The sequence below is a fragment of the Actinosynnema sp. ALI-1.44 genome, from assembly GCF_001984155.1.
GTDB lineage: Bacteria > Actinomycetota > Actinomycetes > Mycobacteriales > Pseudonocardiaceae > Kibdelosporangium.
Genome location: NZ_MTQO01000041.1, coordinates 110,482 through 222,190 on the forward strand (window position 1 = coordinate 110,482; position 111,709 = coordinate 222,190).

Annotated in this window: 113 protein-coding genes and 3 pseudogenes (2 of these 116 running past the window's edge); 58 read left to right on the top strand and 58 right to left on the bottom strand. The window is 68.9% G+C overall.

Annotated elements, in window-relative coordinates:
- From ALI144C_RS15755 to ALI144C_RS15770, 4 genes are all read left to right on the top strand, one after another.
- A protein-coding gene (locus ALI144C_RS15755; protein WP_076987846.1) for a lytic polysaccharide monooxygenase crosses the window boundary here: on the top strand, nt 1-742 show its 3' portion. It extends 62 nt beyond the left edge of the window; the window shows 742 of its 804 coding nt (coding positions 63-804); its start codon lies off the left edge, out of view; it ends in the stop codon at nt 740-742.
- Nucleotides 743-746: 4 nt separating this feature from the next.
- Nucleotides 747-1,346, top strand: coding sequence for a DUF305 domain-containing protein (locus tag ALI144C_RS15760; protein ID WP_083753061.1), 600 nt, complete (start codon nt 747-749; stop codon nt 1,344-1,346).
- Nucleotides 1,347-1,513: 167 nt separating this feature from the next.
- A complete protein-coding gene (locus tag ALI144C_RS15765) occupies nt 1,514-1,912 on the top strand; it encodes an STAS domain-containing protein (protein WP_083753062.1) in 399 nt (132 codons plus the stop codon).
- A 94-nt stretch (nt 1,913-2,006) separates the two neighbouring features.
- The gene (locus tag ALI144C_RS15770; RefSeq protein ID WP_076987847.1) at nt 2,007-2,618 is read left to right on the top strand and encodes a TMEM175 family protein; all 612 of its coding nucleotides are present in this window, start codon (nt 2,007-2,009) and stop codon (nt 2,616-2,618) included.
- Here ALI144C_RS15770 and ALI144C_RS15775 read toward each other — a convergent pair.
- From ALI144C_RS15775 to ALI144C_RS15785, 3 genes are all read right to left on the bottom strand, one after another.
- The gene (locus ALI144C_RS15775; RefSeq protein ID WP_076987848.1) at nt 2,608-2,823 is read right to left on the bottom strand and encodes a putative signal transducing protein; all 216 of its coding nucleotides are present in this window, start codon (nt 2,821-2,823) and stop codon (nt 2,608-2,610) included. The two genes, ALI144C_RS15770 and ALI144C_RS15775, sit on opposite strands and share 11 nt — an antisense overlap.
- A gap of 57 nt (nt 2,824-2,880) precedes the next feature.
- Complete coding sequence (locus tag ALI144C_RS15780; protein WP_076987849.1) at nt 2,881-3,672, bottom strand: NAD(P)H-binding protein; 792 nt, start codon at nt 3,670-3,672, stop codon at nt 2,881-2,883.
- 180 nt (nt 3,673-3,852) lie between these two features.
- Nucleotides 3,853-4,521 (bottom strand): DUF899 domain-containing protein, encoded by a 669-nt coding sequence (locus tag ALI144C_RS15785; RefSeq protein WP_076987850.1) that lies wholly within the window; start codon nt 4,519-4,521, stop codon nt 3,853-3,855.
- A 208-nt stretch (nt 4,522-4,729) separates the two neighbouring features.
- Here ALI144C_RS15785 and ALI144C_RS53165 point away from each other — a divergent pair, with 208 nt between their 5' ends.
- The 5 genes from ALI144C_RS53165 to ALI144C_RS15815 all read left to right on the top strand — a co-directional run bounded on the left by ALI144C_RS53165 (nt 4,730) and on the right by ALI144C_RS15815 (nt 9,737).
- A complete protein-coding gene (locus ALI144C_RS53165; protein WP_083753063.1) occupies nt 4,730-5,854 on the top strand; it encodes an HAD-IA family hydrolase in 1,125 nt (374 codons plus the stop codon).
- Nucleotides 5,855-5,919: 65 nt separating this feature from the next.
- On the top strand, nt 5,920-7,446 hold the full coding sequence (locus tag ALI144C_RS15800; RefSeq protein ID WP_237774169.1) for an alpha/beta hydrolase: 1,527 nt from the start codon (nt 5,920-5,922) through the stop codon (nt 7,444-7,446).
- 7 nt (nt 7,447-7,453) lie between these two features.
- Nucleotides 7,454-8,305: an LLM class flavin-dependent oxidoreductase gene (locus ALI144C_RS15805; protein ID WP_076987851.1), complete on the top strand. Its 852-nt coding sequence runs from the start codon at nt 7,454-7,456 to the stop codon at nt 8,303-8,305.
- A 34-nt stretch (nt 8,306-8,339) separates the two neighbouring features.
- Nucleotides 8,340-8,810 carry a MarR family winged helix-turn-helix transcriptional regulator gene (locus tag ALI144C_RS15810; RefSeq protein WP_076987852.1) on the top strand — a complete coding sequence of 157 codons (471 nt, stop codon included), beginning with the start codon at nt 8,340-8,342 and terminating at the stop codon, nt 8,808-8,810.
- A gap of 39 nt (nt 8,811-8,849) precedes the next feature.
- A complete protein-coding gene (locus ALI144C_RS15815; RefSeq protein ID WP_237774154.1) occupies nt 8,850-9,737 on the top strand; it encodes an endonuclease/exonuclease/phosphatase family protein in 888 nt (295 codons plus the stop codon).
- 163 nt (nt 9,738-9,900) lie between these two features.
- Here the strand turns inward: ALI144C_RS15815 and ALI144C_RS15820 are convergent, their stop codons facing one another.
- A complete protein-coding gene (locus ALI144C_RS15820) occupies nt 9,901-10,689 on the bottom strand; it encodes a hypothetical protein (RefSeq protein WP_076987854.1) in 789 nt (262 codons plus the stop codon).
- Nucleotides 10,690-10,865: 176 nt separating this feature from the next.
- Here ALI144C_RS15820 and ALI144C_RS15825 point away from each other — a divergent pair, with 176 nt between their 5' ends.
- The 3 genes from ALI144C_RS15825 to ALI144C_RS15835 all read left to right on the top strand — a co-directional run bounded on the left by ALI144C_RS15825 (nt 10,866) and on the right by ALI144C_RS15835 (nt 15,244).
- A complete protein-coding gene (locus ALI144C_RS15825; RefSeq protein WP_076987855.1) occupies nt 10,866-11,411 on the top strand; it encodes a sigma-70 family RNA polymerase sigma factor in 546 nt (181 codons plus the stop codon).
- A complete protein-coding gene (locus tag ALI144C_RS15830) occupies nt 11,411-12,100 on the top strand; it encodes an anti-sigma factor family protein (protein WP_076987856.1) in 690 nt (229 codons plus the stop codon). Before ALI144C_RS15825 ends, ALI144C_RS15830 begins: the two co-directional genes overlap by 1 nt.
- 63 nt (nt 12,101-12,163) lie before the next feature.
- Entirely contained in the window at nt 12,164-15,244 is a 3,081-nt protein-coding gene (locus ALI144C_RS15835) for an ATP-binding protein (RefSeq protein ID WP_237774155.1), read from the top strand.
- Here ALI144C_RS15835 and ALI144C_RS15840 read toward each other — a convergent pair.
- Nucleotides 15,213-15,653: a GNAT family N-acetyltransferase gene (locus ALI144C_RS15840; RefSeq protein WP_076987988.1), complete on the bottom strand. Its 441-nt coding sequence runs from the start codon at nt 15,651-15,653 to the stop codon at nt 15,213-15,215. The genes ALI144C_RS15835 and ALI144C_RS15840 overlap by 32 nt on opposite strands.
- A 285-nt stretch (nt 15,654-15,938) precedes the next feature.
- On the opposite strand from ALI144C_RS15840, the gene ALI144C_RS15845 reads away from it, so the two are divergent.
- Both ALI144C_RS15845 and ALI144C_RS15850 read left to right on the top strand, forming a co-directional pair.
- Complete coding sequence (locus tag ALI144C_RS15845; protein ID WP_076987857.1) at nt 15,939-17,060, top strand: hypothetical protein; 1,122 nt, start codon at nt 15,939-15,941, stop codon at nt 17,058-17,060.
- A complete protein-coding gene (locus ALI144C_RS15850; RefSeq protein WP_143230672.1) occupies nt 17,051-17,257 on the top strand; it encodes a hypothetical protein in 207 nt (68 codons plus the stop codon). The genes ALI144C_RS15845 and ALI144C_RS15850 overlap by 10 nt, the downstream gene beginning before the upstream one ends.
- Here ALI144C_RS15850 and ALI144C_RS15855 read toward each other — a convergent pair.
- Nucleotides 17,254-17,910, bottom strand: coding sequence for a response regulator transcription factor (locus tag ALI144C_RS15855; protein ID WP_076987990.1), 657 nt, complete (start codon nt 17,908-17,910; stop codon nt 17,254-17,256). The two genes, ALI144C_RS15850 and ALI144C_RS15855, sit on opposite strands and share 4 nt — an antisense overlap.
- Nucleotides 17,907-19,121 (bottom strand): sensor histidine kinase, encoded by a 1,215-nt coding sequence (locus ALI144C_RS15860; RefSeq protein ID WP_237774156.1) that lies wholly within the window; start codon nt 19,119-19,121, stop codon nt 17,907-17,909. Before ALI144C_RS15860 ends, ALI144C_RS15855 begins: the two co-directional genes overlap by 4 nt.
- Here ALI144C_RS15860 and ALI144C_RS15865 point away from each other — a divergent pair.
- The 5 genes from ALI144C_RS15865 (at nt 19,120) to ALI144C_RS15885 (ending at nt 25,083) form a co-directional block, all read left to right on the top strand.
- Entirely contained in the window at nt 19,120-19,638 is a 519-nt protein-coding gene (locus tag ALI144C_RS15865; protein WP_076987859.1) for a YceI family protein, read from the top strand. The genes ALI144C_RS15860 and ALI144C_RS15865 overlap by 2 nt on opposite strands.
- A gap of 45 nt (nt 19,639-19,683) precedes the next feature.
- Nucleotides 19,684-21,324: a 2,3-epoxybenzoyl-CoA dihydrolase gene (boxC, locus tag ALI144C_RS15870; RefSeq protein ID WP_076987860.1), complete on the top strand. Its 1,641-nt coding sequence runs from the start codon at nt 19,684-19,686 to the stop codon at nt 21,322-21,324.
- Nucleotides 21,325-21,330: 6 nt separating this feature from the next.
- Nucleotides 21,331-22,752 (top strand): benzoyl-CoA 2,3-epoxidase subunit BoxB, encoded by a 1,422-nt coding sequence (gene boxB, locus ALI144C_RS15875; RefSeq protein ID WP_076987861.1) that lies wholly within the window; start codon nt 21,331-21,333, stop codon nt 22,750-22,752.
- A 13-nt stretch (nt 22,753-22,765) separates the two neighbouring features.
- A complete protein-coding gene (locus tag ALI144C_RS15880) occupies nt 22,766-24,382 on the top strand; it encodes a benzoate-CoA ligase family protein (RefSeq protein WP_083753066.1) in 1,617 nt (538 codons plus the stop codon).
- Nucleotides 24,383-24,687: 305 nt separating this feature from the next.
- Nucleotides 24,688-25,083 (top strand): hypothetical protein, encoded by a 396-nt coding sequence (locus ALI144C_RS15885; protein ID WP_076987862.1) that lies wholly within the window; start codon nt 24,688-24,690, stop codon nt 25,081-25,083.
- On the opposite strand, the gene ALI144C_RS15890 is transcribed toward ALI144C_RS15885, so the two are convergent.
- The 15 genes from ALI144C_RS15890 to uraD form a co-directional block, all read right to left on the bottom strand.
- Complete coding sequence (locus tag ALI144C_RS15890) at nt 25,059-25,763, bottom strand: ABC transporter ATP-binding protein (RefSeq protein WP_083753067.1); 705 nt, start codon at nt 25,761-25,763, stop codon at nt 25,059-25,061. The two genes, ALI144C_RS15885 and ALI144C_RS15890, sit on opposite strands and share 25 nt — an antisense overlap.
- Nucleotides 25,760-26,440 (bottom strand): ABC transporter ATP-binding protein, encoded by a 681-nt coding sequence (locus tag ALI144C_RS15895; RefSeq protein WP_237774170.1) that lies wholly within the window; start codon nt 26,438-26,440, stop codon nt 25,760-25,762. The genes ALI144C_RS15890 and ALI144C_RS15895 overlap by 4 nt, the downstream gene beginning before the upstream one ends.
- A gap of 47 nt (nt 26,441-26,487) precedes the next feature.
- The gene (locus tag ALI144C_RS53170) at nt 26,488-27,438 is read right to left on the bottom strand and encodes a branched-chain amino acid ABC transporter permease (protein ID WP_083753068.1); all 951 of its coding nucleotides are present in this window, start codon (nt 27,436-27,438) and stop codon (nt 26,488-26,490) included.
- On the bottom strand, nt 27,435-28,325 hold the full coding sequence (locus ALI144C_RS53175) for a branched-chain amino acid ABC transporter permease (protein ID WP_083753069.1): 891 nt from the start codon (nt 28,323-28,325) through the stop codon (nt 27,435-27,437). Before ALI144C_RS53175 ends, ALI144C_RS53170 begins: the two co-directional genes overlap by 4 nt.
- A 2-nt stretch (nt 28,326-28,327) precedes the next feature.
- Nucleotides 28,328-29,536, bottom strand: a complete 1,209-nt coding sequence (locus ALI144C_RS15905) for an ABC transporter substrate-binding protein (protein WP_168211260.1) — start codon at nt 29,534-29,536, stop codon at nt 28,328-28,330.
- A 103-nt stretch (nt 29,537-29,639) separates the two neighbouring features.
- Complete coding sequence (gene alc / locus ALI144C_RS15910) at nt 29,640-30,614, bottom strand: allantoicase (RefSeq protein ID WP_076987865.1); 975 nt, start codon at nt 30,612-30,614, stop codon at nt 29,640-29,642.
- Nucleotides 30,607-30,990, bottom strand: a complete 384-nt coding sequence (locus ALI144C_RS15915; RefSeq protein ID WP_076987866.1) for an allophanate hydrolase-related protein — start codon at nt 30,988-30,990, stop codon at nt 30,607-30,609. The genes alc and ALI144C_RS15915 overlap by 8 nt, the downstream gene beginning before the upstream one ends.
- Nucleotides 30,991-30,997: 7 nt before the next feature.
- The gene (locus tag ALI144C_RS15920; protein ID WP_076987867.1) at nt 30,998-32,428 is read right to left on the bottom strand and encodes an NCS2 family permease; all 1,431 of its coding nucleotides are present in this window, start codon (nt 32,426-32,428) and stop codon (nt 30,998-31,000) included.
- Between the two features lie 149 nt (nt 32,429-32,577).
- Nucleotides 32,578-33,045, bottom strand: a complete 468-nt coding sequence (locus ALI144C_RS15925) for a nucleoside deaminase (protein WP_143230674.1) — start codon at nt 33,043-33,045, stop codon at nt 32,578-32,580.
- Nucleotides 33,046-33,047: 2 nt separating this feature from the next.
- A complete protein-coding gene (locus ALI144C_RS15930) occupies nt 33,048-35,261 on the bottom strand; it encodes a xanthine dehydrogenase family protein molybdopterin-binding subunit (RefSeq protein WP_076987869.1) in 2,214 nt (737 codons plus the stop codon).
- Nucleotides 35,258-35,731 (bottom strand): (2Fe-2S)-binding protein, encoded by a 474-nt coding sequence (locus ALI144C_RS15935; protein ID WP_076987870.1) that lies wholly within the window; start codon nt 35,729-35,731, stop codon nt 35,258-35,260. Before ALI144C_RS15935 ends, ALI144C_RS15930 begins: the two co-directional genes overlap by 4 nt.
- Nucleotides 35,722-36,588 (bottom strand): FAD binding domain-containing protein, encoded by an 867-nt coding sequence (locus ALI144C_RS15940; protein ID WP_076987871.1) that lies wholly within the window; start codon nt 36,586-36,588, stop codon nt 35,722-35,724. Before ALI144C_RS15940 ends, ALI144C_RS15935 begins: the two co-directional genes overlap by 10 nt.
- Nucleotides 36,588-37,412, bottom strand: coding sequence for a factor-independent urate hydroxylase (gene pucL / locus ALI144C_RS15945; protein WP_076987872.1), 825 nt, complete (start codon nt 37,410-37,412; stop codon nt 36,588-36,590). The genes ALI144C_RS15940 and pucL overlap by 1 nt, the downstream gene beginning before the upstream one ends.
- A gap of 16 nt (nt 37,413-37,428) precedes the next feature.
- On the bottom strand, nt 37,429-37,719 hold the full coding sequence (gene uraH, locus ALI144C_RS15950) for a hydroxyisourate hydrolase (protein ID WP_076987873.1): 291 nt from the start codon (nt 37,717-37,719) through the stop codon (nt 37,429-37,431).
- Nucleotides 37,716-38,174 carry a 2-oxo-4-hydroxy-4-carboxy-5-ureidoimidazoline decarboxylase gene (gene uraD / locus ALI144C_RS15955; RefSeq protein WP_076987874.1) on the bottom strand — a complete coding sequence of 153 codons (459 nt, stop codon included), beginning with the start codon at nt 38,172-38,174 and terminating at the stop codon, nt 37,716-37,718. Before uraD ends, uraH begins: the two co-directional genes overlap by 4 nt.
- 280 nt (nt 38,175-38,454) lie before the next feature.
- On the opposite strand from uraD, the gene ALI144C_RS15960 reads away from it, so the two are divergent.
- The gene (locus ALI144C_RS15960) at nt 38,455-40,014 is read left to right on the top strand and encodes a PucR family transcriptional regulator (protein ID WP_237774157.1); all 1,560 of its coding nucleotides are present in this window, start codon (nt 38,455-38,457) and stop codon (nt 40,012-40,014) included.
- An 80-nt stretch (nt 40,015-40,094) separates the two neighbouring features.
- Here ALI144C_RS15960 and ALI144C_RS15965 read toward each other — a convergent pair whose 3' ends face one another.
- On the bottom strand, nt 40,095-41,081 hold the full coding sequence (locus tag ALI144C_RS15965) for an ABC transporter substrate-binding protein (protein WP_076987875.1): 987 nt from the start codon (nt 41,079-41,081) through the stop codon (nt 40,095-40,097).
- Between the two features lie 132 nt (nt 41,082-41,213).
- Nucleotides 41,214-42,422, bottom strand: a complete 1,209-nt coding sequence (locus ALI144C_RS15970) for a cytochrome P450 (protein WP_076987876.1) — start codon at nt 42,420-42,422, stop codon at nt 41,214-41,216.
- Nucleotides 42,423-42,500: 78 nt separating this feature from the next.
- Between ALI144C_RS15970 and ALI144C_RS15975 the strand changes: the two genes are divergently transcribed.
- Nucleotides 42,501-43,082, top strand: coding sequence for a TetR/AcrR family transcriptional regulator (locus ALI144C_RS15975; RefSeq protein WP_237774158.1), 582 nt, complete (start codon nt 42,501-42,503; stop codon nt 43,080-43,082).
- Nucleotides 43,079-44,740 carry an NB-ARC domain-containing protein gene (locus ALI144C_RS15980; RefSeq protein ID WP_076987877.1) on the top strand — a complete coding sequence of 554 codons (1,662 nt, stop codon included), beginning with the start codon at nt 43,079-43,081 and terminating at the stop codon, nt 44,738-44,740. The genes ALI144C_RS15975 and ALI144C_RS15980 overlap by 4 nt, the downstream gene beginning before the upstream one ends.
- On the opposite strand, the gene ALI144C_RS15985 is transcribed toward ALI144C_RS15980, so the two are convergent.
- The gene (locus ALI144C_RS15985) at nt 44,730-45,971 is read right to left on the bottom strand and encodes an RNA polymerase sigma factor (RefSeq protein ID WP_076987878.1); all 1,242 of its coding nucleotides are present in this window, start codon (nt 45,969-45,971) and stop codon (nt 44,730-44,732) included. The genes ALI144C_RS15980 and ALI144C_RS15985 overlap by 11 nt on opposite strands.
- Entirely contained in the window at nt 45,971-46,384 is a 414-nt protein-coding gene (locus ALI144C_RS15990) for a YciI family protein (RefSeq protein WP_237774171.1), read from the bottom strand. Before ALI144C_RS15990 ends, ALI144C_RS15985 begins: the two co-directional genes overlap by 1 nt.
- A 131-nt stretch (nt 46,385-46,515) precedes the next feature.
- On the opposite strand from ALI144C_RS15990, the gene ALI144C_RS15995 reads away from it, so the two are divergent.
- Nucleotides 46,516-47,760, top strand: a complete 1,245-nt coding sequence (locus tag ALI144C_RS15995) for a Gfo/Idh/MocA family protein (RefSeq protein WP_076987880.1) — start codon at nt 46,516-46,518, stop codon at nt 47,758-47,760.
- A gap of 49 nt (nt 47,761-47,809) precedes the next feature.
- Here the strand turns inward: ALI144C_RS15995 and rpsN are convergent, their stop codons facing one another.
- Entirely contained in the window at nt 47,810-48,115 is a 306-nt protein-coding gene (gene rpsN, locus ALI144C_RS16000; protein ID WP_076987995.1) for a 30S ribosomal protein S14, read from the bottom strand.
- 51 nt (nt 48,116-48,166) lie between these two features.
- Here rpsN and ALI144C_RS16005 point away from each other — a divergent pair, with 51 nt between their 5' ends.
- Genes ALI144C_RS16005 through ALI144C_RS57445 form a run of 4 tightly spaced genes read left to right on the top strand, consistent with a single transcriptional unit; the run spans nt 48,167 to nt 49,716 of the window.
- Nucleotides 48,167-48,418: a type B 50S ribosomal protein L31 gene (locus ALI144C_RS16005; RefSeq protein WP_076987881.1), complete on the top strand. Its 252-nt coding sequence runs from the start codon at nt 48,167-48,169 to the stop codon at nt 48,416-48,418.
- Nucleotides 48,418-48,582 carry a 50S ribosomal protein L32 gene (rpmF, locus tag ALI144C_RS16010; RefSeq protein ID WP_076987882.1) on the top strand — a complete coding sequence of 55 codons (165 nt, stop codon included), beginning with the start codon at nt 48,418-48,420 and terminating at the stop codon, nt 48,580-48,582. Before ALI144C_RS16005 ends, rpmF begins: the two co-directional genes overlap by 1 nt.
- A gap of 34 nt (nt 48,583-48,616) precedes the next feature.
- Nucleotides 48,617-49,234 (top strand): hypothetical protein, encoded by a 618-nt coding sequence (locus tag ALI144C_RS16015; RefSeq protein WP_076987883.1) that lies wholly within the window; start codon nt 48,617-48,619, stop codon nt 49,232-49,234.
- Complete coding sequence (locus ALI144C_RS57445; RefSeq protein WP_076987884.1) at nt 49,231-49,716, top strand: J-domain-containing protein; 486 nt, start codon at nt 49,231-49,233, stop codon at nt 49,714-49,716. Before ALI144C_RS16015 ends, ALI144C_RS57445 begins: the two co-directional genes overlap by 4 nt.
- Before the next feature lie 31 nt (nt 49,717-49,747).
- Here ALI144C_RS57445 and ALI144C_RS57450 read toward each other — a convergent pair.
- A pseudogene (locus ALI144C_RS57450) lies at nt 49,748-50,323 on the bottom strand (response regulator); the annotation flags it as partial.
- 98 nt (nt 50,324-50,421) lie between these two features.
- Nucleotides 50,422-51,561, bottom strand: a complete 1,140-nt coding sequence (locus ALI144C_RS16030) for an MFS transporter (protein WP_076987886.1) — start codon at nt 51,559-51,561, stop codon at nt 50,422-50,424.
- A 196-nt stretch (nt 51,562-51,757) separates the two neighbouring features.
- Between ALI144C_RS16030 and ALI144C_RS16035 the strand changes: the two genes are divergently transcribed.
- Nucleotides 51,758-52,375, top strand: a complete 618-nt coding sequence (locus ALI144C_RS16035; protein ID WP_076987887.1) for a hypothetical protein — start codon at nt 51,758-51,760, stop codon at nt 52,373-52,375.
- Between the two features lie 12 nt (nt 52,376-52,387).
- On the opposite strand, the gene ALI144C_RS16040 is transcribed toward ALI144C_RS16035, so the two are convergent.
- From ALI144C_RS16040 to ALI144C_RS16050, 3 genes are all read right to left on the bottom strand, one after another.
- Nucleotides 52,388-52,723: a hypothetical protein gene (locus tag ALI144C_RS16040; protein WP_076987888.1), complete on the bottom strand. Its 336-nt coding sequence runs from the start codon at nt 52,721-52,723 to the stop codon at nt 52,388-52,390.
- Nucleotides 52,724-52,798: 75 nt separating this feature from the next.
- Nucleotides 52,799-53,722, bottom strand: coding sequence for an aminoglycoside phosphotransferase family protein (locus tag ALI144C_RS16045; RefSeq protein WP_076987889.1), 924 nt, complete (start codon nt 53,720-53,722; stop codon nt 52,799-52,801).
- 96 nt (nt 53,723-53,818) lie between these two features.
- Nucleotides 53,819-54,418, bottom strand: coding sequence for a TetR/AcrR family transcriptional regulator (locus ALI144C_RS16050; RefSeq protein ID WP_076987890.1), 600 nt, complete (start codon nt 54,416-54,418; stop codon nt 53,819-53,821).
- A gap of 316 nt (nt 54,419-54,734) precedes the next feature.
- Between ALI144C_RS16050 and ALI144C_RS16055 the strand changes: the two are divergent.
- Nucleotides 54,735-57,560: pseudogene (locus tag ALI144C_RS16055) on the top strand (PQQ-dependent sugar dehydrogenase); the annotation flags it as partial.
- Between the two features lie 126 nt (nt 57,561-57,686).
- Here the strand turns inward: ALI144C_RS16055 and ALI144C_RS16060 are convergent.
- Nucleotides 57,687-58,259: a TetR/AcrR family transcriptional regulator gene (locus ALI144C_RS16060; RefSeq protein ID WP_143230675.1), complete on the bottom strand. Its 573-nt coding sequence runs from the start codon at nt 58,257-58,259 to the stop codon at nt 57,687-57,689.
- Between the two features lie 86 nt (nt 58,260-58,345).
- Here ALI144C_RS16060 and ALI144C_RS16065 point away from each other — a divergent pair, with 86 nt between their 5' ends.
- Nucleotides 58,346-59,263, top strand: coding sequence for an SDR family oxidoreductase (locus ALI144C_RS16065; RefSeq protein WP_076987893.1), 918 nt, complete (start codon nt 58,346-58,348; stop codon nt 59,261-59,263).
- Here ALI144C_RS16065 and ALI144C_RS16070 read toward each other — a convergent pair.
- Nucleotides 59,254-60,219: a helix-turn-helix transcriptional regulator gene (locus ALI144C_RS16070; RefSeq protein WP_076987996.1), complete on the bottom strand. Its 966-nt coding sequence runs from the start codon at nt 60,217-60,219 to the stop codon at nt 59,254-59,256. The genes ALI144C_RS16065 and ALI144C_RS16070 overlap by 10 nt on opposite strands.
- Nucleotides 60,220-60,268: 49 nt before the next feature.
- Between ALI144C_RS16070 and ALI144C_RS16075 the strand changes: the two genes are divergently transcribed.
- From ALI144C_RS16075 to ALI144C_RS16100, 6 genes are all read left to right on the top strand, one after another.
- Nucleotides 60,269-61,300 carry an FAD-dependent oxidoreductase gene (locus ALI144C_RS16075; protein ID WP_076987894.1) on the top strand — a complete coding sequence of 344 codons (1,032 nt, stop codon included), beginning with the start codon at nt 60,269-60,271 and terminating at the stop codon, nt 61,298-61,300.
- Between the two features lie 109 nt (nt 61,301-61,409).
- Nucleotides 61,410-62,630 (top strand): ergothioneine biosynthesis glutamate--cysteine ligase EgtA, encoded by a 1,221-nt coding sequence (gene egtA, locus ALI144C_RS16080; protein WP_076987895.1) that lies wholly within the window; start codon nt 61,410-61,412, stop codon nt 62,628-62,630.
- Nucleotides 62,627-63,973 carry an ergothioneine biosynthesis protein EgtB gene (gene egtB, locus ALI144C_RS16085; RefSeq protein WP_076987896.1) on the top strand — a complete coding sequence of 449 codons (1,347 nt, stop codon included), beginning with the start codon at nt 62,627-62,629 and terminating at the stop codon, nt 63,971-63,973. The genes egtA and egtB overlap by 4 nt, the downstream gene beginning before the upstream one ends.
- 1 nt (nt 63,974) lies before the next feature.
- Nucleotides 63,975-64,748 carry an ergothioneine biosynthesis protein EgtC gene (gene egtC, locus ALI144C_RS16090; protein ID WP_076987997.1) on the top strand — a complete coding sequence of 258 codons (774 nt, stop codon included), beginning with the start codon at nt 63,975-63,977 and terminating at the stop codon, nt 64,746-64,748.
- Nucleotides 64,741-65,712: an L-histidine N(alpha)-methyltransferase gene (egtD, locus tag ALI144C_RS16095; protein WP_076987897.1), complete on the top strand. Its 972-nt coding sequence runs from the start codon at nt 64,741-64,743 to the stop codon at nt 65,710-65,712. Before egtC ends, egtD begins: the two co-directional genes overlap by 8 nt.
- A 112-nt stretch (nt 65,713-65,824) precedes the next feature.
- Complete coding sequence (locus ALI144C_RS16100) at nt 65,825-66,340, top strand: VOC family protein (protein ID WP_202818962.1); 516 nt, start codon at nt 65,825-65,827, stop codon at nt 66,338-66,340.
- Here the strand turns inward: ALI144C_RS16100 and ALI144C_RS16105 are convergent.
- Entirely contained in the window at nt 66,330-67,085 is a 756-nt protein-coding gene (locus ALI144C_RS16105; RefSeq protein WP_076987899.1) for a hypothetical protein, read from the bottom strand. The genes ALI144C_RS16100 and ALI144C_RS16105 overlap by 11 nt on opposite strands.
- Nucleotides 67,086-67,206: 121 nt before the next feature.
- Here ALI144C_RS16105 and ALI144C_RS16110 point away from each other — a divergent pair, with 121 nt between their 5' ends.
- The 4 genes from ALI144C_RS16110 (at nt 67,207) to ALI144C_RS16125 (ending at nt 70,974) form a co-directional block, all read left to right on the top strand.
- On the top strand, nt 67,207-67,656 hold the full coding sequence (locus ALI144C_RS16110; RefSeq protein WP_076987900.1) for an Lrp/AsnC family transcriptional regulator: 450 nt from the start codon (nt 67,207-67,209) through the stop codon (nt 67,654-67,656).
- A gap of 91 nt (nt 67,657-67,747) precedes the next feature.
- Nucleotides 67,748-69,331 (top strand): alpha/beta fold hydrolase, encoded by a 1,584-nt coding sequence (locus ALI144C_RS16115; protein WP_237774159.1) that lies wholly within the window; start codon nt 67,748-67,750, stop codon nt 69,329-69,331.
- Between the two features lie 114 nt (nt 69,332-69,445).
- Nucleotides 69,446-70,015 (top strand): TetR/AcrR family transcriptional regulator, encoded by a 570-nt coding sequence (locus ALI144C_RS16120; protein WP_143230676.1) that lies wholly within the window; start codon nt 69,446-69,448, stop codon nt 70,013-70,015.
- Between the two features lie 47 nt (nt 70,016-70,062).
- Nucleotides 70,063-70,974 carry a DNA-3-methyladenine glycosylase family protein gene (locus ALI144C_RS16125; RefSeq protein WP_076987902.1) on the top strand — a complete coding sequence of 304 codons (912 nt, stop codon included), beginning with the start codon at nt 70,063-70,065 and terminating at the stop codon, nt 70,972-70,974.
- A gap of 3 nt (nt 70,975-70,977) precedes the next feature.
- On the opposite strand, the gene ALI144C_RS16130 is transcribed toward ALI144C_RS16125, so the two are convergent.
- Nucleotides 70,978-71,574, bottom strand: coding sequence for a TetR/AcrR family transcriptional regulator (locus ALI144C_RS16130; RefSeq protein WP_237774160.1), 597 nt, complete (start codon nt 71,572-71,574; stop codon nt 70,978-70,980).
- A gap of 57 nt (nt 71,575-71,631) precedes the next feature.
- Here ALI144C_RS16130 and ALI144C_RS16135 point away from each other — a divergent pair, with 57 nt between their 5' ends.
- A complete protein-coding gene (locus ALI144C_RS16135) occupies nt 71,632-72,270 on the top strand; it encodes an O-methyltransferase (protein ID WP_076987904.1) in 639 nt (212 codons plus the stop codon).
- 54 nt (nt 72,271-72,324) lie between these two features.
- Here the strand turns inward: ALI144C_RS16135 and ALI144C_RS16140 are convergent, their stop codons facing one another.
- Nucleotides 72,325-75,141 (bottom strand): aconitate hydratase, encoded by a 2,817-nt coding sequence (locus ALI144C_RS16140; RefSeq protein WP_076987999.1) that lies wholly within the window; start codon nt 75,139-75,141, stop codon nt 72,325-72,327.
- Between the two features lie 324 nt (nt 75,142-75,465).
- Here ALI144C_RS16140 and ALI144C_RS16145 point away from each other — a divergent pair, with 324 nt between their 5' ends.
- The gene (locus tag ALI144C_RS16145; protein WP_076987905.1) at nt 75,466-75,831 is read left to right on the top strand and encodes a glyoxalase; all 366 of its coding nucleotides are present in this window, start codon (nt 75,466-75,468) and stop codon (nt 75,829-75,831) included.
- Here the strand turns inward: ALI144C_RS16145 and ALI144C_RS16150 are convergent.
- The 3 genes from ALI144C_RS16150 to ALI144C_RS16160 all read right to left on the bottom strand — a co-directional run bounded on the left by ALI144C_RS16150 (nt 75,828) and on the right by ALI144C_RS16160 (nt 78,764).
- On the bottom strand, nt 75,828-76,676 hold the full coding sequence (locus tag ALI144C_RS16150) for an LLM class flavin-dependent oxidoreductase (RefSeq protein ID WP_076987906.1): 849 nt from the start codon (nt 76,674-76,676) through the stop codon (nt 75,828-75,830). The genes ALI144C_RS16145 and ALI144C_RS16150 overlap by 4 nt on opposite strands.
- Before the next feature lie 106 nt (nt 76,677-76,782).
- Nucleotides 76,783-78,291: a hypothetical protein gene (locus tag ALI144C_RS16155; protein WP_076987907.1), complete on the bottom strand. Its 1,509-nt coding sequence runs from the start codon at nt 78,289-78,291 to the stop codon at nt 76,783-76,785.
- Nucleotides 78,288-78,764 carry a hypothetical protein gene (locus ALI144C_RS16160; RefSeq protein ID WP_143230677.1) on the bottom strand — a complete coding sequence of 159 codons (477 nt, stop codon included), beginning with the start codon at nt 78,762-78,764 and terminating at the stop codon, nt 78,288-78,290. The genes ALI144C_RS16155 and ALI144C_RS16160 overlap by 4 nt, the downstream gene beginning before the upstream one ends.
- A gap of 201 nt (nt 78,765-78,965) precedes the next feature.
- On the opposite strand from ALI144C_RS16160, the gene ALI144C_RS16165 reads away from it, so the two are divergent.
- Nucleotides 78,966-80,252: an NlpC/P60 family protein gene (locus tag ALI144C_RS16165; protein WP_076988000.1), complete on the top strand. Its 1,287-nt coding sequence runs from the start codon at nt 78,966-78,968 to the stop codon at nt 80,250-80,252.
- A gap of 21 nt (nt 80,253-80,273) precedes the next feature.
- Here the strand turns inward: ALI144C_RS16165 and ALI144C_RS59045 are convergent.
- Nucleotides 80,274-80,501, bottom strand: a pseudogene (locus ALI144C_RS59045) (pyridoxamine 5'-phosphate oxidase family protein); the annotation flags it as partial.
- 520 nt (nt 80,502-81,021) lie between these two features.
- On the opposite strand from ALI144C_RS59045, the gene ALI144C_RS16175 reads away from it, so the two are divergent.
- The 3 genes from ALI144C_RS16175 (at nt 81,022) to ALI144C_RS56695 (ending at nt 83,232) form a co-directional block, all read left to right on the top strand.
- Entirely contained in the window at nt 81,022-81,948 is a 927-nt protein-coding gene (locus ALI144C_RS16175; protein ID WP_237774161.1) for a YVTN family beta-propeller repeat protein, read from the top strand.
- 65 nt (nt 81,949-82,013) lie between these two features.
- Nucleotides 82,014-82,988: an RNA polymerase sigma-70 factor gene (locus ALI144C_RS16180; protein WP_076987909.1), complete on the top strand. Its 975-nt coding sequence runs from the start codon at nt 82,014-82,016 to the stop codon at nt 82,986-82,988.
- Complete coding sequence (locus tag ALI144C_RS56695; protein WP_202818963.1) at nt 82,981-83,232, top strand: hypothetical protein; 252 nt, start codon at nt 82,981-82,983, stop codon at nt 83,230-83,232. The genes ALI144C_RS16180 and ALI144C_RS56695 overlap by 8 nt, the downstream gene beginning before the upstream one ends.
- 5 nt (nt 83,233-83,237) lie before the next feature.
- On the opposite strand, the gene ALI144C_RS16190 is transcribed toward ALI144C_RS56695, so the two are convergent.
- The 5 genes from ALI144C_RS16190 to ALI144C_RS16210 are packed head-to-tail and all read right to left on the bottom strand — an operon-like array spanning nt 83,238 to nt 87,828.
- Nucleotides 83,238-83,681 carry a PPOX class F420-dependent oxidoreductase gene (locus ALI144C_RS16190; protein ID WP_076987911.1) on the bottom strand — a complete coding sequence of 148 codons (444 nt, stop codon included), beginning with the start codon at nt 83,679-83,681 and terminating at the stop codon, nt 83,238-83,240.
- 16 nt (nt 83,682-83,697) lie between these two features.
- Complete coding sequence (locus ALI144C_RS16195; RefSeq protein ID WP_076987912.1) at nt 83,698-85,161, bottom strand: flavin-containing monooxygenase; 1,464 nt, start codon at nt 85,159-85,161, stop codon at nt 83,698-83,700.
- Complete coding sequence (locus ALI144C_RS16200) at nt 85,158-86,084, bottom strand: reductase (RefSeq protein WP_076987913.1); 927 nt, start codon at nt 86,082-86,084, stop codon at nt 85,158-85,160. Before ALI144C_RS16200 ends, ALI144C_RS16195 begins: the two co-directional genes overlap by 4 nt.
- A gap of 6 nt (nt 86,085-86,090) precedes the next feature.
- On the bottom strand, nt 86,091-86,921 hold the full coding sequence (locus ALI144C_RS16205) for an SDR family NAD(P)-dependent oxidoreductase (protein ID WP_076987914.1): 831 nt from the start codon (nt 86,919-86,921) through the stop codon (nt 86,091-86,093).
- Entirely contained in the window at nt 86,914-87,828 is a 915-nt protein-coding gene (locus ALI144C_RS16210) for an alpha/beta hydrolase (protein WP_237774162.1), read from the bottom strand. The genes ALI144C_RS16205 and ALI144C_RS16210 overlap by 8 nt, the downstream gene beginning before the upstream one ends.
- 87 nt (nt 87,829-87,915) lie before the next feature.
- Between ALI144C_RS16210 and ALI144C_RS16215 the strand changes: the two genes are divergently transcribed.
- Complete coding sequence (locus ALI144C_RS16215; RefSeq protein ID WP_076987915.1) at nt 87,916-88,554, top strand: TetR/AcrR family transcriptional regulator; 639 nt, start codon at nt 87,916-87,918, stop codon at nt 88,552-88,554.
- Here ALI144C_RS16215 and ALI144C_RS16220 read toward each other — a convergent pair.
- Nucleotides 88,536-88,985 carry a hypothetical protein gene (locus tag ALI144C_RS16220; RefSeq protein ID WP_076987916.1) on the bottom strand — a complete coding sequence of 150 codons (450 nt, stop codon included), beginning with the start codon at nt 88,983-88,985 and terminating at the stop codon, nt 88,536-88,538. The genes ALI144C_RS16215 and ALI144C_RS16220 overlap by 19 nt on opposite strands.
- Before the next feature lie 81 nt (nt 88,986-89,066).
- Between ALI144C_RS16220 and ALI144C_RS16225 the strand changes: the two genes are divergently transcribed.
- Nucleotides 89,067-89,441 (top strand): hypothetical protein, encoded by a 375-nt coding sequence (locus tag ALI144C_RS16225; protein WP_076987917.1) that lies wholly within the window; start codon nt 89,067-89,069, stop codon nt 89,439-89,441.
- A 2-nt stretch (nt 89,442-89,443) separates the two neighbouring features.
- Here ALI144C_RS16225 and ALI144C_RS16230 read toward each other — a convergent pair whose 3' ends face one another.
- Genes ALI144C_RS16230 through ALI144C_RS16240 form a run of 3 tightly spaced genes read right to left on the bottom strand, consistent with a single transcriptional unit; the run spans nt 89,444 to nt 92,462 of the window.
- Nucleotides 89,444-90,436 (bottom strand): VWA domain-containing protein, encoded by a 993-nt coding sequence (locus ALI144C_RS16230; RefSeq protein ID WP_441297563.1) that lies wholly within the window; start codon nt 90,434-90,436, stop codon nt 89,444-89,446.
- Nucleotides 90,436-91,383 (bottom strand): DUF58 domain-containing protein, encoded by a 948-nt coding sequence (locus ALI144C_RS16235; RefSeq protein ID WP_076987918.1) that lies wholly within the window; start codon nt 91,381-91,383, stop codon nt 90,436-90,438. The genes ALI144C_RS16230 and ALI144C_RS16235 overlap by 1 nt, the downstream gene beginning before the upstream one ends.
- Nucleotides 91,383-92,462: an AAA family ATPase gene (locus ALI144C_RS16240; RefSeq protein ID WP_076987919.1), complete on the bottom strand. Its 1,080-nt coding sequence runs from the start codon at nt 92,460-92,462 to the stop codon at nt 91,383-91,385. Before ALI144C_RS16240 ends, ALI144C_RS16235 begins: the two co-directional genes overlap by 1 nt.
- A gap of 219 nt (nt 92,463-92,681) precedes the next feature.
- Here ALI144C_RS16240 and ALI144C_RS16245 point away from each other — a divergent pair, with 219 nt between their 5' ends.
- Complete coding sequence (locus ALI144C_RS16245) at nt 92,682-93,278, top strand: DUF5655 domain-containing protein (protein WP_076987920.1); 597 nt, start codon at nt 92,682-92,684, stop codon at nt 93,276-93,278.
- Between the two features lie 46 nt (nt 93,279-93,324).
- Here the strand turns inward: ALI144C_RS16245 and ALI144C_RS16250 are convergent, their stop codons facing one another.
- The 6 genes from ALI144C_RS16250 to ALI144C_RS16275 form a co-directional block, all read right to left on the bottom strand.
- Nucleotides 93,325-93,600 (bottom strand): GlsB/YeaQ/YmgE family stress response membrane protein, encoded by a 276-nt coding sequence (locus ALI144C_RS16250; RefSeq protein WP_076987921.1) that lies wholly within the window; start codon nt 93,598-93,600, stop codon nt 93,325-93,327.
- An 82-nt stretch (nt 93,601-93,682) separates the two neighbouring features.
- A complete protein-coding gene (locus tag ALI144C_RS16255) occupies nt 93,683-94,624 on the bottom strand; it encodes a TAXI family TRAP transporter solute-binding subunit (RefSeq protein WP_076987922.1) in 942 nt (313 codons plus the stop codon).
- A complete protein-coding gene (locus tag ALI144C_RS16260) occupies nt 94,621-95,979 on the bottom strand; it encodes a sensor histidine kinase (RefSeq protein WP_076987923.1) in 1,359 nt (452 codons plus the stop codon). The genes ALI144C_RS16255 and ALI144C_RS16260 overlap by 4 nt, the downstream gene beginning before the upstream one ends.
- A gap of 1 nt (nt 95,980) precedes the next feature.
- Nucleotides 95,981-96,640 carry a response regulator transcription factor gene (locus ALI144C_RS16265; protein ID WP_076987924.1) on the bottom strand — a complete coding sequence of 220 codons (660 nt, stop codon included), beginning with the start codon at nt 96,638-96,640 and terminating at the stop codon, nt 95,981-95,983.
- Nucleotides 96,641-96,652: 12 nt separating this feature from the next.
- A complete protein-coding gene (locus tag ALI144C_RS16270) occupies nt 96,653-97,945 on the bottom strand; it encodes an MFS transporter (RefSeq protein WP_076987925.1) in 1,293 nt (430 codons plus the stop codon).
- A gap of 382 nt (nt 97,946-98,327) precedes the next feature.
- Nucleotides 98,328-99,458, bottom strand: a complete 1,131-nt coding sequence (locus tag ALI144C_RS16275; RefSeq protein ID WP_076987926.1) for an HNH endonuclease signature motif containing protein — start codon at nt 99,456-99,458, stop codon at nt 98,328-98,330.
- 481 nt (nt 99,459-99,939) lie between these two features.
- Between ALI144C_RS16275 and ALI144C_RS16280 the strand changes: the two genes are divergently transcribed.
- A complete protein-coding gene (locus ALI144C_RS16280) occupies nt 99,940-100,053 on the top strand; it encodes a DUF2238 domain-containing protein (protein WP_168211262.1) in 114 nt (37 codons plus the stop codon).
- A 19-nt stretch (nt 100,054-100,072) separates the two neighbouring features.
- Here ALI144C_RS16280 and ALI144C_RS16285 read toward each other — a convergent pair whose 3' ends face one another.
- Nucleotides 100,073-102,538 carry an FtsX-like permease family protein gene (locus ALI144C_RS16285; protein WP_076988004.1) on the bottom strand — a complete coding sequence of 822 codons (2,466 nt, stop codon included), beginning with the start codon at nt 102,536-102,538 and terminating at the stop codon, nt 100,073-100,075.
- 203 nt (nt 102,539-102,741) lie between these two features.
- On the opposite strand from ALI144C_RS16285, the gene fabG reads away from it, so the two are divergent.
- The 3 genes from fabG (at nt 102,742) to ALI144C_RS16300 (ending at nt 105,392) form a co-directional block, all read left to right on the top strand.
- On the top strand, nt 102,742-103,446 hold the full coding sequence (gene fabG, locus ALI144C_RS16290) for a 3-oxoacyl-[acyl-carrier-protein] reductase (protein WP_076988005.1): 705 nt from the start codon (nt 102,742-102,744) through the stop codon (nt 103,444-103,446).
- A 25-nt stretch (nt 103,447-103,471) separates the two neighbouring features.
- Nucleotides 103,472-104,239, top strand: a complete 768-nt coding sequence (gene fabI / locus ALI144C_RS16295) for an enoyl-ACP reductase FabI (RefSeq protein WP_076987927.1) — start codon at nt 103,472-103,474, stop codon at nt 104,237-104,239.
- 109 nt (nt 104,240-104,348) lie between these two features.
- Complete coding sequence (locus tag ALI144C_RS16300) at nt 104,349-105,392, top strand: ferrochelatase (RefSeq protein WP_076987928.1); 1,044 nt, start codon at nt 104,349-104,351, stop codon at nt 105,390-105,392.
- 41 nt (nt 105,393-105,433) lie between these two features.
- Here ALI144C_RS16300 and ALI144C_RS16305 read toward each other — a convergent pair whose 3' ends face one another.
- Nucleotides 105,434-105,832 (bottom strand): hypothetical protein, encoded by a 399-nt coding sequence (locus ALI144C_RS16305; protein ID WP_076987929.1) that lies wholly within the window; start codon nt 105,830-105,832, stop codon nt 105,434-105,436.
- 134 nt (nt 105,833-105,966) lie between these two features.
- Between ALI144C_RS16305 and ALI144C_RS16310 the strand changes: the two genes are divergently transcribed.
- The 5 genes in view from ALI144C_RS16310 to ALI144C_RS16330 are tightly spaced (at most 25 nt apart) and all read left to right on the top strand, a layout consistent with a single transcriptional unit that may run on beyond the window.
- The gene (locus ALI144C_RS16310; protein ID WP_076987930.1) at nt 105,967-107,223 is read left to right on the top strand and encodes an ROK family transcriptional regulator; all 1,257 of its coding nucleotides are present in this window, start codon (nt 105,967-105,969) and stop codon (nt 107,221-107,223) included.
- A gap of 25 nt (nt 107,224-107,248) precedes the next feature.
- Nucleotides 107,249-108,592 (top strand): extracellular solute-binding protein, encoded by a 1,344-nt coding sequence (locus ALI144C_RS16315; protein WP_076987931.1) that lies wholly within the window; start codon nt 107,249-107,251, stop codon nt 108,590-108,592.
- Between the two features lie 7 nt (nt 108,593-108,599).
- Entirely contained in the window at nt 108,600-109,589 is a 990-nt protein-coding gene (locus ALI144C_RS16320) for a carbohydrate ABC transporter permease (RefSeq protein WP_076987932.1), read from the top strand.
- Nucleotides 109,586-110,473: a carbohydrate ABC transporter permease gene (locus ALI144C_RS16325; RefSeq protein WP_076987933.1), complete on the top strand. Its 888-nt coding sequence runs from the start codon at nt 109,586-109,588 to the stop codon at nt 110,471-110,473. The genes ALI144C_RS16320 and ALI144C_RS16325 overlap by 4 nt, the downstream gene beginning before the upstream one ends.
- A gap of 5 nt (nt 110,474-110,478) precedes the next feature.
- Nucleotides 110,479-111,709, top strand: partial view of a 6-phospho-beta-glucosidase gene (locus ALI144C_RS16330; protein WP_076987934.1) — the 5' portion only. 47 nt of this gene lie beyond the right edge of the window; only the first 1,231 of its 1,278 coding nucleotides appear in the window; it begins with the start codon at nt 110,479-110,481; its stop codon lies off the right edge, out of view.

The following is a 111,709-nucleotide window of genomic DNA, read 5'->3' on the forward strand; positions in this document are numbered from 1 at the left end:
GGTCGTTCTGCCCGTCGAACAGGCCAGCGCCCATGGATACATTTCGACGCCGGGCAGCCGCCAGGCACAATGCGCCGCGGGCGTGGTCTCGTGCGGGTCCATCAAGTTCGAGCCGCAGAGCGTGGAAGGCCCCCAAGGCCTGAGCAGCTGCAACGGCGGGTTGAGCCAGTTCGCGGAGCTCAACGACGACAGCAAGCCGTGGCGCGCGACGTCCGTCGGCGGCACGGTCGACTTCACCTGGACGTTCACCGCCCGGCACGCCACGTCGAACTACGAGTACTTCCTCAACGGCAGGAAGATCGCCACCGTGGACGGCGGCGGCAAGCAGCCCCCGTCCACGGTCACGCACTCGGTCAACCTCGCGGGCGCGTCCGGGCGGCAGAAGCTGCTGGCCGTGTGGAACATCGCCGACACGCCGAACGCCTTCTACTCGTGCGTCGACCTGCAGGTCGGTGGCGGCTCGACCCAGCCGCCGACCACCCAGCCGACGACGAACCCCCCGACCACCACCCAGCCGACGACCGCACCGCCGACGACCGCACCACCGACCTCCTCGTCGACGCCGAAGCCCCCGACCACGACCCAGCCGCCCTCGTCAGGCGACGAGTGGAAGCCGGGGACCGCGTACGAGACCGGTGCGGAGGTCACCTACGAGGGTGCGCGGTACCGCGTGATCCAGCGGCACACGTCGCTGGCGGGCTGGGAACCGACCTCGACGCCCGCACTGTGGCAGAAGCTCTGACCCGGTGAAGCGCTTCCGCATCATCACCCCGGTCGTCGCGGCTGGACTGCTGCTGGGCCTGACCGCGTGCGGATCCGGCGAGCCCGCGCCGCTGACCGCGCCTGCCGCCGCAGCGCCGAAGGCGGAGGTGGCGTCGGGGCACAACGACACGGACGTGATGTTCCTGCAGATGATGGTCCCGCACCACGCCCAGGGCATGGAGATGGTCCGACTGGCGGAGAAGGAGGCGAAGCGGCCCGAGATCAAGGACCTCGTCGCCGCGATCGGGGTGACGCAGGCCGACGAGGCGAAGTCGATGACCGGCTGGCTCACGCAGTGGGGCAAGCCGACGACGGCGGACCCGAACGCCCAGGCACACGCCAGCCACGGCGGCCTGCCCGCGACCAACCCCGAGGTGATCGCCGACCTGGCGAACGCGAAGGGCGCCGAGTTCGAAGCCAAGTTCCTCAACCTGTTCTCCGGCCACCAGGGCGCGGCGGTGGAAATGGCACGACGCGAGCTCAAGGAGGGCGCGAACGGGCCGGTGAAGGACCTGGCTGACCGGATAGTCAAGTCGAGGACCGGCCAGATCCAGCAGATGTTGACCATGCTCGGCCAGCGGTAACCCGGCAGTCGACCAGTGCGCTCGGACGCGAGGGCCGGGCGCACCGGCTACGGACGGCGACTACGGATGGCGACCCACTGGAAACGGAGGATGACTGACACGGCCGGGGTGAACCACTAGGGTGGAGCCAGCAGCCGACGCAACATCCCCACGAAGGGACCGCAACGGTGTCCGAGAACGGCCTGCTCGACTGGCGTGTGGAGCAAGTCGCCGAGGCGGTTGTCCTGCGCATCGCCGGGGACATCGACCTGGCGACCGAGGAGGACTTCGGCGAAGCGCTGGAGTGCGCGTTGGACAAGCAGGCCGCGGTGCTGCTGGTGGACCTGGCCGACGTGACGTTCCTCGGCTCGGCGGCGTTGCACGTACTGCTGCAAGCCAACGAGCAAGCCCACCGGCAGAACCGCGTACTGCGCGTCGCGCACGGCGGCTCGTTCGCCGCGCGCGTGATCGCGGTGGCGGGCCTCGACCAGGTCCTCGAGGTGTTCGACGACCTCGAGAGCGCGCTGACTCGCGTCCCTTCGCCGTCGGACGGCAGCCACGACACCGCCGCCCGCGACGTCCGCTGACGGCCAGGCCCTGTATCACGCAAGGGCACCAGGGCAAAACGGACTACTGTGGACTGGCGGTGCACAGTGCGTGCTGCCCGGTTAGATTGCGCGCGTGCCTCAGAAAACCTCACGAGATCCAGACCGGCTTGTGTTGTTCACCGACGCCGTGGTGGCCATCGCCATCACCTTGTTGATCCTGCCGCTCGTCGACCTGGCCAACGAACACGCCGAGCACCCCGTGGAGATCCTCGCGCACAACCGGGACCGGATCGGCAGTTTCGTCCTGAGTTTCGTGGTCATCGCCCGGCTGTGGCTCACCCACCACCAGATGTTCGCCCACGTCGGGAAGTACACCAGCAACCTTGTGCTGTGGAACATGATGTGGTTGTTCACGACCGTGCTGCTGCCGTTCCCGACCGAGATGGTCGGCCGGTACGGCAGCGAGTCGTTCACGATGGCGTTCTACATCGGTACCGTTCTGGCCAGCAGTGTCTGCCTCACCGCGCTCACCCTGGTGATCTACCGCAATCCGGACATCCAGGACCCGGACAACCCGGTGGACGACCGGTACGTGGCCAACTCGGTCACCACCACGGGCCTGATCGTCGTCGCGCTCGTCCTGGCACTCGTCGTGCCGAAGGTGAACTACCTCGCTCTGCTGCTGCTGTTCCTCACTCCGGTGGTGGCTCGGCTGTGGACACGGCGGCGCCGTGTCACGTCGTGAGCTGGATGCCCGCCTCGGTCAGCAGCCGCTCGGCTTCCTCGCGCCGGTCCTCGGTGACGAGGATCCGTTGCTGCAGCGCGCCGATGGAGCCGTCGATCACGCTCATGTGGCTGTCGGTGTGATCGTGCTCGATCCCCGCGTCCTTCAGCAGGGACGCGGCGAACGACATCAGAACCGGGTCATTGGAACGAAGCAGCTCAATCATGCCTCCACGATACGTCGCCGGGCGGTGGCGGGCGTCCCATGACGGGTTCGGGCTTGGTCACCGGAACGCCCCCACGTGGCCCGCGGCCCATTCGGTGACGGTCCGCGCGGGCCTGCCCAGGACGTCCTCCACGCACGCCAGCACGGGTTCCGGTCGCACGGTGGCACGCTGCCACAGGTCGAGCATGAAGTCCGCGACGAGATCGGGCACGCCCGAGCGCGCGCGCCACTCGTCCGGGGACAGTTCCTCGAACCGGACGTCGACGCCGATCGCCTCGCCGATCGCGGCGGCCTGCTCCGGTTTGGTCAGCGACTCGGGGCCGGACAGGCTGTAGGTCTGTCCATTGTGGCCGTCGAAGAGCAGCGCGGTCGCGGCGACGGCGGCGATGTCCTGCTCGTGGACGGGCGCCTGCCGCGCGTCCCCGTGGGGCTCGCGGACCACGCCGTCGGCCTTGATGCCCGCCGCCCAGTCCAACAGGTTCGCCGAGAACATGCCCGGCCGGACGTGTGTCCACTCCAGGCCGGACTTCTCCACCGCCTGTTCGGTTTCCTGGTGCGCGTGCGTGGCCACGGTGGACGTGAGCGTCACGATCCGCCGCACCCCGGCTCGCTCGGCCAGTTCGGTGACCCGCGCCGGGTCACCGATGGACAGCATGTACATCCGCTCGACGCCGTCGAACACCTCGGGGGTGGGCGATCCGAGGTCGCCGCGGACGAGTTCGACCTTGCCGGGCAGGCGCGCGGCCGCCGGGTTCCTCGTCAGTGCCCGGACGGTCGCGCCCGCTGTGAGCAGTTGGTCGACGACGTGCCTGCCCACCGTGCCTGTCGCGCCGGTTACAAGAATTCTCAACGGAAACCCTCACTCGGTCGGAGATTGCGCCGACGCTAGCGAGTCGCGGGCCACCCTCGCACATAGGTCTTTGCTTTAGCAAACCCTTGCTTTTTCCGACATTCCTCACCTCGCCGAGTTACGTCCTCAGTAGACTGAAACCTCGTGAGTGTTTTCCAGGGTGCCAACCCCGGCAAGTACTCACGAGGGCTGGTACTCGTCGTGCCAGTTCCACCACTCGTACGGCGGGTCCTGCGGGTAGCCCTCCGGTGAGTCCTCCCACGTCTCCTGTCGCCCGAGTGCGGTGATGTCGAGGTAGCTCCACGTGCCGCCCATCACCTCGTCGCCGCGGTTGTCGACGAAGTACGTGCGGTACACGTCGTTGTCCTGGCGGATGAACGCGTTCGTGCCGTGCCATTCGGCCACGCCGAAGTCCGAGTCGAAGTCGTCGGTCATGGTGTACCAGGGCATCGTCCAGCCCATCCGTGCCGTCATCCGCTGGATGTCCGCCTGTGGGGCGCGTGACGCGAACGCGAGCGTGGTGTCCCGCGCGTGCAGGTGTGACACGTGGGCCACTTGGTCGGCCACCATGGAGCAGCCCTTGCACCCGTGTTCGGGCCAGCCGTGCACGCCGGGCTCGAAGAACGCGCGGTAGACGATGAGCTGCCGACGGCCTTCGAACAGGTCGAGCAAGCTCGCTGTGCCGTGGGGGCCTTCGAACGCGTACGCCTTCTCGACTGCCAGCCACGGCATCCGCCTGCGCTCGGCGGCAAGTGCGTCACGCGCCTTGGTCATTTCCTTCTCCCGCACCAGCATGCGCAGGCGCGCGGCTTCCCATTCCTCGGCTGTGACGATCGGGGGAGTGCGCATGGCGAATTCCTTCCTTTGATGTCGCTTGTGTTTCATGTCGTACGGCGCAGCTCGGTTGTGGCGGGAGCATCCACGACGACCTCCACCAGTAGCAACTCGCTGGTTGCCACCGTATGGCAACCAGCGAGTTGCGTCAACGGGTGATGTCTGTCTGCCCCGAGTTCGCGTGGTTCATCCTGCGACGACGCGTGCCTCATAGAATCCGGCCATGACCATGCGCCGGGCGCTGTTGATCGATCTCGACGGCGTGCTGCGGCACCGTGACCCGCGGATCGCCGCCCGCTGTGAACGCGAAGCCGGGCTGCCCGCGGGCAGCCTGCTGGCCACAGCGTTCCGGCCGGAGCTGCTGACGCCCGCCATCACGGGCGCGATCACCCAGCGGGAGTGGGAAACCCGCATCACCCACGCGTTGGCCGAGCGATTCCCGGGCGCAGGCGTCGCGGCCGCTGTCGGCGAGTGCTTCGAGGACATCGGATACCTCGACGACGAGGTCCTGGCGATCGTCGACGCTGTCCGTCCGCACACAACCGTGTGCCTGATCAGCAACGCCACCGACCGGCTGCACCGCGACCTCGCCGCACTCGGTGTCACCGACCGGTTCGACCACGTGGTCACCTCGGCGGACCTCGGCGTGACCAAACCGGATCCGCGTGTCTTCGCCGCACTGGCGCGGTTGGCCGGTGTACCGGTCGAACGTTGCCTGGTGGTCGACGACACGCCAGGCAACGCGGAGGCGGCGCAGCGGGCCGGGATGACCGGCCACGCTTTCACCTCGGCCGGGAACCTGAGGAAGGCAGTCGACGACTGGCTGCGCCGGGATCTCGTGACCACGGCGGCACAGGAGGTCGACCGCAGGGCCGTCCGGGTGCTGTGCCTCGACCCGGAGGACCGGGTGCTGCTGATGCACTGGCACGACCCGGTCAGCGGCGACCGCTTCTGGGAGCCGGCCGGGGGTGGCCTGGAACCCGGTGAGTCCCCCGGCGCGGCCGCGCGCCGGGAGGTCCTCGAGGAGACCGGGTTGCTCGACATCGAACTGGACGCGGACAGCTTCCCCCTGCGCCGCGACTACGTGTGGCGCGGGAACTGGTTTCGCAGCCATGAGGAGTTCTTCGTCGCCCGAGTCGGGGCCGACCACGCCACCACCGAGCCCGCGCTGACCGAGTCCGAGGTCGAGACCCTGCTCGACGTCCGCTGGTGGACCTGGCCGGAGTTGCTCGGCAGCACCGAACGGATCGAGCCGGCGGAGATCGTGCCGGTGCTGCGCCACCTGGCTCCGGACGGCCCCTGGCGTGCGGTCACGCGCGTGTCCGAGGCGAGTTCGGTACTTCCGTAGGTCCCTGATGTGGGTCCAAAGTAGGACGCCGTCCGCCGGTCGTCTGCGCCATCCTCGGACAGGTGATGCTCAAGGTTCTGATGGCAGGCGCGCTCGCTGCGGGCGCAGCCGTCCCCCTGGCCGCTCCTGCGGCCAACGCGGCGGCCAATGTCCTTGTGGCACAGGCCGATGCCGCGCCCACCCCGGTGCTGAACTGGTCGCCGTGCACCGAGGAGGGAATTCGGCAGTACGAGTGCGCGGTGGCGGAAGTGCCGCTGGACTACGCGAAACCACACGGCACGAAGCTGGGATTGGCGGTGCTGCGGCAACGCGCCACCGGTGACCGCGTCGGAACCTTGTTCACCGCTGTGGGTGGGCCCGGCGGGTCGGGTGTGGACGCCGCGAACCGGAGCCTGGTGCCCGGTGAGGTGGCGACCCGGTTCGATGTCGTGACCTTCGACCAGCGCGGAATCAGCCGCAGCCGTCAGGTCCGGTGTTTCCCCACCCCGGAGGACCAGGCCCGCTTCTGGGAGACGCTGCCCGTGCCGCCGATCAACCCGGCGGAGGAGGCGCAGGTCCGCACGGGCAGCAAGGAACTGGCGGACGGATGTGCCCGGCACAGCGCCGATCTCGTCGGCAATCTGGCCACTGTGGACGCCGCGCGGGACATGGACCTGTTGCGGCGCGCGGTCGGTGAGAAGAAGCTGACGTACACCGGCGGCTCTTACGCCAGTTACCTGGGGGAGGTCTACGGCGCGCTGTTCGGTGACCGCGTACGCGCGCTGCAGTTGATCGCGATGATCGACCCGGTCGCCTACACCCACTCGAACGTGGCGACGGCCTGGGAACGCACGCGGGGCACGGCTGGTGTGTTCGCGGAGTTCGCCCGGCTGTGCACGGCGGCGGGCAAGCCCGCGTGCGCCTTCGCCGGGCCGGATTTGGTCAAGCGACACGATTCCCTGCTGTCACGGTTGAAGCACGCGCCGATCACCGTCGGCAAGGGCGCTGCCGCCGTGCAGGTGCACTACCAGCACCTGCTCACGTCCGAGGTGCCCATGCTGTACGACACACGAGAAGGATGGCCGGCGCTGGCGTCCCTGCTGGACGCGGTCGAACGCGGTGCCGACGGCGATCCGGCGGTGGTCAGGGACATTCTCACGACGATGGCCTACCGGCCGGACTTCATGTCCTCGTTCACCGCCATCACGTGCGCCGACGTCACGCACCCGAAAGCCCCGGACGCGTGGCCGTTGCTGGCCAAGCTGTTCGACGTGGTCGGCCCGGACTACGGGCGGTACTGGCTCTACCCCGGGCAGCCCTGCGCTTCGTGGCCCACCTCGCCGCACCGGTACACCGGGCCGTGGCGGCTGCGGTCGGACGTCCCCGCGTTGCTGGTCAACAACCGGTTCGACCCGGTCACGCCGCTCGCGTCGGCCGTCAAGGCGCAGCGCGCGATGGACAACGCACGGCTTGTCGTCGTCAACGGGCACGGGCACGCGGTCAACACGAAGTGCACGGACCGGATCATGGCCGGTTACCTGATCGACCTGCGGGTCCCGCCGGAGGGCACGACGTGCGAACCGGACCACCGCCCGTTCACCGATGGTGTATGAAGATCGGGTGACCAGTCTCGCCATGGTTTTCCGTCCCCAGTTGCCGCCGGAACGGCTGCGTGGTTACGTCCGCGTGGTCGAGGACACCGGGTTCGACGAGTTGTGGGTGTGGGAGGACTGCTTCCTGGAAAGCGGCATCGCCACCGCGGCGACCGCGCTGGCGCTGTCCGAGCGGATGCGGATCGGCGTCGGCCTGCTTCCCGTGCCGCTGCGCAACGTCGCACTGGCCACAATGGAGGCAGCGACGCTGTACCGGCTGTTCGGCGACCGGGTCCTGCTCGGTCTGGGCCACGGTGTGCAGGACTGGATGGGGCAGGTCGGCGCGCGCGTCGAGTCACCCGTGACCCTCCTGCGTGAGTACGCGGTCGCGATGCGGTCGCTGCTCGCCGGGGAGCGGGTGACCACCGAGGGGCGCTACGTGCAGCTGCGGGACGTCGAACTGGGCTGGCCGCCCGCGACCGTGCCGCCGCTGTACGTCGGCGCGACCGGCCCGAAATCGGTCCGGCTGACCGGCGAGGTCGCGGACGCGACGATCCTGACCAGCGCGACAACGCCGGACACCCTGCGCAAGGCCAGGGAGTTGATCGCGGCGGGCCGGGCCGCTGCCGGCCGGACCGGCGACCACCACGTGGTCGTCTCGTTGCTGGCGGCGACGGGGGAGGGCGCGGCCGAGCGGATCGCGGCCGAGCACGAAGGGGCCGACGCGGGCGTCGCGGGCAACGGTGAGCAGGTCGCCGAGGCCGTGCGGCTGCTGGCCGAAGCAGGTGCGGACACCGTGGTCCTGCAGCCGACCGCGGACGAGCCGGACCCGGAGGGATTCGTGCGGTTCGCGGCCGAGCAGGTCCGCCCTTTGATATAAGCGACCGCTTACGTTCAGCCGCTATACTCCCGCCATGGACGATCAACCGTTGACCGCGCGGGAAGAAGCCTTATGGCGTGCGCTCGCGCGGTTGATGGTGACGCTCCCCAGGGCGCTCGACGACGACCTGCTGCGCAACACCGGCCTGTCACTGACCGACTACTCCGTTCTGATGCACCTTTCCGAGGCGGAGCACCGGCAACTGCGGATGGCCGACCTGGCGACGGCGACCGCGTTGTCCGCGAGCCGGATCACCAGGGTCGTCGACAACCTGCAAGCGAGGGGCCTGACGGAGAAGCGCCGGACGGACTCCGACGGCAGGGGGTACAACGCGGTCCTGACGCCCGCGGGACTGGAGCGGCTGAAGTCCGCATACCCCACCCACCTGGCCAGCGTGCGCAGGCGCGTGGTCGACCTGATCGATCCCGACGCGACCGGTCTGGTCGGCACGCAGCTCGCCGCCGTCGCCGAGCGGCTGTACTCGGACTGCAAGCGGCACGGTTGACTCGACGCGTGGGGCGGTGGGGGAATGTCCGGAACAGGTGTGCGCCGAAGAACCCTGGGTCTGGTCGCGACGCTGGGGCTCAGCTTCGCGATGCTGATGGGCACGGCCGACGCCGTGCCCACGCCGTTGATCGGCCCGGCGCAAGGCAACGGGTTGCATGTCATGTCGTACAACCTGCGGTTCGCGTCGACCGCGAGGCCGAACTCGTGGGCGCGGCGCCGCCCGGTGATGGCCGAGCTGCTCAACCGTGAGCTGCCGACGATCCTGGGAACCCAGGAGGGCCTGTACGACCAGCTGCGGGACATCGACCGCGACCTGCCGTCGTACTACGAGTGGATCGGCGTCGGCCGCGACGGCGGCAACCGGGACGAGTTCACGGCGTTGTTCTACGACTCGCGGCGGCTCAAAGCGGTGGAACTGCACCACTTCTGGCTGTCGGACACACCGGACGCGCCCGGGTCGAAGTCGTGGGGCAACCTCGTGCCCCGGATGGTCACGTGGGCCAGGTTCCTCGATCTGCGCACCGGCCGGGAGTTCGCGGGCGTGAACACCCACTTCGACAACCACTCCGAGGAAGCGAGCATTCGCAGCGCGTACCTGGTCCGCACCAGGATCGGCGAGTTCGCGCCAGGGTTGCCGGTGCTGCTGATCGGTGATTTCAACGACGCGGCGACGCGCTCGCGCAGCTACCACGTGCTGGTGACCGAAGGCGGGTTCGCCGACTCGTGGATCGCGGCGCGGCAGCGCCTGACCCCGCTGTATTCCACCTACCACGGCTATCGGGGCATCCGGCCGGGCGGCAACCGGATCGACTGGATCCTCACCAGGGGCGCGACCACGGCGTTCGCCGCCATCAACACGTTCGCCGCGGACGACCAGATCCCGTCGGACCACTTCCCGGTCCAGGCGCTGGTCACGCTGAACTAACCCCGGCGACGCCCCCGCCCACCCTCGCGCGAAACGCAACGAATGCCGCCTTGGTAGCGTTTTTCGCAACGAAGGCCACATTGGTAGCGTTTTTCGCAACGAAGGCCACATTGGTTGCGGGCGGCGGCGGTGTGGGGGTGGCGGCGGTGTGGGGGTGGCGGTGCTAGTTGGACACCGATACGACCGCGTTGTCGAAGCGGGCGGCGGTGAGGTCGGCGACCTTCCCGCGGATCGTCACCGACTTGCCCGTGCAGTCGGGGCCTGACCACAACGTGACCCACCCGCTCGCCGACACCGACGACGTCACACGCGGCCTGGGCAGGTTCAGGCAGCCACGGCCCGCGACGGCTTGCGTGGGCTCGCTGTCGGTGAACGCCGTGCCGTCGAACAGGATCGTGCTGCCGGCCTTCTCGCCCGACGAGGTGATCCCGAACCACTGCCCGTCGACGCCGTGCCCGGACGTCTGGCCGGGCCTGGTGTCCTCGATGTGCCGGTACACCGGCCAGCCGCCGACGGTCACCTGAAGTGTCCCGTCGGTGCGGCGGACCACTCCCACATCGGATTTCCGGACGCCGTCGAGGAACACCCGGCCGTTGCCCGCGACCGTCACCGGTGGCCACGCCGTCGCGCAGTCGCCGTCGCAGCGGGACCGCGGCGGGTTCGAACTGTCCTTGTCGAAGCGGTAGAGCGTCAGCCCGGTGTCGTCGACCAGTACCGGATCCAACGCGCCTGCCTTGCCCGCACGCAGTTGTGCCCAGCCGCCGGAGCCGGGCGCGACGTTGTACATCCGCGCGGTCCCGGTCAGCAGCAACGGTGTGGGCTCGGCCTTGGCGGGAGTGTTCTTCTCGACCGCCAAGGCCGAGGTGTGCCGGGGCGGCTGCTCCTGGTGGGTGCAGGCGGTCACGCCGATCGCCGTCAGCGCGGCGATGATCGCGAAGTGCTTGCGCGCCATGGGGACTCCCTCCAGGAGCTGCTCGCTGTCCGGCTGACACGGAAACGGGCGCCGGGAGGTTCAAAAGAATCTTGGAGCGACGACCGTGTGACTCGGGTCACATAGATTGGGGTGAGCCGTTCCGGCGAGGGACGCGTGTGGGTCGAGAACTCAAGAGGCCGTGGAGGTGGGTACGGATGGGCGGGGTGAGACCTCGGCACCGTCAAGTCGCCGACGAAGCACTGGTCCGGACGCTGTTCGAGGAACACGGCCGGGCGATGCTCGCGTACGCGCAACGGTTGACCGGCGACCGCGCCACGGCAGAGGACGTCGTGCAGGAGGCGTTGATCAGGGCGTGGAAACACCCGGACGCCCTGGTCAACGGCAAGGGGTCGGTGCGCGGCTGGTTGCTGACGGTGGTGCGCAACCTCGTACTCGACGCGGTACGGGCCCGCAACGCCCGGCCGAAGGAAGTCGCCGAGTCGCCCGCGACGGTGGCGGTCGAGAAGGACCACGCCGACAAGGTCGTCAACTCGCTGGTCGTGCTCGGTGCCCTCGATCAGCTGCCGGACGCGCACCGGTCGGTGCTCGTCGAGATCTACGTCCGCGGCCAGAGCGTCAGCGAGACCGCGGAAACCCTCGGTATCCCACCGGGAACGGTGAAGTCCCGGTCGTACTACGCCTTACGGGCGTTGCGCGACCTGTTCACCGCGCGGGGCGCCGGGATGGAAGGAGTGGCCTGATGAGCACGTCCGACCAGCAGCACACGGACATCGACGCCTTCGTCGCCGGCCAGCTGCCGCCGGATCAGGCCGCCGAGGTGCGACAGCACATCGACGGGTGCGCGGAGTGCCGGCAGGAGACGGACACATTGCGACAGATGCAGGAGTTTCTCGGCGACGTGCCGCAGGAGGCACTGCTGGAGGGGTATCCGGAGGACGCGGACCTGGTCCTGCAGCGGACCTTGCACCGGATGCGCAAGGAATCGTCGGCCACCCGGAGCCGCCGCCGGTTGCTCACCACCGCTGCCGCCGTGGTCGCGGCGGCGGCACTGGTCGGCGGGGGTGTCGTGCTCGGCCAGTCCACGACCGGACCGACAGCGGTACCCCCTGCCCAGCAACCACCCGGCGTGAAGGTCGCCAGCGGTGCCGACGACACCACCGGCGCGCGGATGTCCGTCCGGATCACCCCGGCAGCGGGCTGGGTCCGCGTCAACGCCACGGTCAGCGGCATCCCGTCGGGGGAGCCGTGCCGGATGATGATCGTGGCCAAGGACGGCAGGCAGGAGTCCGCGGGCAGCTGGGTCGTTCCACCGAAGGAAAAACCCGAAGGCACCACACTGGACGGTTCGGCGTTGATCGCTCCGGCCGACGTCGCGGGTGTCGTGGTCGAGACCACAACGGGAAAGCGGTACGTCAGCGTGCGGGTGTGAGGGCCGACCGGTCGCCCGTCCCGGGTCGGGGCGGGACGGCGACCGGTTCACTAACCTTGGGCCGTGAGCGAGTTGATCCTGCTGCCCGAAGTGTCCTTCCGGGGACGGCGGATCAACGGTGCCAGGATGATCGGCCTGCTGGCGCTGCTCGCCAACGACCTGCGGTCCGGCTGCACCACCGCGCGTCTGGTCGACGGCCTGTGGCCGGACAGGCAACCGGAACACCCCACGAACGCGGTCCAGGTCCTGGTGTCCCGCGCTCGTGCTCTGCTCGGCACGGACACCATCGCGAACACGCCGACGGGCTATCGGCTGGCTCTGCCGGACATCGCGGTCGACGCCTCGCTGGTGCGGTTCAGCGCTCATACGGGAAGCCGGAAATCCAGAGCAGGTGACCACGTGGCCGCGCTGGCACATGCTGACACCGGCCTCGCGTGCTGGCGGGAGCCACCCACAGCACAGCACGGCGACGACCCGCTGTCGGCCCTGCGCGCCGAGCGCGCGCTGACATACCACGCGCTTGTCCGGCTGCGTGCGGTCTCGTTGTCCAGACTGGGTCGTTGCGCCGAGGCCATGCCGATCCTGACCGCGTTGTTCGCTGAACGGCCATGGGACGAGGAACTGCTGCTGGAGTTGTTGCGCTGCGAGAACGCCACGATCGGACCGTCCGCCGCGGTGGTCAGGTACGACGAGTACCGGCGGTCGTTGCGTGACGAACTCGGTACGGATCCGGGCCCGGCTGTGCAGGCGCTGCACCGGCAACTGCTGGAGGGGAAATCACCGGCCGTCCGCTACGGCGTGCTGCAGGACCCCAATCCGCTGCTGGGTCGCGACGACGATGTGTCCGCGGTGTCCGCGTTGCTGGCTTCCTCGCGGGCCACGTCCATCGTCGGCACCGGCGGACTCGGCAAGACCAGGCTCGCGCACGCGGTGTGCAGGCAGGCCGGTCAGCGCCTGGTCTACTTCGTTCCGCTGGCCGGGGTGAGCAGGGGAGTCGCCGCCGAGGTCGCGTCGGTCCTGGAGTCGGAGAACGTGGTCAACGCACTCGACGGCCGGGACGCGCTGCTGGTCCTCGACAACTGCGAGCACGTCATCGACGAGGTCTCCGAACTGGTGCACGCGGTGGTTACCCGGACCGAGGACGTGCGGGTGCTGACCACCAGCCGTGCGCCGCTGGCGCTGTCGTCGGAGGCGGTGTACCGCTTGCCCGAGCTGGATCTGTCCACCGCAGTCGAACTGTTCACCCAACGTGCTCGCGCGGCCCGGCAGGACGTCGTGCTACCCGGGCACGCCGTGGACCAGTTGTGCCGCAAGCTGGACGGGCTGCCGTTGGCGGTGGAACTGGCAGCGGCACGGGTTCGTGTCATGTCGGTCCAGGAGATCCGCGACGGCCTGACCGACCGGTTCGCGCTGTTGCGTGGCGGCGCGCGGGACACACCGTCACGGCACCACACACTGGAAGCCGTCGTCGAGTGGAGCTGGCAACTGCTCGACACCGCCGGACAGACCGCGTTGCTCGCGTTGTCGGTGTTCCCAGGCGGTTTCACCGCCGAGGCGGCACGCTTCGTGCTCGGGTCGGACGACGTGCTGACGCGGCTGGTCGACCAGTCGCTGCTGAAAGTGCTCGAAACCCCCGCAGGCGTCCGGTTCCGGATGCTGGAGACGGTCCGCGAGTTCGGCGCGTCCCGGCGGGATCCCGCTGCCACCGACGCCTTCCTGGCATGGGCGAGGCAGCTCGGCCTCGCCCACTTCAAGTCGCCGTTCGGTGCCGACCCGTACACCGCCGTCGGGCGAATCCGTGCCGAGCAGGACAACCTCCTGCACGCGATGCGCCTCGGCATCGCGCAGGACGACGGGCCGACAGTCGCCGCGACAGCCGCGGTACTGGCCGGGTTGTGGACCGTCGAGCTGAACTACTGGCGCATGTCCCTGCTGACCAAGGAGACGGCGTGGTCGCTGTCGCACTACCGGCCACAACCGGAGTACGTCGACGCCGTGCGTTCCGCAGCGGGGTGGTGCGTCGTGCACCTGTTCACCGTCGCGGGCATGCCCGCGGGACGCATGCTGTACGCCCTTCGACGGCTGCCGGTGCGGGACGCGGGTGACAGTCTGATCCTGGCGATGGCGAAAGTGGCGGCCGTCGGACCGGATCACTGGAAGCCGGACTCGGCTGCCCGCCGGTCGGTGCACGACGACCCGAGTCCGCTGGTCGCCGGGTTCGTCAACGTTGTCGCCAGCTTCATCCACCGTTCGGCGAACAACCCGGAACGCGCGCTCGTCTCGATGCGTCGGGCGATCGACTGCTTCTCCGCCGACTACCCGTGGATGCGCGGGGTGGTGTTGATGATGGCGGCCAGCCTGAGCATCGTGTCGGGCCGGCCGGCGCGGACGTCCCTGCGGATGGCGTTGCCGGTGTTCGAGCAGCTCGGTGCCTGGTCCCACGTCGGACTGTTGCGCTGGGCGATGGTGCTGGCCAGCCTGCGGCTCGACGAGGTCGACGAAGCCGAGCAGTGGCTGGCGCTGGCCGCGCTGGGCCAGGCCGACGACGTCAGCGCCGAGATCCTGCCCACGCCGGGGGTGCTCGCGGAGATCGCGCTCGCCCGCGGTGAGACCGATGTCGGGCTCAGGCAATGGCGGCGCGCGGTCGACCAACTCAGGGCCACGCGTGGGAAACTCTTCGTCATCAGCCACCCTGGGCTCGAGCCGACGACACTGGAGTGCGAGGCGGTGACTGTGATCGCCCACGCCCAGCACGGCCGGCTCGACCGGGTCGCCGACATCGCCGAGCAGCTGCCGGACAAACTGGCGACACTGCTGGCCAACCCGCCGGTGGTGTCGTCGCTGCACATCATCGACGTGTCGTTGATCGGCACGCTGCTGGTCGCGTTGGCCATGACGGACACGCAGCACGCGCCACAGTTGATCGCGCTGGCCGAGCGGTGCCACTACCTGCGCAGCTTCCAACCAACCATGGCGTCCGACCGCATCCGCCAGTGGGCCGAGGACATCGACGAGTGGCCTACGCCGAGGCGAGAGCGGAGTTCGCCACCTTGCGCGACAGCGATCTGCGGTCAGCCGCAGCGGCGCTGTCGAAGAGGCACCGCGCCGACGATCACCGGTCGAGCGGGATCACGTAGCCGATGAAGCCGCGGTTCTCGGCGACCTTGTCGTAGAGCAGGCGCGCGGTGTGGTTGTCGTGCTTGGTCTGCCAGTACACGCGGGAGCAGCCCTGCCCGATGGCCCAGTCCTTGACCGCCTCGATCAACTGGCGGCCGACGCCCTTGCCACGCGCCGCGTCGGCGGTGAACAGGTCCTGCAGGTAGCACACGTCCGGTGAGGTCGTGCTGGCGTGCACGAGGAAGTGCACGATGCCAACCAGTTCGCCGTCGAGCTTCGCCGCGAGCGCGTGCATCCGTTCGCCGGACCGGAACTCGCGCCAGGCGCGGTCGTAGACCTCCTGCGGCATGGTGCGTTCGTAGAAGGTGTTGTAGCCCTCGAACAGCTTTTGCCAGGCCAGGCGGTCCGCGTCCACCAATGCCCCGATGGTGATCATGACGGGGACGATATCGAAACACGGACCGTGGTTCTGTGACACACGAAGTCCGGATTCACCCTTTCGAAGGACTGATCGACTGTGCGGTGGTGTGGCGGGCGCACCGCATGTAAGTTTCTGCCCGGCGACGCGGATCGCCCGTGAGGCTCCTCCCCATCCCGGCCGGAGTGAGTGCCTCCCAGGCTCGCCAGGAGCGGGTTCCGTAACTCTGTCTAACGCGCGGCAGTTCGACACGGGTCGACGTCTCGGCGGCGCTGACCGGGAAGCGCTTGCGGAGGATCCACGTTGACCACCCAGCGGATCGCAGGATGGGGCCGCATCGACCGGCGCTGCCGGTGCACCGGCGAGAACCAGCGGACGGTGCCCCGGCAGCCCGGCGCGCTCGCGGCGTCGGGCGGGCTGCTGATCCCCTCGGCGACCAGCGCGGACCAGCGCGAACTCGAAGCGGAGATCCTGCTCGCGGTCACCACGCTGACCGGTGCGCGCAACGGCAGGGCGAAACACGTCGTCAGACGGGTCCACCCGATGCCCGACGGCCTCCGGATGGAGATCGACAGTGCTGCCGTCGACAGCTTCCTCAACGTGTCGTTGCCGGTCCTGCGGGACGGCGAGCTGCGGGGCATCCCGGGCCTGCGTCCGCGTCAGGACCGGGAGTTCGTCGATCTGCACATGCTGGGCGGCACCGCGTCCGTCCGGGTGTACGGGGTTTCCAGGACCAGGTGGCGCGATGCGATCTGTCATCGGGATACCCGAGTTGTTCCGTTGTGGCACGACAGCCGCGACGAGATGGACGAGCGCGAGAAGTCCGCGCTTCGGGCGCGGGGCATCCGGCCGGTGGATGTCATGAGCGCGGTCTTACGCAGGTTCGCGCTGTTCGAAGGGGCGGAGCGGATCGAGTCGAAGGTGTCGGCGCGGGACGTGGAGATCGGGTGGCTCGGTGGTCCGCGCGCCGAGGTGATCGCCGCGGTGCTGACCCAGTCGGACTGCCGGATCCCCGGCGTGATCGTCGACGGAGGCGAATGCCATGGCGTGCGGCGGATGGTGCGGTTGGTGGCGGTGCCCGGGAGCGCGGACCCGCCCGCGCAGCCGGAGTGGGCGTGGGCGGAACTGCGGATCGACAGCGGCGCGGAGCCGCCGAACCGGGACAGCGAGGTCGTGCGCACGGCCTGGGTCCGCAGCGACATCACCCAGCTCTTCCTGCTGCTGCGCAAACTCGGGATGACCAAGAAACAGATCGCCGCACGCACCGGTCTCCCGGAGGCGAGCGTGCGCGAGATCCTGCGCGGCGGACCGGTGCAGTCGGACCGGGAGCTCGCCGCCATCGCTTCGGGGCTGCGGCCGCCTGAGGACAACTCGGACATGGCGGCCGTCGAAAGTACTCAGACAGAAGGAAAACAATGCATCTAGCCAGCTGTGACAAGAACGTGCCCGAGAGCCTGCCGCAGCCGGTGCGCGACTACCTGACCCGGCTCTTGCGGCGCCACTCGTACGCGGCGGCGGCCGCTGCCGGGGTGGGCTGGGCCGCGTGGACCCATCCCGGCGTCACGGTCCCCGCGGCACTGGCGCTGTTCGCGTACACCACCTTCGTCGGGCCGCGCTGCTAGCAGAGACCGGCGTCGTGGGTGAGCAGGGCGATCTGGGTCCGGTTGCCCAGCGACAGCTTGGTCAGGATGCGGGTGATGTGCGCTTTCACGGTGGCCACGCTCAGGTACAGGTCCGCGCCGATCTCCGCGTTCGTCTTGCCATGGCCGATGGCCACGGCGACCTCGTGTTCGCGGGGGCTGAGGGCGGACAGTGCCGTGCGTGCGGTGGTGTACGCGTCGGCGGACGTGACGACCTGCTCCATCAGGCGGCGGGTGATGTGCGGCGACAGGATCGGGTCGCCCGCCGCCACGCGCAGCACCGCCTCGACGATGCGTGGCGGCGGGGCGTCCTTGAGCAGGAAACCGCTCGCCCCCACCCGCAGCGCCTTGAGGACGTTGTCGTCGGTGTCGAACGTGGTCAGCACGATCACTTCCGGCGGGTTCGCCCTGGCGCGGACCCGCTGGGTGGCAGCGATTCCGTTGACCTTCGGCATCCGGATGTCCATCAGCACGACGTCCACGGCGTGTGCGTCGAGCACGCCGGGGACCTCGGCACCGTCCGCGGCTTCGGAGACGACCCAGATGCCGTTGGCGCCGTCGAGCATCATGGTGAGCCCGGCGCGGACGAGCGCGTCGTCGTCGACGATCAGCACCTTGGTCATGTCGGCGGTCATGACGGCCACGGCAAGGACGCGCGCAGCCGGAATTCCCGCGCTGTCATGTGGTGGTCGAGCCGCCCACCCGCCAGCCGGACGCGTTCGGTCAGCCCGACCAGTCCGGTGCCGGTGCCGGGGATCGCGGTCGGGGCCGTGCCCAGCGCGTTGGTCACTTCGATGGTCAGATCCTGTCCCGGGGTTCCGCCGACATCGATCTTCACAGGTTGCCCCGGCGCGTGTTTGCGCGCGTTGGTCAACGCTTCCTGCAGCACGCGGTAGGCCGTGCGACTGGTGTTGCCGGGGACCCCGTCCACTGCCCCGTGCACCGACACGGGTGTGCCGACCGCGCGGGATTCCTCGACCAGGGACGGCAGGTCGTCCAACGCGGGCACGGGACGTTGCTGGTCGGTGGCGTTCGAGTCGCGCAGCAGGCTGATGACGTCCCGCAGTTCGTCCAGTGCCTGGTGGACGCCCGACCGGATGACGCCCGCCGCCTCGGACACCTTCGCCGGGGCCAGGTCGGGCCGGTACTCCAGCGCGCCCGCGTAGGTGGCCAGCAGGGACAGCCGGTGGGCGAGGACGTCGTGCATCTCCCGTGCGATCAGGGTCCGTTCGGCCGCCCGCGCCTCGAGGATCCGCCTGCCCTGCTCGGCTTCGGCGCGCTCGGCCCGGTCGCGCAGCGAGGTGACGACCTGGCGGCGTGCCTCGGCCCACGCGCCCCAGCCGAGCAGCCCGAGGTGCCCGATCACGACCAGCACCAGCCACCACCAGAACGACAACCCCGGTATGGGATGCCAGGCGAACCGGGCCAGGTGTGCCTCGATACCGGCTGCCGCGACCCACGCGGCGACGCCGAACGGCCGCTGGCGTGCGACGTGCAACGTGCCGACGGTGGACGGAGGTGTCGCCGTCGGTGAGACGGCCGCGAGCACGGCGAGCACCAGCGCCGCGGCCACCGGCCAGCGGAACAGCAACGGAGTCAGGGCACAGGCCGCCAGCCCGACCACGACATCGAGGGGGATCAGCGAGCCCGACGCGTGCTCGCCGTACCCGGTCGCCACCACACACAGCCCGACCAGGCCGGTGACGACGGCGACGTGCCGCCCGCAGATCTCCACGTCGCAGACCTTAGGACGCTGTCCCGGCCGGGGCACAGCGACCAAAGTCGACATCGGCACCGCCTCGTGGTCGATGCGCCGCACCGGTGGTGGCCGACACGATCCGGGCATGACACAGAGCACCTTGACCGCCGGGGACTACCGCATCGACGTCGACCGGACCAGGGTCGAGTTCACCACGCGGCACATGTTCGGACTCGGCCGTGTGCGCGGCACCTTCCAGGTGCGTGACGGGCACATCCACGTCGCCGACCGGGTCGAGGAGTCGGTGGCACGGGCGACGATCGCGGCAGACAGCGTCGACACGCGTAACGCGATGCGGGACGCGACCGTGCGTCAGCAGTACCTCGATGTGGTGAACCACCCCGACATCGTGTTCTCGTCCACCGGCGTCGAGCGCGTGGACGGTGACTGGGTGGTGCGCGGGCAGTTGCTGGTGCGCGGGCGGACGAGGCCGGTCGACCTGCGGGTCACCGATGTGCGGGACGGCCTGCGCGCCACCGCGGACTGCGTGGTCGACCGGTACGAGTTCGGTATCACCAAGATGAAGGGGATGACCGGTCGGCGGCTCGCGTTCACGCTCGACGTCGTGGCCAATCTGTCTACACAATATCGACGTTCATTTTAAGTAATGTAGACAATGATGCGGTACGGTCGGAGCCGAGGAGGCCTCATGGACGTGTCCTTCGACGCACACCCCAGCACCTACCGGCACTGGGCGACGCGGACCGAAGGGGAGATCGCCTGGCTGGTACTCGACGTCGACGAGACCGGCGGCATCGTCCCCGGCTACGAGCTGAAACTGAACTCCTACGACCTCGGCGTGGACATCGAGCTCTACGACGCCACGCAACGACTGCGGTTCGAACACCCCGAAGTCCGCACAGTCGTGCTCACCAGCGGCAAGGACAAGGTGTTCTGCGCGGGCGCGAACATCCGGATGCTGGCCGCGTCCGCGCACGAGTGGAAGGTCAACTTCTGCAAGTTCACCAACGAGACCCGCAACGCCATGGAGGACACCGCCGGCCAGACCTACCTGGCCGCGGTCAACGGCTCCTGCGCGGGCGGCGGATACGAACTCGCGCTGGCCTGCGAGCACATCCTGCTCGTCGACGACAACTCGTCGGCGGTGTCGTTGCCGGAGGTGCCGCTGCTCGGCGTGCTGCCCGGCACCGGCGGTCTGACCAGGGTCGTCGACAAACGGCGAGTCCGCAAGGACCTGGCTGACGTCTTCGCGACCCGGCCGGACGGCGTGAAGGGCAAGACCGCGCTGCGATGGCGGCTGGTCGACGAACTGGCTCAACCACGCCAGGTCGAGCAGGCCACCCGCGCCCGTGCGGCCGAACTGGCGGCCCGCTCCACCAGGCCGCGCGACGCGGAAGGCGTCGAGCTGACCCCGCTGAACCGCGAGGTCACCGCCGACGGGATCCACTACGAGCACGTCACAGCGGGCTACGATCGGGCCACGTCCGCTGTGACGATCACTGTGCGGGCACCGCGGGCACCAGCGCCGTCCGCGGTGTCCGGGCTCGACGCGACCTTCTGGCCACTGGCGGTGACCCGTGAACTGGACGACCTGATCCTGCGGCTGCGCACCAACGAGCCCACGCTCGGCACGTGGATCCTGAAAACCGAAGGCGACGCCGAACTGCTGCGCGGCTACGAGAAGCTGCTGGCCGACAACCAGGACCACTGGCTGGCCGACGAGATCCTGCGCTACCACAAGCGCGTCCTCAAACGGCTCGACGTGACCAGCCGCAGCCTGATCGCGTTGGTCGAGCCGAGCAGTTGCTGCGTGGGGATGCTGGCCGAACTGGCTTTCGCGGCTGATCGCCAGTACATGGTGGACGGTCCCCCGATCGAAGACGAGGACAGTACCGACCGCGCGTCGATCACGCTGACCGAGGCGAACTTCGGCCTGTTCCCGATGGGCAACGGGATCTCCCGGCTGGAATCCCGCTTCTACGGGCACCCCGGCCACGTCGAGCGGCTGCGCAAGGAAGCCGGGCGGCCGCTCAGCCCGGCCGAGGCGGACGAACTCGGCCTGGTCACCGACATCCCCGACGACATCGACTGGTTCGACGAGATCCGCATCGCCATCGAGGGCCGCGCCGCGCTGTCCCCGGACGCGTGCACGGGCCTGGAGGCCAATCTGCGGTTCGCCGGGCCGGAAACCACCGAGACCAGGATCTTCGGCCGGCTCTCGGCGTGGCAGAACTGGATCTTCACCCGGCCGAACGCGTCGGGCGACGAAGGCGCGCTACGCCGTTACGGCACAGGCCAGAAGGCGGTCTTCGACAGGAAGCGGGTTTGATCAGCGATGACGACCTCGATCAACTACGAGGACAAGATCCCCAACAACGTCGACCTGTCGTCGGACCGCAGGCTGCAGCGCGCGCTGGAGGGCTGGCAGCCGAAGTTCATGAACTGGTGGGGCGAGATGGGCCCGGCGCTGGAGACGCACGGCGTCTACCTGCGCACGGCGGTGTCGGTCGGCCGCGACGGCTGGGCGCACTTCGACCACGTCAACGTCCCCGACTACCGGTGGGGCATCTTCCTGGCCGAGCCGAAGCCCGACCGCAGGATCGCGTTCGGCGAGCACAAAGGACAGCCGGTGTGGCAGCAGGTCCCCGGCGAGTACCGGGCCGACCTGCAGCGGCTGATCGTGATCCAGGGCGACACCGAACCCGCATCGGTGGAACAGCAGAAGCTGCTCGGCCTGACCGCGCCGAGCCTGTACGACCTGCGCAACCTCTTCCAGGTCAACGTGGAGGAAGGCAGGCACCTGTGGGCGATGGTCTACCTGCTGCACGCGTACTTCGGCAGGGAGGGCCGCGAGGAGGCGGAGGCGCTGCTCGTGCGCAACTCCGGCAGCCCCGACTCGCCGCGTATCCTCGGTGCGTTCAACGAGGAGACCGCGGACTGGCTGGCGTTCTACATGTTCACGTACTTCACCGACCGGGACGGCAAGTACCAGCTCGGCACCCTGAAGGAGAGCGCGTTCGACCCGTTGTCGCGCACGTGCGAGTTCATGCTCAAGGAAGAGGCGCACCACATGTTCGTCGGCACCACCGGCGTCGACCGCGTGGTGGCCCGCAGCGCCCAGCTCATCCGCGAGCACGACACGCTGGACATCGCCAGGCACGGCGGCATCCCGCTGGACATCATCCAGAAGTACGTCAACTTCCACTACACGGTGTCGCTGGACCTGTTCGGCAGCGAGACGTCCACCAACGCGGCGAACTACTTCACCGCGGGCCTCAAGGGCCGCTGGATGGAAGGGCGCCGCAAGGACGACCACCAGCTGACCGAGCACGGCATCCCGCTGCGACGCCCGAACACCGACGGCACGTGGCGCAACGACGAACTGTCCGCGCTGCTGGCGTTGAACCTGGACCTGCGCGGCGAGTACATCTCCGACTGCCAGAGCGGCATCAAACGGTGGAACAAGATCCTCGCCGATGCCGGGATCGACCACCGGTTCGCCCTGCCGCACGTCGGTTTCAACCGGCACGTCGGGGTGCACGCCGGTTTCCACATCACGCCGGACGGCTCGATCGTCGACGCGGACACCTGGCACGACGCGGTCAAGAACTGGCTGCCGACCAGCGAGGACCTGGCCTTCGTCCGGTCGCTGATGCACCCGGTGTACGAGCCGGGCAAGATCGCCAGCTGGGTGGCGCCGCCGACGAACGGGATCAACGGCAAGCCGTTCGACTACGAATACGTGTACTTCCACTGAGGAACGGGCGATCATGACTGCTGTGCCACCGGTGGAGTCGAGCAGCGTGCCGTCCAATCCTGTCCTGTTCAACGCTGCCGAGTACCTGGTGGACCGGCACGTCAAAGCCGGGCGCGGCGAGCGCCTCGCGGTCGTCGCCGGATCCGGGGCGCTGACCTACCGCGAACTCGCCGAGGAGGTGCGGGCCGCCGCGGGCGTGTTCCGCGCGGTCGGCGTCCGGCCGGAGGAACGGGTCGTGTTCTGCATGGCCGACGACATCCAGCTGCTGGCGGGCATCCTCGGGGCGATGTACATCGGTGCCGTCCCGGTCCCGGTCTCGACCATGTTCACCGGTGGCGAGCTGGGCAAGGTCCTGGCCGACTCGCGGGCACGGGTGCTGTCGGTGTCGACGGAGTTCGCCGGGGTCGCCCAGGCGGCGCTGGCCGCCGCGCCCGAGGTGACCGATGTCCTGCTCGACGGCGAGGCACCGCTGAGAACCCGCCGTGGCGTGCGCGTCCAGCAGTGGCTCGAACTCGACGGCGAGTTGCCCGGACGGCCGTACGAGACGTGGCAGGACTCGCCCGCGCTGTGGCTCTACACCTCCGGGACCACCGGGATACCGAAAGCCGCCATGCACCGCCACGCCAGCATCCGGATGGTCGCCGAGGCGTACGGCAAAGGCGTGCTGGACATCCGCCCCGACGACCGCTGCCTGTCGGTGGCCAAGTTGTTCTTCGCCTACGGGATCGGCAATTCGTGCTTCTTCCCGTTCGCGGCCGGTGCCAGCACGGTCCTCGAACGGACCAGGCCGACACCGCACCTGGTCGCGCAGCGCCTGAAGTCCGAGCAGCCGACGTTGTTCTACGCGGTGCCCACGTTCTACTCGGCGCTGCTGCACAGCGACATCCCCGACGACGCCTTCGCCGGGGTACGGCAAGGCATCTCGGCCGGTGAGGCGCTGCCGCCGTCGTTGTACCAACGGATCCGTGACCGGTTCGGCCTCGAGGTGCTCGACGGCATCGGGTCGACCGAGGCACTGCACATCTTCCTGTCCAACCGCCCGGGTGCCGTGCGGCCGGGCTCGTCGGGTGTCCCGGTCCCCGGGTACGACGTGGAGCTGCGTGACGAGCAGGGTGCCGTGGTCACCGAAGCCGGTCGGCCCGGGGACCTGTACCTGCGCGGCTCCTCGGTGGCGACCGGGTACTGGTGCCGCGCGGAGGCCACCCGCGAGGTCTTCCAAGGTGAGTGGCTGCGCACCGGTGACACGTACACGCGCAACGAGGACGGCACCTACAGCTGCCTGGGACGCTCGGACGACATGCTCAAAGCGGGCGGGATCTGGGTCTCCCCGGCCGAGGTGGAGGAGCGGCTGCTGGGGCACCCGAGCGTCGCCGAGGTGGCGGTGGTGGCCGCGCCCGACGCCGACGGCCTGGCCAAGCCGGTCGCGTGCGTGGTCGCCGTGGCCGGGGCGGTTGTGGACGCGGACGAGCTGATCGCCTGGTGCCGGGAAGGGCTGGCGGCGTTCAAGCGGCCGCGGGCCGTGGTGGCCGTCGCGGAGCTGCCGAAGACCACGACCGGGAAAGTGCGCAGGAACGTGTTGCGCGAGTACGTGGCCGGGACGTTGACGACCGCGACCGTCCATGCTGGTTGACGCGCAGGTTTTCCCCGGCCTGTAGGCCTTGCGGGGAATCGCAAGAATTCAGCAAGGCCGGTGGGCCAGGCTCTGCGGCAGGCGGGACGCCGCTGGGGGTGCGTCCCGCGCACACGTCCGGGCACTCGGGGGACGGAGGCGCGGCCCGTCCCCCAAGGTCAGGCCGGTGAGCAGGGAACGCGAGGACGAGGTGATCCGGCGGATCGGCGCGCTGGTGCTGGCCGACTGCCCCCCAGGCTGGCTGCGGGCGGATCTGAACGTCCAGGTGGGGTACGCGCACCGGCTGACCATCCTGGGTCCCGAACATGTCAGGCCAGTGGCTGTCGGGCGCTCCCGACCCCGAGATCGACCCGTTGCTGAGAGAGCTCCTCGGCCTGATGGAGGACGGGTGGGACACGATGCGCCTGGTCATCGACCCGCCGGATTCCTATGTGGTGCACTTCAAATCCGGGCGTGACCCGTCGGACGTCCCGTGGGAGCAGGCGATCCGGGACCGGCTCCTCTTCGCCCTCCCGCCGGGCTGGGACTGGGCTCAAGTGCGGCACAGCAGCGGCCTGCTGCACATGATCACCGGCGAGACCGTTCCGTACACCCCGCCGGAAGACGTTGTCCCGCCTGGCAAGCAGGTGGAGATGAAGCATCGCGAAGGCATGCGGATCACCGATGTTCCCGAGGGTCACGAGACGCCCAGCAGCCGGTGAGCGGTTTCCGGGTCCGACCGGAACGACTCGGTGTCGGTGCGGTGCACGACGACGCCGCGGTCCATCACCGCGATCTCGTCGCACACGGCGAGGGCCAGGTGCAGATCCTGCTCGACCAGCAGCACGGCAACGCCTTCCGCGCGCATCCGGCCGATGACCTCCACAATGGCCTCGATGATCGCGGGGGCGAGGCCGTCGGACGGTTCGTCGAGCAGCACCAGCCTCGGGTTGGTCAGCAGGGCCCGGGCGATCGCCAGCATCTGCTGTTCGCCGCCGGACAGCGACCCGGCGGGCTGCCGGAGGCGTTCGGCGAGCCGGGGCAGCAGGTCGAGCACGGCGTCCCTCGTCCAGCTGCCCGTGCGGGCGTGCCGGGCGGCGAGTTTCAGGTGTTCTCCGACAGTCAGCGGCGGCCAGATGCGGCGCCCTTGGGGGACAAGGGCGACACCCGCCCGTGCGATCCTATGTGGACGAGTGGGCAGCGGTGCGCCGTCCAGCGTCACCGTCCCGGACGTGGTCGGCACCAGGCCCATCAGGGTCATGACCAGGGTGGACTTCCCGACGCCGTTGCGGCCGAGCAGGCCGAGGGTGGTGCCCGCGGTCAGGGTCAGGTCGACGCCGTCGAGCACTGTGCTGCCCGCATAACCCGAGCGCAACCGGCGGACGTCGAGCAGCGGGCTCATCGGGCGCCGCCCAGATACGCCTGGCGCACTTCGTCGCTGGCCCGTACCGCCGCCGGATCGCCGGACAGCAGCACTCGGCCGAGGTTGAGCACCGTGACCGTGTCGGCGAGCTCGAACACCACGTCGAGGTCGTGTTCGACGAACAACACCGTGATCTCAGCGGGCAGCCCGGCGATCAGGGCGACCAACCCGGCGCGTTCGGCCGCGGACATCCCGGCCGCGGGTTCGTCGAGCAGCAGCAGCTTCGGACGGCAGGCCAGGGCGAGCGCGACCTCGAGCTGCTTGCGTTCACCGTGGGACAACGCGCCGACCTGGACCCGGCCGCGGTCGGCGAGCCCGACCTGGTCGAGCACCTCGTCGGTGCGGGCGTGGATCGACGGCTGCCTGCGGGGCATCCACGAGATCCGGCCCTCGTGCCTGCGCACCGCGAGCGTGACGTTCTCCGCCGCCGACAAGGTGGGGAACAGGCTGGCGTGCTGCATGGCCTGGCTGATGCCGAGACGGCAGCGGCGCACCTCGGATGCCGTCGTCACGTCCTGACCCGCCAACGAGACCCGGCCGCTGTCACTGCGGAGCAGACCGGTGATCAGCTTGAACAACGTGCTCTTGCCCGCGCCGTTCGGGCCGATCAGCGCGTGCCGGGCACCTGCCGTGACCGACAGCGACACGTCGTCCACGGCTGTCAAGGCCCCGAACCGGCGGCGCAAACCATGGCAGGTCAAGGTCATCGGTGCCGCCTGGAGACCAGTCCACCGAACCCGCGCGGCAGCACGTACACCACCGCGATGAACACCAGGCCCAGCACCAGCGTGCCGTGCCCGTCGAGACCCGGGCCGATCGCGTCCCTGATCAGGATCACGAGCGCCGCGCCGATCACCGGCCCCCACAGCGTCCCCACCCCGCCGATCACCACGGCCAGCAACGCCAGCGCTGCCGTCGCGAACCCGACGTCCGCCGGTGTGACGAGACGTTGTTGCGCGGCAAGCAAAGCACCGGCCATTCCGGCGATCGACCCGGCGAACACGAACACCGCGTACTTGTAGACCCGCGTCGGATACCCCAGCGCGCGCATCCGGGGCTCGTTGTCCCGGATACCGCGCAGCGCCAACCCGAACGGCGAACGGCTGACCACAAGGACGACCGCGACCCCCACGGCGAACGCCGCCAGGACGTACCAGTGGACATAACCCGACACCACCAGCGGCTGATCACCGACGCGGGCAGGCGGGATGCCCGCCATGCCGTTGGCGCCCCCGGTCACCGGCTCCCAGGTGTGCGCGAGCTGGTGCAGCAACTCGCCGATCGCGAGCGTGAGCATCAGGAAGAACACCCCATGGGCGCGGACGGTGATCCAGCCGGTGAGCGCCGCCCCGAGCGCACCGGCGACCGCACCGACCAGCAACGGGACCGGGATCGCACTGGTGACGTTGATCGACACCCAGCCCGCGGCGTACGCGCCGACCCCGAAGTACGCGGCGTGCCCGAGCGACGGCAGGCCGGAGATCCCGACCAGCAGGTCCAGGCTCACCGCGAGCAGCCCGAACACCAGGATCCGGCTGACCGTGCTCGTGGCGAACGGCGCGAGGAACAACGGCGCCGACGCCAGCACGACCAGGACCACGGCGACAACACCCGGCTTCGCCCAACGCTGGGGCTGAGGCGCCGCCGGTGTCATGACCGGACCCCCAGTTTGCCGCCGAACAGTCCCCGCGGCCGCACAACCAGCACCAACGCCAACGCGCCGAACAGGACGAACGACGCGACATCCGGGAACAGCGTTCGCCCCAGCGAATCGACCTGACCGATGACCAACGCGCCGAGCAACGCGCCACGCACCGAGCCGAGCCCGCCGATCACCACGACGACAAGCGCGAGGATCAGCACGGTCGAGTCCAGCCCCGGCCGCGCGCCGTAGATCGGCCCGCCCAGCACACCCGCGACCGCGGCCAGCATCGAGCCGAACGCGAAAACCCCGACACGGATCAGCCGGTTGTCCACGCCGAGCGCGGCCACCATGTCGCGGTCCGCGACCGTGGCACGCACCAGCGCGCCCAACGTGGTTCGCTCGACCACCAGGTAGACCAGAACGGCCAGCACAGCACCGATCCCGATCAGCACCAGGCGGTACGTGGGGTAGAAGGCGCCCAGCACCGGGACCGACCCGTCCAGGCCCGGTGGCGCGCCGACCGCCAGCGGGTCGTCGCCGTAGACCATCACCAGCGTCTCGGCCACCACCAGCGTGACGCCGAGCGTCAGCAGCGCCTGGTCGAGGTGCGAACGCTTGCGCAACGGCTCGGTCATCGCCGACAGCGCCCCGCCGCCTGCCAGGCCGAGCAGCGCGGAAAGCCCCAGCGCGCCGAGGAACCCGCCCCACGACGGGTTGCCACCCGCCAGCGCTGCGCCGACGTACGCGCCGAGCAGGAAGATCGCGCCGTGCGCCAGGTTGAGCACGTCCATCATGCCGAACACGAGCGAGAGCCCCACCGCCACGATGAACAGCAGGAACCCGATGGCGAACCCGTTGACGACGCCGACGAGGTTGGCATCCAGCCAGGCACCCATGGTCAGCTGAACTGGCCGGTCGTGCCGAGGTCGGCGGTGATCGCGTTGACCAGCTTGCCTTCCGTGCGCCGCACGGTCCGCAGGTACATCTTCTGCCGGGGAGTCTGGTTGTCGAACGTCCACGGGCCACGGGGACTGTCGTCAACGGACCCGATCCCGCGCAGTGCCGCGCTGAGCGAATCGCCGTCCACGCCGGTGGACACCCTCAGCGCCCGGTTGAGCACGTTGGCCGCGTCCCACGTCTGCAAGGAGAACACACTGGGCGCCTTGGCGTACCTGGCGGTGTACGCCTCGACGAACGCCTTGTTCGCCGGGGTGTCCAGTTGGTCGCTGTAGTGCAGGGACGTCTGCACGCCCAGTGCGGTGTCGCCCTGGGCGGCGAGCACGTCGTTCTCGGTCAGGAAGCCCGAGCCGTACAGCGGGATCGACTCGGCGAGCCCGAACTGCTGGTACTGCTTGACGAACGCGACCGCCTCGACGCCGGAGAAGAAGCAGAACGTCGCCTTGGCCCCGGACGAGCGGATCCCGGACAGGAACGGCTGGTAGTCGGTGGTCGTGGCGAACGGCGGTTTCGCGCTGCCGGCCACGGTGCCGCCCGCGGCCGTGATCGCCTTGGTGAAACTGGTGACGACCTCGGTGCCCGCGGCGTAGTCCGGCGCGATCACGTAGACGGGATCCTGCTTGCGCTCCTTGCCGAGATAGGTGCCGAGAACCGAGGCGACCTGGCCGTTCTGGAACGAGGTACGCCACACGTAGGGATTGATCTTGGCCGGGTCGGTGAGCGCGGCCGCGCCCGCGTTCGCCACCAGCATCAGCTTCTTCGACTCCGCCACCAGAGGCGCGCAGCCCAACGCGGTCGCGGAACTCACGATTCCGACGACTACGTCAACTTGGTCGGACTGCAGGACCTTGCGCACAGCCGCGACGCCCGTCTGCGGGGTCTCGCCCTCGTCCGACGTGACCGTCGTGACCGTGTGGTCACCCAACTTGCCGCCGTTGCGCTCCAGCCAGAGGTCCCAGCCGCGTTTGAGGTCCGTGCCCACGGTGGCGTAGGTGCCCGACAACGAGACGACGAGGCCGACCTTGACCGCTCCGCCGCCCGAACCGCTGCCCGGGTTCTCGTTCAGGCTGTTGCCGCATCCCGGCAGCACGGACAGAGTTCCCGCCGCACCGAGCAGGCCGAGCACACGTCGCCGGGAAACAGCCGCCATCACTGACCTCGATCCCATGGGCCCCGATTCGACAACGGCTTCAAGCTACCCGGCGCCGACATCACGGAAATAGACCCATTAAATTCATGGGATCATCGGCGAATCAGGGTGTGGTTGCCTTCCACCGCTCGAACAGGTCGTCCAACGACGTGGGCTTGCCGTACAACCGGAACCGGGCTATCCCGCCGTCCGGGTGGCTGTCGAGCCGGACGTAGGAAGCCTCGTGCGGTGTCGTGATCCGGAACCGGTGCAGGGTGTCCGGTTGGACCGGAGTCTCGGCAAGCAAAGGAAACCACGACGCCCCGTCGGCCGAGCCGGACAACGCGACCCGGTCCGGCGCGTTGCCGCGGTAGTGCTTGGTGGAGATCTCGGCGACGACCGGCATGGCCGGGCACGCCAGTTTGATGCTCACCCAGTCGTGTGCGGGGGAGCGGCGGCGCGCGGTTTCCCACCCGTCCGCCATGAACCGGGATTCCCCTGGCTGCAACATGTTCGCCGGTGGCGAGAAGAAGCCGTCGCTGCTGTCGACAACGGTGCCGCCGTTCGTCGTGGCCACCAGGTCGAACGGGATGTCATCGAGGTCCCGTGGATCCGGGATCGCCGCGCCGAACACCCGCAGCCGGGCCACCCCGCCGTCAGGCACGATGTGCAGCCGCACGTGCGTGACCCGCCATGGAACGTCCACATCGAACAGGTTGGCCGACCCGCCCCGCAACGGCGAGGACGGCACGAGCGGGAACCAGCGCGCCGTGGCCAGTTCGGCCGGGCTGGGGTAGCCGTCGGCACATGTCCCTTCGAGCCAACAGGATTCCGGGTAGTTGCCGAGGAAGTGCGCGGTGTCCACGTTGACCTCGCGCACGATACCCGGCGTGCCGAGCCGGATCAGGACCCAGTCGTGGCCGTCGGCGCGGCCGTAGCGGCGGCGGGTCTCCCAGCCGTCGTACTGCTGGCCCTTGGGGGTGAAGGTGCGCGGCTGGAAGGTGGCAGGCGCCGGGTTCAGCAGGTTTTCCTTGTCCGCGAAGAACTCGTCGCTCGCCGCCATCACCGTTCCGTGTGCTGCGAGATCGTGGTCAGTCATCGGTCCTCTTCTTGGATCGGTACAACAGCCAGTCGCCGTGGTCGGTGATGTCGGTCAGCGAACCGGCGTATCCCCGGCGCAGCAGCATCGCGAACGAGCTGCTGCCGTCGGCCATCTCGATGACGCCGAGCTCCAGCACGGGCGGTTCGGCGGGCAACAGCTTGTCCCGCAACACGTCCAGCGGCACGTCGTAGAGCTCTCCCGCGACCGCGGCACCGCCGTGCGACACCGGGTGCAGCGCCGGGCAGACGTCGTCCACCGAGTAGAACCGGTATTTCGACGCCGTGCGGGTCGAAGCGATGAGCGGTGACCCGTCGAGCAGGTGGTGCAACGGGCCGCCGCGCATCGCGCCGCCGTTGAGGAACATGAGCGCCATGGAACTCCTAACGGAAAAGCAGTTCGATGCCGTGGACGCCGAAGTAGACGGCGAAGACCGCGGCGAGGACCGTCAGCAGCCAGCCCGCTTCGCGCCACCGGCCGGTGCAGGTCTTGACCAGCACGAACGAGATCAGGCCCGCGCCGACGCCGTTCGTGATCGAGTACGTGAACGGGATGATCGCCGCGGTCAGGAACACCGGGATGGTGTAGTCGCTGTCGGTCCACGGAATCCCGCGGCACTGGGCCATCATCATCCCGCCGATCACGACGAGGGCCGGAGCCGCGGCCTGTGCCGGCACGACCGTCATCAACGGCGTGAACAACAACGTGATCGCGAACATGCCACCGGTGACCACACTGGCCAGGCCGGTCCTGGCGCCTTCGCCGACGCCCGCCGCCGACTCGAGGAACACGGTGTTGGGCGACGATCCGGTGACGCCACCGGCGATCGCGCCCGCGCCGTCCACGAACAGGATCCGGCCCATCCCGGGGACCTTGCCGTCCTTGGCCAGCCCGGCCTCCTGCGAGACGCTGGTGATCGTGCCCATCGCGTCGAAGAAACCCGACAGCACCAACGTGAACAGGAAGACCGTCGCGGCGATCGGCCCGGCCGAGACGAACCCGCCGACCAGGTCCACCGTGCCGAACAGGCCGAAGTCCGGTGCGCCGAGCACGTGATCCGGCAGGGCCGGATCGGTGCGCCCCCAGCCGCCGACGCCGAAGCCCTCGTGCAGGACCACCGCCAGCACGGTGGTGACCGCGATGCTGATCAGCAGCGCCCCGGCGACCTTGCGGGCCACCAGGACCACCATCAGCAGCAGGCCGAAGCAGAACACCGCGATCGGCCACCCGGCCAGGTGCCCCTCACCGAGCCGGACCGGAACGGGCGAGTTCGCCGAGTCGGGCACCCTGGTCACGAACCCGGCGCTGACCAGGCCGACCAGGGCGAGGTACAGGCCGATGCCGACCGTGATCGCGGTCTTGAGCGGCAGCGGGATGGCGTTCATGATCCGCTCGCGGACACCGCTCGCCGCCATCAGCACGATACAGACACCTTCCAGCACAACCAATCCGAAGGCTTGCGCCCACGTCATGGCTGGTGCCATCTGGAACGCGACCACGCCGTTGATGCCCACTCCGGCTGCCACCGCGAGTGGCGCGTTGCCGACAAGTCCCATGAGGACAGTCATCACCGCTGCCGACAGCGCCGTGGCCGTGGTGATCTGCGCCGGATCGAGTCTGGCGCCGGTGACGTCCGCCGACGCGCCGAGGACCAGCGGGTTCAGCAGGACGATGTAGGCCATCGCGACGAAGGTGGTGACGCCGCCGCGGACTTCCCTGGACACGGTGGTCTGCCGCCCGGTGATCGAGAAGAACCGATCGAGGACAGGCGGCAGCCCCCTGGCTAAACGGTCGTCATCGTCCGTTCGGGTCATGCGTCATTCCCCTTGGTCGGGTGTCGTGAGTGGTTGCCGGGGTTCTAACCCCGATTTCCACTCACGACAGGAATCAGCCCGGCTGGGAAGAGTGTCGTGCGTGGAAATGCCGGTCAGAACCGGAACAACCACTCACGACAGGGGCAGGACTAGTACTCGACCCGGTCGGGGTGGTCCAGCCATGCCGTGAACGGCTTGAAGCCGTCCACTTCGGACACCTTGCGCACGGGTAGCTGCCAGGAGTCCCGGGGGCGTTCGAAGAGTTCGTAGAAAGCCAGGTCGTCGAACCCGGCCTTGGCCGCGTCGTGCCGGTCGGCCGCGTAGATGATCCGGTCGACCCGCGCCCACAGCGAGGAGCTCAGGCACATCGGGCACGGCTCACACGACGAGACGAGCACGCAGCCGTCCAGTTTGAACGTGTTCAGCTCCTGGCACGCGCGGCGGATCGCCACGACCTCGGCGTGCGCGGTCGGGTCCAGCGTGGGGGTGACCAGGTTGACGCCTGTGCTGACGATCTGGCCGTCCTTCACCACGAGCGCGCCGAAGGGGCCGCCGCCGCCGGCGACGTTCTCCGCCGCCAGGTCGATGCACCGGCGCAGCCACTCTGGTTCCGACATCGTCAGCTTCCCCCGTCGGTCAGATCGATGATGTACTCGGGACGGATGGGCACGCGGGGCAGTTCCAGCCCGGTCGCGGCCCTGATCGCGTTGGCGATCGCCGGTGTCGCGGAGATCGTCGGCGGTTCACCGACCCCGCGGACGCCGTACGGCGCGTGCGGGTCGGGCCGTTCGACCACGTCCACCGTCATCGGCGGCATGTCGAGGATGGTCGGGATGAGGTAGTCCGTGAACGACGGGTTGCGGATCCTGCCTTCCGCCACCTGGATCTCCTCCATCACCGCGAGGCCGAGGCCCTGTGCGGAGCCGCCGTGGATCTGCCCGACGACCGCGTCCGGGTTGATCGCCTTGCCGACGTCCTGCGCGCAGTCCAGCTGCACGACCTTGACCAGGCCGAGTTCGGTGTCCACGTCGACGACCGCCCGGTGCGCGGAGAACCCGTACTGCACGTGGGCGTTGCCCTGGCCGGTCTCCGGGTCCAACGGGTATGTCTTGCGGTGGTGGTACTCCCTGGTCTCCTCGATCACCTCGTCGCCGAGCACCGCGGCGATGTCCGGGACGTCCTCGGATCCGGCCAACTCCTGGAGCTTCGCACGAACGGCGCGGCACGCGTTGCGGACGGCCCCGCCGGTGATGTACGTCTGGCGTGACGCGGAGCTCGACCCGGCGTCGCCGATGTCGGTGTCGCACGGGTGCAGGACGACCTGCTGGACGCCGAGTTCGGTCCGGGCGATCTGCTGCTGCACGGTGATCAGGCCCTGACCGACCTCTGCCGCGGCGGTGTGCACGGTCGCCACCGGCTCGCCGTCGACCACCTCCAGCCGGACCCGGGCCGTGGAGTAGTCGTCCAGGCCTTCGGCGTACGAGATGTTCTTGATGGTCACGCCGTATCCGACGCCACGCACCACGCCTTCGCCGTGCGTCGTGTTCGCCGCTCCGCCAGGCAGCTGGAGAATGTCACTGCCTGAGGGCTCGGGCAACGGCATGTCCTTGACCCGCTGGATCAGCTCGGCGACCGGTGCGGGGAAGTCCACCACCTGGCCGGTGACCGTGGTCGAACCCTCGCTCATCGCGTTGCGGATACGCAGATCGGCCGGGTCCATGCCCAGGGCGGCCGCCAGCTTGTCCATCTGGGACTCGTAGGCGTACGTCGGCTGGACCGCGCCCAGGCCGCGCATCGCGCCGCACGGCGGGTTGTTCGTGTACACGCCCCAGGCTTCGATCCTGGCGTTGGGAACGTTGTACGGCCCCACGCCCAACGTCGTGCCGTTGCCTACGACAACCGGGGTCTTGGAGGCGTACGCGCCGCCGTCGAAGTACAGCCGTGCCCGCACGTAGACCAGGTCGCCTTCGGCGGTGGCGCCGTGCTCGTAGTACATCTTGGCCGGATGCCGGTGCACGTGCCCGAAGAACGATTCCTGCCGGTTGTACGACATCTTCACCGGCCGCCCGGTCCGCAACGCGAGCATGCACGCGTGCACCTGGATCGACAGGTCCTCCCGGCCGCCGAACGCGCCACCGACACCGGACATCGTCAGCTTGACCTTCTCGACCGGCAGGCCAAGCGCCTTGGCGGTCTGCCGTTGGTCCACGTGCAGCCACTGCGTGGCCAGGTACAGGTGCACCCCTCCACCGTCACCGTCCGGCACGGCCAGACCCGACTCCGGGCCGAGGAAAGCCTGGTCCTGCATGCCGATCTCGTACACGCCGCTGACCACGACGTCGGCGGTCGCGTCCGGGTCGCCCTTCAGGATGCGCTGGTGGCGCACCAGGTTCCCGCCCGGGTGCACCTGGGGCGCGTCGGGGGAGTGGGCGACGAGTTCCGGGTCCAGCACAGGCTCGAAGACCTCGTACTCCACCTTGATCGCCTTGACGGCCCGGCGCGCGGTTTCGGGGTGCTCGGCGGCCACCAGCGCGACCGGTTCACCCTGGTATCGCACGACCTCCTCGGCGAGCACCGGCGTGTCCTGGAGCTTGAGGCCGTAGACGTTCTCGCCAGGCACGTCCTTGTAGGTCAGCACGGTGTGCACACCCGGCATCGCGAGCGCCGCGGACGTGTCGACCGACAGGATCCGGGCGGACGGGTGGGGGCTGCGCAACGTCGCGCCCCACAGCATGTTCTCCAGCCACAGATCCGAGGAGTACGCGTACTGGCCGCGTACCTTCAGGCCACCGTCCGGCCTGAGTGGACTCTCACCGATCCCGCCGGTGGTCACGCCACACCGGCCTTCTTGGCCGCGGCCTGTCGCACGGCGTCCAGGATCTTCTCGTACCCGGTGCAGCGGCACAGGTTCCCGGCCAGCGCCTCGCGGATCTCGGCGTCCGTCGGCTCCGCGGTCCGCTCGATCAGGTCGTGCGCGGCGACGATCAGCCCAGGTGTGCAGAATCCGCACTGCACCGCGCCCCGGTCGACGAACGCCTGCTGCACGGGGTGCAGTTGCTCGCCGTCGGCGAGGCCTTCGACGGTGCGCACCTCACGTCCCTCGGCCTGACCGGCCGCGACCAGGCAGGAACAGACCGGCACGTCGTCGAGGTACACCGTGCACGATCCGCATTCGCCTTGCTCGCAGGCGTTCTTGGCGCCGGGCAGCCCCAGCCGCTCGCGCAGCACGTACAGCAGGCTCTCGCCCGGCCACACGTCGTCGGCCTGACGCTCGACACCGTTCACGGTCACGTTCACGCGCATTGTGCGGTCCTCCTGTACTCACTCCACGTCCAGCTCAACGTGCGGCGGGCCATCACGGCCAACGCGTGCCGCCGGTAGGACGCCGTGCCCCGCACGTCGTCGATCGGCGACGCCGCCTTCGCGACGAGCTCACCGAACCGCCTGTTCAACGAATCCAGCAGGCCGTCCGGCGAACCCCACGGCAGTTCGGCGGCCAAGAACTCCTCGGCTTCGTGGGCACGCAACGGAGTCGGCGCGGCCGACCCGATCCCGGTGCCCACACGCTGCTGCTCGGGATGCAGGGCGATGGCGAACGCGCAGACCGCGATCACCATGGCGTTGCGGGTGCCGACCTTGCTGAACTGCTGCGGACCGGTGGCCGGTGGCACGTGCACGGCCGTGATCAGCTCGTCGGGCTCCAGGACGTTGCGCTTCACGCCGACGTAGAAGTCCTTCGCCGGGACCATCCGCACGCCCCGCGTGGACGCGATCTCGACGACCGCGTCCGTGGCCAGCAACGCGGGATGCGAATCACCCGCGGGGGAGGCCGCGCCCAGATTGCCGCCGACACTGCCGCGGTTGCGGATCTGCGGCGAGCCGACCGTCCGCGACGCCATGGCCAGGCCGGGCAGGACCGAGCCGAGCTCGGTGACGATCCGGCTGTACGGCACGCAGGCCCCGATCCGCACCCGGCCGTCCACAGTGGAGTACGTGTGCAGCTCGGCGATCCGGTTGAGGTTCAGCAGCGCGGGCGGGCGCCGGTGGTCGAAGTTCAGCTCCACCATCACGTCCGTGCCACCGGCGATCGGCACCGCGTCCGGCACCGACGCCTTGAGCTCCAGCGCCTCGGTCACGCTGCCCGGGTTGAGGAAATCCATCATGTCTCCCGTACGACTTCGGCCTCGATCAGGCCGTACGGCCGGTCGCCGACGTGGAACACCAGACCGGGGTTGTCCAGGTCGAACGGCGACAGGTCAGTCAGGTAGTGGTGCTGGTTGGGCAGGCTCAGCCGGACACTGGCGATCTCCGGCACGCTTTCCAGCACACGCTTGCCCATCGCGAACAGCGTCTGCTGCAACGAGTAGCTGTAGGTCGTGGCGAACGCGTCGAGCAGGCTCGCCCGTGCTGTCGTGTACGCCTCGGCCCAATCCACATCTGTGGAGGAGAACCGCCAGTGCGCGTTGACCGCGGTCGCGAGGATCCGGTCCTTGGTCTCCGGCAACGTCGTGTACTCGTCACGCGGGTAGCCCCAGAACTCCGAGTCGGTCGTGTTCAGCACCGTCAGGTCCTTGATGCCGCCTTCGATGGTCGCTTCCCCGTCGAACACGACCGTCGCGAGCCGGGTTCCCTCGCCGGAGCGGGTGAACGAGTGCGGCCCGAGCCGCGTCCACGGGTACTGCTCGATCTGCACGCGGGCGCGGTGGATGCTCTCCAGTTGCCCGACGTAGTGCCTGGCCAGCCGCAGCCCGAAGGCCTCGATCTGCCCCACGCCGTCACGGGCGAACGCCAGCACGGTGTTCTTCTGCGTGTCGGTGGTGAGGACCTTGTCGTTCGCGCCGGTCAGGTGGGTGTCGGTGAGATCCCCGGACAGCGCGGTGCTGACGTTGAGGTCGACCAACCGGTGCTCGTCGGTGTCGCGTTCGACCCGGACGAGCCGGGTTTCGGCTTTCCCGTACTGGTTTTCGCCGAGAACGATGGCCATCGCCCGTCCTTCCTGATCAACTGCCCCGATAGGTCGAGTACGCGTACGGACTGAGCAACAGCGGCACGTGGTAGTGCTCACCGGGGTCGGTGACCCGGAACGTCACGACGACTTCCGGGTAGAACGGCGTGTCGACCTCGAACACCAGCCGGTGCACCCCTTCCGGCGGGTCCCAGCCGGTGATCCGGCCGTCCGCGTCGGTCGTCGCCGAGGCCAGTCGCGTCCCGTCCCGGCTCTCCAACCGGACCACGACCCCCGCCGCGGGGCGGCCGGACGCCGCGTCGAGCACGTGCGTTGACAGACTCATCCGACACACCTTGCCAGTCGGCCGCGGACGATCGCGGCCAATTCCCGCCGGACCTCGTCCCGTTCGGTCACTTCGTCGTTGCCCAACCGCCTGCGCAGCTGGGCAAGCACCTCGTCCGCAGTGCGGCCCGCGGCACTGATCAGGAACACACGGCCGAACTTGCGCTCGTACTCGTCGTTCGCGGCGGCCAGTTCGGCGTCCGCGCCGACGGCGGCGGACTGCTCCTGCCGGGACCATTCGGCCTCGCGATCCGTCCCGGTCGGCCGTTGCCCGATGCGCGGATGCGCGGCCAGCGCCTCGGTGACCTCCCGCCAGCTCAGCGCGGCGACCTCGGTGTCGGACGTGGCCAGCAGCTTCGCGACGTCCGGGTACGGCGCGTTGGCGGCCATGTGCAGCGCCCACCGGCGCGACGCACAGCACGCCAGCAGCTGATCGCTGGACAGTCGTGGCAGCACCTGGCCTCCTCACCCGCGTCGGATGTGATCCAGTCAACAATCCGGCGCGCACGGCCGCCAGCGGTCAAAACCATGAAAAGGAGGTGGACGCAGGCGTATCGTTTTGGAGGTTCCTCCAATCGAGTGGTTGCGACCGGGAGTTCGTTGGGGGTATTCGGCGGATCCAGGTTTTCGGTGGGCGTGCCGGGTGAAGGGGCCGGTACCGGGGTTGTACCGGCGCCTTTGGCCGGTGCGGTCAGCGGGAAGCTGGGCCGTCGAGACCTCCGACAGACTCCCGGTCGTGACCACACGGGACGGTTACGCTGACCGGCGCCCCTCGTCCCCGAACTCCAACGGCAGGCACGCGGTGAACCTCGGGACATTGCTGAACGCCCCCGATCTCGGCCTTGAGCTGCGGGTCGGCACGGATGTCGCTGACCGGCCGATCACCAGGGTCTTCACTGCGACGCTACGTGACCCGCGGCGGTTCCTGACCGGCGGCGAACTGGTGCTCAGCGGGATGGAGTGGTGGCCGAAGCCGGAGGACTCCGATGCGTTCGTCGCCGGACTGGCGCAAGCCGGTGTGACGGCGTTGGGCGCGGGCACCGCCGAGGCGGGCGGCATCCTCCCGCAGCACGTCGTGGACGCCTGCGAACGGCACAAGCTGCCGTTGCTCGTGGTCCCGGTGCACATCTCGTTCGCGACGATCAGCGAGCGCGTGATCCTGGGTCTGGCGGCCGAACGAGCCACGCCGAACCTGGACCGGCACCGGCGTCTGGTCGCCGCGGTCACGTCCGGCGGCGGGTTGTCCGCATTGGTCGGCGCGGGCGCGACGGAGGTCGGCGCGGACTGCTGGGTGATCAGCGCGGCGGGCCGTGTGGTCGAGGGGACGGATGAGCTCCGGGACGTCCCCGCGCTCGTCAAGCACGCACTGCGTTCGGAGCGGATGCCTGTCGTCGCCGGAGGATTCTCGGTGTACGCGACGACGACCAAACAACGGCCGCTTGGCTGGTTCCTGGTCGTCGCGGGCGATCACCGGACATGGCCGACCGAACGCCAGGAGGTGGCGGCCGAGTTCGCCACCCTCGTCGAGCTGGAACGCTCCCGGCTGGACGAGGCGCGCCGGATCGAGAACCGCGCCGCGCAACCGTTGCTGCGGCTGGTGTTGTCCGAACAGGCCACCCCCAACGAGATCCAGTCGCGGTTGTCGGCCACCGAACTCGACGGGACCGAGATCGTCACGGTGTCCGCGTCCGGCACGGCCGCGTCCGTACTGGACGATCTGCTGTCGGCTTTCGACGGCCCGGCGCTCGTGGGCACGGTCGACGACGAGGTCTTCGGACTGCTGGGCACACCCCACCCCATCGCGGCGGACCTCAAGGACATGGTCCGCACCATGCAGCCCGCGCTCGGCCGGGGCGGCCTGGTGCTCGGTCTCGGCCGCTGCCCGGACGCCACCGGCCTGCGGGCGGCCGTCCTACAGGCCAGGTACGCCCGCAAACTCGCGGAACGCTCACCGGGCAGAGTCGCCGTGATGGCGGGCGACGAGGTGGCGTCCCACCTGTTGCTGCTGGCCGCCGTGCCGGACGAGCTGCGCCGCTCGTTCCGCAACCAGATCATCGGTCCGCTGTCGGCGTACGACGAGACGCACAAGTCCGAGCTCACCAGGACGTTGCGGGTCTTCCTGGAACACTCCGGTTCGTGGACGCAGGCCGCCGCCGAGTTGCACGTCCACGTGAACACCCTGCGGTACCGGATAACCCGGATCACCGAGCTGACCGGGCGCGACCCCGGCCGGTTCGGCGACCGGGTCGACCTCTACCTGGCACTGGCCGACGAGAGCGAGCACCGGCCACCCTGATCCTGCGACCGCCGTGGTCAGCGCAACGAAGGCCACATTGGTTGCGCTTTTGGCAACGAAGGCCACATTGGTTGCACGGTTCAGCCTCGGGGTGAGCTGAAGATCATGCTCGCGGGATCGAGTTTCCGCGCCTTGTCCATCAGGCCGTACTGGGTCATCAGGTCGATCACGCGCTGCATCCGCACCGCGCTCAGCGTCGTCGGCCACGTGCCCAGGTTCATCAGGCTGACCGTGGCCTGGTCCACCCTGGCGTACGCGGTCACCGTCTGCTCGACCACCGAGCGGTTCGCCGCGTCCCGCTGGCCCAGGGCGATCGCCCGCTGGAACGCGGCCGTGGTCCTCGGATTCGCCTGCGCGAACTTCGAACTGGTCGCCCACGCCGCGATCGGCACGTCCTGGGTGGCACCGGTCGCCGCGTCCAGTACGGGCGTCATGCCCACCTTGCGCTGCGCCTGCGTGATGTACGGCTCCACCATGAAGGCGGCGTCGACGTTCCGGCGTTCCACCGCGGACTGCATGTCCGGGAACGGGATCTCGGTGAACGTCACGGTCCTCGGGTCGACGCCGTTGGCCTCGAGCGCCGAGCGCGCGGTCAGTTCCACGATGTTCGCCTTGGTGTTGACCGCGATCCGCTTGCCCGCCAGGCCCGCCGGTCCGCTGATGTCGCTTCCCTTCCCCGTCATGATCAGGAACATGCCGCGGGTGGCCTGGTAGCCGTCGGAGACCAGCTTCAGGTCGAGCACTCCCCGGTACTGCGCGTTGAAGAACGAGACGTAATTGCCGAACGCGAACTGCAGCTCCCCGTTGGCCAGGCCGGGCACCGCGGCCGCGCCACCCGGCAGTGTCCGAACGTCCACATCGATGCCTTCCGCGCGGAAGTACCCCTTCTGCTGCGCGATGGCCAACGGCACGGAGTCCACGATGGGCAGGGTGCCGACGACAACCGTCGTCCGTTCCAGACCCTGCGCGCCCGGCTCACCGGAATCGCTTGATGACGAGCAACTCGTGGCGGTGGTGAGCGTGAGCGCGCAGAACAGCGCGGTGTGCCAAGATCGGGTGAGCGGCATCGGACCTCCCCGGCGACGTCAGCGGCGTGGACCCACGATCAGACCACAGTGGCCGGTCCCGTCGCCAGGCGGGGGGATCGTGCTCGACGATTGCATTAGCGGAGATGTCCGTGTCGAGTGGACGAAACCCCGTTATGCGTCCCACGCAACGGGAAGGGCCTTCGCGCCGTACACCACCGCCGTGTCGCGCAGCTCGATGTCCTCCGCCGGGATCGCGAGCCGCAGTGTCGGGAACCGCTCGAACAGCTTGGTGTAGCCGATCCGCATCTCGACCCTGGCCAGTTGCTGGCCGATGCACTGGTGGATGCCGACGCCGAACCCCAGGTGCCTGCGCGCCGACTCCCGGTCGAGCCGCAGCGTGCCGGGGTCGTCGAACAACTCGGGATCGCGGTTGACCGCGGGCAGTCCGATCACGACGGAGTCGCCTTCGCGGATGAGTGAGCCCTCCAGTTCGACATCGGTCAGCGCCGCCCGGAGCGGGGTGCCCAGGTGGACGATCGTCAGGTAGCGCAGTAACTCCTCGACCGCGTCGGGGTTGTCCAGCGCCGTGCGCTGGTCCGGGTTGCTCAGTAACGCGAAAGTGCCGAGCGCCAGCATGTTCGCGGTCGTCTCGTGCCCGGCGACGAGCAGCACGAGGCCGATGTTGGTGAGCTCCTCGTCGTCGAGGTCCGTGCCGGTGATCAGCCTGCCGAGCAGGTCGTCCGTGGGCCGCGATCGTTTGCGGACGACTAGTTCGCGCATGTAGGCCGACAACGTGCCCATCGCGGCCATCAGCGTGTCCTGCGTGGCGTCGAAGCGGACGACGATCCTGCTCTGCTCTTCGAAGAACGCGTGGTCCGAGTACGGCACGCCGAGCAGTTCGCAGATCACCAGCGACGGGATCGGCAGCGCGAACTCCTTGACCAGGTCGACCGGCGGACCCGCGTCGGCCATCACGTCGAGGCGCCGGTCGGTGATCTCGGCGATGCGTGGTTCGAGCTGCTTGATCCGCCGCACCGTGAACTCGCTGAGCAGCAACCGCCGGTACCGGGTGTGCTCGGGCGCGTCCATGCCGACGAACCAGCCGGGTGCGGCGGGGTGCCGCGCGCCGCCCGGTCGTGGCGCGACGCCGAAGACGGGGCGTTTCAGCTCCGTGCGCGTGGAGAACCGGGGGTCGATCAGGACTGTCCGTGCTGCCGAGTAGCTCGTGACCAGCCAGCCGACGTGGCCGTCGGCGAACCGCAACGGGCTGACCGGCGGAAGGTTCATCAGTTCGGCCGGTGGGTCGAAGGGACAGCCGGGCGTACGTTCGGTGGGCAGGTCGATGGGCTGTGTGGCGGATCCTGTGGTCGCTTCGGTCATATTTTGAGAGTCTACTCCGATTTTGTAGTCGACTGTCAAAGAAGAGGGTGCTCCAGGTGCCGGGTTATCCTGCTGCCCGTGGATCAACCAGCGACCGGGCTGCGGGAACGCAAGAAGGCCAGAACGCGGACCGCCATCCAGCAGCACGCCCTGCGCCTGTTCAAGGAGCGCGGCTACCAGGCGACCACGGTCGAGCAGATCGCCGAGGCCGCCGAAGTCGCGCCGAGCACGGTGTTCCGCTACTTCCCGACCAAGGAAGACCTGGCCGTGCTCGACGACTACTACTCGCTCGCCGACGCGGTCAGCGCCGCCGTGGCGGCCCAGCCACCGGACACGCCACCGGTCGACGTGCTGCGCGGTGCCCTCCGCGCCGTGTTCACCGGCCTGTCCCCGGACGACCGCGCCGCGCGGTACGAACGCGACCTGGCGATGCTCACGATCCCGGAGGTGTGGGCGGCGAACCTCGGCATGGTCGCCCGCAGCCGGGGCCTGCTCGCCGACGCGATGCGGGCCCGGATGCCCGGCCCGGCCGCGCGGATCCTCGCCGACGCGGTGGTCGGCGTCGGTCTCGGCGCCCTGCTCGACTGGACCCGCGACCCGCACAGCGACCCGGCCGAAGCGCTCGACCAGGCGCTCGGCCGACTCTCGGACCTGCTGTGACCACGTTCAGCCACGAGCTCGACCTGGTGCTGACCAGCCGGGGCCTGTCGTGGCGCCGCCTGGCGAAGCTCACCGGCTACACCCCCGGCTGGCTGATCAAGATCAAGAACGGCGCGCCGCCGTCGGCCGAACTGGCCCGCCGGTGCGACGAGGTCCTCGAAGCGGGCGGCACCCTGATCGCCCTCACCCACGCCCAGCCGGTCAGACCCGCCCAACTGCCCGCCGCGACCGCGAGTTTCGTCGGCCGCGCGGACGAACTGCTCAAGCTCGACGAAGCGTTGCGGGACGACGGGTCCGAGGCGTTGCGCGTGGTCACGATCGAAGGGCCACCGGGCACGGGCAAGACGGCGCTGGCGCTGCGGCTGGCCAACGACGTCGCCGCGCGCTTCCCGGACGGCCACCTGTACATCGACCTGAACGGGTTCTCCGGCGACGGCGTGCCGGTCGCGCCCGCTCAGGCGCTGGAGGAGTTCCTCGGTGCGCTGGAGGTCCCGCCCGACGAGATCCCCGCACGGCCGGAAGGCAAGGCGGCGCTGTTCCGGTCGGTGCTCGCGCACCGCCGGGTCCTGGTGGTGCTGGACAACGCGGTCGACTCCCGGCAGGTCCAGCACCTGCTGCCGGGCGGAACCGGCTGCGCGGTCGTCGTCACGAGCCGCAACCGGCTGTCGGGACTGGCCGTCCGGACCCATGCGACACGGGTCGCGCTCGGCCCGTTGAGCAGTGTGGACTCCGTCCGGCTGCTCACCACGATGATCACGGGCGACCGGGCCGACGACGCCGACGCGCTGGCCGAACTGTCCCGCCGCTGTGCCCACGTGCCGCTCGCGCTGCGGATCGCCGCCGAGCACGTGAACAACCGGCCTGGCGCGTCACTTCGTGACCTGGCCGAGGATCTGGCCGTCGTGGACGACGACTCGGCCGTGTGGACGGTGTTCTCGTGGTCCTACCGCGGCCTCGACGCGGCGACCGCGCGGATGTTCCGGCTGGTCAGCCTACATCCGGGGACGCTCGTGTGCGTCTCCGCGGCCGCCGCGCTGACCGGTGAGACGCACCAGCGGGCGCAGGCGTTGCTGAAGTCCTTGGCGGGCATGCACTTGGTCGACCAGGCGGGCAGGGACTGGTACCGACTGCACGACTTGCTCCGGCTCTACGGCAGGGAATGCTCCCGTGCCGAGGACAGCGCGGAAGACCGACACACGGCCGTGCGGCGGCTGACGGAGTGGTACCTGCACAGCGCGGTCGCGGCCAACGAGGCGCTGGCGCCGTTCCGCGTCCACGTACTGGAGTTGCCGCCGTCCGCCGTCACGACCATGACGTTCGACGGACCGGTGGCCGCGACGGCGCGGCGGGCGTTGCGCATGTGCGAGGAGATCGACGATCTCTACGGCCAGGGCCGCAAGCTGGTCACCGTGGCCGACGTGCACGTGGCGCTGGCCGAGTACGACGAGGCGCTGGACTGCGTCGACCGGTCGCTGGTGGTCCGGCGCGAGGTGGGCGACCGGTGGGGCGAGGCCGACTCGCTGACCCGGCGCGGCGACATCCTGCGCGACGCGGGCGACACCCGGCTGGGGGAGAAGGCCTGGCTGGCGGCCTTGGCGCTGTACGAGGAGCTGGCCGATCCCCGCGCCGCGGACATCCGGTCCCGGCTCATGCTGTAGGGCCTGTCGCCACGGCGGACGCCTTGCCGAAGAGGTATCGCCGCATCGGCTCGTTGGTGACGATCTGTCCGGCGGACACGTACGCGGCCTGCGCGGCGGCCGTGTCACCGAGCATCTCCAGGAGGTGGCCCCGCACGGCGAAGTACCGGTAGTGGTCGCCGATCGACTCGGTGAGCTCGTCCAGCAACGCCAACCCGTCGGACGCGCCCCGCGCCATCGCCACCGCGACGACGTGCCCCAGCGCGGTCATCGGATTGTCCGACATGCCAAGCAGAACCTCGTACAGCGCGGCGATCTGCGGCCAGTCGGTGTCCGCATAGGACGGTGCCTCGTCGTGCACGGCCGCGATGGCCGCCTGGATCTGGTACGGCCCCACCTGACCGCCCGGCAGGACCGAGCTGATCAGCTCGACACCCTCCGCGATCAGCGCCGTGTCCCACAACGCCCGGTCCTGGTCCGCCAGCAGGACGATGTCTCCCGCGGCCGACGTACGAGCGGGCCGCCTGGCGTCGGTCAGCAGCATCAACGCCAGCAGCCCGGCCACTTCGCAATCGTCGGTCAGCAGCCGGTGCACCAGGCGCGCCAGCCGGATCGCCTCGGCGGCGAGGTCCGCCCGTTGCAGGTCGGGTCCATGCGTGCTCGCGTAGCCTTCGTTGAAGATCAGGTACAGGGTGTGCAGGACCGCGCCGAGCCGTTCGGATCGCGCGGCTCCCGGCGGAACGGCGAACGGCACCCCGCTGTCCTTGACGGACTGTTTGGCCCGGCTGATCCGCCGCGTCATCGTCGCTTCCGGGACCAGGAAGGCGCGTGCGATCTCCGCCGTGGTCAACCCGCCGACGGCGCGGAGGGTCAACGCGATCTGCGAGGCCGGGGACAGCGACGGGTGGCAGCACAGGAACAGCAGGATCAAGGTGTCGTCGGAATCCGACGGCGGCCGGTCCGCGGCCGGGGCGAGCCAGTCATCGGGCAGCACCCACTGGGCGACCGTGTCCTCCCGCCGCTGCCGGGCCTGCTCGGCACGCAGCAGATCCGTCAGCCGCCGGGACGCCACGGTGATCAACCACCCCAGCGGGTTGCCGGGCATGTCCGTCGGCCACTGGGTGGCCGCGGCCAGCAACGCCTCCTGGACGGCGTCCTCGGCCGTGTCGAAGTGGCCGTAGCGCCGCACGACCGCGCCGAGGACCTGCGGCGCGAGGGTGCGCAGCAGGTCCTCGATCGCGGGGGAAGGCATCAGATCTCCGGCTCGGGCGCCTGGTCGTCGATCGGCCGGACGTCCACGTACCACGGCCGGTCGAGCCGGGCGTGCTCCGGGAACGGGGTGTCGGCCAGCCGCGCAGCGATCTCGGTGGCCCGGTCGAAGCTCTCGCATTCGACGGTCGTGTACCCGACCAGGACCTCCTGCGTCTCCGGGTACGGCCCCTCGGTCACCACCGGCACACCGTCCCGCACGGACACCCGGCGGGCGTGGGCGGGAGCACTCAGGCCGTGGGCTTCGACGAACTCGCCGGACTCGACCAGCGCGTTGTTCCAGTCGCCCATGAACTTGTGCAGCGCCCGGGCCTCCTCGAGCGTCCACGGTTGCCGGTCGTGACCGTTGCCGGAGAGCATGTCGAGATCGCGCTGCGAGCCCATCATCATGATCATGTACTTCACGGTCGTGCTCCTCTCTGGATGCTGTACGCCAGAGACGTCGAAACCGGGTGCGCGGTCCGGACATCACCCGGGAGAATTCTGGCAGGAGTTTTCACCGGAGCCGATCGGACGGGGGCCGCAGGGTGCCGGAGCAGGTCAGTGTTCTCATCGTCGGGGCAGGTAGCCGGGGCAGGAACTACGCCGAAGCAGCCGAACGGACCGGGCACGCGCGGGTTGTCGCCGTCGCCGAACCGCGTCCGGAGGCGCGGGAGGTGTTCGTCGCCCAGCACAGCGTGCCCGCTGACGGCGTCTTCGAGGACTGGCGGCACCTGCTCGACCAGCCGAGGCTGGCGGATGTCGCAGTGGTCGCCACTCAGGACAAGGACCACGTCGAACCCGCGGTCGAACTGGCGAACCGCGGCTACCACCTGCTGCTGGAGAAACCGATGGCCACCTCCGAGGCGGACTGCGAGCGGATCGTGCGGGCCGCCGAGCAAGCAGACGTGTTGCTGGCGGTGTGTCACGTGCTGCGGTACACGCCGTACTCCCGCGCGCTCAAGCAGATCGTCGACAGCGGGCGGATCGGTGACATCGTCAGCGTGGAACACCTCGAGCCGGTGGGCTGGTGGCACCAGGCGCATTCCTATGTCCGCGGCAACTGGCGGCGCGAGGACGAGTCGAGCTTCATGCTGATGACCAAGTCCTGCCACGACCTGGACTGGCTGGCGTACATCATCGGCAGGCAGGCGAAGAAGGTCTCGTCGTTCGGCGGGTTGTACGAGTTCCGGCCGGAGCGCAAACCGGAAGGGGCGGCCGACCGCTGCCTGGACTGCGCCGTCGAGTCGACCTGCCCGTACTCGGCGCCCAAGATCTACACGCCGTACCTCGACCGCCCGGACAAGGGCTGGCCGTTGTCCATCGTCACCATGGACCGGACAGCTGAGGGCCTGATGACAGCGTTGCGCGAAGGACCGTACGGCCGTTGTGTCTACTCGTGCGACAACGACGTGGTCGACCATCAGGTCGTCAACATCGAGTACACCGACGGTGTGACCGCGTCGTTCACGATGACGGCGTTCGCCCCGGCGGCACACCGCAAGACGCGGATCTTCGGCACCCGCGGCTCGATCGACGGGGACGGGGAGACCATCGCCGTCCACGACTTCCTCACCGGCCCCGAGGTGATCGACCCGGGTGCGTACGGCGGCGCCACGGCGGCCGACGGGCACGGCGGGGGAGACCAGGGCCTCGTCGACGCGTTCATCGACGCGATCCGCACGGGTGACCCCGGGCTGATCCTGACCGACGGCAGGGAAAGCCTGGATTCCCACCGGCTCGTCTGGGCAGCCGAACGCGCACGCCGCACCGGCACAGTCGTCACGCTGTGATCTGTCGACCCGGGGATCGTTCACGCGGGGTGCGCGCTGAACAGCTGGTCTACCAGCTGGATTTGCGGACGCCGGGCAGTTCGCCGTTGTGCACCATCCCGCGCACGCGGACCCGCGACAGCCCGAAGGCGCGCAGGTACCCGCGTGGCCGCCCGTCCACCACGTCGCGGTTGCGCAGCCGGGTCGCGCTGGCGTCGCGGGGCTGGCGGCGCAGTTCGGCCGCGGCGGCGGCGCGCTGGTCGGGCGAGGAGCCCGGTGACCGCAGGATCTCCTTCAGCTCCGCGCGCCGCTCGGCATACCTGGCCACGATCTCCCGGCGCTGCTTGTCCTTGGCGATCTTCGACTTCTTCGCCACGTCCACCTCCTGAAAACGACAACCATTGCCAACTAGGGTAGCCTCGGTGTCATGAAGCCAGGCATCCACCCCGACTACCACCCGGTGGTCATCAAGGACGGCTCGACCGGGACGGCGTTCCTGACCAGGTCGACCGCCACGTCGACCAAGACGATCGAATGGGAGGACGGCAACACGTACCCGCTGATCGTGGTCGACGTGACCGCCGACTCCCACCCGTTCTGGACGGGCAAGCAGCGGCTGGTCGACACCGCGGGCCGGGTCGAGAAGTTCCGCCAGCGCTACGGCGACAGGAAGCGCTGATGGCCGTCCCGAAGCGCAAGAAGTCCCGCAGCAACACCCGTCATCGCAGGGCGCAGTGGAAGGCCAGCGCGCCCGACCTCGTCGTCGTCACCACGCCGGACGGCCGGAAGCTGTCCGTGCCACGCCGATATGTCCAGGCGTACCGGCGTGGCATGGTGAGCTGATCAACGGTCACCGGGCACCTGTTTGGATGTCCCGGTGACCATCGCCGTCGGCATCTTCGAACTGTTCACCTACGCCATCCCGGGTTCGCTCTACCTGGCCCTGTTCACGTACGTGGCCACCCGCGCGCACTGGATCGACCTGATGGCGCTCACCAGGTCACCGGCCGTGCTGCTGGTCATCGGGTTGGTGCTGCTGAGCTACCTGCTCGGCTACCTGGCCTATCCACTCGGCAACCTCGCGCACAAGGTCGTGCCGCGGCGCCGTGAGGACAAGGTGAAGCAGGAGTTCCTCAGGCGCAATCCCGCCGCGAAAGGCCGCGAGTACGTCGACGCCGACGCGTTCCTCCTGCTCGCCGCGATCCAGACGCACGACGTCGAGACCGCGGCCGACGTGACCAGGCTCAGGGCGTCCGGCCTGATGCTGCGCAACTGCGCGCCGCCGTTCATGATCGCCGCGTCCGTCGCGGTCGTCGAACTGTTCACCGCGCGCAGCCCAGTCCTCGCGGTCACCTGTGCGGTGATCTTCCTGGTGAGTTCCTTCGCCCTGGTCGTCCAGGGCCGTCGGCTCGGCCGGTGGGCCAGGATGCGCACGCTGGAAGTCGCGTTCTGGCTGCCCGACATCGACGAGAAGTTCCGTAGCCTGGATTCATGACCGAACGCAAGCCGTCCGGTATCTCCTTCGAGACGTGGGTCGACCGGCAGGTCAGGATGGCGCAGGAACGAGGCGACTTCGACAACCTGCCGGGAGCCGGGAAACCGCTGCCCGGCGCCGGGCAGCCGCACGACGAGGACTGGTGGATCAAGAGCTACCTCAAACGGGAGGGGCTCACCGCGGAAAGCATGCTGCTCACACCGTTGCGGCTGCGCAGGGAGATCGAGCGGCTGCCGGAGACCGTGGCCGAGCTGCGCTCCGAGCGGGAGGTCCGCGAACTGGTCGCCGACCTGAACGCGCAGGTCGTGGCGTGGCTGCGGGCGCCGTCCGGCCCGATCATCGTTCCGGTCGGGCGGGTGGACGCGGACGAGGTTGTCGCGCGGTGGCGGGAGAACCGCCCGAAGCCGCGGGCGGCCGCGGTGCCTGAGCGGCCCCGTCGCCGGTGGTGGCGGCGATCGCCTCGGCGCGACCGGACACCCTGAGCTTGGCGTAGATCGAAGACAGGTTGTTGCGCACGGTTTTGGGCGCCAGCCGCAGCTCACGGGCGATGGCCGCGGTGGACAGGCCGGAGCGCAGCAGTTCCAGCACCTGGTGTTCGCGCGCGGTCAGGTCGTCGGTTCCCGTGAGCAGGTCGCCGATGCGCGAGGCGATCCCGGCGCCGAAGATCACCTCGCCCGCCGCCATACCGCGGATCGCGGGCGCGATACTCGCCTTCTCGGTGCCTTTCACCAGATAGCCCCGTGCGCCCGCCTGGACGGCCGTACGGATCGACGTGTCGTCGTCGAGCGTCGACACGACCAGTACCGCCGTGCCCGGCGCGGCCCGTACCACGTCCCGGATGGTCTTCATCCCGGCGTGGTCCGGATCGAGGACGAGCACGTCAGGCCGGTGGTCCAGCACCGCGCGGACGGCCTGGGGCCCGGTCCGCGCGCTGCCGACGATCAGAATTCCATCCATTGTGGACAATGTGGCGTCCTGGCTCGCGAGCACGACGGTCACGGGAGGCGTCGGTAATCGGCCACCGGGCATGTGCGGGATTATCCCAAGGCCGGTTGCGGTTTTGGTGCAGCGGTCCTGCCGAAGTGTCATGGCGGCTATTCGGAGCCGCCGCCGTCGTGTCGTGCCCGGCTCGGTCCGCTGTGCGCAGCGGCCAACTGGGATGAGCGGATGTTCGGCTGGATACGGGGTCAGGGTTCGCGCCACCGTGCCCGGCTGACACTCCCGAACAGCCCCAACGGGATGGTGAGCACCGCCGAGAGGAAGAAGATCGTGCCGTACGCGCCCGCCTCGGCCAGTCCGGCGACCGCGGCGGCGGCGACCGCGCTGCCCGCGAACAAGGCGGTGGCGAACAACGACATCATCGTGGCACGGGCGTCCGGCACGACCTCGGTCGCCCACGTCTGCAGCGACGAGTGCATCGACGTCCACGCCAGGCCGAGCAGGACGGCGGCCACCGCCGTGGTCACCGGATTCTGTTCGATGGCAAGCAAAGCGCACGCGAGCACCGCGGCGGTGGCGCCGACGCCGATGAACACGGCGGGGTGGAACCGGTGGGTGATCGTGACGATCACGCGGGTCATCAGGAACACAGCCAGGCCGTAGACGGCCGTGACCGCCCCAGCGACCGCGGGCGTGGCCCCCGACTGCTCGACGGCGGGCGGCAGCAGCGTCAGAACACCCAACAGCACAACGCCTTCGGTGAACGCCATCAGCAGGACGAACACAGCGGCCCTGGTCTTGCCCACCGCGGCGATGGCCTTGACGACACTGCTGCCCTTACGGGTCATCGGCGGCTGCGGTAGCCGTCGCAGCAGCACGGTGAGAGCGAGCGAGAGCACGCCGGTCACGAGGAAAGCGGCCCGCCACGACACGAGCTGGGCGATGAGCCCGGCACCGACGGACGCGAGCCCGATCCCCATGGCGGTACCGACCATCAGCCGGGCGATCTCGGGCTGGCGTTCCCGCGCGGGAACCGTGTCGCCGACGTAGACGAGACTGGCCGGGTAGGCGGCACCGAAGAACCCACCGGCCAGCCCCCGCGTCACCGCGAGCCACAAGGGACTGACCACGAACGCCGCCGCGACCGTGCAGACGGCAGCGGCGAGCATCGTCAACCGCATCGTCCTGACCAGACCCAACGCGTCGGAAACCGTGCCCCACACCAACTGCATCAGCCCGTAGACAAGGAAGTAAACGCTGGCCGCACGCACCACTTCGGACAGCGGGACACCGAGGTCGACGGCGATGGTGACCAGCATCGGCGGCATCACGAACCGGTCGAGCGTGCTCACGAACGTCGTGAGTTGCAACAGCCTGATCGACCGCATGCGCAGACGCTACTGGACGGGCAATCGATTGCCCCAGAGCCGGATGGCGGGATCTGCCCCACCGGGGCTCAGTCGCGCACGGAGTCGTGTCCCACCGTGTCGTCGAACCGGCCGCTCGCCCGGCAGCACCGGCGGAAACCGATCGCGGACACACCCCCTGCCTTGATGTCTCAAGGTAGAGGTGCACACTGGTGTGATGAAGACGCGCGGCTTGGTGGTGGCGTTATGCGGTGTGCTGGCGGTCGGGTGCACGTCACAGGTGGACGGCACAGCGGCGCCCGCTGGACAGAGCAGGCAGTCGCTGTGCCAAGGCGGACAGGTGCCGGTCGACGGTTCCCGTTCCATGAACGGGTTGGTGCCGCCCCGGCCCAGGTACGTCACCAACCACAAGCCGACCGTGGATCGTTCGGTGTCCCTCGGGGAACTGGACCCGCTGGGAAAGGGTGAGCCGAAGGCGCTGAGCGACGCGGGCTTTCGCGAGGCCTGGGTCCGGACCTTCGAGTCCGGGGCCGACACCATCGCGAAGTACCGTCACGAGACCTACTACCTGTACGAGTTCGAAACCGCGAACGGCGCCTGTGACCACCAGAAGTACGTCGAGGGTCTGGGCCGGGCCGACCAGGTGACCGCCGACGGCGTTCCCGACGCGGCCGAGATCAGCGAAGGTCCTTCCACGGGCAAGGAAGCGACGACGATGCTGATGGCAACCAAAGGCCGGTTCCGCGTCATGGTCAAGGCCGAAGCTCGGGACGCGGACCTGGCCCGGTTCGGCGCGATGGACATGCTGGAACGGTTCTACGACCGAGTGACCTAGGCAAGACATCGGTCAGGCTGAATGCACCGCGACGAGACTCGCTTGACACGCGGCCAACAGCCGGGTGGTCGCCGCGCTGTTCCCGCCACCACAACGCGGACAACGCATCCGCACGGTCCGGGCGAGCTCGTCGACGACCACGGTCAACGCCATCTCACAGTCACGGCACCAGCGGTGACACGTGACGGGATTCGCGTGCAGCGGTGACGACACGCACTGGTGGATCCACTTGCCGTGGACGTGACACGTCAACCGGTTGTCCGAGGCGAGCAGACCGGCTCGTTCCGCCTCGTCCTCGGCGGCGAGCCGGTCTGTCAGTGCTGTGCCCGTCATCGCTGGTCCGGTCATCACGGCCTCCCACGTTCCAGCACAGCACACGGGCTTCGCGCGACGTTCGAATCTGTCTGGACGCCGCCAGACGAACTAGATGAGCTGCGCGAGTGGTTGTGTCGCGCGCCAGTTCTCGAGCGCGGGCCGCATGCCGTCGGCCAACGAAGGCATGTTCGGCACCTGCGCGAGGCACGCCACGATCTGCAGCATCCGGACTCCTTCCAACAGCCGCAGCGCTGTCTCGTCCAACGGCCTGCCCGCTGCTTGCGCGTACGCCTGCTCGGCAGCCGGACCGCTGAACGTCAGGTCCCATTCCACCGGGCCGCGCGTGACCAACTCGAAGTCCCCGCAGAGCGCGCCCTGCGGGGTGACGATGAGGTTGTAGACCGGCGCGTCGCCGTGGATCGCCTGCACCGCCACGTCCGGGAACGCGGCGGTGAACGCTCCCTCGCTGTCCAGCAGCGGTTTCACCGCCGCCCAGTCGCGCACCGCGCGGTCGAGGTCCTCCTGGCTGATCAGGTCACGGCGGGTGGCGAGGAACGCGAACGAGTTGTCGAAGAACGGCTCGCAGAAGTCCATGAACGGCAGGTCGCCCGGGTACTCCCGCAGCGCGTCGTGCAGCCCGGCCGCGATCCGGCCGCCGTCCGCCGGGTCGATCTCGGCGTCCGGCACCTGCTCGACGTACTGCCAGAACGTCATCGAGAAGCCGTCCCGGCCGACCGGCTCGCGGGCGACGAGCGGACTCGGGGCGACGATCGGGTGACCGCGGTCGGCCAGCCAGCCCGCCACGGCCAGTTCCCTGCGCTGTCCGGTCACCTGCTGGGCCGGTGTGGTCCACTCGGGCAGGACGGTCGGCACGCGGACGACCACCGGCGACGGCGCCAGGTGCACGATGACGGAGAAAACGCTGTACAGGACCTGCGGCTCGGTGACCGTGAGCCCGAGGTCGCGGCCCGCGGCCACCGCGGCGCCGAGCGCCCGGTCGGTGCGTGCCGCCACTTGTTCGTCGGTGAGCATGCCCCGATCTTGACACACATCCGTTACCGGCGATTCATCCCTTGGTGGCTCGCGCGCAGCTCAAGCGTGCTGCGGACCGTCCACACGCGACCGGGCTCAGTCGCTGGCGCCGACACCACGGCGGTGGCGGCGCACGCTTTCCTCCACCAGGTCGAGAACCGGTTCGAGGTCGTCGGCGGGCAGGCCCATCGCCAGGTGGGAGACGAGGCCTTCCAGCACCAGTTCGAGGAACGCCGTGAGCACCTTCACGTCGACGTCGTCACGCAGGTTCCCGGCTTCGCGCTGGCGTTGCAGACGCTGCCGAGTCGCCTCGGTCAGCGCCTCGGACCGCTCGGCCCACCTGCCGCGGAACTCGGGGTCCGTGCGCAGCCGCCGGGACACCTCCAGCCGGGTGCCCAGCCAGTCAGCCGGGTGGTCCTGGCCCGCGGGCGCCGCGAGCAGGTCGCGCATCACCTGGACGAGACCTTGCTCGGCCACCACGTCGGCCATCCGCCGTGCCTCGTCCTCGGCCAGTGCGAGGAACAGGGATTCCTTGTCGCGGAAGTGGTGGAAGATCGCGCCCCGGGACAGGCCGGTCGCTTCCTCGAGCCTGCGCACGGTCGCGCCCTCGTAGCCGAAGCGCGCGAAACATGTCCGCGCGCCGTCGAGTATCTGACGGCGGCGGGCGTCGAGGTGGTCCTGGCTGACGCGTGGCATCGAACAATCGTCCCACGCACCGGGGAAGTATTGCAATCCGTACGTACGGATTGCAATCGCCGGGTCGTACACAGAGTAACAGGGATTGACAGAGGGTCCGCCGACGGTGTGTGATCCCTCCCATAGATAGGAAAGTTTCTTATCTAATTGCCCGTCTCGGAAATCCGCCGCAGTACCTCCGCCCCGACAATCCCTGTAGGAGGCCTCAGTGGCACCCCGTTCGCGATGGCGCGGGACGTTATCGTCGTGCGCCACGGCAGTCGTGACCGTGCTCGCGTTGACGCCCGTGGTGAGCGCGCACGCCGCCGTCACCAAACACGAAGCCGAGAACGCCACGATCACCCAAGGCGTCGTGGAGTCCAACCACGCCGGGCACACCGGCACCGGCTTCGTCAACTACGACAACGTGGCAGGCAGCGCTGTCGAGTTCACCGCGGACGCCCCGCAGGCGGGCACCGCGACGCTGAAGTTCCGGTTCGCCAACGGAACCGCGGTCAACCGGCCGATGGACATCTCGGTCAACGGGACTGTCGTCGCCCGGAGCGTGGCGTTCAACGGCACCGGCGCGTGGACGACATGGCAGGACGTGACAGTCACCGCCCAGTTCGTCGCGGGCACCAACAAGGTCAAGGCGACCGCGTCGACCGCCGACGGCGGACCCAACCTCGACTACCTCGAAGCCGACGTCTCCGCACCGCCGACGGCCAACGACTTCGAGGCCGAGGACGCCGCGATCGGCCAGGGTGTCGTGGAGTCCAACCACGCCGGGTTCTCCGGGCGCGGTTTCGTCAACTACGACAACGTGGCCGGCAGTTCCGTCGAGTGGACGGTGAACGGCCCTGGCGCGGTCGACCTGGTGTTGCGCTACGCCAACGGCACCACGGTGAACCGGCCGATGGACATCTCGGTCAACGGCACACCCGTCTCGTCCGGCTTGGCCTTCGCGGGCACCGGCGCGTGGACGACCTGGCAGACCGCGACGGTGAAAGCGACGCTCGCGGCGGGCCCGAACAAGGTCAAGGCAACCGCGACCACCGCCAACGGCGGGCCGAACGTCGACAAGTTGTCGGTCCGGACCGCGGACAACGAGGCACCGTCCGCGCCGCCGAACCTCCGGTCCACCGGCAAGACCGCCCGCACGACCTCGCTGGCGTGGGACGCGGCGTCGGACAACGTCGGCGTCTCGGGCTACGACGTCTACCAGCACGGCCAGTTCATGAAGAGCGTGGCCGGAAACGTACTGGCGACCACGGTCGACGGGTTGCAGCCGGACACCGAGTACGACTGGACCGTCCTCGCGAAGGACTTGGCTGGCAACGTTTCCCAGGCGAGCAACAACGTGGTCGTGCGCACCGATCCGGCCCCGCCGGACACCGAGGCGCCGACAGTGCCGGGGAACTTGACCTCGCCGCGCAGGACAGCGACCACAGTGGACTTGGCGTGGACCGCGTCGACCGACAACGTGAAGGTCAGCGGGTACGACATCTTCACCGACGGCGCGCAGTCGGGTTCCGCGGACGGTTCCGCGACCAGCGCAACCGTGGCGGGCCTGACCACCGGCAAGGAGTACAAGTTCAAGGTCCGCGCCCGTGACGCTGCGGGCAACGTCTCCGGTTTCAGCAACGAGATCGCTGCCACCCCGGCACAGGGCGGCCCGGCGGGCGTGCCCAACCCCGGCACGGTCAGCACGATCGCGAGCGGTGTGGATGTGGCGTGGGGTGTGGTGTTCCTGCCCGACGGCTCGGCGTTGTTCAGCGAGCGCAACACGTTCACCATCTACCGGATCGCCGAGGGCGGCACGAGGCAACTGGCAGGCAAGATCAGCCAGGCGTCGGGCACCAACGGCGAGGGCGGTCTGCTCGGCCTCGAGGTGGCGCCGACGTTCGCCCAGGACCACTGGCTGTACGTCTACCACACGACGGCCGACGACAACCGGATCATCCGGATCAAGTACGAGAACGGCCAACTGGTGCAGAGCTCGTACCAGGTGCTCCTGCAAGGCCTCGCGCGTAACCGTTACCACAACGGCGGCAGGCTGCGGTTCGGTCCCGACGGCAAGCTCTACGCCTCTGTCGGCGACGCCCAGAACAAGGCCAACGCGCAGAACAACAACTCGCTCAACGGCAAGATCCTGCGGATCAACCCGGACGGCACAGTCCCGTCGGACAACCCGTTCGGCAACGCGGTGTGGAGCAAGGGGCACCGCAACCCGCAGGGACTGGACTTCGACTCGCAGGGTCGCCTGTGGGAGGCGGAGTTCGGCGACAGCACCCAGGACGAGGTCAACCTGATCACCAAGGGCGGCAACTACGGCTGGCCCCACTGCGAGGGAACGACCGGCGACGGCTGCGCGGGAACCGTCCCGCCGAAGAAGACGTGGTCGACCAGCCAGGCATCGCCGAGCGGGCTGACCATCATCAACGACCACGTGTTCGTCGCGACCACGGTCGGCCAGCGCGTCTACCGGATGCGCATCGACGGTGGCAACCTCGTCGACCAGCAGACGTACTTCCAGAGCACGTACAACCGGCTGCGCACGGTCGAGGTCGACCACGACGGCGACATCTGGCTGACCACTTCCACCGACAAGGACAGCACCGCCGACAACGACCGGATCCTGCACGTGGACATCCAGTACTCGGGCGGTGGCGGCGACTTCAAGCTGACCAGTCCGGCGTTCGCCGACAACGCGATGATCCCGGCGAAGTACACGTGCGCGGGCGACGGCACAGCGGGCCAGGACCCGTCGCCGCCGTTGGCGTGGGGAAAGAACACCGACGCCAAGAGCTACGCGATCGTGTTCTCCGACCGGGTCAACGACGGCAACAAACGGCACTGGATCATCTGGGACATCCCACCCGGCACGGTGTCGTTGCCGGAGAACCTCGGCTCGGGGTTCACCGTGCCCAACCAGGGCGGTGCCAAACAGAAGGCGATGGGCAGCGGGGCCAACGCGTCGAAGTACTTCGGCCCGTGCCCGGGTGGTGGCACCAACCCGTACACGTTCACGCTCTACGCGGTGAACGTGCCGACGCTGCCCGGCGTCACGTCGTCCAGCGGCCTTGACGCCATCCAGAACGCGATCATCGCCAACAGCGGGGCCGACACCGTCCTGAGGGGACGGTCGAACGCCTCGACGTGAGACCGCTCGGGTGGCCGGACCTTGGCGGCGATCCGGTCACCCGAGCACCCCCGTTTTGGCAACCAATGTGGCCTTTGTTGCGAAAAACGCAACAAAGGCCACATTGGTTGCACGGAAAACCGGGGGTTAGGAGGGGGTGCGTTCGTCGAGGAGGCCGTCGACGATCAGCCGGGTCGCGCGCTGGACGTCCAGCGCGGGCAGGGGACGCGTGAGCACCTCGGTGATCAGGCCGTCGAGGCACGCGAGCAGGATCCGCGCGTGGCCCTCGGCGTCGGGGGAGCCGAGGCGGTCCAGCCAGCGCCCGCCGAGTTGCCAGTAGCGCACCGACCAGCCGAGGATCTGGTCGGCGATCTCCGGCCGCCACGCGGCTTCGAGGAAGATCGCGCGGCGGGCCAGCGTGAGCTCCCTGGCCTGCTCGGTCATGTACAGCACCATGTCGGTCAGCCTGCGGGCGAACGCCTCGCGGTCGACGACGCCCTCGACCTTGCCGAGCAGGTCGGCCAGCAGCGACTGCTCGGTCTTCACCAAGTGGCCCAGCACGCCCTGGATCAGCGCGTCCCGGGTGCGGAAGTGGTTGGACGTGCTGCCCTTGGGCAGTTCGGCGGCGGTGTCGACGGACAGGTGGGTGAGCGCCCTCGGGCCGCCCCGCGCCAGCACGGACACGGCCCCGATCAGGATCTCGTTACGGCGGGTAGGCACCCGTGAATAGTACTGCACATGTAGTTTTCGATCACGCCCGAAAACCATGCCGGACCCTGTCAGGGTTCGGCGCGATCGTGGTGACCATGAGCGGAGAGTTGAGCGGCAAGGTGGCGGTGGTCGCGGGCGGGACCCGCGGTGCGAGCAGGGCGATCGCGGTGGAACTCGGGCGCGCGGGTGCGTTCGTGTACGTCACCGGCCGCAGTTCGGGCGCTGGCAGGTCCGAAGTGGACCGCCCGGAGACGATCGAGCAGACCCTCGAGCTGATCGAACGGGCGGGCGGCAAGGGCGAGGCGGTGCGGGTGGACCACCTCGAACGCGACCAGGTGGCCGGGCTGGCGCAGCGGATCGACCGGGACCACGGCAGGCTGGACATCCTCGTCGACGGCGTCTGGGGCGGCGACAACTACATCGGGTGGGGCAAGAAGGTCTGGGAGCAGTCGCTGGACGAGACCCTCCGGATGATCCGCCTCGGCGTCGACGCGCACCTCATCACGAGCCATTTCCTGTTCCCGCTGATCATCCGCAACCCAGGCGGCCTGGTCGTGGAGATGACGGACGGGACGGCCGAGTACAACGCGAAGTACCGCAAGGACACGTCGTTGGGCTTCTACCTGGCGAAGGCCGTGTCGCACCCGTTGGTGAGCGGCGAGGCGTTCCAGACCAAGGAGTACGGCACGACAGTCGTGGCGTTGACACCGGGCTGGTTGCGCTCGGAGGCGATGCTGGACGCGTTCGGCGTGACCGAGGAGAACTGGCGTGACGCGCTCAAGCACCAGCCGTACTTCGCGATCTCCGAGACGCCGACGTTCACGGGGAGGACCGTGGCCGCGCTGGCCGCGGACCCGGAGCGGGCGCGGTTCTCCGGCCAGACGCTCAACAGCGGCCAGTTGGCCCAGGTCTACCAGGTCGACGACGTGGACGGCAGCAGGCCGGACGCGTGGCGCTACGTCGACGAGGTGCAGGAGCAGGGCAAGGACCCGGACACCACCGGTTACCGGTGACGCTCCCACATGCGCCGTGCGGCGTCCGCGAACGCGACCCGCACGGCCTCCGGCTCCAGGATCTCCACCTCGACGCCCAACGTCAGCAGTTGCCCGGCCGCGACATCCTGGCTCTCCAAACCCAGGTCGACCTCGGTCCAGCCGTCCTGGCCCGGTGGTGTGGCCTGGGCGAGCGCCTGGGACGCCAGGTCGGGGCCGATGGCGCCAGGCAGCGCACGGACGCCGACCGGGCTGAGCCGGACCCGGACCGTCACCCGCTGCAGTGATCGTTCGAACTCGGCCGACGACTGCTGCCACCACGTCGCGAGGTCGAAATCCGTCGGGCGGTCGAACCGCGTGTCGAGGTCGTCGGCGCCCGTGATCCGGCTGACCCGGTAGGTCCGGATGCTGCCGTCCACCCTGGCCACGAGGTACCACACGCCCGCCTTGAGCACGAGGCCGAGCGGGTCGAGGACGCGTTCGACCGTGTTGCCCGCGCGGCCGTAGGTGACGCGGACCTGGTGCTGGTCCCAGACCGCGCGGGCCACGTCGGCGAGGTGCTCGGCTTCGTCCGCGCGTTTGAACCATCCCGGCGCGTCCAGGTGGAAACGCTGTGCGACGTGCTGGGCCTGGTCGCGCAACGGCGCCGGGAGGGTCGCGGAGACCTTCGCGTGCGCGGCGGAGACGGCTGTGCCCAGGCCCAGGTCGGCGAGGGCGCGGGGCACGCCCATCGCGAAGATCGCCACCGCTTCGCGCGAGGTCAGGCCGTCCAGCCGGGTGCGCCAGCCGTCCACCAGCCGGACACCGCCGCCCCGGCCCTGCTCGGTCCAGATCGGGACGCCGGTGGCCTGCAGCGCGGCGATGTCCCGGTGCATCGTGCGCTCGGACACCTCCAGCGCGTCTGCCAGTTCGGCGATTGTCGCGCTGCGCCTGCTTTGCAGGGTGAACAGCAGTGCCACCAGGCGTTCCGCTCGCATGTGGTCGAGCATACTACGAGCCGAACTATGCTTGTAGTAGCCTCCCCGTATGGACATCACAGTGGTGGGTGGCGGGATCGGCGGCCTCGCGTGTGCCGTCGCGTTGGTCAAGGCGGGACTGCCGGTGCGTGTGCTGGAACGGCGTTCGTCGCTTCCGGATGCCGGAACCGCGTTGGGGATGTGGCCGAACGCGTTGCGTGCGTTGGACTACCTCGAGTTGGGCGACAAAATCCGTCAAGTCGGTGTGGCGCAAGCGGAAGCGGTGTTCCGTCGGCCGGATGGCCTCCGGCTTGCCCGAATTCGGCCACGAAACCCCGTTGTCCTCGTCTCCCGAGGCGCGCTGACCCGGCTTCTGCTCGACGCACTTCCGCACGGGGTTGTCAAGACCGGCGTCGAAGTGTCCGATGTAGATGACCTGCTCGTGGACAGTCGGGTGGTCGTTGGCGCGGACGGGATCAACAGCGTTGTGCGCGAAGCGTGTTTCGGTGGCGCTTATGGACTCCGGTACGCCGGGTACGCGGCGTGGCGCGGCATCGTCGACGGCGGGTACGGCCCGTCCGGCGAGATCTTGGGGCACGGCGCCAAATTCGGTGTCACCGCCGTGGAGGGTGGCCGGACGAACTGGTACGCGGCCGTGTGGTCACCCGCGGGTACGCGTTTCGCCGACCGGGATTTGCCCGAACTTCACCGGATTTTCGGCGACTGGTGTGATCCGGTCGGGCGGATTCTCGCGGCCACGGACGAATCGGACATCATCCGACATGATCTTCACTACGTGGCGCCGCGACTGCGCTCGTACGTGCGGGATCGTGTTGCCTTGGTTGGTGATGCGGCTCACGCGATGACACCGGATCTGGGGCAGGGCGCGTGCCAGGCGCTCGAGGACGGTGCCGTGCTGGGGCGCTGCCTGGCGTCGATATCCGACACCGAAGAAGCGTTGCGACACTACGATTCCTTGCGGCGCAAGGCTTCCCAGCGGGTGGCGGCCACCGCGCGACAGGTCGGTCGGCTGACTATGCGGCCACGTATGGCATTCGCGCGTAACGCGTTGCTCCGTACCGGTGGACTGTTGATGCGCTGAGTAATCGCCGCTGGTCCAGGGTGACTCCTGAGGTCTCCGCAATGCTTTTGTCGGACCCCGGGGGTAGCGTCTGTGGCGGTTGAATCGAAGGAGCGCAACCGTGACCATAATGCGAGAAACCCCCATCGACGGGCCGGAGCTGCGCCCGTTGCGTGAGCGGGTGGAGGCCGAGGCGTACGTGGCCTCGGTCTGTTTCAAACACGGCCCACCGAGACTCGTCGGTGTCGAGCTCGAATGGACAGTCCACCACGTCGAAGACCCCGCGCGGACACTGTCGGCCGACGCGCTCAGGCAGGCACTCGGCGACCACGCGCCCCCCACACTGAATCCAGACAGTCCCCACACTTCCCTGCCAGGTGGCTCCCCGCTCACCGCGGAGCCGGGCGGTCAGGTCGAGATCTCGGCTCAGCCGGAGGAGTCCCTGACCGATCTCCACGCCACTGTCACGGCGGACACCCATTACCTCGCCGGGTTGCTTGCGACCCGCGGCCTCACCATGGGCGAGTCGGCGATCGATCCATATCGGACACCGACGAGAGTCCTGGAAACCCCGCGCTACCTGGCGATGGAGAAGGCGTTCGAGCCGCTCGGCAGCCACGGCGTCACCATGATGTGCAACACGGCGGGTTTCCAGGTCTGCGTGGACGCGGGCGAACGCGAAGACCTGGCTGTGCGCTGGCGTGCCGCGCACGCGCTCGGGCCGCCGTTGTCCGCCCTGTTCGCGAATTCGCCGCAGATGCTCGGCAAGCGCACCGGCTGGGTGTCCAACCGGCTGCACACCGTCCTCGGCACGGATCCGGTCCGCACCTACCCGTCGGAAACACCCGATGACCCGGCGACGAGTTGGGCGCGTCGCGTACTCGACACGCCGCTGCTGTGCGTGCGCCGCGACGGCGGCTGCTGGGACGCGCCGCCGGGCGTCACCTTCGCCGACTGGGTCGCCGGGGCGGCGGACCTCGGCCGCCAGGCGACGATCGCCGACCTGGACTACCACATCACCACCCTCTTCCCACCGGTCCGGGCGCAGGGCTACCTGGAGATCCGGTACATCGACGCCCAGCCGGGCGACGGCTGGCTCGCGCCCGCCGCGCTGGTGGTCGCGCTGCTCAGCGAGGCCGACAAGGTGGTCGACATCTGCGCGCCGGTGGCGAACGACTGGCTGACAGCGGCCCGCGCCGGGCTGGGCGACCCGGCGCTCGCCCGCGCGGCGGCCGCGCTCGCCGAGATCGGCATCGCGGCGCTGGACGTCACGGGTTTGACGCCGGAGCTGGCGCGGAGGGTGGCAGGCGACATCGAACACAGGCTGCACGACGGGAGGAACCAGGGATGACGGCGTTCGGCGAGCTCGACATCGAGGCATTGCGCGACCGGGTCGCCCGGCAACTGGCCCGTTCGCGCGCCCGCAGCACCGCGCTGACCGACGCGGTCGACGACGACGACCTGGTCCGCCAGCACTCCAAGCTGATGTCCCCGCTGGTATGGGACTACGCGCACATCGGCAACCAGGAGGAGCTGTGGCTCGTCCGGGACGTGGGCGGCCGTGAGCCGGTGCGCGAGGACATCGACACCATGTACGACGCGTTCCAGAACGCGCGTGCCGACCGGCCGGCGTTGCCGTTGCTCTCGCCGACCGAGACCAGGTCGTATGTGCGCGAGGTCCGCGACAAGGTGATGGACGTGCTGGCCAGCACGCCGCTGGAAGGCCGCAAGCTGGTCGAGAACGCGTTCGCGTTCGGCATGATCGTGCAGCACGAGCAGCAGCACAACGAGACCATGCTGGCCACGCACCAGTTGCGCAAGGGCGATCCGGTGCTGCGGGCGCCGTTACCGCCCGCCCCGCCCGGTCCGGTGGTCAACCGGGAGATCCTCGTCCCGGCGGGCCCGTTCACCATGGGGACGTCGGTCGAGCCGTGGGCGCTGGACAACGAGCGCCCGGCGCACCAGGTGCACGTGGACGCGTTCGTCATCGACAAGTACCCGGTCACCAACGGGATGTACCTGGAGTTCATCGCCGCGGGCGGTTACGACCAGCAGCGGTGGTGGAGCGAGGAAGGCTGGGCGTACCGGCAGAAGGGGTCGCTGGTCGCGCCGCGCTTCTGGGTGCGCGACGGGGACCGCAGGCTGCGTGACTGTTTCGGCGCGGTGGAGCCGCTCGTGCTCGACGAGCCGGTCGTGCACGTGTGCTACTACGAAGCCGAGGCGTTCGCCGCGTGGGCGGGCAAGCGGCTGCCGACCGAGGTGGAGTGGGAGAAAGCCGCCCGCTTCGACCCGGCGACCGGCCGGTCGCGCCGCTACCCGTGGGGCGACGAGGATCCCGGGCCCGAGCACGCCAACCTCGGCCAGGACCACCTGCGTCCGGCGCGGATCGGCGCGTACCCGCTCGGCGAGTCGCCGTTGGGCGTCGCCCAGCTGATCGGGGACGTGTGGGAGTGGACGAGTGGCGACTTCCACCCCTACCCCGGTTTCGTGGCGTTCCCGTACCAGGAGTACTCCGAGGTGTTCTTCGGGCCGGACTACAGGATGCTGCGCGGTGGGTCGTTCGGCGCGGACGCGGCGGCCTGCCGCGGCACGTTCCGCAACTGGGACTACCCGATCCGCAGGCAGATCTTCAGCGGGTTCCGGCTGGCGCGGGATCCCAGTACAGATGAACACCGGCCGGACGAACAGCGCTGACGTGTGCCGCCATCTGGGTTACCTGGGCACCGCCGTGTCCGTGGCGAGCCTGGTTCTGCAACCGCCGCACTCGTTGCTGCGGCAGAGCTGGGCGCCCGCGGACATGCGCGGTGGCGGCACGATCAACGCCGACGGGTTCGGCGTCGGCTGGTTCGCCGGTGCGGACGCGACCGTGTACCGCCGTGTCAGTCCGATGTGGACTGATTCGGCGCTGCCGGGCCTGCTGGGACCGTTGCGGGCAACGGGAGTGCTCGCGGCGGTCCGCTCGGCGACGGTCGGGATGCCGGTGGTCGAGACAGCGGCCGCGCCGTTCACCGACGGCCGGTGGTTGTTCAGCCACAACGGGGTTGTCCGTGGCTGGCCGTCGTCGGTCGAATCGCTGGCGGCGGGTCTGCCGGTGACCGACCTGATGACGCTCGACGCGCCGACCGATGCCGCGTTGCTGTGGGCGCTTGTCCGTGCCCGGTTGCGGGACGGACAGGACCCGTGCGAAGCGGTCGCCGAAACCGTGTGCGAAGTCGCGGAGCTGGCTCCGGACTCGCGACTGAACCTGATGCTCACCGATGGGCGGACGCTCGTGGCGACCGCCTGGACCCACTCGCTCAGCACGCTGGTCACCGCGGATGGCGTGGCGATCGCGTCCGAGCCGTGGGACACCGATCCGCGTTGGACACCCGTCCCGGATCGCCACATCGTGACGGCCACGGCAACTCCGGGGCCGCCATCGCTCGCCGTGCAGCCGCTCGGCGCCCGACCAAAGGGATTCCATGACTGAACCGGTGGTCGACGTCCACCTGGCCGAGGACCACGCCGCCCGCGCGCTCGCCGCGGACGCGCGCGTCGGCCTGTCCGCCACACCGAAGGTGCTGCCGCCCAAGTGGTTCTACGACGCGCGGGGCAGTGACCTGTTCGAGCAGATCACCCGTCTGCCCGAGTACTACCCGACCCGCGCGGAACGCGAGATCCTCGGCGACCGCGCGGGCCGGATAGCCGCGACCAGCCAGGCCCACACCCTGGTCGAACTCGGGTCCGGCTCGTCGGAGAAGACCAGGCTGCTGCTGGACGCCCTGCGCGCGGCGGGCACGCTGCGCCAGTTCGTACCGCTCGACGTCTCCCGCACGGCGTTGCGCGACGCTGCCGAAGCGCTGGCCGTGGACTACCCCTCCTTGGTGGTGCACGGGGTCGTCGGGGACTTCACCGAGCACTTGGCGCTGCTGCCCGGCGAGGCTCCGCGCGTCGTGGCGTTCCTCGGTGGAACGATCGGGAACCTGCTTCCCGTCGAGCGCGCCAAGTTCCTCGCCTCGTTGCGTGACGTCCTGCAGCCGGGGGAGTGGCTCCTGCTCGGCACGGACCTGGTGAAGGACCCGGAGACCGTTCGCGTCGCCTACGACGACGCGGCGGGCGTGACCGCGCAGTTCAACAAGAACGTCCTGCACGTGCTCAACCGTGAGCTCGGCGCCGACTTCGACGTGGACGCCTTCGACCACGTGGCGCTGTGGGACCCGGACAACGAGTGGGTCGAGATGCGCCTGCGCGCCCAGCGCGCCATGCGTGTCCGGATCCCGGCGCTGGACATGGTGGTGTCCTTCACCGAAGGGGAGGAGTTGCACACCGAGATCTCCGCCAAGTTCCGCCGGGAAAGCATCGCGGCGGAACTCGCCGACGCGGGTTTCGAGCTGACCGAGTGGTGGACGGACACGCAGGACAGGTTCGGCCTGTCGCTGTCCCGCGCGATCTGAGCCGCCCGGCCGGGCTCCGGACTCAGTGGGTCCGGAGCCCGGTTTCATTGAGGTCAGGACCTGGCCGCAAAGCCTCATAAGGTGGTCACAGACAACGCGGAAAGGACCGATGATGACCACCACCCCAGCTGGCTACACGACCGTCGCCCCCTGGATCGTCACCAAGGACACGGGAGCGCTGCTCGACTTCGTCAAGGCTGCCTTCGACGGCGTCGAACTGGGCCGGGTTCCCCTGGCGGACGGCAGCATCGGCCACGCCGAGATCCGGGTCGGTGACACCGTCCTGCTCGCCTTCGACCAGCGCGAGGACTGGCCGGACATGCCGTCGCTGCTGCGGGTGTTCGTGCCGGACGCCGACGTCGCCTACGCCGCGGCCATCGATGCCGGGGCCCGCGAGGTGACCGCGCTGTCCAACAACGCGTTCGGTCAGCGCGGCGGCCGGGTCCGTGACCCGTTCGGCAACATCTGGTGGGTCACCGCCAACGTCGAGACCGTCACGCCCGAGGAAGGCATGCGCCGCCTCGACCTGCCCGAGTACCAGGAGCAGATGCGTTTCGCCCAGGAAACCCTCGACGTCGAGCTCAGTGGCCGCACGCAGGGCCGCGCCAGCGAGGTCGTCAAGCCGTAGTCGCTCGGCGCGAACGCAGGCCGCGCGTGGTGAGGTCGGTGATCACCAGCGCGGCCAGGCCGAGTCCGAAGGCGGTCAGCGGGCCGAGCGGAACCATCGCCTCGGCCACGACGACGAGGAAAGCCATGGTGCTGGCGGCTGAGATTAGGACACCGGTCAGCAGTCCGACAGCCGCCGCGCCGCCGGACGAGCGGTGCATGGAAGGTGCCAGGACAAGGGAAACCAGGGGCAGCGCGGCCAAAGCGCCTGCGAGAACCGGCCCGAGCAACGGAGTGGTCGCGGTGAGCAGCACGACAAGCCCACCGGCGGTGACCACCCGCACTGGCAGGTCCCAGCGCGACGGTCGGCCTGGCTCGGCGGCGGCGAGCACCGGGCGGTACAGGATCGCCGCGATCGGGGCCGCGACGCAGAGCCACAACGTGTTCGCGAGCATGGCGGCCGACGCGACCATCAATCCACACAGGACGGACAGGGTCAGTGCCACGGCCGGTCCGGTGTGCGTAGCCGCTGTGGCGTAGGCAAGGCAGAACACCACGACCGTCAACTGTCCCAGTGCGGCACCGTGTGCCGCGCCTGCCGCTGTTCCCGGCCCGGCTTCCAACCAGAGCAGGATGAGGAACGGCCCTGTGGTCAGGGGGAGCCCGAGGAGGCGCCCGCTGAAGCGCGGGCCGATTCGCTGGGCGGTGATCGAGGCGAGCAGGATCAGGGACGGGGTCAGGGTGAACTTCAGCAGGAGGACCTCCATGCCTTCGACTCTGGCACTGGTTTCGCCGATATTGGCTCGGAATCCACGGCCACAGCTGCCCTGATGCCGAGAAGATCTCAGTCACTGGTCGATACGACCGAGGTTTTCTAGGATCACCTGTATGGACCGCATCGATCGGCAGCTCGTGGCCGCGCTGACCCACGACGGCAGGGCCACCTACCAGGAACTCGGCCGGTTGGTCCGGCTGTCGTCCAACACCGTGGCCGACCGGATCCGGCGGCTGCGCAAGGACGGGGTCATCCGCGGCTACCGCGCCGAACTCGACTACGGCGTGCTCGGCCGGGACATGCAGATCATCAGCGAGATCCGCCTCCAGGACACGGTCGACACCGCCGAGTTCGAGCGCGGGCTCGACGACGTTCCGCAGGTGATCTCGGCCAGCCGGTTGACCGGCGAGTACAACTACCAGCTGCGCATCGTCTGCGCGAACGCCCTCGAACTGGAGGGCATCATCGACCGACTCAAGAAGCACCACGGCGTCCGGCAGGCCCACAGCCGGTTGGTCCTGCACGAGGTCCCATTGGCCCGTGATCGGATCCTCCGTGCCTGACCTTCCTCCGTTGGCAGGTACCTGGGTGCCGCGGCGCGTGTGAGTCTGACTACCTCTCGTGTCAGTCACCAGGTGTGAGGAGGGGTGGAGTTTGACCATCAGGGCGCGTATCGCGGTACTCGTGGGCATCCTGGCCGCGGGATCGGCGCTGTCGGCACCAGCCGCCACCGCCGGACAGCAGCAACCCGCTGCGCCGGCCGTTCAATGGGGCGCATGCCCGGACGACGTACTCCAAGATGTTCCACCGGCCGAACGGCCGCTGTTCGGCTGCGCGACGTACGCCGTGCCGCTGGACCACGACAACCCACGCAAGGGCAACATCTCGCTCGCGCTGATGAGACGCGCGGCGGGCAACCAGGCGCAGCGCATCGGTTCGCTGTTCCTCAACCCGGGTGGGCCCGGCGGCAGCGGTTGGGGCATGCCGCTGGGCGGCAAGGCGATCTTCGAGCCGGAGGTGCTCGACCGGTTCGACCTGGTCGGGTTCGACCCGCGCGGCGTCGCCCAGAGCACCCCGTTGCGCTGCTTCAAGACCAACGAGGAAGCCGGTGCGGTCTACGGCCGGATGTCCGTCGTTCCCGTCACCAGGCAGCAGATCCACGACACGGTGGCCGCGAACGCCGACCTGTCGGACTCCTGCGCGCGCAACGCGGGCGACCTGCTCAAGCACATGTCGACCAAGGACGTCGCCCGTGACCTGGACCTGTTGCGCCAGGGCGTCGGTGACAAGAAGCTGAACTACGTCGGCTTCTCCTACGGCACGCTGCTCGGCGCGACCTACGCCGCGATGTTCCCGCGCAACTCGCGCGCGATCATCCTCGACGGCAACGTCGACCCGAAGCTGCGGACGAACAACGGCCTGCGGTACGACCACGGCCGGGCCGAGGGCTTCGAGATCGCGCTCGACGCGTTCCTCAAGCGCTGCAAGGCCGAGGGCGACAAGTGCGCGTTCAGCTCCGGTGACCCGCGGGCGAAGTTCGACGAGATCCGCGACTACCTGCGCACCCAGGACATCACGCTGCCCGACATCGGGCCGGTCGGGCTCGACCAGTTCACCGGAATCGTGGCAGGCACCCTGTACGGGCCGGCCGGGTTCAAGTTCCTCGCCCAACTCCTGCAGCAGGCCTACAACGTGCTGCACCCACCGGCCGCGGTCGCCGCGCAGCTCTCGCAGGCGGGCCTGTCCGTGCTCAAGGAGGCCGCCAAGCGCGGCAAGTACGACATGCGCGCGGACACCCCGTACGAGGGCGACGAGTCCTACCAGGCCGTGAACTGCAGCGACAAGCCGTTCCCGCCCGTGCCCTCGTTGATTCCGTTGCTGGCCAAGCAATGGGAACGCGAGTTGCCGACGTTCGGCAGGTACCAGATCTTCACCGACCCGCTCGCGTGCGCGACGTGGCCGGTGAAGCACGCCGACGCGTTCCGCGGGCCGTGGGACCGCAAGACCGACAACCCCGTCCTGGTGATCGGGAACTACTACGACCCGGCCACGCGGTACGACTTCGCCAAGCAGATGGCCCGCCAGCTCGGCAACGCCGTCCTGCTCAGCGTCGACTCGTTCGGGCACTGCATCCTCGGTGACTCGTCCTGCGCGGACAAGGCGGCGGCGAAGTACCTGATCACGCTGGAGGCGCCGCAGCCGGGGCAGGTCTGCCAGCCTGACGCACAACCGTTCTGACGAGCACGGGACACCGTTATGCGACAGCGGCCGCCAAGCCTTTCGCCTGGCGGCCGCTGATCGTTATCCTGCGAGATCCCTGCTATCTCGCGGAGGTGGCTCGTGGTCGGGACAGTGAAACCACGCCGGCGCCAGGCCCGTGGCGAGCGGCGGATGGCCCAGTTGCTCGACGCGGCGGAGGAAGTGTTCGCCGCGGGTGGGTTCAGCGCCGCGACCACCAACGCGATCGCCGCCACGGCAGGCGTTTCACCAGGCACGCTGTACCAGTTCTTCCCCAACAAGGAGTCGATGGCCACGGCACTGGCCGACCGCTACGTCGCCGCGCTCGCCGCGGCGCACGACCCGGACGCCCGGGTCGACGGCGTGCCGCTCGACGACGTGATCGACCGGATGGTCGACCCGGCGATCGGGATCGCGGGCGACCACCGCGCCTTCGAGGCGATGTTCCGGGCCCACCCGTGCCGGCAGTTGCGCGCGGCGGTGACCGACAACGTCGACCGGACGATCGCGGCGCGGGTGCCGGAACTGGATCCGGGCAGGCGGCGGCTGGTCGCGACGGTCGTCGTGAAGATCATCGGCGCGGTGCTGCCCGACATCCTCGCGGCGTCCGGCCGGGCGGAAGCCGAGCTCACGGCCGAGCTCAAGCGCGTGCTCAGGGCGTACCTGCTGGACGTCTCGGACTGAAACTGTCGTACCTCTCTGCCATCGTGTCGGCAAGGAGGAGATGGCACATGATCACCGAGTGGCTCGACCTGCCGTACACCGGTTCGTTCGACCTGGCCGCGTCGGCGCGGTTCATCGAGGGGTTCACGCCGAGCAGGTCCTTCACGGACGAATCAGGCGGGCTGCGGCTGGGGTTCCCGGCCTCGCCGTCGTGGCGGCCGGTCGGTGCCCTGGTGCGCCAGGAGAAGCCGGACGGGCCCGTCCAGGTGCGGCTGAACGCCGACGAGGAGGACGTCCCGGCCGCGACCGGGCACGTCCGGCGAATCCTGTCGCTGGACGTGGACGGATCGGGTTTTCCCGGCCTCGCCGAGCGCGATCCGGTGGTCGGCGAGGTGCGGTCCTTCGCGCCGGGCCTGCGACCAGTGCTGTTCCATTCGCCCTACGAGGCAGCGTGCTGGTCGGTCATCGGCCAACGCGTCCGAATGGCGCAAGCTGCCGAGCTCAGGACCCAAATCGCGCGTAGGGTCGGTAGCAAGGTCGCCGTGCCGGCCGGGACGGGCGAACTGCCGGGGATACGGCTCGACACGTTCCCGGCCCCACGGCGGCTCCTGTCGCTGGGGCGTGTCCCGCTGTTACCCGAGGTCAAGAGCGCGCGGCTGCTGGCGCTGGCCGAAGCGGCGCTGGCCGGAGCGCTGGACGCCGCGAAGCTGCGTGCGTTGCCCGCAGGGGAGGCGTTGCGCTTCCTGGCCACGCTGCCCGGCATCGGGCCGTTCTCGGCGCAGCTGATCCTGCTGCGTGGCGCGGGGCATCCCGACGTGTTCGCCACGGCCGAGCCTCGGCTGCACCAGGCCGTCACGACCGCCTACGGCTTGACGAACCCGTCGCTCGACGAGCTCGAACACGTGGCCAACGGCTGGCGGCCGTACCGCACATGGGTGTCCGTGCTGTTTCGCGCGCGGGAAGAGCTGGCCCGGATGTAGCCCTCACTCACCGTGGAAGTGAGCCAGGTAGTCGGTGACCAACGCGTCGACGTACTCGGGTGAGACGTCGTCGCCGGTGACGAGGACGCGGTAGTACAGCGGACCGAAGAGCCGGTCGGCGGCGATCTCGACGTCCAGGTCCGCCGCGACCTCACCCCGCTCGGCAGCGCGTTCGAACAGGGACTTCTCCCTGGCGCGCAGAGGATCCACGCATTCGGCGCGGAATCTGGCCGCCGTCGCGGGGTCGTGCTGCGCCTGTCCGGCCAGCGCGCGGAAGACGGCCCCCTGGTCGGTACGGGTCAACATGACGGCGAGGGTTTCGGCGTACTGGCGCAGGTCGGTCGCGAGTGTGCCGGTGTCCGCCATGGCCAGGTGTTTGCGTATGTCGCCGACGAGGGCCTCCATCAGGATGTCCACTTTCGACGGCCACCAGCGGTAGATCGTCTGCTTGGCCACCCCCGCGCGCGCCGCGACGCCCTCGATGGTGAATCCCGCGAACCCGCGTTCGACCAGGAGGTCGTCCGCCGCCTCCAGCACGGCTTGGCGGGCCTCTTCGCTGCGACCGTGCCGGTTGCCATGGTGCCGCTGCGTCTTCGTCACGTCGTGCAGCCTAGCCAGCCCTAGACTGGACGCAACGTTGCGTCTACTCTACGGGGCATGACGAACTCACTCACGAACCCCCAAGTCAGTGCCGTGCTCGACCGGCTGTTCGCGGCGGCCGACGAGGACGCGGCCAGGCCGCCGCGGACGGCTCCCGGCGACGCGCAGGGCCGGGCCGACGCCATGGAGGACATCTACATGCCCGTCTCGGTGGCGGGCGGCAAGCTGCTCTACGCACTGACCCGCGCGGCACGGCCAGGGACCGTCGTGGAATTCGGGACGTCCTACGGCATCTCCACGATCCACCTGGCCGCGGCCGTCGCCGACAACGGCATCGGGCACGTCTACGGCAGCGAGATGAGCGCGACGAAGATCGACGCGGCCAGGCTGAACATCAAGGAAGCCGGGCTGGACGCCCACGCGACCATCCTGGCCGGCGACGCCCGTGAGACGTTCGAGGCGATCGACGGCCCGATCGGGCTGGTGCTGCTGGACGGCTGGAAGGAACTCACCCGGGCCGTACTGCGGCTGCTGGAGCCCAAGCTGGCGCCCGGCGCGCTGGTCGTCGCCGACGACATCACGCTCCCCACGTTGGCCGAACACCTCGCCTACGTTCGCGACCCGGCCAACGGCTACGTCAGCATGGAGTTCCCGGTCGAGGACGGCATGGAGATCAGCTGCTACACAGGCGCGTGAAACGCGAAAACCGCCGGGGTGACGAGCACCCCGGCGGTTGTTTCGCTCAGCTGGTCAGGAACGGACCATCTTGCGCAGCACGTACTGCATGATGCCGCCGTTGCGGTAGTAGTCCGCCTCACCAGGCGTGTCGATGCGGACGACCGCGTCGAACTCGACCTTGCCGCCGTCGGTCTTCGTGGCCGTGACCTTGACCGTGCGCGGGGTCTCGCCGTCGTTCAGCTTGGTGACACCGCTGAAGTCGAAGGTCTCCGTGCCGTCCAGGCCCAGCGACGACACCGTCTCGCCCGCCGGGAACTGCAGCGGCAGCACGCCCATGCCGATCAGGTTCGACCGGTGGATGCGCTCGAACGACTCCGCGATGACCGCGCGCACACCGAGCAGCGAGGTGCCCTTCGCCGCCCAGTCACGCGACGAACCCGAGCCGTATTCCTTGCCCGCCAGCACGACCAGCGGGACACCGGCGGAGGCGTACGCCACCGAGGCGTCGTAGATGGTGGTCTGCGGCGCGCCGTCCTCGAGGAAGTTGCGCGTGAAGCCACCCTGCACGTCATCGAGGAGCAGGTTGCGCAGCCGGATGTTGGCGAAGGTGCCGCGGATCATCACCTCGTGGTTGCCACGGCGGGAACCGTACGAGTTGAAGTCCTTGCGCTCCACGCCGTGCTCGGTCAGGTACTTCCCGGCGGGGGAGTCCTGCTTGATCGCACCGGCGGGGGAGATGTGGTCGGTGGTGACCGAGTCGCCCAGCAGCGCGAGCACGCGGGCACCGCTGATGTCGGTGACCGGCTCCGGGTCGTTCTTCATGCCCTCGAAGTACGGTGGCTTGCGCACGTACGTCGAGTCGTCCGCCCACTCGAAGGTGTTGCCGGTCGGCGTCGGCAGCGAACGCCACCGCTCGTCGCCGTGGAACACGTCCGCGTAGTCGTTGGTGAACATCTCCGACGAGATCGACGACGTGACCACGTCCTGGACTTCCTGCGGCGACGGCCAGATGTCCGCGAGGTACACCGGCTTGCCGTCGGAGCCCGTGCCGATCGGGTCGGCGACGATGTCCATGTCCATCGACCCGGCCAGGGCGTACGCCACCACCAGCGGCGGGCTGGCCAGGTAGTTCATCTTGATGTCCGGGTTGATCCGGCCCTCGAAGTTCCGGTTGCCCGACAGCACCGACACCAGCGCGAGGTCCTGGTCCTGCGCGGCCTGCGAGATCTCGTCCTGCAGCGGGCCGGAGTTGCCGATGCACGTGGTGCAGCCGTAGCCGACCAGGTGGAAGCCCAGCTTCTCCAGGTACGGCAGCAGCCCGGCGCGCTCGTAGTAGTCCATGACGACCTTGGAACCCGGCGCCAGCGTGGTCTTCACCCACGGCTTGCGCTCCAGGCCCTTCTCCACGGCCTTCTTGGCCAGCAGCGCGGCACCGATCATCACCGACGGGTTCGACGTGTTGGTGCAGGAGGTGATCGCGGCGATCGCGACGGCACCGTGGTCGAGTTCGAAGGTGTTGCCGTCCACCGTGACCGTGGTCGGGGTGGACGGACGGCCCTCGCTGCCCTCGGCCGCGGAGAGCGCGACGCGCGGCTTGCCGTCGCCGTTCTCGCCCTCGTGCACCGCGATCGGGTCGCTGGCCGGGAAGGTCTCGTCGATCGCCTCGTCGACCGAGGAGTTCGACTCCTCCTCGGAGTGCGAGACGTAGTTGCCGAGCGCGCCGCGGAAGGCGGGCTTGGCCTCGGCCAGCACGATCCGGTCCTGCGGGCGCTTCGGGCCCGCGATCGACGGGACCACAGTGGACAGGTCGAGTTCGAGCGTCTCGGAGTAGGCGGCCTCGACCGACGGGTCGTGCCACATGCCCTGCTCCTTGGCGTACGCCTCGACCAGCGCCAGCTGCTCGTCGGAGCGGCCGGTCAGCTTCAGGTAGTCGATCGTCTCGCTGTCGATCGGGAAGATCGCGCAGGTGGAGCCGAACTCCGGGCTCATGTTGCCGATGGTGGCGCGGTTGGCCAGCGGGACGGCGCCGACGCCGATGCCGTAGAACTCGACGAACTTGCCGACCACACCGTGCTTGCGCAGCATCTCGGTGATGGTCAGCACGAGGTCGGTCGCGGTGGCACCCGCGGGCAGCTCACCGTGCAGCTTGAAGCCGACGACCCGCGGGATCAGCATGGAGACCGGCTGGCCCAGCATGGCGGCCTCGGCCTCGATGCCGCCGACGCCCCAGCCCAGCACGCCGATGCCGTTGACCATCGTGGTGTGGCTGTCGGTGCCGACCAGGGTGTCCGGGTAGGCCTGGCCGCCGCGGGTCATCACGACGCGGGCCAGGTGCTCGATGTTGACCTGGTGCACGATGCCGGTGCCCGGCGGCACGACCTTGAACTCGGAGAACGCGGTCTGGCCCCACCGCAGGAACTGGTAACGCTCCTTGTTGCGCTCGTACTCCAGGTCGACGTTCCTCTCGAACGCGTCCGGACGGCCGAAGATGTCGGCGATCACCGAGTGGTCGATCACCAGCTCGGCCGGGGCGAGCGGGTTGACCTTGTCCGGGTCGCCGCCCAGCTGGGTGACGGCCTCGCGCATGGTGGCGAGGTCGACGATGCAGGGAACGCCGGTGAAGTCCTGCATCACCACGCGGGCCGGGGTGAACTGGATCTCGGTAGCGGGTTCGGCGCTCGGGTCCCATCCGGCGAGGGCGCGGACGTGGTCGGCGGTGATGTTCGCGCCGTCCTCGGTCCGCAGCAGGTTCTCCAGCAGGATCTTCAGGCTGTACGGCAGGCGCTCGGCGCCCTCGACCGCGTTCAGCCGGAACACCTCGTATGAGGTGTCGCCGACCGTCAGCGTGCCGCGGGCACCGAAGCTGTCCTTGCTCGCAGGTGCAGTCACATCCAACTCCATCTCGCGCGCCGGTGCGGGTGGTGGCTAAGTGGTCACGACCGGAGGCTCGTCGGGGGTCTCGACGGCCCAACTTCCCGCTGGACGCACGGCCGAAAGGACCAAGTACAACCTGGTACGAGGACCTTCCGTCCGCACGCCCAGCGGAAACCTGGATCCGCCGAATACCCCCAACGATCCTCCGGTCGCAACCACTGGTCAGTTCGGTTGGGCCGAGTCTCGCGCATCCCCGCCGGACTCGCAGACCCCGGGCCCCACCTTCAGGCTTAACAGTACGCTTGTCCTGTATTCGACGACAAGGCGGGGTGGTATGGCGTGATTCACCATGTCCAGGTGGCGTGTCCGGCGGACAGCGAAGATCGACTGCGTGCGTTCTACCACGGCGTGCTCGGGTGGCCGGAACTGCCGAAGCCGCCGCTGCTGGCCGCGCGCGGCGGCTGTTGGTTCCAGGTGCCCGGCGGCGGCGAGTTGCACGCCGGGGTGGAGGTCGACTTCCGGCCCGCCCGCAAGGCGCATCCGGCGTTCGTGGTGGACCTCGACGTGGTCGCGGCCGCGTTGGAACAGGCCGGATGTGAGGTGGTGTGGGCCGACCCTGCGGAAATCCCCGGCCGACGCCGGTTGCACACGTACGACGCGGTGGGCAACCGGATCGAATTCATCCACCACGAGCCCTGGACCTAGAGCAACGACCGGGCCTCCGCCAACAGTTCGCACTGCTTGCGCCAGTCGCTGCCGGAGAACCCGAACACCAGGTGGTCGGCCCCGGCCGCCTGGTAGGCCGCGATGCGCTCGGCCGCCTGCTCCGCGGTGCCCGTGATCGGGATCTTCGCCGCCCGGTCCATCGGCATGCCGTACGCCTCGGCGATGCCCATGGCTATCTCGGCCCGTGCGTCCTCGTCGGGGCCGAGGCGACCGGTCGTGCCCACGGCGATGGTCAGCCGCCCGCCGATCTTCCGGGCGCCCTTGGCCACGTCGTCCGGGGTGATGAGGGACGGGAACCAGCCGTCGCCGTAGCGGACCGCGCGTTCTATCGCGATCGTCGACGCGTTCCCGATCCAGAACGGTGGGCGGGTCACCGCGGGTGCCAGTTCGACGCCCAGTTCCTCGACGTGATCGCCCGCGAGCAGCCGCGGCAGCAGGCGCAGCGCCACGTCCGTGCGCTGGCCCCGCTGGGCGAACGGGACGCCTGCCGCCGCCCACTGCTTCGCGCCGCCACCCGAGCCGAGGCCGAGCACCAGACGGCCGTTGGACACGTACTGCAGGCTCGCCACCTGCTTGGCCGCCCACGCCAGCGGCCTGATCGCCGGGATGAAGACGCTGGCGCCGATCTTCACGCGTTTCGTCGCCGTCGCCGCGACGGTCAGGCCGATCGCGAGGTCCAGCACCGGTCGCCCGACGGCCAGGTGGTCGCCGTGCCACACGCTGGCGAGGCCGACGTCCTCCGCGTGCCGTGCCGCCGCCGCGAGGTCGAGCTTCTCGCCCTGCTGCACCGCCAGCGACGGCAGGACCACTCCGATATCCACCATGCCTCGCAGTCTTCAACTTCAAGCACGGTTGATGTCAACCGCTCAACCGTGCCCGGACAGCGGAAAGCCCGGCACACGTGGTGCCGGGCTTTCCGCGTTCACCTCGTTACTTCATGCCCTTGAGCAGGCCCTCGATGTCACCCGGCTGCAGACCGCGCATGATCTGCAGGAAGACCTCGAAGAAGCTGCGGCCGGGGGAGACGTACCACTTGCCGTCGACCTTCGTGGTCACCACACCGACGCCTTCCTTGAAGACGCTCTCGGTGATGTGGGTGATCGCCGTGACGGCCGCCTTCGGCATCTTGCTGCCGCCGATGCCCTCCGCCGCGTCCGCCGCGCAGAACTTGTTGACCTCGCCCTGAGGGTCCTTCACCTCGTAGCAGTCGCCCTGCCGCGAGATCGTGCCCTGCTCGCCGTCGACGGTCAGGGTGACCGACTTCAGGATCACCTTCGTGCCGCCGGTGGTCTCCTTGGTCTCGGTCTCCAGCTTGTCGACCTTCGCACCGGTCGGCTCGAGGTCGCCGATCGCGCTGAGCAGCGCCGGGCCCGCGTCGTGCAGCGCGCCCATCTCGTCCGGCGGCACCAGTTCGATCAGCCGCTCGACCTTGGCGTCCAGCGCCGCGTCGACGAACTGCTTCACCGCTTCGTCCGGGCTGCCCGCGCCGTTCGCGGCCACCGGGGACGACGGCCACTTCTGCTTTCCGGCCAGCAGCGCGTAGTCCGCGATCGTGTAGAAGAGGCTCGGGTGCCACTGGTCGCCGACCTTGACCGTCGCGATCCGGATCGGCTGCTTGGTCTGCTTGACGACCTTGGCGATGTCGATCTTCTGGGTCTGCCCGGCGGGCGCGTCCATGCCGTTGGGGAAGGCCTCGTCGAGGAACTTCTCGTTGAACGGCAGGTCACGCATGTCCGAGTTGATCTCGACCTGGCCCTCGGTCAGCATGTTGATCTCGAGGTGGTCGTTGACGACCTGCTTCTTGGTCTCGTCGAACTTCAGGCCGGTCGCCTTCAGGCCGCTGATCTTGTTCGGGTCGGCGTCCGGCTTGTACACGCCGAGCCGCTTGAGCTCGTTGGTCATCTGCGTGTTGGTGTCACGCAGCAGCGCGGACTCCGCGGGCGGCAGCACCGTGAACAGACCGGCGACGTCACCGGCGTTGATCTTGTCGACCAGGTTCTGCGCGGCCGCGGTGGGGGTCGGCGCGCCCTGGGCGACGCTGTCGCTCTGCCGGATCGCCAGGAAGTACACCAGGCCACCGGCGACGAGCGCGACCACCGCGACGAGCACGCCGACGATCAGGCCGGTCTTCTTCTTCGGTGGCTGCGGGTAGCCGGGCTGGCCGTAGCCCTGCGGGTACGCCTGGCCCGGGTCCTGCGGGTAGCCGGGTTGCTGCGGGTGACCCTGCTGGCCTAAATCCTGCTGCGGGTACCCCTGCTGCTGGTAGGCCTGCTGACCAGGGTCCTGCGGGTAGCCCTGCTGCGGGTACCCCTGAGCCGGGTCCTGCTGCGGGTAGCCGCCTGGCTGCGCCGGGAACCCGCCGCTCGGCTGCCCCGGCTGCTGCGGGGGCTGGTTCGGATCGTTCGGCTGCCACTGGCCGCCGGAAGGCGGATAGGTCACAGGTCCCCTCCAGAAGTTTGCTGGTACTGCTTCACTCGGTTGCGCTGCGTGACGAGGACGACGACCGCGCCGAGCAGCGTGAGCACCGCGCCAGCCAGCATCACTGCTGGTCCAGTGCTTGCGATACTGATGACACCGTCCTCGTTCTCCCCTTGGACGGTGGCTGCCCCCGCGATCGTTCCCATCAACAACGCCAAAATGACCGCCAGCACCGCGGCCGTCCGGCGTAGGCGCAGAGCGTACATGGCAATCGCCACAGCTGCCGCTGGTATTACCCCCAGCCAGATGTCCAGCAGGATCCCCAGTGCCGGGAACGTGTCCGTGAAGCCGAGATGACGGAGGATCCCCAGCGACTGGTAGCTGTTGTAGAACACTGTGCCCGATCGGACCCACGGCAGGAACGAGCCGAGCACGACGAGCGCGAGGCCGACGGCTGCCCCCACGGCACCGATCCGGGGCATCAAAGTCCGCACCGGATCATGGTCCCAACCCGGCGCCGGCGTCCCCCTTTCGGGTCGAATTCGCACGTCTGGGCTGTCCAAAGAGGATTTTGTGATGCACGGTGACTAAGTTGTCACTGTTACGGCACATAACTGCTGTGACGGAAGTGGTGGTCGAACGGAGGAGGCGCCGTGCGTGTCCGTCGAACCGGCGTCGCGATCATCGCCGCTGTCATGGCGCTGACCATGACACCGTCGGCATTCGCCGTACCGCCGCCCCCGCCGAAGCCGAGCGACCAGGACATCGAGAACAGCAAGGCCGACCGGGACAGCAAGGCGACCAAGGTCGGGGAGCTGACCAGTCAGCTGGCCGACGCCGAGTCGAAACTGGTCGACCTGCAGGCGACCGTCGAGCTGAAGCTGGAAGACGCCAACAAGGCGCTCGTCGACCTGCAGACCGCGCGGGACGTGGCCGACCAGGCCCGTGCCGACGCGGCAGCGGCCAGGCAGGAGGCCGACGCGGCCACCGCGGCGATCCGGAAGGTGCGCGAGGACATCGACGACTTCGCGGCCGCGAGCTTCCGCCAAGGCAGCACAGTCGGTTCCATGACGGCGTACTTCGGCGCCAAGAGCCCCAAGGATCTGCTGGACCGGGCCGGACTGCTCAACGCGGTCAGCAGCGCCCCACTCGACGCGCTGGAACGGATGCAGCGCGCCCGCGTCGAACAGGCCAACAAGGACTCCCGTGCCAGGGCGGCGCTCAACCTGGCCAACGAGAAGCAAACGGCGGCACAGAACGCCAAACGCGTGGCCGACCAGGCGACGGCGGTGGCCGAGCAGGCCCGTCGCGACCAGGCGGGCGAAGCGTCCCAGCTGGAGGCGTTCCGCGCCAGGACCGAGCAGGAACTCGCCGACGCGCAAGCGAAGGTCGGTGGCCTGGAATCCCAGCTGCAGCGCTACCAGCAATGGCTGGCGGCCAAACAGCGGGAAGACGAGGAACGCGCCAAAGCCGCCGCCGCGGCGGCGGCGGCCCAACGCCCGAGTGGGGGCGGTGGCGCGAAACCCAGCCGCCCGGCCCCGGGACGTCCGCCCGTCACCGGTGGTTCGGCCTCGATCGTCATCGCCCGCGCGCTGTCCCAACTCGGCGTGCCGTACGCGTGGGGTGGCGGCAATGCCAACGGGCCGACCCGAGGCATCCGGGACGGCGGCGTGGCCGACTCGTTCGGCGACTACGCCAAGATCGGCTTCGACTGCTCCGGCCTGATGATCTACGCCTTCGCCGGGGTGGGCATCAGACTCCCGCACTACAGCGGGTACCAGGCCACATCGGGACGTCGCGTGCCGCTGTCCCAGATGGCACCGGGGGACATGCTGTTCTGGGCCACGCGCGGCCGTATCCACCACGTGGCCATGTACATCGGCAACGGTCAGATGGTCGAGGCGCCGTACTCGGGCTCGCGTGTGCGGATCAGTCCCGTGCGCTACGGCGGATTGGTGCCGTACGCCACGCGGATGCTCTGACCCTCGGCAGAGGTAGAGGGCCTCCGCTTGGCCGATGGGCGCGTGTGTGTCGAAGACCGTGACGGCCACACTGGGACACACTGCGATGTTGCGTGAGTGGCGACTGTCCGGTGAGGACACCCAGAGCACTCGGTGCTCCCCATCGGCCGCGTGGAACACCGGGGTGACCCACGGGTTGCCCGCAGGGTCGACGGTCCCGAGCACGAGGTAGCGATGCAGGGCAAGCAGCCGTGGAACGGTGGCCCACATCAGGCCCGCACCGGTGCAAGCGGGTAAGGCCGGTACCGCACGTTCTGTCGACGGTTGGTGACGGATGGCACGAAAGCCTGGCCACCATCGGGACGCATCACTCGCCGCGTTTTTGGATTCGCACCTCGTCCGGCGACTTCGAATCGTCGGTTGGCCATGTGATCACGGACCGGCCCAAGGGGGCGCAGGCAGAGGTGAATCGTTGTCACGGGTTACGGAAAGTCCAGAGCGTCACACACAGATGACGCCCTTGTCACTCAACGTGTTGTACTTGTTACTTCGCGCAGCGACATCGGCAATCGGCCATTAGGGTGAACGGTACAGCGGCACGTTCGGACGCTCACAAGCCTCCGTGCCGCGGGTGCATCGGCCACCGCCCCAGCACCGCATGGTCACTACCTCGTTCTTCCGCACTTCGTACCCCCGCATCGAGGAGCGCTCCTTGTTCGTTCTCCGGAGAAGACACACGTCCAACCCTGGGTATGTCTCCCCGTCACCCGGCCGAGTCGTCCTTGCCGTAATGGTGCTCCTGCTCACCCTGATGGTCCCGGTTCCGGCTGCGGCTTATCCGCCGCACGTGCTCGTGTTCGTCGCCAACACCGGGTCGGACAACGTCACTGTCTACGACACCCGGCTCGGCGAGGTGATCGCGACCGTGGGTGTCGGCGACGGCCCGGTGGGAGTAGGTGCGACGCCGGACGGCAAGCTTGTCTACGTCACCAACGAACAATCCGATTCCGTGTCCGTTCTGGACGCTCGGACCCAACTCGTGGTCGCCACGATCCCGGTCCGCGCCGATCCGTTCGGCGTGGCGGCCACCGGCACCCACGCCTACGTCGCCAACTTCGGCTCCGACTCGGTCACGGTGATCGACATCGCCACGCAGCGGCCGGTCGCCGAGATTCCCGTCGGGCGCTTCCCGCACACACCGATCGTCGGCCCGGACGGCAGCCGGGTCTACGTCACGAACAACGGCGACGCGAGCGTGACGGTCATCGACACGAAGACCAACAAGGCCATCGGCACGATCCCGGTCGGTCGGTTCCCGGCCGGCATCGCCGTCCGGCCGCGAGGTGACCGAATCTACGTCGCCAACACCGGAGACGACACGGTCAGCGTCATCGGGACCTCGTCCGGCCGCCCCCTCGCCACAGTCCCGGTCGGTGACGCGCCGATGGGCCTGTCGGTGACGCCGCGCGACGTCGTCTACGTGGCCAACGCGAGCGCGGACACCATCTCGGTCATCAACTTCCCCACCGTGGGCACCACCTCCACGTCCCCGGTGCAGCGCAGACCAGAAGGCTCCGCGGCCTCACCGGACAACAGCTTCGTGTACATCACCAACACCGCGTCGAACACGATGTCGGTCATCGACACCGCCACGGCGAAACCGGTCGCCGCCGTGCCCGTCGGTCAGCAACCAGAAGGAGTGGCCGTGACCGGCTGAGCCGCACAGGCGCCTTGGCGGTGACCGCCCCTCCGGACGTGCGGGCGGCGTGACACAGTCCCGGTATGCACGATGACGCTGTCGCCGAGTTCGAGCACCAGCGCCCGCGGTTGTTCGGCCTGGCCTACCGGCTGCTCGGCTCGGCGCACGACGCGGACGACGTCGTGCAGGAGGCGTTCATCCGGTGGGACGGCGTGGACCGGCGGGCCGTGGTGAAACCGTCGGCCTGGCTGGCGAAGGTGGTCACGAACCTGGCGCTCAACAGGCTGACCTCGGCGCGTGTCCAGCGTGAGTGCTACGTCGGACCGTGGCTGCCGGAGCCGGTGATCGCCGTCGACGGCGTGCTCGGTCCGCTGGAGACGGTGCAACAGCGCGAATCCGTGTCGTTCGCGTTCATGGTGTTGCTTGAGCGGCTCACCCCGGCCGAGCGGGCGGTGTTCGTGCTGCGTGAGGCGTTCGCGTACCGCTATCGGGAGATCGCGGAGATCATGGCGACGTCGGAGGCCAACTGCCGCCAGCTGCACCGGCGGGCGCGGGGTCGTCTGCAGGAGGTCAGGCCACGGTTCGGCTCCGACCACCAGGAGCGGTCCCGGCTGGTCGAGCGGTTTCTCGCCGCAGCGCGGGAAGGCGATCTGAGCGGACTGGAACAGGTGCTGGCCGCCGACGTGAGCTCATGGGCAGACGGCGGCGGCAAGGTGACGACCGCACTCCGCCCAGTGCTCGGCCGTCAGCGCGTCATCCGGTACTTCATGGGCGGGATGAGCCGCTTCGCGTCGGGCCTGCGCCTGGAAATGGCCGAGGTCAACGGCGAACCCGCCGTCCTCGTCTCGGCGGGTGCGAGGACTACCTGGCGCGGCACCCGGCGCCCCTGGCCACGTCGTACCGGGGGCTGTCGTGACGTGGCTGAGAGCCGGACTGGTCTTCCTCGCCGTCACCCAAGGGCTGGCAGGACTGGCACAACTGCTGTTGCCGCGCGGGTTCTACGACAATGCCCCGTGGGTCGCGATGCTGCCGCCGTACAACGAACACCTGATGCGTGACCTCGGTGCCGCGACTCTCTCGTACGTGCTCGTGCTCGCGGTCGCAGCCGTCACCATGGAACGCCGCCTTGTCCGCACCGCGCTGGTCGCCAACCTGGTGTTCACGGTGTCGCATTTCGTCTTCCACGCCACCCACCTCGGTGGCCTGCCACGGGCCGACGCGATAGTCCAGCCCCTCGTACTGGCCGTCGGAATCGTGATCCCGGCCGCTCTGCTCGTGCTGTCCGTGCGGCTCCGCTCGTGATCGACTCAAGCACCGCCCGGGTCGAGCGCGGCTGCGGGCAACGGCTCGACGCCCGCGATCCGCCGGATCCTGGTGGGCTCGACGAAGACGGTCACGCGCTGTTCGCCGGGGATGAGCCACTCGTACCGATCGGCACCGAGGTACTTGCCCGCGAGCGCGTCCATCCGGCGGTTGGCCTGCTCACCTGTGACGAACCGGACGGCCCGGCCGTGGATCTGCACCCGGTCGAACGGGTCGGCCTGGTCGACGCTGGACAGGCAGACCCGGGGATCGCGGCGCAGGTTGCGTTCCTTGACCCGGCCGATCGTGGTGTTGAACAGCACCAGGTCGCCGTCCAGGTCGACCCACATCGGGCTCACGTGCGGCGAGCCGTCCGCGCTTGTCGTTGCCACGTACCAGATGCGGGGTTCGCGAACGATGTCGCGCAGTTCGTCCGTCCAGTCAGCCACGCGGGCAACGTACCAACTAGCCTGCCTTCGTGGCGAGGTAGTCGTCCGGGTCGAGTGTGGCGAGGCCGCGTGCGTACTGGGTGGCGAAGCCCGGGTACATGGTCGCGTTGAAGCCGTCGCCGGTCAGGTACCAGCTACTGCACCCCGAGTTCCACGTCGTACGGGCCAGACGACGTTGCAGGTCCCGGTTGAACTCCTCCTGGACGTCCTTGCGCACCTCGAGGCTGCGCAGTCCGTCGCGTCGGATCAGCGAGATGGCCTGGACGATGTAGTCGATCTGCGCCTCGCTGTAGACCAGCAGCGAGTTGTGGCCGGGCCCGGAGTTGGGGCCGAGCGTGAAGAACAGGTTCGGGTACCCGGCGACGGCGACGCTCTTGTACGCCTTCGCGCCTGCCAGCCATTCGTCGCCGAGCACCCGCCCGCCGGATCCGCTGATCGGGAACGGTGTTCCGGCGTTGTACACGTCGAAGCCGGTGGCGAACACGACGCAGTCGACCTGGTGCTCGATACCTTCCGCGGTGCGGATCCCGTTGGCGGACAGGGCGTAGATCGGCCACGTGATCAGCTTGCAGTTCGGTGCCTGGAGCGCGGGGTAGTAGTCGCTGGTGATCAGGATGCGTTTGCAGCCCATCCGGTAGTCCGGGGTGAGCCTGCGGCGCAGCCACGGATCGGCCACCGCCCGGCGCAGGTAGCGGCGTGAGACCTGTTGCAGCAGCGTGGTGACGGCGCTGTCCCACACGACACCGAGCGCCATCGCCTCGTGGCCGTAGAACAGTGCCTGGCGCAGGGCGGTCTGTGTGGTGGGCACTCTGCGGAAGAGTTCGGTCAGCCACGACGGGTGGTGTGGGTTGGCCTTCGGCAGCACCCAGCCGGGTGTGCGCTGGAAGACTTTCACGGTGGCCGCCATGGCGACCAGTTCGGGGACGATCTGCACAGCGCTGGCCCCGGTGCCGATCACTGCCACGTGCTTGCCCGTGAAGTCGTAGCTGTGGTCCCACGCTGAGCTGAGCATCGTGTGCCCGCGGTAGGTGTCGAGGCCGTCGATGCCGGGATAGCTTGCGTTGGCCAAGGCGCCGACGGCCGACACGACCGCGCGGGCGGTGATCGTGTGGCCGTCCTTTGTAGACGCCGTCCACGTGCCGGTGTCGTCGTCGTAGACCAGTCGGGTGATGTCGGTGTTGAACCGGATGCGCTCACGTAGCCCGAACTGGTCGGTCATGTGCCTGATGTAGGCGAGGATCTCCGCGCCGCCGGAATACGCGCGCGACCAGTTCGGGTTGGGCGCGAACGAGTACGAGTAGACCAGCGAAGGGACGTCGCACCCGGCGCCGGGATAGGTGTTGTCGCGCCAGGTCCCGCCGACGTCGCCCGCGCGTTCGCAGATCACGAAGTCGGTGATCCCCGCCTGGGACAAGCGGATCGCTGTGCCGAGGCCGGAGAAGCCCGCGCCGATGACCAGGACACCGGTGGTCGTGTTCATCGGTCCACCGGTTCGTGCGTGAGTTCCTTCGACCACGACGGCGGCTTGCCCAACAGCCGGGCCGGGAAGGCGTTGGTCAGCTTGACCAGCGGGTCGGCCAGGAACCGGTGGTAGGGGTGGGTCCGGTCGATCACCATCCGGGCCTGCTGCTTGAACATCTGGTACGCCGGGATCCGCCGGGTGTTCGCGCTGCGGTCGCCGTTGCTGACGAAGCGCTTCACCGCGTTGTACAGTTTCTGCTCAGACAGGCCCATCGCGACGATGTTGTCGCGCATCTTGTTCAGCAGCGGCACGAACACCACGATCAGGCCGAGCAGCACCTGCGGTTTGAGCACGGCGGCCGACTCGATCAGCTGCCTGCGCACCGGTCCGGCGCCGACCACGTCGAGCACCTGGAAGTCCACCGCGATGTGCCGGGACTCGTCGGAGTTGATGTGCCGGAACACCTCGTGGCACACCGGGTCGGAGACCTCGTCGAGCAGGAACTTCACCAGTGCGCCGTCCAGTGCGCACTCCAGCATCGGGATCAGCGTGGCCAGCCCGGTCAGCGGCATGTCGTCGCTGAAGTTGTCCAGCACCCAGATCGCCATCTTGACCTGCACGGTCGGCTCGGGCGTCTCGCCGTCGTCCAGCATGCCCCAGCGCTTCATCAACGCCAGTTCGGCGTTGGCGTGCTTCTGCTCCTCGGCGTGGAAGTACTTGTAGATCTGTTTGATGGTCTCGGTCGGGGCCTTGTCGGCCAACGCGGCGAAGCCCATCGCGCCGATGTTCTCGATCCACACCAGGTCCGCCATGAACTGCTTCAGTTTGGGCCGCTGCTCGTCGGTGATGGTCTCCGCGCCGGGCGCGTCCCAGTCGACGTCGGCGAGCGACCACTGCTTGTCCTTGATGGTCCGCAGCATGGTGTCGAAGTCGTGTGCCATCGCCGCTCAGCCCTCCTTGCCGGTTTCGTCGAACGGCAGCAGTCGGCCGACCAGACCGGCCAGCTTCGTGTAGGTGCCGGGCAACGCGCGTTTGGTCCGCCAGACCAGCCGGGCGTCCAGTTGCGGCACCACGTGCAGGCGTCCGGCGTCGTGCGCGTCCAATGTGGTGCGTGCGATGCGGTGTGGTGAGACGCCGGTGAGCCGCATGAGCGTGTCGGCCATGCGCGCCGCCGCGGCGTCGATGCGGTCGTTGTCGATGATGTTGGTCTTGACGAACGTGGGGCACAGGACGGTGACGGCGACGTCGGTACCGGACAGTTCCGCGGCGAGGGTCTCCGACAGGGCGAGCACACCGGCTTTGCTGACGTTGTACGCGGCCATAGCGGGACCCGCGGCGAAACTGGCCGCCGAGGCCACGTTGATGACTCCGCCGGTGCCCGTCTCGCGCAGCAGCGGGACGAACTCGTGACAGCCGTGGATGACGCCCCACAGGTTGATGTCCAGCGTGCGTTTCCAGTCCGCCAGCGGGGTCGAGCCGATCGCCTGCCCACCGGCGCCGATCCCGGCGTTGTTGATCACGAGCGTCGGCGGGCCGCCCAGCAGGCCCTCGCTGGCCAGCGCCAGGTCGCGAACCTGCTGCGGATCGGCGACGTCGCAGTGCGCGGGCACACCGGCGTTGCCGATCAGGTGCGCGGTTTCCTTGGCGGCGGTGTCGTTGACGTCCGCGCACAGCACCGTGCCGCCCCGGCGCGCGAGTTCGATGGCGAACGCCCGGCCGATGCCGCTCCCGGCACCGGTCACCACGGCTCGTGCACGCGTGCTACGGCGACTACTCATGAGATCTCCCTGACAAGATTCCGGCGATGAACTCCCCGGCACGGGCGAGCGCCGTGCGGGCTTCGGGTACCAGTGCGGCGAAAACCTGGAACACGTGTCCCTGCGAGGGCCACACCTGTAGTTCGCAGTCACCACCAGCGGCGCGGATGGTCCGGTGGATGTGTTCGGCGTCGGCGACGAGCATCTCCGCGCCACCGACCTGGACCAGTGTCGGCGGCCACGGGGACCCCGCCGGGATGCTCAGTGCCAGCCGGGGGTGCGTGGGGTCGACGTCCCGGGTGTAGTGCTCGACCAGCCGCCTGGCCCGCGCGGCCGAGATCAGCGGATCCCGGGGGCCGCGCCGGGCGCTGAGGGCGAAGGTGAGGTCGATCGCGGGGGAGAACAGCGCCATCCCCGCCGGGAGCGGCTGCCCAGCCTTGACCAGCTCACACGTGAGGTCCATGGCCAGGTGCCCACCCGCGGAGTCACCGGCCAGCACGATCTGGTCGGGCCGGTAGCCCTGGCCGAGCAGCCAGTCGTAGGCGGCGCGCACGTCGTCGGCTGCGGCGGGGAAGCGGTGACTGGGTGCCAGCCGGTAGTCGCACGCGAACACCGGCGTGCCGGAGGCCGCCGACAGCCGGGACGTGATGCCGCGGTGGGTTCGTGCCGAACAGATCGTGTACGCGCTGCCGTGCAGGTAGAACACCACACGGCCCTCCGACGTGTGCGGCGCGCGGACCCACTCCCCGCGTGGGTCGTCGACCCCGGTGATCTCGGTGCCCGGCAGCGCAGGCGACAGGACGGCCAGTGTCGCGGCCGTGCCACGTCGTCCGAGCCGGACACCTCGCTCGTTCTGGGGAAGCGCCGCGATCAACGGCCGGGCCGTGACCCAGGCCGTGGCCAGCAGAACCCGCGCTTGCCATGACACCGGAGCGCTATCTGATGGCAGCCGTCGTCTCTGAAGGCGCATGCCATCAGATTGAAGTTGACCACGGTGTTTTGTCAAGATGGTCAGGTGGCCACGACAGGAACCCGGCGAGGGATCTACGCGGGACGCAGCACAGAGCAACGCCGTGCCGAGCGTCGCGGCAAACTCGTGGACGCCGCGTTCGAGATCTGGGGCGACCAGGGGTGGTCGGCCGTCAGCATGCGGGGGGTGTGCGCACGTGCCGCGCTGACCGACCGGTACTTCTACGAGAGCTTCACCGACGTCGACGCGCTACTGGCGGCGGTGTGGGAACGGGTTCGCGACAACGCCATCCAGCGTGTCGTGGAAGCCGCGCTCCAGGCGCCGTCCGACCCGATCGAACGGCTGCGCGCGGCGCTGACGGTGTTCATGCACGACCTGACCGAGGACCCACGCCTAGGCAGGATCGGCTTCGGCGACCACACCGGCAACGCCGTGCTGGAACGCCTGCGCAAGGAAGCCCTCCAGCAGTTCACGGACCTGCTGATCGAACTCGGCCAGCCGTACCTCAGGCGCGACATCGACCCGATCGACTTCCGGATGAGCGTGCTGCTGGGCATCGGCGGGTTCATCGAACTGGTGACGGCGTGGCTGGGCGGTGCCATCGAGGTGGACGCCACCCGCATCGTCGACCACACCACCACCCTCGGCGCGGACATGGCCGCCCGCTACCTCGCGGAGCCGTAGAAGTACTCGCGCCGCCACGCCACCCATTCCCGCAGGTCGTCGTGCAGTTCGGGGTACTCCGACAGATCGTCCGCGATGTCGTCGTGGCCGTGGCCGCGCAGGTAGGCCAGCGTCGACTCGGCGCCAGCGCCGAGTAGGAACTGGATGTCGAAGCCGCACGCCATGTCGAAATCGATGTGCTTGGTCTCCCACAGCAGAGGGACGTCCGCCGGGTCGCCAATCACGTGCAGCAGGAAACCGCACAGGTGCGCGTTCTCGAACAGGTCCCAGTCGTCGTCTTCGGCAGGTTCCCAGTCGTCTCGCGCGTACCGGTGGTCCATCTCGGCCTTGAGGACCTCGCGCAGCAGGGCGTGGTGCATACGCGCGCTGTCGGGATGGATGCTCTCCAGCAGCCGTCGGCGTGCCCGGGGGCTGCCGAGATCGTCGATCACAGGCCACAGCCTAGGCAACCGTCGTTTTCGCAGAGGTCACACCGCTGATCGGCTTCGGTAGGACGTGGCGGATCAGACCGGATGACGCTCGCACGGCTCGCACTGGAGGTCGCGACGGCGGCTGGTATTTACGGACTCATACCAGCCGGTGAGTTCCGGCGAAGCGGATCGGTTTCGGCCTACTGCCTGGGCCTTGGCCTGGACACACTGACTCTGACGGCAACCATCCTGACCGTGGTGGTGATGGACGACACCGTCTTCGACGACCTTTTCGGCGAGACGGTTCGCATCAACACCGAAGGCGTTCTTGTCACAGCTGCCGACGCGAGCTCAGTGTCGGAAGGGCTGCCTTTCGCGGAAGAAACGATTCAACGGCTACTGACTTCTGAACCCATGGCGTCACCTGGAGCGTGCATTCTGTCGTGGGCATGGAGGTACCGCGACACCATCTTGTGAAGTCACGGCAGCCGCTGTCCGATGAACAGCGCGCTGGCGGCGGCGCTGATCGCCGCGACAGTGCCCAGGATCAACCACGGCCTGCTGGCGTCGGCGTCCTTGATCTCGTACCCGATCTGCTCGCCGAGCGTGTCGTACACCTTGCGCAGTTCGTCGGCGGTGGCGGCCTTGTAGAACTCGCCGCCGGACAGTTTCGCCACCTGCTCGAGCGACTCGTCGTCGACCGGCACCGGGGTGCGCCTGCCGTCGATGTCCACAGTGCCGTCGGTGGTGCCGAACGAGATCGTGGAGACCGGGATCTTCATGTCCGACGCGGCCCGCGCCGCGGTGAACATGCCGCGGGGGTCGTCCTGGTTGTCGGTCGGGATGGTCTGCTTGCCGTCGCTCATCAGCACGATCCGGGCCGGGGGTGGCCCGTCCTGGCCGCTGACGACCTGCGAGAAGCTCTCGATCGACTGCAGTCCCGAGAAGATGGCCTCCCCGGTCGCGGTGGACTGGGCCAGCCGCAGCGTCTCGATGGCCTTGACCACGCCCTGGCGTGAGGTCGTCGGGGAGACCAGCACGGTCGCGGTCCCGGCGAACGAGATCAGGCCGAGGTTGATGCCGGGGGTCAGCCCGCTGGCGAACGACTTCGCCGCCGCCTGCGCGGCTTCGAGCCGGTTGGGTTTGACGTCCGTGGCCTCCATCGACAGCGACACGTCGATCACCAGCATGACCGTGGCCCGGTTGCGCGGCACCCGCGCCTCGGCCGTCGGCCCGGCCAGCGCGATCGTGAACAGCGTCAACGCGGCCAGCAGCAGCGCGATCGGGATGTGCCGCCGCTTGCGGGCCCGCTGCGGCGCGACCTTCTCCAGCAGGGCGAGGTTGGTGAACCGCATGGTGTTGCGGCGCCGTTTGCGCTGCAGCAGCACGTAACCGGCGACGAGCGCGGCCACCGCGATCAGCAGCACGAACCACCAAGCGTCGGCGAACCTGCCGAAGCTCAAGCCGAACATCAGGCAGCACCTCCTCCGGACCAGCCACGTTTGCGGGCCACGACGAACCGCACCGTGTCGGCCACCCAGTCGGAATCCGTACGCAGTACCAAGTGCCCCGCACCGGCGCGGCGGATCGCCGCCGCGACCTCGGCACGGTGCTGCGCGGCGGCGGCCGCGAACTCACGGCGCAGCAGCGGTGTGGCGTGCACCTCGCGCTGACGGCCGCTCTCCGGATCCGCCAGCACGATCGTGCCCACGTCGGGCAGGTCGACGTCGCGCGGGTCGACCACCTCGACGGCGATCAGGTCGTGCCGCGCCGACAGGCCGCGCAGCGCCCGTTGCCAGGTCACGTCGCCGAGGAAATCGGAGATCACCACGACCAGTCCACGGCGGCGCGGCGGGCGCCGCAGCTGCTCGATGAGCGTGGCCAGGTCGCCGATGGTGCCTTCCGGCGCCCGCGGCGTCTCCGCGACCTTGCGAACCATGCCTCGCGCGTACGCCAGGCCGCCACGCGCCGGGATGCGGACCGTGTCCTTGCCCGTCGAGACCACAGCCCCGATCCGGTTGCCACCGCCCCTGGTCAGGTGGGCGACGGCGGCGGTCGCGGCGATCGCCAGGTCACGCTTCTCGCACGCGGCCGTGCCGAAGTCCAGGCTCGGGGACAGGTCGATCGCCAGCCACGTCTCCAACTCGCGGTCAGCGACCGTCTCACGGATGTGCGGCGTGGTCGTCCGCGCGGTCACCGCCCAGTCCATCCGGCGCACGTCGTCACCCGGCTGGTAGGGCCGTGCCTCGCCCGGTTCGGTGCCGGGACCGGGCACCAGGCCGAGGTGGTTGCCCTGCAGCAGGCCGTCCAGCCTGCGGCGGACGTCCAGTTCGAGCAGGCGCAGCCCGGCTTCCATCCGGTCGCCGCGCAGGATCGGCGGCGTCCACGACGGACGCTCGGTGCTCTCCTTCTCGCTCATTACCGGGGTGCCGCGCCCGCAGGTGCGTGCAGGCCTTGCTGGGGTCCTTGTGGGGGCCCTTGGTTGGGCCCGGCCTGCTGGGGACGCGCCGACACCTGCGGCAACGGCACGGTCTGCAGGACACGCGTGATGATGTGGTCCAACGGGACACCGTCGGCCAACGCGTCATACGACAGCACCAGCCGGTGACGCAGCACGTCTGGCACGACGTCGACGACGTCCTGCGGCAGCACGTAGTCACGGCCACGCACCAGCGCCAGCGCACGCGCGGCGGCGACGATGCCCAAGCTGGCACGCGGCGAGGCGCCGTAGGCCACCCAGCCCGCGACGTCGGTCAGGCCGTGGTCGGCGGGGGTACGCGTGGCCAGGACGAGCCGTACGACGTAGTCGACCAGCGCGTGGTGCACGAATACCTTCGACGCCACGCCTTGCAGCCTGGTCAGCTCGGCGGGTGAGAGCGCCTGGGCGGGCTCCGGCGGGGTGACGCCCATCCGGTAGACGATCTCGCGCTCTTCCTCAGCCGTCGGGTACTCGACGATGATCTTGAACAGGAACCGGTCGCGCTGCGCCTCCGGCAGCGGGTAGACGCCCTCGTTCTCGATCGGGTTCTGGGTGGCGAGCACGAGGAACGGGTCCGGCATCGGGAACGTCTGGCCGCCGATGGACACGTGCCGCTCGGCCATCACCTCGAGCATCGCCGACTGCACCTTGGCCGGCGCGCGGTTGATCTCGTCGGCCAGCACGAAGTTGGCCACGACCGGGCCGAGTTCGACGTCGAACGACTCGGAGCCCTGCCGGTAGATCCGGGTGCCGAGGATGTCGGCGGGCACGAGGTCGGGCGTGAACTGCACGCGGGAGAACGATCCGCCGACCACCCGCGCGAACGTCTCGACCGCCAGCGTCTTCGCCACGCCGGGGACGCCTTCGAGCAGCAGGTGGCCCTTGGCCAGCAGGCCGACGAGCATCCGCTCGACCAGCCGGTCCTGCCCGACGATCACCCGTTTGACCTCGAACACGGTGCGTTCGAGCAACTGGGCGTCACTGGCCGGGGTGTTCGTCCCGGCCTCGGGTTCCGTCACGGGCCAACCTCCAACAAGACACGGTTCTCCGCCGCGACCCATCGAAGCCGATCAGCGGTGTGACCTCTGTGAAGACACCGGCGCCCGGGATGTGCGGTCAAAGACGCCGACGCCGGCAGGCGATGGTTGATACTGGGCACCGTCGCGGCGACAAGCGCCGCGGCCAGCGCGCTGTTCGTCGGGCAGCGGCTGCCATAAGGCGGTGTCCGGGAGGGCGTGATGGTCGACGCCAAGGACTGGCGGCAGATGCACGAGTGGTCCGCCCAGTTGCTCAAGCGTCAGACCGGCCATGACGTGGACGACTGGAACGTCAGGATCAGGGAAACCGGCATCACGTCACGCGACGAGCTGCAGCAGTGGCTCCGCACCCGCAACATCAACGGGTACGCCCAGCAGCTGCTGATCATGGAGCGCTTCGGGTACCCGGACTTCCTGCTCAAGACGGCCGAGGAGCTGGTGGCCGACCAGTTCGCCGACCGGGAGCACCTGCGGCCGGTGTTCAACGAGGTGATCGAGGCCGGGGTCGGCATCGCCAACCAGGGCCTGGTCGAGGTCCAGGCCCGCAAGTCGTACGTGACCCTGCGAACCAGGCGCCGCAAGTTCGCGATGGTCAAACCGACCACCAGGACCCGGGTCGACCTCGGCCTGCGGATCGTCGACCTGTCCGGCGGCCACCAGCGGTTCGCCGCCCGTCTCCAGTCGGCCAAGGTCCTGCGCGACGACGCCATGACGCACCGGATCCCGCTGGCCAACGTGCACGAGGTCGACGACGAGGTGTGCTACTGGCTCGCGGTGGCGTTCGAGCAGAACACGTGAGCAGGGGCGGCTCCCGCGGGAACCGCCCCTGCTCAGGTGTCCGAAGCTATCTGTTGGCCTTGCGTGATCCCATCGCGCCGGAGACTATGCCGACGAGGATGATTGCGGCGCCGAGCTGGAAAAGCAGCTCTATCCAGTCGATCCCTTTGGTGTCCTGGACGCCGAACCACTTCGCGACCAGGCTGCCGAGGAACGCCGCGATGATTCCGACGACGATGGTCAGCCAGATCGGGATGTTCTGCTTGCCCGGCATGATGAGCCGGGCCAGCGCGCCGATGATCAGGCCGATCACGATCGCGCCGAGGATCGATTCGATGGTCATCGCACACTCCCTTGAGTGCAGTTTCGTCCTGTGACTACAGTCGCAGGAGTACCCCGGATCCGCACCTTGAAAGTGCGAACTGTTATCCGTGCAGGTCGCGGTACATCGCGGCGGCCCCGGGGTGCAGCGGGACGCCCGCGGTCGCGATGAGGGTTCGTGAGTCGAGGAACTGGGTACCGAGCGCTTGCTGCGGCACGAGTTCCGCGGCCCGCCTGACCAGCACGGACACGATCGCGCCCGCGATCTCGTCCGGCAGCGAGGGCACGCAGACCAGCAAGTTCGCCACGCCGATCGTCCGAACATCCCGCACGTACTGGTAGGCGCCCGAGGGAACGACGACGGAGTCGTACACCGGACCGTGCCCGGCTCGCAGCCGTGGGGCGACGTTGTCCAGTGCGACCAACCGGATCCCGACCGCGGCGTCCAGTTCGGCCAGCGCGGGGGTCGGCACCCCGCCGGACCACAGCAGCGCGTCGACCCGGCCGTCGGCGAGGCTCGCGACCGCGTCGGCCAGGGGGAGCCGGGTGACGCGGGGCTGGACGTCCGCGACCTCGACGAGGCGGTCACCGAACAGCGCCGCGCCCGACCCGGAGGCGCCCAGCGACACCGCGCGGCCGGTCAGGTCGGCGATGCCGCGGATCGGCCCGTTCGCCCTGACCACCAGCTGCATGTAGTTCTCGTAGACGCGGCCGAGCGCCCGCATCGGCACCTGTGTCGCGTATGGACGGTTACCGGCCAGCGCGGTCTGCGCGGTGTCGGCGAGCACGAGCGCCAAGTCCGCCTTACCCGCCCGCAGCAACTCCACGTTCGCCTGGCTCGCCAGCGTGCTCTGGGCCACGCATTCCAACCCGGGCTCCGTCTCGGTGATCTGCGTGGCGAGCAGCCGGGCGAACGCGAGGTAGAACCCGCCTTCCTCGCCCGCGGCGATGGTGAGTGTCCTGGACGGACCGGAGTATTCGGTGCCACCGCAGCCGGTGAGGGCGGCGAGACCGGCGAGCAGCACCGATCGCCTGGCTACAGTCATGCGGACTCCAACGGCAGCGTGATCCGGACGGCGAGGCCGTGCGGCTGGGCGGCTTCGACGGTCATCTGGCCGTCCCGTGAGGAAACCAGCCGTTCCGCGATGGCAAGGCCAAGGCCGGTGCCGCCCGTGCCCGCCTGGCTGGAACGCCAGAACCGCTGTGTCGCCAGGGCGATATCCTCCGGTGGCAGGCCGGGGCCGTTGTCGGACACCGTGATCGTCCCGTCGGCGCAGGCGAGGTCCACGCGCGCGCCACTGCCCGCGTACTTGACGGCGTTGTCCAGCAACACATCCAGCACCTGGCCGAGTTCGCTGTCCGGCATCGCGACGATGAAGTGCTCGACGCCTGCCAGGTGTAGCGCGACGCCTGACCGGTCGGCCGCGGCGTGCCAGGCGTCGTGTCGTTCCACGAGGACGGTCGCGGCGTCGCAGGTGTCCTCTACGGTCTCCCGGTAGTCCGCGTTGTCCGCGGTCGCGAGCGCCAGCAGGCCGTCGAGCAGCGACTCCATTCGCTCGACCTCCGCGACGCACCCGTTGTAGGTCCGAAGCCCGTCTGGTTTCACCTGTCCGGCAAGGGAATCCACGCGCAGCCGGAGCGCGGCCATCGGGTTGCGCAGCTGGTGCGAGGCGTCCGCGACGAGCCTGCGCTGCTGTTCGGAGGCCTCCGCGACGGCGTCGGACATCTTGTTGAACGACGCGCCCAGCGCTCGCAGCTCACGCGGCCCGGCGCTGGCGGGCACGTGTGTGCGCTCCTCGCCCGCGGCCAAGGCGAGCACACCGTGTTCCAACTGGGCCAACGGCCGCAGTACCCACCGGGACACGACCAACGCCAGCAAAGCGAACACCAACGCGGCGACCATCGCACCGACGACGATCAGCAGCCAGTCATGGGCCACATCGGACGCCGCCGACGCGACCGACGCCTTCAGAACCACCGCGCCCGCGACACGTGTTCCGGCGCCGACCGGGCGTGCCAGCAACAGGTTCTCCGACGACCACGGCCGCAGCTCCGACGGCTTCGGACCCGGCTGGTTGCGCAGCGCGCTGTCGATCAACGGCAGCACGTCCTGGGCGCGCAACCCACCGGTGGCGACGACCTGGCGTTTGCGCGTGTCGACCACCAGCACGGATTCGCCGTACAAGTCCGAGTACGCCTGGATCTCCAGGGCCAGCTGTTGCGTGTCGCCGGTGTCGTCGGCCTGCTGTGCCAGCGCGGCGAACCGGTCCAGTTCCGCCGTCCGCGAGATCAGCAGTTCCTGAGTGCGGGACGCCGCCGTGCTCTCCAGCAGCGGCCACGCGAAACCCGCGACCGCCGCTGCGGACAACAGGAACAGCACCAGCAGCAGGCGCGTCCGCATGTCATTCACCCAGCCGATAACCGAATCCCCTGATCGTGGTGAGCAGCCCGGGGCGCTTGAGCTTGCCCCGCAACTGGGTCATGTGCACGTCGAGCGACCGGGAGATCGCCAGGTAGGCGTCGCCCCAGACCTCGTCCATCAGCTGCTGGCGGCTGACCGCGGTGCCCAACCGCCGCGCCAGCACCGCCAGCAGTTCGAACTCCTTGGTGGTCAGCGAGATCTCCTCGCCGCCGGCGATCACCCGCCGGGCGGACAGGTCGATCCGCACGTCCGCGACCTGCACCACGTGGTGCAGGGCGGCCGCGGAACGGGCAGCCCGGTGCATGATGGTGTCCATCCTGGCCAGCAACTCGGCCAGCCGCACCGGTTTGACCACGTAGTCGTCCGCGCCGAGCCGCAGCCCGCGGACCACCGAACGTTCATCGCCGCGCGCGGTCAGCACGAGCACCGGCACGTCCGCGACCTTGCGGATCATGCGCAGCACCTCGAGCCCGTCGGTGTCGGGCAGGCCGAGGTCGAGCAGGATCAGGTCGGCGTCGTGGTGCCGGGTCAGCGCGTCGGCGCCGCGGCTGACCCGGGTCGGTACGTGCCCACGGGCGGCCAGCGCCTCGATCAGCGCCTCGCCGACACCCTTGTCGTCCTCGACCAGCAGAACCCGCACGGCAGTCGTCCTTTACGTGGTCTTCTCCAACTCGGTCGAGGAGGAGGTCTCCCGCATTGTCCAGTACACGACGAGCGAGACGAGGACGCACGCCGTCACGTACCAGTAGAAGAGCGATTCGACGCCTGCCTTCTTCAGGCCCAGCGCGATGTACTCGGCGGTGCCGCCGAAGACCGCGACGGTCAGCGCGTACGGCAGTCCCACGCCCAACGCCCTGATCTTCGTCGGGAACAGCTCGGCCTTCACGATGGCGTTGATCGACGTGTACCCGGTGACGATCGACAAGCCGACCATCATCAGCAGGAACGCCACGACCGGGTTGTTCGTGTGGGACAGTACCGTCAGCAACGGAACCGTGGCGACCACTCCGCCGATGCCGAAGAACAGCAGCAGCGGCCGCCGCCCGATCCGGTCCGACAACCGCCCGGCCAGCGGCTGGATGCCCATGAAGACGGCGAGGGCGATGAAGTTGACCCAGGTGACCGTGCCCTTGTCGATGTGGCTCGTGTTCACCATGAAGTTCTTCAGGTACGTGCTGAACGTGTAGAACGCGACGGTGCCGCCGAGCGTCAGGCCGACCACGATCAGGCATTCCCTGGGGTAGCGCAGCAGAACGCGGATCGTGCCGCGCTCGCCTTCCTTGGTCTTCTCCTGCTGGTAGCTCTGGGACTCCTCCATACCGCGGCGCAGCCACATCACCACGATCGCGCCGACAGCACCGACAGCGAACGCGATCCGCCAGCCCCATGTGGTCAGCTGGTGTTCGGTGAGCACCTGCTGCAGCACGATCTGCAGGCCCAACGCGACGAGCTGGCCGGAGATCAGCGTGACGTACTGGAAGCTGGAGTAGAAACCGCGTTTGCCCGGAGTGGCCACTTCGGACAGATAGGTCGCGGAGGTGGCGTACTCCCCGCCGACGGAAAGTCCTTGCAGCAGACGGGCCAGCAGCAGGATGACCGGCGCGGCGACGCCGATCGAGTCGTACCCGGGGGTGAGCGTGATCAGCAGCGACCCGACGGCCATCATGACGACGCTGAGCGTGAGCGCGTTGCGTCTGCCGAACTGGTCGGCGAACCGGCCAAGCACGTAACCGCCGATCGGCCGCATCAGGAAGCCGACCGCGAAGATGCCCGCGGTGTCCAGCAATTGGGCGGTCCGGTCGCCCTGGGGGAAGAACGTGCTCGCGAAGTAGATGCTGAACGCGGTGTAGGCGTACCAGTCGTACCACTCGATCAGGTTGCCGATCGACCCGCGCACGACGTTGCCGACCACCCGGCGCTCGCTCACCTGGCTGGCTGTCGCCATGTGTGGGGACCTCCTTGTCACGACGGTCTCACCATCGGTGGCGGACCCCTCCCGTGACAATGCGCGAGAGCCAGACCTAACAGTCGCTTAGTGTTCCTAATAGAAGGTCTGAGGTGTCGGTAGCAGATCACGCATGCGGCCAGGCCGAGGAAACGCCTCGTGGATGTCAGCGCCGCGCTCTCAGCCAGCAACAACGGGCTGGTAGGTAACCAACACAGTGCACCCAGCGCCGGAAACCGAACCCCGGGCTGGAAACCGCACTCCAACGTAACCAACAGCGCAAAGCAATCAGACATTATCCGTTAAAACCAGCCCCGGCGACAAGCAGGCCACAAGGAGGCAGACCGTAACTCAACCGTGGCCACCGCTGGAAAGCAGGCATCTAAAACGGCGGAACGTCATACCCAACGGGCGTGGTAAGCACAGTCCTACGGCCTGGAGTGGTAAAAGCCAGCACCCCGGGCATCACCTGATCCATCCGCCAGGTAGTGCGCTGCCGCATCAAATTGTGGCGCTTACACAACATCGCGACATTCCCCACCCCGGTCACGCCACCCTCGGCGTAGGGGACCGAATGATCGACCTCGCACCGCTGCGCCACCACCGCGCACCCAGGCTGCCGACACACCCGGTCGCGGGCCTGGACGAACCGGGTCAACCCCGGTGAGGCGAACCGTCGCCGACTGACTTCCAGCACCTGCCCGGCGGGATCGGTGATCACCCGCCGCCAGGTCGCGTTCCGCGCCAACTCCCGCGCGTACTCGGCGGTGATCGGCCCGATCCCGCTGATCTCCCCGGGTTCCTGGTTCAATCCCATCAACGTGGTCATCGGCACGACCACGTTCACACTCACCCGCGGCCGGTCAACGTCTTTGCCGCCGATCAAGTCCATGAACACCTCCGCCCGCGCCCTCGCGAGATTCCCGCTCGTTCCTTGAGCGTGCTCAGCCAGTAGATTGATGTGCTGGTACGCCAACTCCGCCTCATGCGGCTGCAAATGGACAGTAAGACTCGAGGTCCCGTCGGCCCGATGCCACCGGGTGACATCCCGCTGCGCTTTCACCGCCAACCGCCGCTGTTCGGCCCCCTGCGGGTCCGCCCGGATGACTTCGCGCCGCAGGACGTGCTTGAACCGGGTCAGGTTCTCCTGCCGACCACCCGCCAACACCCGCTTCTCCACCCGTGCGGCCTGATCATCGTCCAACTCAGTGGTGTACTCGCGCACGGCTTTGGCTCGCATGACGTCGATCTCGCCGGTGGTCAGTGCCGACACCGTTCCCGGCAGGCGGGTCACCAACTCCTGGGCCTCGTGCAGGTGTTTGGCGGTGGTGTTGGGGCTGACCGCCAATTCCAACGCGATCTCTTCTGCCGCGCCGTCGCCGATGGTGATTCCGCTGCGCCGCGGTGGGGTCAGTTCCGCGAACCGGGCATACGCCTGCACGATTTCGCCGTCGATCTGGTTACGTCGCCGGTGACGGTCCACCAAAAAGTCGAGAACTTGATCCCGTGTCATCTCGGTGAGCGGGATGTGTGGTGGTTGACCTACTGGACGGAATGGAACAGCGAGCTGTTCGGGCATATGTCCAGTTTATCGGAAACAGTGCTATTTTACCAGCGGTGGCCACGGTTGAGTTACGGTCTGCGTACTTGTGGCCTGCTTGTCGCTGGGGCTGGTTTTCACGGATAATGTCTGATTGCGTCAGCGCTGTTGGTTGCGTTGGAATGCGGTTTCCGGCCGGGGGTTCGGTTTCCGGCGCTGGGTGCACTGTGTTGGTTACGTACCAGCCCTTTTGTGTTGGCTTGGAGTTCCTCATTGAGGTTGTGACGTGTCGGTGGCAGTCCGCGCATGTGGTCAGGCCGACCGCCAGCGGGATGCCGCCGCCCTCGGTGATCACGTAGTGCTTGGAGCCGCGCCGGGCGCGGTCGACTGAACTCGCCCCGCTTGTGGGCCGCGGCGCGCCGCCCGCGCATGCGACCAGTCCAGCTTTCTGGCCGTGTTCAGCTCGGCCAAATGCGTCTCGGGCAGCCGCCGGGAATGGGCTGAGGCGTACAACGGTCAGCAGGGCGACATGTGGGACCCGCACAAGGACATGGCGCTCGCTGACTGACCGGACGCGTTCGGACTGACTACTGGGTCGCCACGGTGTCCACCGGGCGCGTGCGCAACGCGACCCACGCGGGCAGCATCACGGCGGCCATCGTGAGCAGGGCGGCGGCTCCCGACACCACCAGGAAGATCCAGAACGGACCGTACGGCACGACGGAGCCCAACGCGGAGATGCTGAACGGGATCAAGGTGCCCGCGGACACCACGGTGCCGAGGATGATGCCGGACAACGTGATCGCTGTGCCCTCCACACCGACCATCCGCAGCACCTGGCCGCGCCGGGCGCCGCTGAGCCGCAGCAGGCCGAACTCCCTGCGCCGGTCGGCCGTCTCCACCACCAGGGTGTTGATCACCGAGATCGCCGTGTAGAGGACGATCATCCCGGCCAGCAGGTAGTTGATCATCGCGCCGGTTTCCAGCTCCTTATCGTACGACTCGGTCAGCGTCGAGCGGTCGGCCACGCGTGCCTCGGGGAACCGGGCGGCGAGCCCGGAGATGTCGCCTGCCACCATGATCTGGCCCGGTGCGCCCTCGGACGTGTGCCCGGCGAGCAGTTGGGCGGGTGCCAGCCCGACCTCGTAGCCCTGCCTCGGCTTGATCACCGCCGCGACGGACACCCGCTCGGTCCCGCCGTCGCCGAAGCGCATCGTGATCCGGTCGCCGACCTTCACGTTCATCGCCTTGGCGTGGTCGACGGGCAACGCGATCGAGCTGCCGGACAAGTCGGACAAACTTCCCGAGACCACGGGGATCGCGGTCAGCGCGGACCCCGCCGCGGAGATGCCCTGCAGTTCGAGACCGTCGTCCTCCTCGAGTTCACTGTCGTACGGGCTGATCACGTGCCCCCTGCCGGTGACCCACTCCGAAGCCGCGGTGACTCCCGGCGTTGACCGCACGGCGTCGACGACATCGGGGGAGAAGCCACCCGTCGTCGACACCAGCACCGCGTCCGCCCGCAGGTCCTCGGTGTACGCGCGCCGCGACGACTCGGCCGTCGTCGTCTGCAGGTAGATCTGCGCGAACGCGAACCCGGTGGCCAGCATGACCGGCGCGACCGCGGACGCGAGCCGCACCGCGCGCACCCGTGTGTTGGACGCGGCCAGCGAGCCCGGGACCCTGGTCAACACGCGGATCGGTACCCGCAGCACCGCCATCACGGTCTTGGTGAGCCCGGGGGCGAGCAGCGTGAACCCGGTGGCCCAGCAGATCACCGCCGGTCCGGCGGTCGCCGCGGCGAGCGGGCCGGACAGCACCGTCACCGTCAGGATTCCCAGCGCGATACCGCCGCCGAACGACAGGATGGCGAAGACCAGCCGGGTGGGCGTCAGCCACTTGCGCTGCACGGCGGCCTCCGCCAGCGCCTCCGTCGGACGGGTCCTGGCGGCACGGCGCGCGGCGGCGAGAGCCGCGACCACCCCGGCGAGCACGGCCGTGCCGACACCGACCACGGACGGGATCCAGCCCTGGTGGAACTCGAACACCGGGCTGACCGCGCCGTAGTCGCAGAGCCGGTCGAACAGGAACTTGCCGACCCACGAGGCCGGGATCCACGCGGCGAGCGTGGCCAGCGCCGACACGATCAGCGACTCGCCGAAGACCATCCGCCGGATCTGGCCCGGTGTCGTGCCGATCGCCCGCAGCAACGCCATCTCCCGCTTGCGTTGCTGCACCGACACGTTGAACGTGCTGGACACCACCATCATCGAGACCATCACGGCGAACCCGCCGAACACACCGGCCAACGTGATCAGCATGTCGCTCTGTTTCGCCGCCGCCGGGTGCTCCGGCGCCCCGCGCTCTTCGCCTGTCAGCACCTTCACCGACGAACCGAGCGCGTCTTCCAAGCTGTCGCCGAACGCCGCCGTGTCCGTGCCGGGCGACACCACGACACCGAGCGCCAGCAGCCGTCCGAACCGCTCCGCGTCCGAGTCGGCGAAGTAGACGACCGACTGCGGCGACGTACCGGACACTGTGTACTGCGAGACCCTCCCGCGCACCGAGATGTCCACACGCGACCCGACCTGCTTGCCCGCCGCGGCGGGCACGACGACCTGGCCCGGCTGCGGCGCCCCGCCGCTGATCCCGGCGAGCGCCGCCGACGTCCAGTTGTGCCCGGTCGTGGGGCCCGCGCCGACGAGAGTCGCCGGAAAGGCGACGTCCGGCACGACACGCGCCACACCGGCGACAGCCGAGACCTTGGCGGCGAGATCCGCCTGCAGCGGCACGTCTTCCGACAGCTTGCCGTACTTGAGGTCGACGTCACCGTCCTCATCGGGCTGCTTGTCGGTCGGCAGCGGGAACGACCGGTCGGCGACCACCACCGCGTCCGCACCGGCCAGTCGCTGCGGCGGGATCGCGGTCCGGATGCCCGTCTCCATCAGGCCACCGCACGCCATCACGATCGACGCGCCGAAGAACAACGCGATGAACGTGGCGACGAATCCGCCCTTGCGGTAACGGAGTGTTCTCAACGTCAGGCGCAGCATGATCGCGGTCCGTCCCAAATCTTCAGCCGATTGTTTGTGGCTTGACGCTATTGCTGCGGACGGTGCCCGACCCATGGTGCGGAACCGACCGTTTGAGGTGGGGTTAGCCCCACCACAAGAGTCGGCCCGGATGCATCGGACCAGCTAGTAGGCGGCTAGCCTGTGGCACCGGCAGAGCGTCGGGGCGTCGCGAGGAGTTGAAGGTGGCACGGTCGGTATTGGTCACGGGCGGTAATCGCGGTATCGGTCTGGCGATCGCCAGTGCGTTCGCGGAGCAGGGCGACAACGTCGCGGTCACGCACCGCGGCTCCGAGACGCCGGAGGGCCTGCTCGGCGTCAAGTGCGACGTGACCGACGCCGACCAGGTCGACGCGGCGTTCGCGGAGATCGAGGAGAAGCAGGGCCCGGTCGAGATCCTGGTGTCCAACGCGGGCATCACCGACGACACGCTGCTGCTGCGGATGTCCGAGGAGCAGTTCTCCCGCGTGCTCGACGCGAACCTGACCGGCGCGTTCCGGGTGGCCAAGCGCGCGAGCCGGGGCATGCTGCGCAAGCGGTGGGGACGGCTGATCTTCATCTCGTCGGTCGTCGGCCTCAGCGGCAGCGCGGGCCAGGCGAACTACGCGGCCAGCAAGGCCGGGCTGGTCGGCTTCTCCCGTTCGCTCGCCCGGGAGCTGGGCAGCCGCAACATCACGTCGAACGTGATCACACCGGGTTTCGTGACCACCGAGATGACCGCCGTGCTGCCGGACGACCGCAAGCAGGAGATCCTCGGCCAGGTCCCGCTCGGCCGGTACGCCGAAACGGCGGAGATCGCGTCGGCCGTCACGTTCCTGGCATCGGACTCGGCCGCGTACATCACCGGAGCCGTGCTGCCCGTCGACGGCGGCCTCGGCATGGGCCACTGAACAGATCACAAGGGAGACAAGACAAGTGGCAGGACTGCTCGAAGGCAAGCGGCTGCTGGTCACCGGCATCATCACGGACGCCTCCATCGGGTTCTCCGTGGCCCGCATCGCGCAGGAACAGGGTGCGGAGGTGGTGCTCACCGGGTTCGGCCGGATGAGCCTCGTGCAGCGCATCGCGCAGCGGCTGCCCAAGCCCGCGCCGGTGATCGAACTGGACGTGACCAACTCCGAACACCTGGACACGTTGGCGGACAAGGTTTCCGAGCACGTCGACGGGCTCGACGGCGTGGTCCACTCGATCGCGTTCGCGCCCCCGTCCTGCCTGGGCAACCCGTTCCTCGATGCGCCGTGGGAGGACGTGTCCGCCGCGGTGCAGGTGTCGGCGTACTCGTTCATGTCGCTGTCCAAGGCGCTGCTGCCGTTGCTGCGCGAGGGCGCCTCGATCGTCGGCATGGACTTCGACGCGCGCCAGGCGTGGCCGGCCTACAACTGGATGGGTGTCGCCAAGGCCGGTCTGGAGTCCGTGACCCGCTACCTGGCGCGGGAACTGGGCCCTAAGCAGGTGCGGGTGAACCTGGTGGCGGCCGGGCCGGTGCGCACGATGGCCGCGAAGTCCATCCCGGGCTTCAAGGACCTGGAGGACCAGTGGTCCGTGCGCGCGCCGCTGGGCTGGAAGCTGGAGGACTCGGAGCCGGTCGGCAAGTCGGTGTGCGCGCTGCTGTCGGACTGGCTGCCCGCCACGACGGGCTCGATGGTCATGGTCGACGGGGGATTCCACGCGGTCGGGATGTGACCTCCCGCCTGCCGTCATCGTCGGTGGCGCGGCGGCTTCGAGTCGCCGCGCCACGACGTCAGGCTGTCCCGGCGTGCGGCGCCCGGACGACGTTGGGCAGGATGGGGGAGTGAGTTTCGATGCGCTGCTGTGGCTGTCCTTCGGTGGGCCGGAAGGACCGGCCGACGTCCGGCCGTTCCTGGAGAACGTGACGCGAGGCCGAGGTGTGCCGCCGGAGCGGCTGGACGAGGTCGAGCAGCACTACCAGCACTTCGGCGGGGTGTCGCCGATCAACCGGCTCAACCGCGAGGCGATCGCGGCCGTGGAAGCGGAGCTGACGGCACAGGGCGTGAAACTGCCGGTGTACTTCGGCAACCGCAACTGGCACCCCATGGCGGAGGAAACCGTCGGCACGATGCTCGCCGACGGCGTACACCGCGCCCTGGTGTTCCCCACCAGCGCCTACGGCGGCTACTCGGCCTGCCGCCAATACGACGAGGACATCGAGCGCGTCCGCGCGGCCGTAGGCCAGAACGCACCCGAACTGGTGAAGCTGCGGCAGTTCTTCGACCACCCGCTGTTCATCGAGTCCTTCGCCGACGCGACCCGCGAAGCCCTGGCGACTCTCCCCGAAGACGCCCGCCTGGTGTTCACAGCCCATTCGGTGCCGGTGTCGGCCGACAAGGCGGCGGGCCCGCCGTCGGAAGGCGGCGGACGCTACTCCAAGCAGGTCGAGGAAGCATCCCGCCTGGTGGCGGCGGCGGTGGGCGTGCCAGAGTACGACGTGGTCTGGCAGTCCCGCTCCGGACCGCCCCAGATCCCCTGGCTGGACCCGGACATCGTCGACCACATCGAAGCACTGCACGCGCAGGGCGTCGCGGCGGTCGCGGTCTGCCCGATCGGGTTCGTCAGCGACCACCTCGAGGTGATCTGGGACCTGGACAACGAAGCTGCGGAGAAGGCACAGGAATTGGGCATGGCCTTCGCCAGGGTGGCCACGCCGAACAGCGACCCCCGCTTCGCCCAGCTGGTCGTGGAGCTGATCCGCGAACACACCGAAGGCATCGAACCCCGCAAACTCTCCCCGGGCTTCACGGCGGCAGGCTGCACGGTGAACGGTGCGCCCTGCGCCCCACTGTGCTGCGAGCCGGTCAAGAGGCCGACGAGGCCCTAAGTGGTCACGATCCCCCGACGAACTTCCGATCGCAACCACCACTAAGGACCCTCATCGCGAGGAACCACAGGAGTCTTGTCCACGAACCAGAAGTAACTGGACGAGTTGCCGTGCCCGAGCAGGGCCCGCATGAACACCGGGCCCTCCGATGGCAGGACCATCCGCCGCTGCTGTTCGAACGCCGCGCCCTCGACCATGAACCGCCGGGCCGACCGGCCGCGCTCGTGGTCGAGCACGGTGAACTGGACGCCGTCCTGGGGAGACCAGTCGAACGAGGCCAGCGGTAACGGCGGAGCCCCGCGCTCGCGCCCCCACGTGCAGTAGACGACCTGAGTCGGCTCGTAGCCCTCAGGCGGCATCGCCGAGTCGCGGCCGGGGCTGGCCACGGACGCGTCTTCCCCGGTCTTCAGCTGCTGTTCGGCCTCGCTTTGCTGCCACATGGCAGCACCGTAACCCGGGGGTCCGACATCTCGCTCCGGTCACCGCTCTTGACCGCCACCTGCTGGGTGACTACGGTCACCACAAATCGTCTGGGAAGTTACCAGATTAATTTGACCCTAAACCGGGAGCCGAGTTGAGAGCCGGGAGTCCGCGGCTGCTGCGCGAGATCAACGACCGCGCGGCCATCGACGCGTTGCTGCGCGATGGCCCGCTGACCCGATCCGAGCTGGAGTACGCGATCGGCCTGTCCAAGCCTGCCACCGCGCAACTGCTGGCCCGCCTCGAAGAAGAAGGTGTGGTCGTCAGGGAAGGCCTGCGTGGCGGCGGACGGGGGCCACGCGCCCAGCTGTGGGCGGTCAAGGGCGCGGTCGCGCACGTCGCGGCGATCGACCTGACGCCGCGTGGCGTGGAGATCGCGATCGCCGACATCTCCGGCGCCGTGCTCACCGAACACCGGCAAGCTGTCCCGCCAAGGGGAACAGCCGACGAGGTGCTGCGCAACTTCCGCGAAGCCACTGCCGCAGCGGCTCAAGCCGCCGGGCTGACCCTCAAGGATCTGCGGCACGTCGTGGTCGGCACGCCCGGCGCGGTCAACCCGCGCACCGGGCACCTGTGGTTCGCCCCGCACCTGCCCGGCTGGGAGGGCTTCGACATGCCCGGCCGGATCGGCGCCGAACTCGGGGTGCCCGTCACGATCGAGAACGACGTCAACCTGGTCGCGCTGGAGGAGATGATCGCCGGGCAGGCGACGTCCGCGCGCAGCTTCGTGATGGTCTGGCTCGACCACGGCATCGGTGGCGCGATCGTGGTCGACCGCAAGCTCCTGCGCGGCGCCACCGGCGGCGCCGGTGAGATCGACTGGATGCACGTTCCGGACCGCGCGGCCGCCGACACCGGCATTCCCGCGACCGGCACGCGGTTCGGGGACCTGGTCAGCTCCCCGAACGTGGTGAAACTGGCCAAGGCGTACGGCATCGCCGCGCGCAACGGCTGGACAGCCGTGACCAAGGCTGTCGCGATGACGGCCGACGAAAACAAGACTTCCGCACACCAGCAAGGGGAGCAGTTCCTCGTCGACCTGGCGCGCCGGGTCGCCACGGGCGTCGCAGGCGTCGTCAGCGTGGTCGACCCGGAACTGGTGCTGCTGTGCGGGAAGACCGGCTTGGCTGGTGGGGAGACCCTGTGCCGGTTGATCAGTGCGGAGTTGCGGGACATGGTCGTACCCCGCACTCCGGTGGCGTTCAGCGCGGTTGCCGGCAATGCCGTGCGGGCAGGCGCTCTGCACTCCGCTCTCGCCGTCGTCCGTGAGCAGGTCTTCGGGCTCACCGGCGACGTCACAGAACCCTCTCGCCGCCAGGACGCCAGTCCCTTGGCGACTGCGTCCGAATAGTTTCCTAGGTCCCCCAGGAGGGCAAATGCGCAAGGCCCCCATCCGAGTTCTGCTGGCTTCGGTGGCATTACTCGTCGCTTCGTGCTCAGGTGCGGCAGGCGGCGGAGGTGGTGGTGGCAGCGAGCCGGGTGCCGCGCCCGCGAAGGACGCGAACCTGACGCTCGTGGTCTACAGCAAGTTCACCGACCGGGAGGAGAAGGCGGTCACCGCGGCCCTCCAGTCGTTCACCAAGAAGTACCCGAACATCAAGATCGACCACAAGGGCAACCAGGACGACGACAAGCTCACCCAGTCGATCCAGAGCGGTTCCGCGCCGGACGTCGCCATCTCGTTCTTCTCCGACAACCTCGGCAACTGGTGCCTCAGCGGGGCTTTCCAGGACATGAAGCCCTACATCGACCGCGACAAGACCGACCTGAGCGTCATCCCCAAGCAGGTCCTCGACTACACCCAGTACAACGGCAAGCAGTGCTCGCTGCCGTTCCTCGCTGACGTGTACGGCTTCTACTACAACAAGGACCTGTTGGCGCAGGCCGGGTACAACGCGCCGCCGAAGACCACGGCCGAGCTGCTGGAGTACACCAAGAAGATCACCAAGTTCGCGGCGGACGGCTCGATCGAGGTCGCCGGTTTCATCCCGTCGATGCCGTTCTACGCCAACGAGGCGCAGATCTGGGCGCCGATGACGGGCGCGAAGTACATGAACGGCCCGGACGGCAAGTCCAACATGGCCGGCAGCCCGGAGTGGAAGGAGCTCTTCGAGTTCCAGAAGCAGCTCGTCGACTTCTACGGCAAGGACAAGCTCGAGCGCTTCAAGGCGGGCCTCGGCGACCAGTACTCGCCGGACAACGCCTTCCACAAGGGCAAGCTGGCGATGATGCTCGACGGTGAGTACCGCAACGCGTTCATCGCCGACACCGCGCCGAACCTGAACTACGGCACCGCACCCGTGCCCGTGTCGCCGAGCCGGACCGCCTCCTACGGCGGCGGGTACTCCACCGGCACCATCATCGGCATCCCGAAGGGCGTCAAGAACCCCGGCGCCTCGTGGGAACTGATCAAGCACGTCACGTTCGACACCGACACCCTCGTCGAGCTGTCCAACCAGATCAAGAACCTGCCGAGCACCACCGAGTCGCTCAAGTCGCCGAACCTGAAGGTCAACGACCAGTTCAAGACCTTCCTCGACATGTACGGCAGCGGCAAGCTCCAGTCCAACCCGGCGACGCCGGTCAACGCCGCGGCGATCAAGGCAGCCAACGACTTCGCCTCGCGGTGGGTCGCCGGTCAGGAGCCCGACCTGGCCGCCGGTCTGGCGAAGGTCGACGCGCAGATCAACGACGAGCTCGCCCAGAAGCTGGGCAAGTAGCAAGGCGATGACTGCAACGCTCAGCCGTCCGGACACGGACCCGGCGCCAGTCCCCGCAAAGGGACTGGGCCGGGTCCGGTCCCGCCGCCGGTGGGTCGTGGTCGGGTTCCTCGGCCCCGCGGCGCTCGGATTCCTCATCTTCTTCGGCTACCCGCTGGTCGCGACGGTGTACTTCTCGTTCACCCGGTACGACCTGATCAACCCTCCACAGTGGATCGGGGTCGGCAACTACGTCCGGATGTTCACGACCGAGCCGCTCGTCGGCACGGCCGCGTACAACACGCTCTGGCTGGTGATCGTTCTGACGATCTGCCGTGTGCTCTTCGCGCTCGGTGTGGCGTCGGTGATCTCGCGGCTCAGGCGCGGCGTCGGTCTGATCAGGACACTGTGCTACATGCCCGCGCTGGCCCCGCCCGCCGCGGCCACGCTGGTGTTCGTGTTCGTGTTCAACCCGGAGTTCGGTCCGGTCAACCGGTTCCTGCGGTGGGTCGGCGTCGACGGCCCGCTGTGGTTCAGCGACCCGGCGTGGTCCAAGCCGTCGCTGACCCTGTTGGTGCTGTGGGGATCCGGCGAGCTGATGATCGTCATCCTGGCCGCGCTGCTCGACGTTCCGCACGAGCTGCACGAGGCCGCGGCGCTGGACGGCGCGGGCCCGGCCCGGCGGTTCTGGCACATCACGCTGCCGAGCATCTCGCCGGTGCTGATGTTCGGCGTGGTCAACTCGATGATCTTCTCGCTGCAGTTCTTCACACAGGCGGTGGTCGCCGCGTCGGCGGCGTCCGGGCAGTCCGACGTGGCCGGTAGTACGCAGTACATCGGGGCACCGCAGAACACCACGCTGACCTATCCGATCTGGTTGTACGTCCAGGGCTTCCGGTACTCCAACATGGGTTACGCGGCGGCCATGGCGGTACTGCTGTTCGTCGTCTCCGCGGCGTTCACCCTCGTGTTGGTCAGGCAGTTGCGCAAGGCGTCACACGCGGAGGAGTCAGCATGAGTGTGACACTGGAACGCCCGCGCACTGGCGGATCGCCGGTTGTCCAGCGGCGCAAGCAGTCCTGGCAGCGAACGCTGTACTGGATCGCGACGCACGCGGTGGGTATCGCGCTCGGCGTGATGTTCACGCTGCCGGTGCTGCTGGTCCTGCTGACGTCGTTCATGGAGAGCGACCAGGCGATGACGGCGAGCGTGTGGCCGACGGTCTGGCACTTCGAGAACTTCGCCGAGGTGTTCGAGCGGGCACCGATGCTGCGGTACATGATCAACAGCTTGCTGTACTCGCTGCTGGCCACCCTCGGCATCCTGGTCTCGGCGGTCCCGGCGGCGTACGCGTTGGCGAAGCTGAAGTGGCGCGGTCAGAACCTGGCGTTCTCGCTGGTGGTCGTCGCGATGATGCTGCCGCCGCAGGTGACCGTCGTGCCGCTGTTCGACCTGTGGGTCCGGATGGGGCTGACCGGCACGCTCGCCCCGCTGATCGTGCCGTACTTCCTGTTCGACGCCTTCAGCATCTTCCTGCTGCGCCAGTTCTTCCTGACGATCCCGAAGGACTACCTGGACGCGGCGAGGATCGACGGCTGCTCGGAGTTCCGGGTGCTGACCAAGGTGGTCATGCCGATGGCCAAGCCGGGCATCGCGGCCGCCGCGATGTTCTGCTTCCTGTTCACCTGGAACGACTACTTCGGGCCGCTGCTCTACACCGCGGAGAACCGCGAGAGCTGGACGCTGTCGCTGGCCATCGCTTCCTTCCGGGGAATGCACCACGTCGAGTGGAACCTCACGATGGCCGCGACCGTGCTGACGCTGTTGCCCGCGATCGTGTTGTTCGTCGTGGCGCAGAAGTCGCTTGTCAAGGGGATCACGTTCACGGGAGTGAAGGGTTAGGGACGATGAGACTGACCGTTGTGGGTGGCGGATCCACTTACACGCCGGAGCTGGTCGACGGCATAGCCGGCAGGCGAGCCAGTCTGGACGTCGACGAGATCGTGCTCGTCGACCCGGACACCCACCGGTTGCGCATCGTCGGCGACTTCTGCCAACGACTGCTCGAGCACGCCGGTCACCCGGCGAAGGTGCTGACCACCTCCAGCCTCGAGCAGGGTGCCGAAGGTGCTTCGGCGGTGCTGCTGCAACTGCGGGTGGGCGGGCAGAAGGCCAGGCGGTCCGACGAGACGTTTCCGCATGCCTGCGGGTGTATCGGTCAAGAGACGACTGGGGCCGGTGGCCTGGCCAAGGCGCTGCGCACCGTCCCGGTCGTGCTCGACATCGCCGAGCGCGTGCGCAGGGTGGCCGGGGACGACACGTGGATCGTCAACTTCACCAACCCGGTCGGCATCGTCACGCGGGCGCTGCTCGAGGCCGGGCACCGCGCGGTCGGGCTGTGCAACGTGGCCATCCACCTGCAGCGGCAGTTCGCCGCGCTGTTCGGTGTGGACACTGACGCGGTCCGACTCGACCACATCGGGCTCAACCACCTCACGTGGGAGCGCGGTGTGCACGTGACCACCGCGGACGGGACCGTCGACCGCCTGCCCGACCTGCTCGGCGAGTTCGGCGAGCACCTGGCGGCCGAGATCGGCTCGCAGGTCGACTGGATGCGCCGGATGAACGCGGTGCCGTCCTACTACCTGAAGTACTACTACGCGCACGACGACGTGCTGGCCGACCAGCTGGAGAACCCGCCACGGGCGGACGTCGTCATCGAGGTGGAGAACGAGTTGCTCAAGCTGTACGCCGATCCCGCCGTGGTGACCAAGCCGGAGAGCCTGGCCAAGCGCGGCGGCGCCTACTACTCCGAGGCGGCCGTGCAGCTGGTGCACGCGCTGACCGGCGGCGGACCGCCGGAGGAGCACGTGGTGAACGTCCGCAACAACGGCGCCATGCCGTTCCTGCCGGACGACGCGGTGATCGAGGTTCCGGCCACTGTGGACTCCAGCGGCGCGGTGCCGTTGCCGGTCAAGCCGGTCGAGCAGCGCTTCGCGGGTCTTATCTCGCACGTGACCGCGTACGAGTTCCTCGCGCTGGACGCGGCGCTGCGCGGCGGCCGCGACCGGGTCGCGGACGCGTTGCTGGCGCACCCGCTGATCGGCCAGTACAAGTTCGCCGACCGGCTGGCGGACG

Bases quoted from the DNA above. Each gene is read 5' to 3' on its own strand.
- ALI144C_RS15885 (WP_076987862.1), top strand. From the start codon at position 24,688: ATGTCAGGCCAGTGGCTGTCGGGCGCTCCCGACCCCGAGATCGACCCG.
- ALI144C_RS16135 (WP_076987904.1), top strand. From the start codon at position 71,632: ATGACGAACTCACTCACGAACCCCCAAGTCAGTGCCGTGCTCGACCGG.
- ALI144C_RS16035 (WP_076987887.1), top strand. From the start codon at position 51,758: ATGAAGACGCGCGGCTTGGTGGTGGCGTTATGCGGTGTGCTGGCGGTC.
- ALI144C_RS53175 (WP_083753069.1), bottom strand. From the start codon at position 28,325: ATGGGTGCCTGGCTGGATGCCAACCTCGTCGGCGTCGTCAACGGGTTC.
- ALI144C_RS16200 (WP_076987913.1), bottom strand. From the start codon at position 86,084: ATGGCACACGACTTCGACACCATGCTGCGGACCATCAAGGACAAGCAG.
- ALI144C_RS16195 (WP_076987912.1), bottom strand. From the start codon at position 85,161: ATGAACACGACCACCGGTGTCCTGGTCATCGGCGCGGGCTTCTCCGGC.
- ALI144C_RS53170 (WP_083753068.1), bottom strand. From the start codon at position 27,438: ATGACACCGGCGGCGCCTCAGCCCCAGCGTTGGGCGAAGCCGGGTGTT.
- ALI144C_RS16005 (WP_076987881.1), top strand. From the start codon at position 48,167: ATGAAGCCAGGCATCCACCCCGACTACCACCCGGTGGTCATCAAGGAC.
- alc (WP_076987865.1), bottom strand. From the start codon at position 30,614: ATGACTGACCACGATCTCGCAGCACACGGAACGGTGATGGCGGCGAGC.
- ALI144C_RS16050 (WP_076987890.1), bottom strand. From the start codon at position 54,418: ATGCCACGCGTCAGCCAGGACCACCTCGACGCCCGCCGCCGTCAGATA.
- ALI144C_RS15925 (WP_143230674.1), bottom strand. From the start codon at position 33,045: ATGTCGGAACCAGAGTGGCTGCGCCGGTGCATCGACCTGGCGGCGGAG.
- ALI144C_RS16250 (WP_076987921.1), bottom strand. From the start codon at position 93,600: ATGACCATCGAATCGATCCTCGGCGCGATCGTGATCGGCCTGATCATC.
- uraH (WP_076987873.1), bottom strand. From the start codon at position 37,719: ATGAGTCTGTCAACGCACGTGCTCGACGCGGCGTCCGGCCGCCCCGCG.
- pucL (WP_076987872.1), bottom strand. From the start codon at position 37,412: ATGGCCATCGTTCTCGGCGAAAACCAGTACGGGAAAGCCGAAACCCGG.
- ALI144C_RS16105 (WP_076987899.1), bottom strand. From the start codon at position 67,085: ATGGAGGTCCTCCTGCTGAAGTTCACCCTGACCCCGTCCCTGATCCTG.
- ALI144C_RS15990 (WP_237774171.1), bottom strand. From the start codon at position 46,384: ATGATCATGATGATGGGCTCGCAGCGCGATCTCGACATGCTCTCCGGC.
- ALI144C_RS15905 (WP_168211260.1), bottom strand. From the start codon at position 29,536: ATGGCGGCTGTTTCCCGGCGACGTGTGCTCGGCCTGCTCGGTGCGGCG.
- ALI144C_RS16040 (WP_076987888.1), bottom strand. From the start codon at position 52,723: ATGACCGGACCAGCGATGACGGGCACAGCACTGACAGACCGGCTCGCC.
- ALI144C_RS15785 (WP_076987850.1), bottom strand. From the start codon at position 4,521: ATGCGCACTCCCCCGATCGTCACAGCCGAGGAATGGGAAGCCGCGCGC.
- ALI144C_RS15850 (WP_143230672.1), top strand. From the start codon at position 17,051: ATGCATCTAGCCAGCTGTGACAAGAACGTGCCCGAGAGCCTGCCGCAG.
- ALI144C_RS15820 (WP_076987854.1), bottom strand. From the start codon at position 10,689: ATGGCGCGCAAGCACTTCGCGATCATCGCCGCGCTGACGGCGATCGGC.
- ALI144C_RS16070 (WP_076987996.1), bottom strand. From the start codon at position 60,219: ATGCGAGCGGAACGCCTGGTGGCACTGCTGTTCACCCTGCAAAGCAGG.
- ALI144C_RS16100 (WP_202818962.1), top strand. From the start codon at position 65,825: ATGACCACCACCCCAGCTGGCTACACGACCGTCGCCCCCTGGATCGTC.
- ALI144C_RS15775 (WP_076987848.1), bottom strand. From the start codon at position 2,823: ATGATTGAGCTGCTTCGTTCCAATGACCCGGTTCTGATGTCGTTCGCC.
- ALI144C_RS16260 (WP_076987923.1), bottom strand. From the start codon at position 95,979: ATGCGGACGCGCCTGCTGCTGGTGCTGTTCCTGTTGTCCGCAGCGGCG.
- ALI144C_RS16315 (WP_076987931.1), top strand. From the start codon at position 107,249: ATGCGCAAGGCCCCCATCCGAGTTCTGCTGGCTTCGGTGGCATTACTC.
- ALI144C_RS15920 (WP_076987867.1), bottom strand. From the start codon at position 32,428: ATGACCCGAACGGACGATGACGACCGTTTAGCCAGGGGGCTGCCGCCT.
- ALI144C_RS16320 (WP_076987932.1), top strand. From the start codon at position 108,600: ATGACTGCAACGCTCAGCCGTCCGGACACGGACCCGGCGCCAGTCCCC.
- ALI144C_RS16065 (WP_076987893.1), top strand. From the start codon at position 58,346: ATGAGCGGAGAGTTGAGCGGCAAGGTGGCGGTGGTCGCGGGCGGGACC.
- ALI144C_RS15965 (WP_076987875.1), bottom strand. From the start codon at position 41,081: ATGCCGCTCACCCGATCTTGGCACACCGCGCTGTTCTGCGCGCTCACG.
- ALI144C_RS16275 (WP_076987926.1), bottom strand. From the start codon at position 99,458: ATGACACGGGATCAAGTTCTCGACTTTTTGGTGGACCGTCACCGGCGA.
- ALI144C_RS16205 (WP_076987914.1), bottom strand. From the start codon at position 86,921: ATGAGTAGTCGCCGTAGCACGCGTGCACGAGCCGTGGTGACCGGTGCC.
- ALI144C_RS15800 (WP_237774169.1), top strand. From the start codon at position 5,920: ATGCTCAAGGTTCTGATGGCAGGCGCGCTCGCTGCGGGCGCAGCCGTC.
- ALI144C_RS53165 (WP_083753063.1), top strand. From the start codon at position 4,730: ATGACCATGCGCCGGGCGCTGTTGATCGATCTCGACGGCGTGCTGCGG.
- egtA (WP_076987895.1), top strand. From the start codon at position 61,410: ATGCGAGAAACCCCCATCGACGGGCCGGAGCTGCGCCCGTTGCGTGAG.
- ALI144C_RS56695 (WP_202818963.1), top strand. From the start codon at position 82,981: ATGCGTGACCTCGGTGCCGCGACTCTCTCGTACGTGCTCGTGCTCGCG.
- ALI144C_RS15915 (WP_076987866.1), bottom strand. From the start codon at position 30,990: ATGGCGCTCATGTTCCTCAACGGCGGCGCGATGCGCGGCGGCCCGTTG.
- ALI144C_RS16030 (WP_076987886.1), bottom strand. From the start codon at position 51,561: ATGCGGTCGATCAGGCTGTTGCAACTCACGACGTTCGTGAGCACGCTC.
- ALI144C_RS16285 (WP_076988004.1), bottom strand. From the start codon at position 102,538: ATGCTGCGCCTGACGTTGAGAACACTCCGTTACCGCAAGGGCGGATTC.
- rpmF (WP_076987882.1), top strand. From the start codon at position 48,418: ATGGCCGTCCCGAAGCGCAAGAAGTCCCGCAGCAACACCCGTCATCGC.
- ALI144C_RS16230 (WP_441297563.1), bottom strand. From the start codon at position 90,436: ATGTTCGGCTTGAGCTTCGGCAGGTTCGCCGACGCTTGGTGGTTCGTG.
- ALI144C_RS15935 (WP_076987870.1), bottom strand. From the start codon at position 35,731: ATGCGCGTGAACGTGACCGTGAACGGTGTCGAGCGTCAGGCCGACGAC.
- ALI144C_RS57445 (WP_076987884.1), top strand. From the start codon at position 49,231: ATGACCGAACGCAAGCCGTCCGGTATCTCCTTCGAGACGTGGGTCGAC.
- ALI144C_RS16110 (WP_076987900.1), top strand. From the start codon at position 67,207: ATGGACCGCATCGATCGGCAGCTCGTGGCCGCGCTGACCCACGACGGC.
- ALI144C_RS15825 (WP_076987855.1), top strand. From the start codon at position 10,866: ATGGGCGGGGTGAGACCTCGGCACCGTCAAGTCGCCGACGAAGCACTG.
- ALI144C_RS15880 (WP_083753066.1), top strand. From the start codon at position 22,766: ATGACTGCTGTGCCACCGGTGGAGTCGAGCAGCGTGCCGTCCAATCCT.
- ALI144C_RS16165 (WP_076988000.1), top strand. From the start codon at position 78,966: ATGGCGCTGACCATGACACCGTCGGCATTCGCCGTACCGCCGCCCCCG.
- boxB (WP_076987861.1), top strand. From the start codon at position 21,331: ATGACGACCTCGATCAACTACGAGGACAAGATCCCCAACAACGTCGAC.
- boxC (WP_076987860.1), top strand. From the start codon at position 19,684: ATGGACGTGTCCTTCGACGCACACCCCAGCACCTACCGGCACTGGGCG.
- ALI144C_RS16225 (WP_076987917.1), top strand. From the start codon at position 89,067: ATGACGCTCGCACGGCTCGCACTGGAGGTCGCGACGGCGGCTGGTATT.
- ALI144C_RS16255 (WP_076987922.1), bottom strand. From the start codon at position 94,624: ATGACTGTAGCCAGGCGATCGGTGCTGCTCGCCGGTCTCGCCGCCCTC.
- ALI144C_RS15970 (WP_076987876.1), bottom strand. From the start codon at position 42,422: ATGACCGAAGCGACCACAGGATCCGCCACACAGCCCATCGACCTGCCC.
- ALI144C_RS16175 (WP_237774161.1), top strand. From the start codon at position 81,022: ATGGTGCTCCTGCTCACCCTGATGGTCCCGGTTCCGGCTGCGGCTTAT.
- ALI144C_RS16270 (WP_076987925.1), bottom strand. From the start codon at position 97,945: ATGGCGACAGCCAGCCAGGTGAGCGAGCGCCGGGTGGTCGGCAACGTC.
- ALI144C_RS16235 (WP_076987918.1), bottom strand. From the start codon at position 91,383: ATGAGCGAGAAGGAGAGCACCGAGCGTCCGTCGTGGACGCCGCCGATC.
- ALI144C_RS16125 (WP_076987902.1), top strand. From the start codon at position 70,063: ATGATCACCGAGTGGCTCGACCTGCCGTACACCGGTTCGTTCGACCTG.
- ALI144C_RS15865 (WP_076987859.1), top strand. From the start codon at position 19,120: ATGACACAGAGCACCTTGACCGCCGGGGACTACCGCATCGACGTCGAC.
- ALI144C_RS15940 (WP_076987871.1), bottom strand. From the start codon at position 36,588: ATGGATTTCCTCAACCCGGGCAGCGTGACCGAGGCGCTGGAGCTCAAG.
- ALI144C_RS15855 (WP_076987990.1), bottom strand. From the start codon at position 17,910: ATGACCGCCGACATGACCAAGGTGCTGATCGTCGACGACGACGCGCTC.
- ALI144C_RS16150 (WP_076987906.1), bottom strand. From the start codon at position 76,676: ATGGTGGATATCGGAGTGGTCCTGCCGTCGCTGGCGGTGCAGCAGGGC.
- ALI144C_RS16305 (WP_076987929.1), bottom strand. From the start codon at position 105,832: ATGTGGCAGCAAAGCGAGGCCGAACAGCAGCTGAAGACCGGGGAAGAC.
- ALI144C_RS15860 (WP_237774156.1), bottom strand. From the start codon at position 19,121: ATGCCCGGATCGTGTCGGCCACCACCGGTGCGGCGCATCGACCACGAG.
- ALI144C_RS16180 (WP_076987909.1), top strand. From the start codon at position 82,014: ATGCACGATGACGCTGTCGCCGAGTTCGAGCACCAGCGCCCGCGGTTG.
- ALI144C_RS15890 (WP_083753067.1), bottom strand. From the start codon at position 25,763: ATGAGCCCGCTGCTCGACGTCCGCCGGTTGCGCTCGGGTTATGCGGGC.
- ALI144C_RS15840 (WP_076987988.1), bottom strand. From the start codon at position 15,653: ATGATCACCATCGGGGCATTGGTGGACGCGGACCGCCTGGCCTGGCAA.
- ALI144C_RS15985 (WP_076987878.1), bottom strand. From the start codon at position 45,971: ATGCCTTCCCCCGCGATCGAGGACCTGCTGCGCACCCTCGCGCCGCAG.
- ALI144C_RS15810 (WP_076987852.1), top strand. From the start codon at position 8,340: ATGGACGATCAACCGTTGACCGCGCGGGAAGAAGCCTTATGGCGTGCG.
- egtD (WP_076987897.1), top strand. From the start codon at position 64,741: ATGACTGAACCGGTGGTCGACGTCCACCTGGCCGAGGACCACGCCGCC.
- ALI144C_RS16075 (WP_076987894.1), top strand. From the start codon at position 60,269: ATGGACATCACAGTGGTGGGTGGCGGGATCGGCGGCCTCGCGTGTGCC.
- egtB (WP_076987896.1), top strand. From the start codon at position 62,627: ATGACGGCGTTCGGCGAGCTCGACATCGAGGCATTGCGCGACCGGGTC.
- ALI144C_RS16045 (WP_076987889.1), bottom strand. From the start codon at position 53,722: ATGCTCACCGACGAACAAGTGGCGGCACGCACCGACCGGGCGCTCGGC.
- ALI144C_RS16245 (WP_076987920.1), top strand. From the start codon at position 92,682: ATGGTCGACGCCAAGGACTGGCGGCAGATGCACGAGTGGTCCGCCCAG.
- ALI144C_RS16325 (WP_076987933.1), top strand. From the start codon at position 109,586: ATGAGTGTGACACTGGAACGCCCGCGCACTGGCGGATCGCCGGTTGTC.
- ALI144C_RS15830 (WP_076987856.1), top strand. From the start codon at position 11,411: ATGAGCACGTCCGACCAGCAGCACACGGACATCGACGCCTTCGTCGCC.